Source organism: Epilithonimonas pallida, from assembly GCF_900182975.1.
Classification (GTDB): domain Bacteria; phylum Bacteroidota; class Bacteroidia; order Flavobacteriales; family Weeksellaceae; genus Epilithonimonas; species Epilithonimonas pallida.
The window spans coordinates 228497-343839 of the sequence record NZ_FXUO01000003.1 but is presented as its reverse complement, the minus strand read 5'-3'; the positions used below and the strand labels follow the sequence as shown (position 1 = coordinate 343839).

Genomic DNA, 115343 nt, shown 5'->3' with positions numbered 1-115343 from the left:
CGCCTCTTTATGTGATGAAAGCCATCATCAATGCTGGAAAAGCAGGCGGAATTATCTCCGAAGAATATATAGAAGGTGCATTGTCCTGCATCATTTGGACACTGACTTTACAAACCACTATCAAATATGTTATTATTGCTCTGAGGGCTGATAACAAAGGTGAGGGTGGAATCTTGTCCCTCTATTCTTTAGTCAAACGGTTCAAGAAAAAATGGTTGTACATCATTGCAATTATCGGAGCTGCGGCTCTTGTTGCAGATAGTATTATCACGCCCTCGTTGACGGTAATGTCAGCCATAGAAGGTCTTGAATTGGTAATGCATAAACCACCGGTTGTTCCAATTACACTGACTATTTTGGTGATTATTTTTGTCGTTCAGCAATTCGGCACCAGTTTCATTGGTAAATTTTTTGGGCCTGTTATGGTTCTTTGGTTTCTGGTTTTGGGCGGATTCGGTCTTGTTCATTTAGTTGAACATCCAATGATTATAAAAGCTTTTAACCCCTATTACGCCATAAAATTAATTTATAATTCTCCTAGCGCAATTGTTATTCTTGGAGCCGTTTTCCTTTGTACAACAGGAGCAGAAGCATTATATTCTGATCTTGGTCACTGCGGAATCAAGAACATCAGAGTGAGCTGGATTTTCGTGAAAGCAATGTTGATCCTGAATTATCTTGGACAAGGCGCTTGGTTGTTAAGCAATTATCACGAAGTATTCCGTGGCAAAAATCCATTTTTCGGTATTATGCCGGAATGGTTTATTATTCCAGGGGTGGTTATCGCAACAGCTGCTGCAATTATTGCGAGCCAGGCTGTAATTACAGGTGCATTTACAATGTTTTCAGAAGCTATGTCGCTCAATTTCTGGCCTAATCAGGAAATCGAATATCCTTCCGGAATCAAGGGACAGATGTATATCCCGAAAATCAATTGGGGAATTCTGCTTTTGTGTTTTGTGGTTGTGATGTATTTTAAAGAATCCGGAAGAATGGAAGCAGCCTATGGGCTTTCCATTACCGTGACAATGCTGATGACAACTATTCTTTTGGTTTTCTGGTTTTTGAAAACGAGAACAAACAAACTCTGGATCGCACTTTTCGCATTGATTTATATTGTGATAGAAGGTGGTTTTTTCAGTGCCAATATCATCAAGTTTTTCGAAGGCGGCTGGATGTCCGTCCTACTGGCCGGTTTCATAGGCATCTGTATGTATGCCTGGTATAATGGGAGAATTATCAAGACGACTTTCATTAAGTTTGTAAAACTTCAGAAATATATCTCTACAATAAAAGATATGAAACTGGATGAGACAATTCCGAAATATGCGACCAATTTGGCATTCTTCAGTCGTGCAAAACGGGATGATGAAGTAGAATCGAAAATCATCTATTCCATTATCAGAGCGCAACCTAAAAGAGCCGACCATTACTTTATTTTAAACATTGTTAATCAGGAAGATCCATATAGTTTCAAATATCATGTGGAAGAAATTCTGCCCGGAACAATTTATAAAATCAGTTTCTTGTTAGGATTCAAAAGAGACCGAAGAATTAATGATTATTTTCAGCAGATTTTGGCTGAAATGATGGAAGATGGAACAATTCCTGCAAGAAGCTCGCACCCTTCCTTAAGAGCACATAATATCCCGCCGGATCTGAAATTCGTCATTATTGATAATGTTTACATCAATGATTTTCTTCTCACCATCAAGGATAAAATCATTCTTAACATTTATAATTTTGTAAAGAAGCTGGGAAGTAATGATTTCACCGCCTATGGTGTTGCAAGTCATAATGTTGTAGTAGAGTCTGCTCCACTTCTAGACCAGAAAATCAAAATCGAGAGAATCGAAAAAGTCGAAAACAAGCATTACGAATAATCCCGAAAATTTCTTTAATTTTGTACTATGGATACGAAACAAAAAGATCTGAATATTGCAACCATAAAAGACGTCCTTAGACAGTATCTTATGGATAAAGGTTTCCGTAATACGCCGGAGAGATATACAATTCTTGAGGAGATTTACAATATGGAGCACCACTTCAACGTGGATGACCTTTACCTGCTAATGATGCAGAAAAAGTATCATGTAAGCAAAGCAACGATTTACAATACAATTGAAATTTTCCTGGATGCCGGATTGATCAGAAAGCATCAGTTCGGTGAAAAAACACTGAGCACATCGTCTTACGAAAAGTCTTATTTTGACAAGCAGCACGACCATTTGGTCATCTATAAAGAAAATTCTGATAAAGAGATCGAGGAAATCATAGAGTTCTGCGACCCAAGAATTCAAGGGATCAAAGATTCTATTGAGAAAGCATTTGGCGTAAGTATTGATACGCACTCCTTATACTTCTACGGACACAAGAAGTCTGAAAATTAATGAAGAAATCCTTTTTTGTTGTTCTAGTTCTGATTTTTGTTAGAATATTTTCCCAGGTTACACCACCAATCCAAAATCAAGGTCTGGTAAAAGACCCTTTTTTTAGCAATTCAAATCCTGGTTCTAACACTGATGCTTCCAAAAAAGTAAAACATATCCATTCTGATACTGCCGGTGTAAGCCCTGACAAATATGATGGAAATATGGTTTTCTCAGGAAATGTTCAGTTTGAACATCAAGGCTCTGTTCTTACAGCCGACGAAGTTGTTTTTTACCAAAAAGAAAATTTTCTCAAAGCGATTGGAAATGTTGTTTTAACAACACCGGACGGAAATAGAATCACTGCCGAAGAAATGGAATACGATGGCAACACACAACGTGGAATCGCCAGAAGAAATGTAGTCCTTACCGACCCGAAGCAAACCATAAAAACAGAAACACTTTATTACGATAAAATCCCAAATACAGCCTATTTCAACACCGGCGGAACGATTTACAGTAATGACGGAAGTGTAATGTACACCAAGACGGCGACATACTATCTCAACACCAAAATGATTGATTTCGTTGGCCGTTCCAATATCGAAACAGATAAATATACCATTGTCAGCGACAATATTAAGCAAAATCAAAATACAGGAGTTTCAGATTTTTTTGGGCCGACCACCATCAGAAACAAAGAAAACCCTAGAAATTATGTTTATACAGAACAGGGAACTTATAATTCCAAAACAGGAGAATCTTTCCTTAACAAAAACTCCAGAATTCATTATAATGACAAAATTCTGACAGGAGACAAATTATACTTCAACAGGAATACAGGCTTTGGAAAAGGGAACGGCAACGTGACCTTGGATGATCCAAAACAAAACCGCTACATCAAAGGTGGTTACGGTGAAATCTACGAAAAGAAAGATTCGGCTATGATTACCGACAAACCTTACGCTGTCAAAATTCTTAGCAAAGATTCGGTATATATGTCGGCAGAGAAATTTCTGACATTTCAAAGGCCAGATTCTGCCAACGCTTTGAAAAAGAAAAGCTTTCTGAGAGCCTTCAGAAAAGTACGGATTTTCAAAACCAATATGCAGGGCCGCGCAGACTCATTGAGCTTCAACGAGACCGATGGCGAAATGCATCTAATGCGCAAACCAATTCTCTGGATGGGTGCAAAACAGGTTACCGGCGACGAAATCCGGGTTTACAGCAATCCTGAAAAAGAAATCACCGATTCCATCCGTGTTCTTGGAAACGCTTTTGCCATCAGCAAAGCCGACTCATTGAATTTGAAAGATGAATTCAATCAAATCAAAAGCAAGAATATGATTGTCTATCTCAAAGATAACGCCATAGACATTGCAAAAGCAGTTGGCAACGCACAGGCCATAACTTATGCAGATGACACCAACGAGAAAACAAAAGAAGTGACCAGAATTGGAGTCGCATTGTCCACTTGCGGTGAAATTGTGGCCCATTTCATAGAACGAAAACTGGAACAGGTCGATTGTAATATCGGTGCCAATTCGGACATTTATCCAATGAGTAAAATCTCCAAAGATGAACGTTTCTTCAAGGATTTTAACTGGAATACCAAAGACAGGCTGCAGAAATGGGGCGATATTTTTCTAGACACGCCGAACTATCCGGAAATTGTTTATCAATCCGACAATTCTCTTTTTGAACGCGCCGAAGCAGAACGTAAAAAACTCGAGGAAAAAAACAAGCCAAAAACACCGGTTCGGGTTAAGAAGTAAGAATATCTGTCTCATTGAGTAGAGTAAAAATGTGGCGCCTTTATCCGCCTTCCACTCCCGCTTTTTTCTGTCATTGCGAACAAAGTGAAGCAATCTGTAGAACTTTTCACAATCGCAATGACAAAAAAAAGAGCTCCGTTCAAGTCGGGACGCGCTTCACAAAGTTGAAAATTTTGTCTTTTCATAGCATCAAAACTCAAAATTCCCGAACTTTGCAAAAGTCAAGAAGTTCAAAAATCCCCGAAAGTACGACTTACGAATCTAACTTCTAAAATCTAACATCTATCCTACCAATGAAACAAAATTTCTTCAAATATCAAGCTCAAACAACACCTTATGCAGCAGGTTTCGAAGTGGAAAAAGCGGAAGGCAGCTACATCTATGGAAAAGACGGACGCGCCTATTTGGATTTTGTAGCCGGCGTTTCTGCCAATACACTTGGACATTCTCATCCAAAAGTGGTTAACGCCATCAAAAAACAAGCGGATAAATACTTGCACGTCATGGTTTACGGCGAATATGCTCAGGAAAAACCGGTAGAACTTTGCAGGCTTTTGGCAGAAGCCACACCTGAACCTTTGGAAGTCACTTACCTTGTGAACTCTGGCGCAGAAGCCATTGACGGAAGTTTGAAATTAGCTAAACGTTACACTGGAAGAGAGGAAATCATTGCCTTCAAAGATGCCTATCACGGGAACACACACGGTGCGCTTTCTGTTGCAGGGAATGAAGTTCACAAAAGAGAATTCCGTCCTTTGTTGCCAATGGTTAATTTTATCGAGTTTAATAATGAAAATGATTTTAATAAAATCACGGAGAAAACGGCTTGCGTCATTGTAGAAACCATTCAGGGAGCGGCTGGATTTATTACTCCGAAAGACAATTATTTCATCAATCTCAAAAAACGCTGCGAAGAAGTTGGTGCTTTGTTGATTTTGGATGAGATTCAGCCTGGATTTGGAAGAACAGGAAAGTTGTTTGCATTCGAGCATTATGGCATTGTTCCTGACATTTTGGTAATGGGAAAAGGAATGGGCGGCGGTGTTCCGGTTGGCGCTTTTATGAGTTCGAAAGAAATTATGACAAGCCTTTCACATTCTCCTAAATTGGGACATATCACGACATTCGGAGGAAATCCTTTGATTGCTGCGGCTTCTCACGCTACTCTGAAAGAAGTTTTGGAAAGCGGACTGATGAATGAGACAGATAAGAAGGAAAAACTCTTCCGGGAATTATTGGTTCATCCGAAAATCAAAAACGTCAACGGGAAAGGACTGATGTTAGCTGTGAATCTCGGTTCTCCGGAATATACTTTGAAAGTCGCTTCAAAATGTATGGAAAAAGGTCTGATTGTTTTCTGGCAACTATACAGAAATGAATATCTGAGAATTTCACCTCCTTTGACAATCTCTGAAGACGAAATTCGAAAAGGCTGCGAAATTATTCTGGAAGCTTTGGATGAAGTGGGATAGATTTTAAATTAACATCCAATTGTCATCCCGTAGGAATCTCGACAGCGACGTTTAGATTCCTACGGAATGACAATATTGAGTTTTTAGAAAAAATCTTGATTTAACGACGAATCTGCAGCCCGACCTGAGTGGAGCTCTTTTTTTGTTATTGCGAAGATTGAAAGTTCTATGGATGGCTTCACTTCGTTCACAATGTCACAATGACAGAAAAAAGCGGGAACGGAGGGCGGAAATAGCTGCCATAATAAAAATAAAAATTGCTATTCGACGCAGTCAAAAGCTGCCCAAATCTTTAGGTTGGATGATGTCAAATAATTATAAAAATTAGTGTTCATCAACGGTACAAAATCAGCTAATAAAAATCATACTTATTTTCTATAAAAAATTTGAATTTCCATAGACATTTTGATTTGGAAATAAGAAATTAATTTATATATTGCGCCACAATTAGAATTAGTATATGGCGAAAACGAAAGTGCAGTATGAATACAATATGCATTGTCTCTCGGAGATTTTGTATGAGTATCTGGCAAGTGCAGAAGGATTATCAGAATGGTTTGCAGACGACGTTGTAGAACGTGGAGATGATTTCTATTTCAGCTGGGGCGGTGGCCCTGCTGAGAAGGCGACGCTGATCCGTTACAAGCCGGAAAGTTTTGTGCGTTTCCGTTGGGAAGAGGATGAAGGGACGAAATATTTCTTCGAGCTTTCTATCGTCATTGATGAAATAACGGATGACCTTTCGCTTAACATCACTGACTTTTGTGAGCCTGGCGATGAAGAAGAAAACAAACTCTATTGGGAAAACCTGATAGAGAACTTACAGATAAAATTAGGCGCCGCTTAAAAATAAATGGATGAACGATTTTATCGTTCATTATTTTTTTATACTACAATGCAAAAATTAGTTTATACTGAAGAAAATCTTCAAGTTATCAACCGTTCTTTTCTTTATGGTGATTCGGTTTGGGTATCGTTCTTTGTAAGAAACGGAAATCTCATAATGGCCGAGGAATCTTATTTTTTTCTGATGGCATCGATGCGGAAAATGAGACTGAATATTCCGCTGACATACACCTTAGAATTTTTTCAGGAACTGTTTCAGAGAGAAGTTTTGAGTAAGGGTATTGAGAATGGAATTATCCAACTGATGGCTTACAGAAAGCAGGAAGACAAACCGCTTCCGAAATCTGAAACCGCTTTCTATTTTGAAGTGGAAGAATCGGGAGACATTCTTTATATACAAGGTAATATTGAACTGGATCTCATTAAGGAAATCAATGTTAATGCGAATCTTTTGAGTAACATCCGTGTTCATTCTGCCGAGAATATCTATGCTGAAATTTATGCCAAAGAAAATGATTTGGATGACGTTATTCTTCTGAATCCGAACAAGAAAATTGCCAGAAGTATCTTCGGAAATCTTTTGTTTTTCCAGAATAATGTGATTAAAATTCCGAAACAAACGGAAGGTGCTTATATTTCACCATTAATGGAAAACTTTGTCACTTTTGTTCACAAAAATAAACTGGCAGAAATTGAAGAAGCAGAAATCATCGCCTTCGAATCTCAAAAAGCTGAAGAAATCCTGAGAATCTCCGATGAAAAAGGCATTCACACAGTTTCAAAAATTAGAAATAAAACTTTTGAGAACACGAGATTTTCAGAAATGATTACCCAATGGAAAAATAGTTTTAATTAATTTTTTTACATAATTTTATAATTATTTAAAAATTAGTTCTACATTTGTCCCAACAAAAAAGCAAGAAATGTCTATACAACTTATGCATCATCATCACCATTCTCACGTTCAGGCGGGAAGGTAATGGTATGTCATAACTTCAAAATAATATTAACCGTCTGAGTAATCAGGCGGTTTTTTGTTTTCCAATTTTCCTTGTTGTTTACTCAGACCTTATCTATAAAATCAAAAATGAGTAAACTAAAATTAGCCATACAAAAAAATGGAAGACTGAGCGAAAAGTCTCTGAAACTGCTGGAAGAATGTGGCATCAAAATCTCCAACGGAACCAGAAAACTAAAGGCTGTTTCCACTAATTTTCCATTAGAAATCTTATTTCTTCGTGATGATGATATTCCGCAATATGTAGAGCAAGGTGTTGCTGATATCGGAATTATCGGTCTGAATGAAGTTTTGGAACAAAAGAAAATTATTGAAATTGTTCAAAAGCTTGGATTTGCCCAATGCAGATTGTCTCTGGCAATTCCGAAAGAAGAAAATTATAACGGAATCCCATATTTCGAAAATAAAAAAGTAGCAACTTCTTATCCAGAGATTCTTTCAAACTATTTCCAAGAAAATAACATCAATGCACAAATCGAAAAGATTGGTGGAAGTGTAGAAATCGCACCTGGAATCGGACTTTCCGACGGAATTTTTGACATCATCAGTACCGGTTCTACTCTACTGACTAATGGTTTGAAAGAAGTTGAAACTGTTCTGGAAAGTGAGGCCGTTTTGATTTCCAATGAGAATCTATCTAATGAAAATCTGGAGATTTTAAATAAACTTTTGTTCAGAATCAATGCTGTAAAAGAAGCTTCCGAAAGCAAGTATATTCTTTTAAATGCTCCTAATCAGAATCTTGAAAAAATTATCAATCTTTTACCCGGAATGAAATCGCCAACTATTCTTCCTTTAGCCGAAAGTGGTTGGTCATCCATTCATTCAGTCATCAAAGAAGATCAATTTTGGGAAGTGATTGAGAATCTGAAAAATGAAGGCGCACAGGGAATTTTAGTTTTAGAAATTGAAAAAATGATATTATGATTAGGCAATATAAATACCCACCAGTTTACGAATGGAAATCACTTTGCGAAAGACCTTTGCAAAATCAGGAAAATCTTTCTGAGCAGGTAAAATCCGTTTTTGATAAAGTAAAAATCAATGGTGATAAAGCTCTGAAATTCTACACAGAAAAATTTGATAAAGTTTCTCTTGAAGATTTAAAAGTCTCTGAATCAGAAATCATTGAAGCAGAGCAATCAGTTTCTGATGAACTAAAATCAGCCATCAAAATTGCTTCCGAGAATATCAGAAAATTTCACAATTCCCAACAGGAAGAGAAAAAAATCATCGAGACAACCAAAGGTGCTTTTTGCTGGCGAGAAAGTCGCGTAATTGAAAGTATTGGGATTTATATTCCAGGAGGAACTGCGCCTTTATTCTCCACTGTTTTGATGTTAGGAATTCCAGCAAATATTGCAGGCTGTAAAAACATTGCGCTTTGTTCGCCACCTGATAAAAATGGAAAAATCAATCCTACAATTTTGTTCACCGCAAACTTAATTGGAATTAAAAACATTTTCAAAGTTGGAGGAAGTCAAGCAATTGCAGGTTTGACTTTTGGAACAGAAACGATTCCGAAAGTTGATAAAATCTTCGGACCAGGCAATCAATATGTGACTTCGGCCAAACAGCTGGCTCTGAATTATAATCTTGCCATCGACATTCCTGCTGGTCCAAGTGAGGTTTTGGTCATTGCAGATGAAAGTTCTGTTCCGGATTTTGTTGCTGCGGATTTGCTTTCACAAGCCGAACACGGAACAGATTCTCAAGTGATTTTATTAAGTAATTCTGAGAAAATTATTAATGAAATTAATATTGAAATTAAGAAACAACTAAAGGATTTACCAAGAAAAGAAATCGCAGAAATTGCTTTACAAAACAGCAAATCTATTTTGTTGAATTCTATTGATGAAGCCATTCAATTTTCAAATATTTATGCGCCGGAACATTTGATTTTAGCTGTCGAAAACGCAGAAAATTTCACTGATAAAATCAAGAACGCAGGCTCAGTATTTCTTGGAAATTACAGTCCGGAAAGTGCAGGTGATTATGCTTCCGGAACCAACCACACCTTGCCAACCAACGGTTTTGCTAAAAATTACAGCGGTGTTTCTCTGGACAGTTTTGTGAAGAAAATCACATTTCAGAATATCACAAAAAAAGGAATTCAAAACATTGGAAAAACCATTGAGTTAATGGCGGAAGCCGAAGAGTTGATGGCTCATAAAAATGCCGTTTCGGTAAGATTAAAATATTTAGAAAATGAAAGTTGATATTCAAAAATTAATCAGAAAAAATATCCTGAATCTTGAACCATACTCTTCAGCAAGAGACGAATTCAAAGGTGAAAACGGTATTTTTCTGGATGCGAACGAAAATCCTTTCGGAGAACTGAACCGTTATCCTGACCCTTATCAGAGCAAAGTAAAACAGAAATTAAGTGAAATAAATCAAATCTCAACTGAAAATATTTTCTTAGGAAACGGAAGCGATGAAGTGATTGATTTGGCTTTCCGGATATTTTGTGAACCGAAAAAAGATAAGGTTTTGACTTTTTCGCCAACTTATGGGATGTATAAGGTTTCTGCAAATATTAATGATGTGGAATTGATCAATCTTGATTTAAATGATGATTTTCAAATCAATTTAGAAACTTTAAAGCCATATTTAAAAGATGAAAATCTGAAAATTATCTTCATTTGTTCGCCTAATAATCCAACTGGAAATTCGATTAAAAATATTAAATATATTCTTGAAAATTTTAACGGAATTGTTTTCATTGACGAAGCTTATAGCGATTTCAGTCCAGAAGAAAGTTTCAGGAATCAAATCAAAAATTATCCGAATCTTATCGTGAGCCAAACGTTCAGTAAAGCTTGGGCAATGGCTTCTGTACGGGTTGGGATTGCTTACGCTTCCAAAGAAATTATCAAATTTTATAATAATGTGAAACCGCCTTACAATATCAGTCAGCTCAATCAGGATACGATTCTAAACACACTTAGTAATAAAAAAATTAATCAGGTTTCAGAAAATATCAAAATCATTCAGAAAGAGAAAAAGAATCTAATTGAAAGTCTAAAAAAAATCAATTTGGTAAAAAAAACATTTCATTCCGACGCCAATTTTATTTTGATTGAAGTAGAAAATGCAGATTCAGTTTATAAGGAATTAGTTAATAAAAATGTGATTATCAGAAACCGAAATTCTGTAATTAAAAACTGTTTGAGAATTACTATCGGTTCTCCTGAAGAAAATGAAAAATTGATACAAGCTCTTCAAAATATTAATAACTAAAAACAGACACTTCGACTCCGCTCAGTGTGACATTGCTTATCAAACGCTGTCAGGCTGGGGCACAGTTTATCCTGAGCTTGTCGAAGGGAAGCCTTAGTAAAAATAAAAAGTCCATAAAAAAATGAAAAAATTGCTATTTATAGACCGTGACGGAACTTTGGTTTTAGAACCGGAAGATTATCAGGTTGATTCTTTTCAGAAACTGAAATTCTATCCGCAAGTCTTCACTTATTTATCAAAAATTGCGAAAGAATTGGATTATGAATTGGTAATGGTTACGAATCAGGACGGTTTGGGAACAAAGTCACATCCGGAAGAAAACTTCTGGCCAGTTCAAAATTTCATTATCGAAACCTTTGAAAGTGAAGGTATTAAATTCGAAGATATTTTCATAGATAAAACATTCGCCAAAGATAATGCGCCAACCAGAAAACCGAATATAGGTCTATTGACGAGATATTTTGATAAGGATAGTTACGATTTGGAAAATTCATTCATGATTGGCGACAGAATTACGGACGTGAAATTGGCAAAAAATCTCGGCTCAAAAGCGATTTTCATTAATAATGACGAAAGTCTTGGAGCTGACGAGATTTTAGAAAATGATGATTTGGAAAATGTTATTGCTCTAAAAACGACTTCGTGGAAAGCTATTTATGAATTTCTGAAACTCAAAAACAGAACTTCGGAAATTATCAGAAATACCAACGAAACTAAAATCAAAATCAAGCTAAACCTTGACGGAACAGGAAAATCCAGCATCGATACTGGAATTGCTTTCTTCGACCATATGCTGGATCAGATTGCAAAACACGGACAAATGGATTTGAAAATCAAGGTTGAAGGCGATTTGGATGTTGATGAACATCACACAATTGAGGACACAGGAATTGCACTTGGCGAAGCATTTAATCAGGCTTTAGGAAACAAATTGGGAATCGAACGTTACGCTTTTGTTTTGCCGATGGACGATTGTCTAGCACAAGTTGTATTGGATTTTGGCGGTCGAAACTGGATGGTTTGGGATGCAGAGTTTAAGCGTGAAATGATTGGAAAAATGCCTACCGAAATGTTCTTCCATTTCTTCAAATCTTTTTCAGATTCGGCGAAAGCGAATCTCAATATCAAAGCCGAAGGCGATAATGAACATCACAAAATTGAATCGATTTTCAAGGCTTTTGCAAAGTGTTTAAAATCAGCAGTAAAACGTGATTCGGACAAAATGATTCTTCCATCCACAAAAGGAACGTTATGAAAACAGTCATCATAGATTATAAAGCAGGAAATGTGCAAAGTCTTCTGTTTGCGATAGAAAGATTAGGATTTTCAGCAAAATTAACCAGCAATCCAGACGAGATTTCCAAAGCTGACAAAGTGATATTTCCAGGTGTTGGAGAAGCGTCTTTTGCAATGAATTCTCTGAAAAAAACTGGCCTGGATTTACTGATTCCTGAATTAAAACAACCACTTTTGGGAATCTGTCTTGGGATGCAATTGCTCTGTAAATATTCGGAGGAAAGCGGCACCAAAACTTTAGGAATTTTTGATGTATCGGTGAAGAAATTCCCTGATTCTGTGTTGGTTCCGCAGATTGGCTGGAATCAGATTTATGATTTGAAATCGGATTTGTTCAAAAATGTTCCTGAGCAAAGTTATATGTATCTCGTTCACAGTTATTATGCTGAAAAAAATGAAAATACAATTGCCACAACCGATTATTACGAAACTTACAGCACAGCTTTGCAAAAAGACAATTTTTTCGGCGTCCAGTTTCATCCAGAAAAAAGTGGCGTTTTCGGAAGTAAAATATTAGAAAATTTTTTGAAATTATGATTGTTTTAAAACCACAAAAGGAACAAAAGCAACTACTGAAAATTATACCTTACAAAAGAAACCGATTTTTTTAAGATTTTGAATATCTAACAAATATGAAAAAAATCTTTTGTGACTTTTGTGGTTTGAACTTTTTAATCATTAAAAATCAAAATAGAAAATGAGAATAATCCCAGCAATTGACATCATCAACGGAGAATGCGTTCGGCTTTCCAAAGGCGATTACAACAAGAAAACAATTTACAGCAAAAACGTTTTGGATGTCGCCAAAAACTTTGAAGACAACGGAATCCGTTTTCTGCATCTCGTCGATTTGGACGGCGCAAGGCAAAACCAAATCATCAATTATAAAACATTAGAAAAAATCTCAGCCAAAACCAATTTAATCATCGATTTCGGAGGTGGCGTAAAGTCTGAAAAAGATGTCAGAATTGCTTTTGAAAACGGAGCAAAACAAGTGACTTTGGGAAGTGTTGCCGTCAAAAAACCAGAATTATTTTTAGACAGTTTGGAAAAATATGGTTCAGAAAAAATCATTTTGGGGGCCGACGCCAAAAATGAAAAAATTGCAGTCTCTGGTTGGATAGAAGAAAGTGAAATTAATATTTGTGATTTCATAAAAGAAAAAATCAAATCTGGAATCCGATATGTGATTTCGACAGATATCAATAAAGACGGAATGTTGGAAGGTCCATCTTTCGGATTATATGAAAAAATAATTGTCGAAAATCCTGATATCAAATTAATTGCTTCTGGTGGAATTACTTCTACTAACGATTTAGTTCAATTAAAATCTTTGAGCTGCGAAGGCGCGATTATCGGCAAAGCGTTGTATGAAAACCGGATTACACTTAGCAATTTAAAACCTTTTCTCTAATGTTAGCAAAAAGAATAATCCCTTGTCTCGATATCAAAAACGGACAAACAGTAAAAGGCGTCAACTTTCTGGATTTAAAAGAAGTTGGAAATCCTGTGGAAATGGCAATCAAATATTCTGACCAAGGTGCAGACGAGTTGGTTTTCCTTGATATTTCTGCAACCGAAGAACGTCGGAAAACCTTGATTCCGCTCGTTCGTGAGATTGCCAAATGCATCAATATTCCATTTACTGTTGGCGGTGGAATCAATGTTTTGGAAAACGTGGAAGAGGTTTTGAAAAACGGAGCGGACAAAATCACCATTAATTCGGCTGCGATTTCGAATCCGAATCTGATAACCGAAGTCGCTAAACGCTTTGGTTCGCAATGTATGGTTGTCGCGATTGACACCAAATTTGTGAAAAGGCAGAATAAAGTCTTCAGCAATGGCGGAAAAATCGAAACTGAAAAAGAGTTATTTTCCTGGGCAAAAGAAGTGGAAAATCTTGGGGCTGGCGAAATTCTCCTAACATCGATGAATACAGACGGAACAAAATCCGGATTTGCGATAAAAATCACCAAACAACTTTCGGAACTGGTCAATATTCCTGTAATTGCTTCGGGAGGAGCTGGAACAATGCAGCATTTTGAAGATGTTTTCACACAAACTAAAGCAACAGGAGCTTTGGCAGCCAGTATTTTTCACTTCAATGAAATCGAAATTCCGGAACTTAAAAATTACCTTAAATCTAAAAATCTACCGATAAGATGACCATACGATTTGATAAAAACACAGGCTTAGTTCCCGTGATTATTCAGGATTACCTTAATCTCAAAGTCCTGATGCTTGGTTATATGAATCAAGAAGCCTTAACTAAAACTTTAGAGGAAAAAAAAGTTACGTTTTTTTCTCGTTCTAAAAATAGACTTTGGACAAAAGGCGAAACGTCAGGTAACTTTTTGGAATTGATTGATTTGAAATTAGACTGTGACAACGATACGATTCTCATCAAAGCAAAAGCTCTCGGACCGACATGTCACAAAGGAACGACAACTTGTTTTGCAGAAGAAAATGACAAAGGTTTTTTATACGAATTGCAAAAAAAGATTTCTGAAAAGATCGACATTAATGATGAAAGTTCTTATACCAATGAACTTTACAGAAAAGGCATCAACAAAGTGGCTCAAAAAGTTGGAGAAGAGGCGGTGGAATTGGTTATCGAAGCGAAAGATAACAATAACGAATTATTTTTAAATGAAGCTTCAGATTTGATTTATCATTATTTGATTTTGTTGAAAGCCAAAGGTTTCACGATTGAAGATGTTGAGAAAATTCTGAAATCGAGGAGTAAATAAAAAAATCCAGCAAAAGCTGGATTTTTATGGAGCCAATCTTGAAATTTTCCATTCAAAATCTTTTGTTAAAGAATACAAAATCCTGTCGTGAAGACGATTTGGCCGGCCTTGCCAAAATTCGATTTCATAGGGTTTTGCAATGTAACCGCCCCAGTTTTCAGGTCTTGGAATTTCTTTGTTTTCGAATTCGGTTTCTAAACTTTTCAACTTGCTTTCTAAAAATTCTCGATTTGGGATTTCCTGACTTTGTGGCGAAACAACAGCGCCTAACTGACTTCCTTTTGGACGAGAATGAAAATAGCCGTCACTTAGATTTTCAGCAATTCTTTCAACATTGGCTTTGATGATAATTTGTCTTTCCAGGCTTGGCCAGAAAAAATGAAGACAAGCTTTGTGGTTTTTCTCAAGCGATTTTCCTTTTCGACTGTCGTAATTGGTGTAAAAAACAAAGCCTTCCCAATTATATGACTTGAGCAAAACCATTCTGACTCTAGGGCAACCGTCATCTTCGACTGTGGAAATAGCCATTGCATTGGCTTCGGAAACATGTGGATTTTCTTCAGCCTCCAGAAACCAATTTCGGAATTGCTCGATGGGGTTTTCTCTGACTTCGCTTTCGATAAGCTGGGATTTGTCGTAGACTTGTCTTTTATCGTGTAGATTTTCGTTGTTCATTTTATGATTGAGATGTTTTATAATGTTAAAGCCTTTGAACGCAAAGTTCGCAAAGTTTTTTAAAAACTACTAATTGTTTTTAAGAGTCACAAAGACGCTTCGCTCATCAAAGGAAATTATATGTTGAATTTATGACAACTCTTCCTTTGTGCGAAGCGCGCCCCGACCTGAGTGGAGCTCTTTTTGTTTTTCTAAAAAACAAAAAAAGCGGGAACGGAGGGCGGATAAAGGCGCCCCAATCCAAAAGATTCGACGAAGTTAAATTATTAGAATCTGAATCAATTTAACTTAAATTTTCATTGAATTCTTTTTCAAAAAAATATTTTTTTATAGCTTTGATAGATGAATTACTCTTACAAAGGTAAAATTTTAATATCAACTCCCGATGCTTCCGGCGACATATTTTCCCGCTCGGTAGTGCTTATTATTGATCATAATGAGAATGGTGCTTTTGGCTTGATTCTGAATAAAAAAAATCAGAATATGAGTTCGCGTCTTTTGAGCATTTTTGGTTTTCCGGTGGAGCTTTATGAAGGTGGACCTGTGGAAAATGACAAGGTTTTCTTCATTCTTAAAGGTGAAAAAATCACGGAGCAATATTCTGAAATCAATGATGAATTTTACATTACTGAAGATATTGATTCTGTAGTCTCATCGATTGTTGAGGGTTCTGTAACTATTAATGACATCAAGGTTTTTTCCGGATATTCGGGTTGGTCTCCTTTACAGCTGGAAAGTGAAATCCAACGAAAAATGTGGACGATTGTGGATGTTTATAATCTGGATTATACGCTTCCGAATGACCAGAATCTCTGGAAAAAAATCATGCAGAATCTCGGTGGCGAATTTCTTCTCTGGGCAAATGCGCCTGAAGATGTGAGTTTGAACTGATGAGTTTTACACAAAGACACAAGGAATAATTTTCTTTTAGAATGTTTTACTGCACTAGGGAAACGGAAAATATTCGATTTTTTTTGCCTTTATGATTACTTTTTTATTTATATCGGGATCTGTTCTTCAAAAATAACTGTTCCGGCTTCTGTGTAATAAGTGCATGTTTTTGCATCAATATCAACAATCCATTTGTAAACACCGCTATCTGCACAATCTTTACAAAATTGGAAAAAGTCGGTTCCGCCTTGTTGATGATTTCGTAAGTCAGCTAAAAATTTTTCTGCATTCGGGATTCCGTAAATCAATAATGGTGCATATTGTTGTGGTGCGGAAACTTTGTAATCGTCGTTTCCTAAATAATTAGTAGAACCGTCTTCTACGAAAGTTTCCAAACTTTTAACGCCTAATTCTCTAATCGTTTTTGCGAATTGTGGGAATCCTTTTCCGCTTTCTACGTTGGAATGCGCATCTTGAATCTGTTGTAATGTAAACATCATTGTAAGTTTTTCTGTGTTTTTATTTTCTTAGTTAATTCTCTGACTTCTTTTTTTAATAAGTGAAAAGCCGGCTGAGCCATACTCACGTGGTCGAATCCGTCTTCCTCCAATAATTTGGTTGAAGGATGTTTTACGAGATTCAACATTCTTGCCAAATAAGCATTTTCTTCATACCGTCCGAACAATTCTAATTCTCTGTCACCGGTAATTAAAACAATTGGTGGCGCATCCTTTCTGACGTGGAACAAAGGCGCATATTGGTCAATTGTCGGTTGTAATTCTGGGATTCCTTGTTCTTTTCTGATTTGAAAATGCGTGATTGCCTGTCCACTAAATGGAATAAGTCCTGCAATCTGGTCTGCATCAATTTTATATTTTTGAAGATATTTTTTATCCAGCGTAATCATCATTGCCAGATAACCTCCCGCCGAATGTCCGGACTGGAAAATCAGATTTTTATTCCCACCGTATTTTTCAATATTCTCAAAAACCCAGGCCGTTGCTGCAGCGGCATCTTCTATGTAAGCCGGCGCCTTCACTTTTGGAGCTAAACGATATTCGACACTTACAACGGCAATATTTTCATCTAATAATTCTTTTGGCAATTCATTATTGCCGCCAGTTAAACCTCCGCCGTGAAACCAAATCACAGTCGGGAAATTTTTGACATTGATTGGATAATAGAATTTCAGTTTGCATTGGGAACTGATGTAAGCATCGGCATTACTGATTTTTTCTGGGTAATAAGAAATATTGCTTTCAGTTTTATATTCTGTCTGAGCAAAACTGAATGCGAAGACTAAGATTACAATAAGACTGATTGGTTTTCTGAACATAATTTTACTTTTATTTAAACGCAAAGTCTGCAAGGATTTTTTTGTTCAATTCAATTTTTTAAAGTTACACAAAGTCGTAAAACTCATTAAAGAAAAACGATGTAATTTTATATTTCATAAAAATTTGACTTCCACATTCCCGGATTGATGATAGAAAAATCCGTCGCTGTCATATTCTATATTGGTAAGGCCTTCCAAAACATCATAAACCATTTTTTGCAAAACGCCATCGCCTATTCCGTGGATAATCAACAGATTTTTAATATGATTTTTTCTACAGAAATCAATCGTTTCCAATAATTTTTCTCTCTGAATTATCAATCTCTCAAAAGCATCATAATCTGCAGGGTTTTTGACCAAAAAATTAAAGTGAAGGTCTAATTTCAACGGCGCTTTATTATGCTTTTTCGAAATGATTTTTGGACTTTCTTTTTTCCTGATAATTGGAGAGTTCTCGTATAATTCGGAATCAATGATTGTTAATTTATCCTTAGAAAAATTATACGTAAAACCGTGTTCATCTTCAATTTTCACTTGATTAGCAATAATCTTTATAACTGTTCCTCTAAGATTTTCATCAATCACTGAAACTAAATCTCCAATTTTCATTTTGTAATTAATAATATTTTTAACGCAAAGTCCGCAAAGTTCTTTTTTAAAGACCAAATGCTTTTAAGGCCGCAAAGGCGTTTCACTCAGCAAAAATAAAAACCCTAATTCTCTTTAATTCTAAAACTATCAAACCCGACTTCCGAGTTCTATGATTTCCAAATCTTTGATTTCATCCTTATGGATTGTGAAACGCATCATCGTTCTCACTTTATGCCATCCGGATTTTCCGCAAGCGCCAGGATTAAGATGAAGAAGATTATTCTTTTTATCAAACATCGCTTTCAGAATATGGGAATGTCCGGAAATAAATAATTTCGGTTTTCTTTCTGCGATCTCTTTCTTGGCCAAAGGTGAATATCGCTCAGGATAACCACCAATGTGAATCATCAAAACATCAACTTCTTCACATTTGAAACTCAAAACTTCAGGGAAAATTGTCCTGATTTTTGCTTCGTCAATATTACCGTAAACACCTCGGATTGGTTTTATTTTTTCTAATTCTTCAATCACAGCCATATTGCCAAAATCTCCGCAATGCCAAACTTCATAGGCATCTTTCGCATAATCAATAATCCTGTCATCAATGTAGGAATGGGTGTCTGATAAAAGAAGAATACGTTTCATTTTAAATTAGATTCAATTACAAAAGTACAAACTGATTTTTCATTAATTCTGAAATGTCAAGCCATATTTTAAAACATACCAGATTGTTATTGCGCCAGCAACACCTATCAATCCCAATAAAATCAATAGCCAAAACGCCCAAGTTTTCACTCCTTTTTTATACATTATTACAAAAACCAACTGCAAGATGAAAAATAAAAATAATAGAACAGCCAAATTTATAACCATCTGTTCTTGTGATATTTTCTTGCTAAAAAGAAAAACGGATACGAAAACTAAACTGACAACCATCATTTTTATAAATTCTGACGGCTGAGAGAGTCTATTTTTTTTGACTGGTCTCATTTTTAATGATTTTAGAATTACGAAATTACGAATTAACATTTTCTTTATAATTAAAAAAAAATCAGGAAATTTACAGCCGACATGAGATATTTTATAGAGTTTTCTTACAACGGTTCTGCATATTTTGGTTATCAGATTCAGCCCAAACAGATTTCTGTTCAGGAGGAATTGGAAAAGGCGTTGTCCACCATTCTTCGCGAACCCATCAAAACAACCGGAGCAGGAAGAACCGACACTGGTGTCCACGCAAAGAAAATGTTTGCCCATTTTGAAACCGAACAAACCCTTGATGAAAACTTAGTTCATAAACTCAATTCTTTTCTGTCAGAAAATATCGCCGTTAAAAGGATTTTTGAAGTTCCTGCGGATTTGCACGCAAGATTTGATGCGACTTACAGAACTTATGAATATTACATTTCATTAGAAAAAAATCCATTTTCCAAGGATTCTTCATGGCAATATTGGCGTCAAAAACCTTTGAACATCGATCTAATGAACGAAGCATGCAAAATCCTTTTTGAATATGATGATTTTACGAGCTTCGCCAAACTACACGCCGATAACAAAACCAACATTTGCAAAATCTATAAAGCCGAATGGGAACAGCTTGGAAATCAATTGAAATTCACGATTTCTGCTGACCGATTCCTACGTAATATGGTAAGAGCGATTGTCGGAACAATGGTTGAAGTGGGAAGTGGAAAAATTACGCCAAATGATTTGCGAAGAATTATTGAAGACAAATTCCGGAATTCTGCCGGTGTTTCCGCTCCTGCGCAAGGACTTTTTTTGGTAGATGTTGGGTATGAGTTTTAGTATTTGAGAGTCGGAGCGTTTGAGAGTTTTTTATTGAGAAGTGAAATTATTTTTATAAATTTAACTGATTGATTTAAAACAAATAACTTCTTAAAACCGTAAATTGATGACCGAAATAGACAAGCTTGCATTCGCATTAAATCAATTTGCCGGACTTTCGGAAGATGATTTCAAAATGTCTTCGGATTTTTGGTTGGTGAAGAATTATAAAAAAGGTGAATTCTATAATCTTCGCGGAACGGTTTGCACTTATTTCGGATTTATTGTTGACGGCGTTTTCCGCTCTTACACGATTGACGAAAAAGCGGGTGAAGAGAAAAATGTTTTTCTCTATTCTGCGAACGGATTTGTGGTTTCTTTCAAGAGTTTTATCAATCAGATTCCTTGTGATTATTTTACACAGGCGATGACGGATGCTTCTATTATTTATATTCGTTATACGGATTTGCTTTCGTTGTATCAGAAATCGCATCAATGGGAAAAGTTTGGACGATTGTTGGCTCAGGAAGCTTTCAATGTGACAATGACAAGAATCGAAGGTTTTCTCTTGAAATCTCCTGAGGAACGTTATCTCGACCTTATTAAGCAACATCCTGATATTTTCAATAATGTTCCTTTATATCATATTTCATCTTACTTGGGGATTCAAGGGCCGTCTCTTAGCCGGATTCGGAAAAGACTTTCTGGGAAATAAATTCTGAATTTTATTGAAACGTTGAATCTTACGCAGCCCGACTTGAGCGGAAATCCTTTTTACGCAACGTAGTGGAGTGAAAAGATTGACTTCGTCGAACCACTTCGTTAGGTTTGGGAGCCCTTCCACAAGCTCAGGATAAACTACAGGCGGATTAAGCTGCCCAAATAAATATCACATAATGAAACTCTCGCAGATTTTTCCGATTGAGCAGATAATTAATTACTTCATAAATATTTATTTATTAAAATGATACGATTTTAACTTGGGTTAAAGTTTTACACGTTCAATCTTCTGAACTTTGTCTCATAATTTAAACATTAAAATATTATGAAAACAAAAACTATCGTATTGATTCACGGATTATTCGTCAACAATACCAGCTGGAAAGAATGGAAAACTTATTTCGAAAACCAAGGTTACACTGTTCACACACCTTCAAATCCGGGACACGAAGGAAATCCTATCGAATTGAAAAGAAACATTCCTTCCGAACTAAGAACCGTAAGCTTTGAACAGACCTTGAACAATCTCGTGAAATTCATTGACACGCTTCCTGAGAAACCGATTGTTGTAGGACATTCTTTCGGTGGATTATTGGTTCAAAAACTGATTGAACTTGATAAAGCTGTTGCCGGAGTTAGCATAGACGGCGCACCACCAAAAAATGTAATGGCGCCTTTTTCAACGATAAAAATCGTTTGGCCGGTTTTCAATTTTTTCAAAGGAAACAGCCCGTATCTTGGAACAAAAGATTGGTATCATCGTGCATTTTTTAATAATTATTCCCGAGAAGAAAGTGACAAATTGTACGAAACTGTTGCTGCTCCGGAAAGCAGAAGACTGGCGAGAGACCCGCTTTTGAAATCGATTGGCAATGTTGATTTTAAGAAAGCTCACAATCCGTTATTATTCATCGGAGGTGCAAATGACGCTATTTTTCCGGCAGACTTCACTGCGAAAATTGCCAATTCTTATAAAGATAAAAACAGTGTTTTGGATCTGAAAATCTTTGAAAGGAGAAGTCATTTTATCTGTGGAGAAAGAGGCTGGGAAGAAGTTGCCGGCTACGTTTTGAACTGGATTGAGAAACAATAAATCTTATTCGTTTTGTCTATTAATAAATTTGGTTAATGGTCAGCGTTTCAATTTTTAAAGTCTTATTTTTGCAAAGATTTTTTTCGATACTGAAAAAAACTCCGGAATTCTAAGAATAAAAATGAAACACCTCTTTACCAAATTTACTTTTAATGATAGTTTTATGATTAAAGGTGTTCCATCTGACCTTAGAAAAATTAATAGAAACAGATGAAACAACAAAATACCTGGGACATTGTAAAACGATTATTTTTAATCGGGATGAAATTTAGGTCGTGGTTTATTTTCACACTGATTATTTCAATTTTTCTCGCCATTGTTTCCACTTACAGACCGATTCTTACCAAAAATGTAGTCGATATAGACATTGTTAAGCTGAAGGATAAAGCCCAGCTGATGAAGCACATTTATCTGCTGATCGGATTGGTAATTGCGGAAACGGTTCTTAACTTTTTCCTGGTTTATTTTTCGAATTTCATTTCGCAGAATGTTATTCGTGACATCAGGGAAAGGTTGTATCACAAACTGATTTATTTCAGAACTGCGTTCTTCGACAAAACCGCAATAGGAAATCTTGTAACAAGGGCTGTTGGCGATGTTGAAACGATTGCTACGGTTTACACAGACGGATTTTTGATGGTTTTTGGTGATATCCTAAGAATTGTGATGGTTCTGTTTGCCATGTTCCAGGTGGACACACATCTTAGTATGATTTCTTTGGCGATTCTGCCTTTGATGGTTATCATTACGAGAGCTTTCCAAAAACGATTGAAAGTAGCTTTTGGCTCAGAAAGAAGCTGGACCGCGACTCAAAATAGCTTTGTTCAAGAGCGTTTGGCAGGAATGCCTTTGATCCAAGTTTTTAACAGAGAAGAAGCCGAGTTTTCAAAATTTGACAAAATCAATATTGAGCTGAAAAAAGCTTTGTTGAGAACAGTTTTTATCTTCTCTTTATTTTTTCCAGTTGTTGAACTGATTTCGTCACTTTTTATTGGATTCATCTTATTTTATGGTGGTTTTATCAAATCTACACCCGGAGTCATTATTGCTTTTATTCAGTTCATCAATATGCTGATTCGTCCTTTGAGACAGATTGCGGATAGATTTAATAATATCCAGAGAGGAATCGTTGGTGCAGAAAGAGTTCTTGGCGTAATGGATGAGGACCAGGCGATGCCGAACAACGGAACAGTTGCTAAAGATCATTTTGATGGAAAGATCGAATTCCAAAATGTTCATTTTGCTTACGATGAAAAACAAGAAGTACTGAAAGGTATTGATTTCAGAGTGAATCCGGGCGAAACTGTTGCCATCGTTGGAGCAACCGGAGCTGGAAAATCGACGATTATCAGTTTGATTACCAGATTGTATGACATCAATTCCGGGAAAATAATGCTGGATGATGTGGACATCCGAGATTACGAATTATACAATTTGAGAAGTCATATTGGTGTTGTGCTTCAGGATGTTTTCCTTTTCCACGGCAGTATTTTTGAAAACCTGACTTTGGGTGATGAGGATATTACACTCGAAAATATCAAAAAAGCGGCGAAAGAAATTGAGGTTGATGAGTTCATCGAAAGATTACCAAATGGTTATGATTATGTGGTTAGCGAAAGAGGTTCTTCTATTTCCTTAGGACAAAGACAATTGTTATCATTCCTGAGAGCTTATCTGTCTGACCCTAAAATCCTGATTCTTGATGAAGCCACTTCATCTATCGACCACGAAAGTGAGAAACTCATCCAGAGAGCAACTGAAAAAATCACGAAAAACAGAACCTCAATCATCATAGCGCACAGACTTTCCACCATCGAAAAAGCTGACAAAATCATCGTAATGGACCACGGACTGATTGTGGAAGAAGGAACGCATCAGGAACTTCTGGCTAAGAATGGTTATTATTCAGTGCTTTATAAGGCTCAGGTTGTGAGCGAGGATGGAGAGAAGACGATTTAATTAATTTCAAATTTGATTAAGAATAAATTTGTAAATTTGATTAAAACCTATTGAAAATGAATATCGAAACGAGAAAAATAGAATTTGTTCAGGCTTTTCTGAATCTTCAAAGTGAGGAATTGATTTCTCAATTCGAAAAACTCCTAAAAAAAGCCAAACAATCTGAAAAAGAGTTGAAGCCTTTTACAATTGAAGAATTAAATTCTCGCATAAACTTTTCATTAGAGGATTCTAAAAACGAGGAGGTAACAGAATCAAACGAACTGCTTTCTGAAATCAAACATTGGTAATGAAAATATTTTGGACAGCATTCGCTAAAAGAGAATTAAGGAATATTTTCGATTACTACAAAATAAAAGCAAGTCCTAAAATTGCAAAAAAAACTGGTTACTGAAATTGTTGAGAAAACTAATGTTTTAGATTTTCAAAACAAAATAGGACAAAAAGAAGAACTATTGTCTGGCAGAAAAGAAAATTTCAGATATTTGGTTTCCAATAATTATAAAATAATCTATTGGCTTAATAAAGAAAAGAATCGTATTGAAATCGTTGACATTTTTGACACTCGTCAAAATCCGCTGAAAATTGAACGGGAAAAATAATTGCTAATCTCTGATAATCTTATACCTGAAACTTATCAATCCCGAAGCCGCTATCAGACAAACTATGATGATGATTTTGAGATTTTTAATCCATAAACAAAGGTCCCTGCCAGTTAAGAGAGAAATGCAATCTTTCGGATTTCCAGTTTCATATTTCAGACTGATTTCAGTATTAAAAATACCAATTACAGAGACCGCAATAACCAAAATCAGCATAGTGATAATGGCTTGATAAACCGATTTCTTCATCATTTTTTGTTTTTAGTTTTTTTAGCGTTTTAAATTTTAAGGACATTCCAAGCATTTTCAATATTGTTATTTCTTAAATGATTTTGGGCTAATAAATGTACTTCTTTTTCCGAAGAAAAATTCCCTTGTGGTAAAATTTCTACATTGGCAAGCATTCCCAAATCGTTGCCTGTAAAAATATCACTTTGTCTGAGCTCATCGGGAAGCTGGTCGTAACCGATTCCTTTTGTAACTAAGGGTTTAGGAACTTCGAAGATATTATTTTCGTTATTTCTGGAATAGAAATTACTTCCCAATCTTGCTACCAAATCCAATTGTTTTTGGTCGAGATTTCCAGCTTCATCAAGATATTTTTCGTTGATATGAATCTTGACAATCTCTGCAATCACAAGATTTCCTGAACCGCCAAGATTCCCAAGTGATTTAATTTCTAAAACCTTACACTCGAAATTAACTGGCGATTCTGCAATCAAAGGTGGCTTTACGATGTCAGCAGGTTTCATTGTTAATCCGGATTTGATAAACTCATTTACGCCATCTTCATATTCCGTACTGGCCAAAGAAACCTGCTGAACCATATCGAAATTGACGTTTCCAATAACCAATTCCGGCACTTCTTCCATATTTTCCAAAGTATGTTTTGTGGTATTGTCACGCACTCTTCTGGAAGGAGAAATGATAACAACAGGCGGAACCGTGCTGAACATATTAAAAAAACTGAAAGGCGAAAGATTGATTTCTCCTTTGCTGTTAATTGTACTTGCCAAGGCAATCGGTCGTGGCGCAATCGCGGTTTGCATTACTTGTTGCAACTGAACTGCTGAGATATCGGAAGGAATGATAGTTTTCATTATTTAATCGTTAAAAAGTTTTTAAACACTAGGAACGCAAGGCTTTCACAAAGTCCACAAGAAAAAAACATTGTGAACTTTGTGAAATCTTTGTGTCTATTGTGGTAAAACAGCCGGCAAAATCTTTCCAGAAACTTCCCCAAATCCAACCCGGATTCCGTCTTTTTCTGACCAGGCTTTCATTGTGATGGTATCGCCGTCTTCTATGAATTTTCTCTCGATTCCGTTTTTGAGTTGCAATGGTTTTGTTCCTCTCCAGGTTAGTTCCAGCATAGAACCATAGGATTTTTCATCTTCTCCGGAAATAGTTCCACTGGCATAAACATCACCAACTTCAACATTACAGCCATTCACAGTGTGATGCGCCAACTGCTGACACATATTCCAATACATAAATTTGTAATTGCTTTCAGAAATCAAGTTTTCTTCAGAATTTTCTGGCTTAAGATAAACCTGAAGATTGATGTCATAATTTTTATCACCTTCGAATTTCAGATAACCCAAAACTTCCGGCTCTTGTTTTGGAGACTGTGTTTTGAATGGTTGCAAAGCTTCCAAAGTCACAATCCAGGGCGAAATGGATGAACCAAAATTTTTTCCCAAAAATGGTCCAAGAGGAACATATTCCCAACTCTGAATATCTCTTGCGGACCAATCGTTGAAAATCATCATCCCGAAAATCGCATCTTCCGCCTCAGAAACAGAAATCCTCTCTCCCAAATCTGTATTTTTATTCACGACAAAAGCCATTTCTAATTCAAAATCCAATTGTCTGGATGCGCTGAAAATCGGTTTGTCCGAATCAAATGGCTTGATTTGCCCGCAAGGTCTTGTGATATCGATTCCTGATAAAACAATCGACGAAGCACGACCGTGATAACCAACCGGCAAATGTTTCCAGTTTGGTAACAACGCATTGGCCGGGTCACGGAACATCATCCCGACATTGGTGGCGTGCTGAATACTACTATAAAAATCAGTATAATTCGGGATGTGTAAAGGCATCATCATTTGAATCTCATCCAGATTGTAAAAACATTCCTCCAAAGCTCTTTCGTCTTTCGACAACAAAGAATCTTCTAACAACAATTGCTGAATTCTCTCACGAACTTTATTCGTAATTGGTTTTCCTAATTCTATAAACTCGTTGATTGTGTAACCTTCGAATACATTTTCTTCAAAGCCTTTGATATCTTCAAAATAACCAAGGTCAAATAAGGTTGCCAAATCGATAACAATATCGCCAATTCTTGTGGCACAAGCAATAAATTCTTTGTTGAAAACACAAACTCCAAACGGAATATTATAAATTGAAAAATCGGAATCTGATGAATAATTGATGAAGGATTTCATTTTTTGAATTTAGAATTAGATTAAAAAATTAAAGCATTAAAAATAATGCTTTAATTGTAAAAATATAAGAAAATAATTTGGGTTTAAAGGTTTCCGCGTTTTTCCTGCTCCCTTTCCAAAGCTTCGAAAAGTGCTTTGAAATTCCCAGCTCCGAAACTCTGAGCGCCGTGTCTCTCGATGATTTCGTAAAACAACGTTGGTCTGTCTTCCACAGGTTTTGTGAAAATCTGAAGTAGGTAACCTTCTTCATCGCAATCCACAAGAATTCCAAGACTCTGAAGTTTTCTGATATCTTCATCAATATCTCCTACTCTTTCAGGGATCATCTCGTAATACGCTTCCGGCGGCGGAGAAAGGAATTCCACACCTCTATTTTTAAGTTCTGTAACAGTTTTCACAATATCCTTTGTAGCAACTGCAATATGCTGAACGCCTTCACCTTCGTAAAAATCCAGGTATTCTTCTACCTGCGACTTTCTCTGACCTTCGGCCGGCTCATTGATTGGAAATTTGGCATAACCATTGCCATTAGACATTACTTTTGACATCAATGCAGAATATTCTGTATTGATTTGTTTATCATCAAATGAAAGAATATTCACGAATCCCATTACTTTCTCGTACCATTCAACCGTGGGAATCATTCTGTCCCAACCGACATTTCCTACACAATGGTCAACATACAACAACCCAACATCGGAAGGGTTATAATCGCTTTCCCACTTTTCGTAACCAGGCATAAAAGCGCCCGTGTAATTTTTGCGTTCTATAAACATATGAACGGTTTCGCCGTAAGTGTAAATACCCGACATCCTCACCTCTCCGAATTCATCCGTAATTGTCTTGGGTTCCAAATATGGTTTTCCGCCACGTTTTGTTGTTTCTTCAAAAGCTTTGTAAGCATCATCCACCCAAAGTGCCAGAATCTTAACGCCGTCACCGTGTTTTCTCTGATGTTCACAAATCGGAGAATCTGATTTAAGACCCGAAGTTAAAACCAATCTGATTTTTCCTTGCTGCAAAACATAAGAAGCTCTGTCTCTGACGCCAGTTTCAGGACCAGCATAAGCAACAGACTGAAATCCAAACGCTGTTTTGTAAAAATGAGCTGCTTGCTTGGCATTTCCTACATAAAACTCTATAAAATCGGTACCGTTGATAGGGAGAAAATTCTCTGCTTGTGCGATTTTCTCTGCAAAAGTGAGTGTTGACATTTTACTTTTTTACTTATTAATCTCGGTTACCAAGATAAGAATTTTTCGAAAATAAACTAACATTTGTTAGTTTTATTATATTTTTGAATATATGTCAAAAAAAAACACAGCATGTATAATAATATATCAAAGAAGACTACAATAAGTAAAATGAAATCGATTGCATTATGCCATATTATGAAATAATCCATGTTTTATATTACACAATGAATAATAATTAAAAAAACTTAACCTTTGTTAATTATTCCAATACAAACAATAAAAAAATAATAAAAAAAACGTAATATGTATTTTTAAGTACATTTAAGTTCGTGTATATATCAATTAGATTTCTACTTTTGTTTAAGAATTATGAAGATTCTAAGAACATAAGTGTAAGAATGAAGTCATGAAGCTGTCCGCCTTATGGCTTTTTTTGTATCACCTGATTAAGTAATCCGGAATTAGGATTATAATTATCCCAGATTTTCCAGGTATTATCTATTTTTTTGATAAAATAGATTTGTGTATCCAATTCGTTAACAATATATTCTTCATCAGAATTTTCCACTACAAAAACCAGATTCCAGAATTCCTGCGTTTTTACAACTACCATTTCTTTTTCTTCAGAAATAACATCAATATCAAAAATCTCGAAATTCGAACGGTTGTTATTAGTGAAAAGCTTCAGTTTTTTTTCACAAAGCTGTGAGCTGTAGTTTTTTATTCTTTCTATAAAAGGGGACTCCTTAAAAACATGATCATCAAAAATATCTATACTTAGTTTTGGAAAAATTTTAAAAAACTCAAAATTCGCTTGACAATATTTGTAAACGATATCCTTGGTAAACTCTGTTCCAACCCCGGATTCGATATAGCTGTTAACCCCTTTTACACTTTTTACAAAAGAATTAAGATCTTTGAAACCCAGAAAAATGCAGATCTTGTCAAGCGTTTTGAGAAAGCGTAAATCATTATGTGTTTTATAATCATAATCACTTTCAAAAAAACGCTGTAGAGTAATATGAGAAATGCTTGTCCCTAATTCAAATTTCCTCTCATTCTGAAGTTCTTCTTTTTTAGAAAGCTCATCCTTAATAATCTCGGACAAAATAATAAAATGGCTTCTTTTCCAAGGGTTCGAATTTCCCAATATAGAATTCTGGACAATCGGATGCTGACGGATCTTTTCTTTAATTAAATTGTAAATTGACTTCAAATCATCATTTTTTCAAGCTCAATCAAATATACAATAAATGGACAAAACCGGTTTCAAAAACCGTCAAAAAGTGTTTAAAACCTCAATATTAATAAGTTAGTTTGAAATTTATTATTTGAAACGATCATATGCAGCTTTATCTAGCATCTCCCTATCGTCCGGATGAGAAATCTCAATCAGAGCCTTTGCCCTTTGACGCAGGTTTTTACCATACAAATAAGCTGTACCGAATTCTGTTACCACATAATGAATATGGCCTCTGGTTGTAACAACACCTGCGCCTTGTTTAAGAAAAGGAACAATTCTCGGAACGCCTTTTTTGGTTCTGGAAGAGATTGCCATAATTGGTTTTCCACCTTCGCTCAAGGCAGCACCACGCATAAAATCCATTTGTCCACCGATACCGCTGAACTGATAAGTTCCGATAGAATCTGCACAAACCTGGCCAGTCAAATCAATTTCAATAGCTGAATTAATGGCATGCATTTTTTTATTTTTCATAATATTAATAGGAAAATTAACGTGCTGAACATCCATAAAAGCAATCGATGGATTATCATCTACAAAATCATACAGTTTTCTCGTTCCGAAGCAGAAACTGGTGATCGTTCTGTTGGTATGTGTTCCTTTGTATTTATTATTAACGATATCATTTTTAATCAAATCAATAACACCGTCACTTAGCATTTCCGTATGAACACCAAGATCTTTGTGATTTCCCAAGCATTTCAAAACCGCATCAGGAATGGTTCCGATTCCCATCTGCAACGTCGCTTTGTCATCTATTAATTCCGCAACGTTTTTTCCGATCAGCATTTCCTCAGCACCTACTTTTGCACCATAATCAATGGTTAAAAGATCTTCTTCGCTCCAAACCATTTTCTCGATTCTATTGATATGAATCATTCCATCGCCATGTGTTCTCGGCATTTTTGGATTAACGATAGCAATAATGGATTTGGCCGTATCAATAGCACTTCTTGCTACATCCACAGACGTTCCCAATGTACAATAGCCGTGATTATCCGGTGGAGAAACCGTTATCAAAGCCACATCAATCGGCAGAATTCCGTTTTTGAAAAGAATCGGAATTTCGCTAAGGAAAATCGGCACAAAATCACCGTGATCAGAGTTTACCGCTTCTCGCACAGGCGTTGATGTAAATAAGGAATTGATATAAAAATTATCCTTATAATCATGTTTAGCGATCTCTACATTCCCTTGTTGTGTGATGGAAACCATTTCTACATTTTTCAACCGGGAAGACTGTTTAGCTAATTCATCATACAAAAGATTAGGTGTGCAAGCACTACCATGTCCGAATATCCTGTCACCACTTTTAATAATTGAAACCGCTTCTTCTGCACTAACGTAATTGATCATAACGAGTTAATTTTTTACAAATTTACTTTCTAAAGATAAGCAAAAAAATGAGCGTTGTCAGTTTGGTAAAAAGTCATATAAATTAGAGTGTGGAAACCAATCGATCTGTAAACCAATCGTTTACTAATAAGTCAACAGCCTTTTTGAAAAATAATTGAAAATAAATTTTCAAAATTCAAATAAAATTTATTTACTTTGTAATTCAAAGTTCTTTACGATTGTTTAATTTAATATTTTGAGCTATGATTACAAAAAGTCAAAGAAACAATATTCTATTTTTGATTCCGGTTGCGTTGTTAAGCATTCCATTGGTTGCGATGCAGTTTACTAAAGAAGTCAATTGGTCGTTTTCCGATTTTGCTATTGGAGGTTTTATACTTTTCGGAACAGCATTCATCATTAAGTTAATTTTGGAGAAGTTCAAAACAACCAAAAGCCGATTGATATTGATTATGATAACATTAGCAGTTCTTTTTTTGGTTTGGATAGAATTGGCAGTTGGCATTTTCGGAAGTCCGTTTGCCGGAAGCTAAAAAGAAATACAATTAAAAAAGCTAACATCTCTGTTAGCTTTTATTTTTTTATTCCAACCAACTTGTTTTGTAAGTCGGGTCTTCTACTTTTATGGCTTCCTCTGTCAGTTTCAAAGGTCTGAACGGGTCCACCATCACCGCATATTCATCCGTGAATTTTTTACCGATGCTTCTTTCCATCGCACCGGGATGCGGGCCGTGAACAATTCCGCCTGGATGTAGCGAAAAATCCATCAGATCCACGTGATTCCGGCTCATAAAATCGCCTTCCGTATAAAACAAAACCTCATCGGAATCAATATTGGAATGATTGTAAGGCGCAGGAATAGCCTGTGGGTGATAATCATACATCCGCGCACAGAACGAGCAAACCACAAAGTTGTGCGCTTCAAAATTCTGATGAACTGGAGGCGGCTGATGAATTCTACCCGTGATTGGTTCGAAGTTTTTGATATTAAATTTATAAGGATAAAAATAACCGTCCCAGCCAACAACATCAAATGGATGTGTGGCATAGACGAAATCGGTAATTTGATTTTCTTTTTTGACTTTGATGAGAAAATCGCCTTTCTCATTTTTTGGTTCCGCAAAAGTCGGCGGAATAATATCTCTCTCGCAAAACGGCGAATGTTCCAGCAATTGCCCAAACTCGTTCCGGTAACGTTTTGGCGTATAAATAGGTGAATGCGCTTCTATAAAAAAGAAAACATTGTTTTCGGATACCAATTCCAGCTGATAAATAGTTCCTCTCGGAATGATGAGATAATCGCCGACCGAAAACTCAATATTACCGAGCATTGTTTTCAAAACACCTTTTCCTTCGTGGACAAAAAGCAGTTCGTCGCATTCAGCATTTTTATAGAAATAGTTTGCCGATTTTCTCGGTTTTGCCAAGCCCATTTTGAGGTCGTTGTTTAACATCAGGACTTTCCGGCTTTCCAAAAAATCATCCTCAGCGGTCACTTTTGCCCCTTTTATCATTCTTGGTGTTACGTTTTTTTCCACCGCAATTTTTGGTGTAACATCTTTTACATTGCCAATCGATTTGATTTGAGTGGGCCTATGTGTATGATAAAGCAACGATGCAATCCCGTGAAAACCTTCTGTTCCAAAGAGTTGTTCATAATAGAACTGGTCATCTTCGGATTTGAAAATCGTGTGTCTTTTTTGAGGAACTTTCCCCAGCTGAACGTATCTCATTTTATTAGATTTGGCTTTTCTCAAATGTAATATTTTTTTGAGAATTGATAAGGTTAATATTTTGAACACAAATGATACAAATTTATAATTATTGAAAAGATTTTAAAGGCTGGCAAAGACGCTTCACTCAGCAAAAATGAATGGTAAAACATAATGCTGTTCTGTCTGGATGTTAAAAACTCTAGCCCTGATGGTAGCGGCATCCTTTTTTGTCATTGCGATTGTACAATGTTGAACAGATTGCTTCACTATGTTCGCAATGACAAAAAAGATATAGCGGACAGCAGGTTCCCGGCTTCTGAAAATTCCGGCTTTAAAAAGAATTATGAAATCGTTAAGACTCATTTTTAATAGAAAATGTTATCTTTGAGAATATTAAAATTAATACAGATGAATGATTCATTAATGGTTTCTCAGTTGTCAGAAATCGAAAGAGCAGAATTTTACAGGAAAACATATATGCACGTTGCAGTCGCTATTTTGGCGTTTGGAGCGGTGGAATATCTATTATTGAAAACCGTACCGCTGGAAACTATCCTAACTATGATTTCCGGAAAATACATCTGGCTTTTGGTCATCGGTGTATTTTGGTTAGCGTCAATGCTGGCAACTAAATTATCGTTTTCAGTTTCAAGAAATACACAGTATATGGGATTGGGATTATATGTTCTGATAGAAGCCGTGATCTTTCTGCCGATGTTGGGAATCGCAAGTTTGTATGCACCACAAGTCATCACTCAGGCCGCACTGGTAACGCTTTTTATGTTTGCAGGGTTGACTGCAACCGTTTTTTTCACCAACAAAGATTTTTCTTTTCTTAGAAACATCATTGTTATCGGCGGATTTGTAGCTTTGGGTGTCATTGTCGCAGGTGCAGTTTTTGGTTTTAATCTGGGACTTTGGTTTTCTTTGGCGATGGTGGGATTGGCAAGTGCAAGCATTCTTTACGAAACATATAACATCAAAAATATCTACAATAAGGAGCAATATGTCGGCGCAGCTTTGCAGATGTTTGCTTCGATTATGCTTTTGTTCTGGTACATCCTGAGAATCTTTTTGAGCAGAAGAGATTAGTATAGTAATCTTCGAGAGCCTCAGACTGCATTTTATAAATTCAGACAGATATAAATAATTAACTCACCAAAATTTGGTGAGTTTTTTTATGCAGAAATTTTAATCTTAAAACAAAATTTTAATTTTAAAATAAATTTGTTAGCTTTGTCTAACATTTTTATTTTAATGAGATTAATCCTGTTTTCTTTTGTCGTTTTATCAAATTTTATTTTTGCTCAGACAGATTCTATCAAAATTGATTCTGTGAAAGTTAATGTTGTTGATTCTATTAAAAGATCTAATGAAATTGATGAAGTCACAATCACCCAATTTTCTGTAAAGAAATTGAACAGTCCGATCTCGACAGATGTTTATTCGCAACAGTTTTTCAGGAAAAATCCGACGCCCAGTATTTTTGAATCTATAGCAATGGTGAACGGCGTAAAACCGCAGCTGAACTGTTCGGTTTGTAACACCGGCGATATTCATATCAATGGTTTGGAAGGGGCTTATACAATGATTTTAATTGATGGAATGCCGATTGTAAGTTCATTGTCCACAGTCTATGGATTGAGCGGAATCCCGAATAGTCTGATCGACAGAATTGAGATTACGAAAGGACCGGCATCCTCTATTTTTGGTTCGGAAGCGATGGGTGGTGTGATTAACATTATTACAAAAAATGCCTTGCAAGCACCGAATTTTTCAGCGGATATGATGACCGGAAATCAAGGAGAAATCAATTTAGACATTGCGAAAAAAGTGATTGACAACAAAAATTTTTCGAGTTTATTGAGCTTAAATTATTTTTATTTTGGGAACAGGATTGACCAGAATAAAGACAATTTTACCGACACCGCTTTGCAACACAGAATCTCCTTCTTCAACAAATGGAATTTCAAAAGAAAGGAAAGTCGATTGGCGAGTTTTGCTTTGAGGTATTTTTATGAGGACAGATTTGGCGGAGAAATGCAGTGGAAAAAGAAAAACCGAGGTACGGACAATGTTTACGGTGAAAGCATTTATACTAATCGGTTTGAACTGTTTGGGATTTATCAACTCCCGATGAAAGAAAAATTCCTGCTTCAATATTCCTATAATTATCACGATCAAAATTCTTTCTACGGTAACACGCCGTATATGGCGACTCAAAAAGTGTTGTTTCTGCAACTGAATTGGGAAAAGCAATTGGGAAAACATAACCTGAAATCAGGAATCAGTTATAAATCAAATTTCTACGATGACAATACACCTGGAACAGCCAATTTATCAGGAGAAAATCAACCAATGAAATCACCGATTGCTGGAATTTATGTAGAAGATGAGTGGGAAATCAATGACAAAAACACTTTACTGATCGGTTATCGTTATGATTATCATAAGATTCACAAATCTGTGCATTCGCCGAGATTGGCTTGGAAATTTGAACCCAACCCTTTTCAAACTTTGAGACTGACATTCGGGACCGGATTCCGTGTTGTAAATCTTTTTACAGAAGACCACGCAGCGCTCACTGGTTCAAGGGAAGTTGTCATCAAAGAAGATCTGAAACCGGAGAAATCTCTGAACACGAATCTTAGTTATTTGATGAAAATTCCGGTAAACAATTATTTTATCAATGTTGATTTGAATGGATTTTATTCTTATTTCAATAATAAGATCATTGGTGATTTTGATTCGGAGCCGGACAAAATCATTTACAACAATTTATCTGGTCACGCCATTTCCAGAGGAATTTCGGCTGATGTGAGCACTAATTGGACTTTACCATTCCAAATGATGCTTGGTGTAACTTATATGGATGTCTATTCTGTGAACGACAAAGAAAAAACACAACAATTGCACGCTCCGAAATGGAGCGGAACTTATAATTTGACTTATCAATTTGAAAATCAATTTTCGCTGGATTTAACCGGGCAATTGTACGGACCAATGCGCTTACCGACGGTTCCCAATGATTTCCGGCCGGAATATTCACCTTGGTTTACGCTGATGAATATCCAGCTGAGTCAGAAATTTGAAAATGGTTTTGAAATCTATGGTGGAATCAGAAACCTGTTGAATTTCGTTCCAAAAAATCCGATTTTGAGACCGTTTGATCCGTTTGATAAAAATGTAGATGATGTAATAAATAATCCTTATGGTTACACTTTTGATACGACATACGGCTATGCGCCAATGCAGGGAATCCGAAGTTTTATTGGTATTCGGTATCAAATCAGATAGTTAATAAACCACAAAGACACAAAGGAATCACAAAGTTTTGTGTTCGTTGTGATTCCTTTGTGACTTAGTGTTAAGAAAATAAAAGATGAAACTATTAACTTCTCTACTATTAATGACTTTTGGAATTCTTCATTCTCAGGAATTGAAAACTTATTCATTCCAAAATTTACCTGAGAAATTAGAGAAATCGACTTTGATTTATATGAAAACAAGTTGGTGTTCGATTTGTAAAATCCAGATGCACCAGATTGAAAAAGATCCCGAATTGAAAAATCAAATGAATGAAAAAGTTTATTTTATCATCTTCGACACAGAAAAATCGAAAGAGAAAATTGAATTCTTTGGCAAAACTTACCAGTATATCTCGAATGGAAATGCAGGTATCCACGAATTAGCATTAGAATTGGCAAGAAACAAAAAACCGGTTTATCCAACCTGGATTTTGATTAATTCTGCAGGAAAGGTGTTGTTTTATCAGGAAGGATTGATTGATAATAAGTCGCTGAAAACTATGATAAGAAAAGCCTTTTGATTGATACAAAAGGCTTTGAGTATTTTTAAAGATTAACGCCACCGGAAACTTCAATTCTTTGTGCGTTAATCCATTTCGCATCATCGGTACAAAGAAAAGCGACAACACCGCCAATATCAGACGGGAGTCCAACTCTGCCAAGCGCTGTTGTTCCGGCAATATGCTGATTGATCTGGACATTATCTCTTACAACGCCACCTCCGAAATCGGTTTCAATAGCGCCCGGAGCAACAACATTGACGTTGATTCCGCGCTTTCCAAATTCCTGAGCTTCATATCTTGTCAAAACTTCGACAGCGCCTTTTAACGCACCATAAACGCCGTAACCTAACATTGAAAACCTTGCTAATCCGGAAGAAATATTGACAATTCCACCACCGTCATTCATTAGTTCCAGAGATTTTTGAGTCAGGAAAAAAGGGGCTTTGAATTGGATATTAACCAAAGCATCAAAATCAGTTTCATTCATTTCCGCAATTGGTGCATTGATCCCGATTCCTGCATTGTTTACTAGATAATCAAATCTCTCAACACCGAATTTATCTTTTAAAGCTGTTTTGAGTTGAGAGAAAAAAGAATCAAAATTTTTGGAATCAGAGACATCCAGCTGGAGCGCTAACGCTTTTTGACCAGATTTTTCGATTTCAGAAACTACAGCTTCCGCTGCTTCTTTTTTGCTGTTATAAGTGATAACAACATCCAAGCCTTTTTCTGCAATCCGGAAAGCCATTTCCTTTCCAAGTCCACGACTTCCGCCAGTAATCAGTGCAATTTTGTTTTGTGACATAATGTTAAATTTTATACCACAAAGTTAGAATTAAACCGTTAAAAAAAATGGTGACTGTTTCAGTTTAAATGGTGACAGTTTCAGATTTTTCCAGATGCGCTTCACGGTATTGTTTCGGCGTCATTCCTGCAAATCGCTTGAAAAACTTAGTAAAGTTGGAAGGATCGTAAGTGAGCATTTTGGCAATTTCTGCAATGCTGATTTTGTTGTCTTCGAGATGTTGCTTGGCGATATCAAGAATTTTATCTTCAACAAAAGAACACGGCGAATTACCCGTGACTAATTTTATGGTATTACTAAGATGTCGCGGATGGATATGCATCAACTCTGCAACATCTCGTATTTCATAGATATTTTCGGAATTTCCGGATAAAACATCAGCCAGATTCTGGTCAACAATTTTCAGAAAATCATTGGTGATTTCTTTTTGTCTGGCTAATATTTTTTTAGGAAGTGTTGTCATTATTATTTTGTCAAATCCAAGCCACCGAAATTACCCGAACTCATCATCAGAAAAGCGCCTTTTGATTTATCCAACGTTTCCCAATATTTATGCAAATCTTCTGCATTGGTAAAGACTTTCAGGTTTTCATTTTTAAATTTTTCTTTGATCAGTTCAGGAGAAATCGGATCCATTCTTTTGATTTTTAACGCATCTTCCGAATAGAAAACGACTGCATTATCCAATCCATCCAAAGCGTGATCATATTGTTCCAGAAAAACCGGGTTAAGGCTTGAGTAAGTGTGCAATTCTAAAAAACCGAATGTTTCAGTTTTTGAAAACTGTTCTGCAAAAGCAGCAACTGTCGCCTTCACTTTACTTGGTGCATGGGCAAAATCTTTATAAAGCAAACCGCCATCTTGTCTCTCTACTTTTTCCAATCTTTTGGAAGCGCCTTTGAAGCTCATAATAGCTTCATAAAATTCTTCTTCCATTATGCCCAACTGAGAACAGATAAATCTTGCGCCTTCCATATTCAGCAGATTGTGCTTACCGAAAACGGATAACGGAATGTCACCCATATCTGTTTTAAGGTTTACAATGCCGTTGACGATTTCATAATCAGGTGTTTTGTAAGGGATTTTCCGGAAGTAATTTTCGGCAGATTCAACAACTTTTACAACTTCAGCATCTTCTTCGTTATAAACGAGAACGCCGCCTGGTGTGATACTCGCCACAAACTTTCTAAATTGTTCCACATAGTCATCAAATGTTTTAAACACATTGATATGGTCCCAGGCAATTCCTGAAATCAAAGCAATATTGGGCTGGTATAATAAAAATTTGGAACGCAGATCGATTGGGGAAGACAGATACTCGTCGCCTTCCAGGATCATAAAATCATTATCCTCTGTAATTTTAACCATACAATCGAAGCCTTCCAATTGCGCACCAACCATATAATCGATGTCTTTCTGATGAAAATTCAGAACATGAAGAATCATTGATGTAATGGTCGTTTTGCCGTGCGAACCACCAATCACAACTCTGGTCTTTTCTTTGGATTGTTCGTAAAGAAACTCCGGATAAGAATAGATCTTCAGTCCCAATTCTTTTGCTTTTGCCAATTCCGGATTATCAGCGTGGGCGTGCATCCCGAGAATCACGGCGTCAATATCCGAAGTCAGTTTTTCCGGAAACCAGCCCATTTCTTCGGGAAGAATTCCTTTCTTTTCCAGTCGGGATCTAGAAGGTTCAAAAATAGCATCATCGGAACCAGTGACCTGATATCCTTTATCTTTGAGTGCAATAGCGAGATTATGCATCGCAGAACCGCCAATCGCAATAAAATGGGTTTTCAATTCTAAACAATTTTACACAAAAGTAAGGAGTTTTCTTTGAAAGATGTTAGAAATTAGAAATGAGAAGTGAGATTTTCCTTCATTATTAATAAAATAAAAAAACCTGACTTATAAAAATCAGGTTTCAAGAATATTTATGATAGAGTGGTTTGGATCTTGGGAGATTTATGCTCTATTTTGAGCTCTTCACCAGTTAATGTAAAATAGATATTCTGAAGCTGATGAAGATAATTACACTTGATATAATTGCCGAAGAATAAAAATCCTTCCAAAATTTTGTTTGAATCCAAATCAAAATCATAACGGCAACAATTTGGCAAATCGAATCTGATTCTGCTATTGGAGCGATAAGCTTCTTTGAATCCCAATTTTGAAAACCAATCAACCGTGAGTGCAATCGGTTTTAACTTTCTATAATCAATCGCAGTATCTTCATCAATTTTGACCAAGACACTCTCGTTATTATTTTCGACACCCATAATCGGGACAATCGAATCCCCGTACATCAGCAAATTATTAAGTCTAAGTTCTGTGGCTTCCATTTCAAAAAAGTATTAGTGATTATAAATTCAGTGTCCCTAGCTATAAACAAAAGCTTTGCCAAGATGATAGAAACTTGATAATTAATTTCAATTATTATTGAAGAGTTGATTTTTTGAAATCGCACTTACCGCTCTAAGATGTCTCCGTCTTTTCTTCGCCCATTCTGCGTCGGTATGTTATTATCAATTACTTAAGTTTTTTTATTTTAACAACTATGAAAAAAGAAGAACTCCGGTGGTATGCTCTTTGAAGTGGACCTAACCACAAAATCAATTCTTATGAAAAATACAGAACAACCAGTGTCCATTAGTCAGAAAACGGTTGTCATTACCGGCGCATCCAGTGGCGTAGGATTGGCGGCTGCCGAAGCTTTTGCAAAAGAAGGCTGCAATCTTGTACTGGCCGCCAGAGGAAAAGAAGCCCTGGACGAAACTGTAGCAATCTGTGAGGCGCTTGGTGCATCTGCCATCGCAGTTCCAACCAACGTTTCGGAGTTCAAAGAAGTTGAACATCTGGCAGAGAAAGCGTTGGAGGTTAATGGGAGTATTGACTTCTGGATCAATAATGCGGGAGTAATGGCAACCGGAAAATTCGAAGAAACACCGATTGAAGTCATTGATCAGGTTATCAAAACCAATCTTTTGGGATATATGCATGGCGCAAGAACCGTTCTTCCTATATTTAAAAAACAAAAACATGGTGTTCTCATTAATAATATCTCGATTGGTGGCTGGATGCCGGCTCCTTATGGAACAGCTTACTCCGCTTCAAAATATGGCATCCGTGGCATGGTAGAATGTCTGCAGGGCGAAGTTTCTGATGAGCCGGATATCCACATTGTAGGGTTGTATCCAAGTATCCAGCGTTCTACAGGTAATATGCACTCCGCAAAATATTCTGGTCTAGACTTTAAGATTCCGCCCACTGCATCGGATCCTAAAAAATTAGCCGCAGCAATGGTTGAAATGGCAAAAAATCCCCGAAAAAGCAAGTTTACAGACTGGTCGTCTCTCCTTATGAGAACTGCTTATGGGCTTTTCCCAAAAACCGTTATCAATTCTACTTCCTCTGCTTTGAGATTGCTGATGAAAGAAGATAACAATACAGATACGGACGGTAATGTTCTGACACAATCCAAGAACCCGATGCGGATCTACGGCGAAACAATTCTGCCGGTCCCATCCAAAAAAACAAAGAAAATAATGTTGGCAGGATTGCTTGGAGCCGCAGCTCTGGTCATCATTTCAATGTCAGGAAAGAAAAAGTAAACCTACATTAGATTCTTATATCGAAGGTGAAACATTAGCATTCACCTTTTTAATTGGTCATTGATTATTTATTTTGAATTCATTCAAAATTTCTTCTAAATTCGAATGATAAATTAGCCGGATGTTATTTCAGACTATGAATAAAAATAATGACTGATGAAAATCCTGATTATTGAAGACGAAACCGAATTGGCGAAAAGTGTTGCAGAATACCTTTCGGAGGAGAACTATTTGTGCGAATTTGCTTTTACATTTTATGAAGCTATGTACAAGATAGAAACCTTTCAGTATGATTGCATTATTCTCGACATCATGCTTCCTGACGGTAATGGCCTGAAGATCCTGGAAGAGCTGAAAAAGCAAAACAAGCAAGACGGCGTTATCATTGTTTCAGCAAAAAACGCTCTGGAAGATAAGATAAAAGGCCTACAATTGGGTGCAGATGATTACCTTACTAAGCCATTTCATTTGTCTGAACTGATGGCGCGTATCTACTCTATCATCCGCAGAAAACAATTTAATAATTCTAATATCATCAGTCAGAATGAATTACAAATAGATCTTTTAGCTAAAACAGTTTCAGTTAATAATGAAATAATTGCGCTGACAAAAAAAGAGTTCGACCTGCTGATCTACTTTATCGGGAACAAGAACAAAGTCATTTCAAAAAGCACATTAGCAGAACATCTTTCCGGTGATTTCGCAGATATGCTGGATAACCACGACTTTGTTTATGCACACGTGAAGAATTTAAAGAAAAAACTGAATGATGCCGGCTGTGACAGGTATTTAAAAACTGTTTATGGAACGGGGTATAAATGGGAGAATTCATAACTTATAATTAGTGAAACCGCTTTTAAATAAAACAACCAAACCATTCATTATTTATGTCCTGATCATTCTGGTCATAAGTGTTCCCATCTATTATCTTGTTGTTGATGCCATTTGGAAACACGAATTAGATGAGCATAACGAAATTGTCGCTAAAAAAACGGCTTTTCAAATCAATAGTCTGAAATTATCCGATCAAAAATTACTAGAAACCATAAAGCTTTGGAACGAAGTCCAACCCACCACAAACATCCAAAATGTAGAAAAAAATGATAATTTCAAAGACAGCATTTTCATTATAGAGAAACCTCACGACTTTCTTCATTTTGAAGAGATTGACAGATTCCGATGTTTGTCAAAGATTATATATCTCAACAAAAAACCATATCGTTTCAATATCGAGACCAATATCGAAGAGTCGCAGGAAACCATATTTTTCATATCGCTGACGACAGTTATTCTTTTCATTCTGATTGTCGGCGGATTATTAATTCTCAACAGCAGGCTTTCAAAATCGGTCTGGAAACCTTTTCGTGAGACTTTGGATAAATTAAAAACTTTCAGCCTGAACAATGAGACAAAAATTGAATTTTCGCCGACCGATGTTGCTGAGTTTGATGAGCTGAACCAGTCGCTAGGTAAGCTAATAGAACATAATATTTCGGTCTATAAGACCCAGAAAGAGTTTACAGAGAATGCTTCGCACGAACTGCAAACACCTTTAGCAATTTTAAAAAATAAACTTGATATTCTTTTGCAAAACGAGGATTTGACAGAAAAGCAATATCATATTGCGGAAGAGATGAATCGCGCATTATCCAGAAGTTCAAGAATCAACAAAAACCTTTTATTGTTAGCAAAAATTGAAAACAATCAGTTTGATAATTCTGAAATAAGATTTGATGAATTACTGAATCAAAGTATGGAAATCCTGCAGGAACATTTTGAGCAGAAAAACATTTCTGTCCATAGCGAAATTTCGTCACCCGTAAAAGTCAGCGGAAACATTGGATTAACCGAAGTACTGATTAACAATTTGATTTTAAACGCCATCCGGCATACTCCGGCCAATGGTTCAATTGGGATCAAACTGAGTCAATCTATTTTTGAGATATCAAATTCCGGAACAGAAAAACTGAATCCGGATCTGCTATTCAAAAGATTTTCGAGATTCTCAAAAGATAACAACGGAAGCGGTCTTGGACTCGCTATTGTAAAAGAAATTTGTAAATCTCAGAACTGGACAATTGATTATCAATTCGGGAATAATTATCATATATTTTCAGTAAAAATTTAAAATTCTAAATTTCTTCCAAATTGATTTATTATTTTACCGTTTCAAAAAACGCGTAGCTAATGAATCAAAAAAGTGAGAATTCAAAGCCATTTAGCAAAATTTTCAACAGCAGATTTTCTGTTCTAATTTCTATTTTAAGCTTATACATCCTATTTTCTGCGGTAATTAGAATTGTATTTCTGTTTTGGTCATCAAAGGATTTAGACTTTAATATACTTTATATTCTAAGAGCATTTTTCACAGGATTCTGTTATGATTTTGCTGTCGGAACGTTATTCTTATTATTGTATTCTGTCTATCTTTTATTATTTCCGAAAAGGTGGATTGGTTCCGGATTCGATAAGATTTTCACGTATGTTTATCTGGCGATTGTCCTTTTAATCATCTATTTCAGTCTTTTGGCAGAAATCCCTTTTTGGGATGAATTTGGCGTGAGATTCAATTTTATCGCTGTTGATTATTTGATTTACACTTACGAAGTTGTCTCAAACATCAATGAATCCTATCCTTTGCCGCTCATCATTTTTGTATTGGTTGCACTGATTGTTCTGACATTTGTTTTCCTGCATAAAAGAAAAATATTCCAAAGAACATTTTCAGACAAAAGACCAATTTCAAAACGTCTGGTTTTTTTCTCAATATTAGTTTTTCCGGCTTTGGTATTAAGCTTAATTATGAAAAACAAGCAGGCGGATTTCACGAACAATTTAGTCCTGAATGAATTAGGTAAGAACGGAACATTCTCTTTTTTCGCAGCTTTCAAATCCAACCAATTAGATTACGAAACTTTTTATCCGAAAATTGATGACAAAGAAGCCTACTCGGTTCTGAAGAAAAATCTTTTGCAGGACAATCAAACTTACGTTTCCAACCAATGGGACAATATCTCCAGAGTTACAAAATCTGAAAATGAACAACGCCCGAATGTCATTCTGATTGCCATAGAAAGCTTCAGTGGCGATTTTTTAAAAGCATTTGGTAACAAAGACAATCTCACTCCTAATTACGATAAACTGGCTAACGGAAGTATTTTCTTTACCAACCTTTACGCAACTGGAACACGAACTGTGCGAGGAATGGAAGCTTTAACATTGTCTGTTCCGCCAACGCCTGGAAACAGCATTGTGAGAAGACCGGACAATCAGAACCTTTTCTCTGTAGCTACGATTTTTGAAAAGAAAAATTATCAGCCTTACTTCATTTACGGTGGTGATGGTTATTTTGATAATATGAATAATTTTTTCGGAGGGCAAGGCTTTGATATTGTAGACAGAAACCGTGGAAATCCTTTGTCAGACGAAATCAAAACACAACGATTCAATATTCCGGACAACGAAGTGAGTTTTGAAAATGCCTGGGGAATCTGTGATGAGGATCTTTACAAACAATCCATTAAATATGCAGATAAAAGCACTAAGCAGAACAAACCGTTTTTCCAGTTTGTAATGACAACTTCCAATCATAAACCCTACACTTTTCCAGCAGGAAAAATCGACCTTCCGCAAGGAGATAGAAATGCGGCTGTGAAATATACCGATTATGCTTTAGGAAAATTCTTATCTGATGCGAAAACAAAATCCTGGTTCAAAAATACAGTATTTGTCATCGTTGCAGACCATTGTGCAAGCAGTGCCGGAAAATGGGAAATCAATATCGATAAGCATCATATCCCTGCGATTATTTATAACCTTCCTCAAAAAGCGGAGAAAATCAATCGTTTAACTTCACAGATTGATCTGATGCCGACATTGTTTGGTTATTTGGGATGGAATTATACAACCAGTTTGTACGGGAAAGATATCAATCAAACCAAAATTGGGGACGAACGTGCTTTCATAGGCAACTATAGAACTTTGGGAATGCTAAAAGGCAATACTTTCACACAAATCGATGACAGAAAAAGGGTAAAACAGTTTACTGTAAAAGATTCGGACAAATCTTTGAATGAAATTAAATCCAAAAATCATCAGTTGGTTTCCGAAACGATTTCTTATTATCAGACTGCTAGTGAGAGATTCAAAAATGGGAAAATGAAAGTGAAATAAGGTCTTCTAAATATCTTCTAAATCAGGTTGCACCTTTGTCAAGTGAAATTGATGGTGTAACCTTTTTTATTGATAAAAATGATTATTGAAGTTGTTTTGTTATTCTTCGGGACCATTTTTGCATTCTGGCTGAGTGCCATTTGCGGAGGCGGCGCAAGTCTCATCCTGATTCCGATTCTGAATCTCTTGTTGCCGGCTTCTGTTGTTCCATTTTCCCTGACCGTTGGAACATTTACGAGTTCTGTATCGAGAATTGCTGTTTTCAAAAAGCATGTCAACTGGAGGATTTTCTTTTGGTTTGTCCCGTTTTCGATTCCTGCAGTTTTGATTGGCGCTTACCTCATCAAATATATCAATCCGAATTATCTGCAATTGATCGTCGCTTTTTTCCTCATTGCCAACATTCCACATCTTTTCAAAAAGATAAAAGCTAACGAAACCAATGAAAAAGCTTCGCCAAAATATGTTCTTGCAATTATTGGGTTTCTGGCAGGATTTGTTTCCGGAATTACCGGCGCAGTTGGATTGTTGTTTAATCGTTTTTATTTGAAGTTCGGACTCAAAAAAGAAGAAATTGTGGCAACCCGCGCAGCAAATGAAGTCTTTCTTCATCTTATCAAATTGGTGATTTATATTTCACTCGGCCTTTATTCCAATCTCGCCTTGTGGTTGGGATTGGCGATTGCTGTTGCAACAATTATCTCGTCTTATACTGTCAGATATATCCTTCCTTACCTGAGTGAAAACCTCTTCAGAAAAATTGGATACAGCGCAATGGTTATTGCCGGAATTGCTTTATTAATCGGGACTTCTGATAAAATTATCCAGGAAGATAAACTGGGAGTTATGATCGCAAAAAGTGAATCCATAATCTCGTGGCGGTCAACAGATTTTGTAATTGAGTTTGCCTTCGATGACGGATTGGAAATTGAAAGACCGATTCATCGGGAAGAATTACCCAATTATCTAAAAACTAAATATGATTCTTTGAAAAATCATTACGATGTAATTCGTCTCGAAAAAGTTTTCACTTTCCGTAACAAACCTTACTATGAGTTCTATTGCTACAAAGACAATCAGCTTACCAAATTTGAAAGTTAATTTTTATTCAGAATTTTCTCCGATGAAATACTTATTCTCAACCATATTAATTATTTTATTAAGCTCTCAAAACTTTTTGGCTCAGGACAGCATAGCCGTAAAAAATAATTCTACAGACAGTATTTATGTACCAGAATTACACTCAGATAATACACATCAATTCAGTTATAAAAAACTGATCATTCCTGCAGCTTTTATAAGCTATGGAGTTGCAACTTTGAAAATCGACCAATTAAAACAACTCAATTTCTCAACAAGAACCGAAATCAATGAACACAAACCCGACCACATCCGGCTGGATAATTACACGCAGTTTGCGCCGGCAGCCTTGGTCTATGGACTGAATGCTTTCGGAGTTGAGGGAAAACATAATTTTCGGGACCGAAGCATCATTTACGGTACATCTTTATTGCTTGCCTCAGCTGTTGTATTGCCTACAAAACATTTAGCAAAAGAAGAAAGACCCGACCAATCGAATAATTTATCATTCCCATCTGGACATACGGCATTCGCCTTTGCATCTGCCCAATTCATGTATAGAGAATATAAAGACACTAATTTTTGGTTGGGAGTTTCAGGCTATTCTTTTGCAGTCTTTACCGGTGTTTACAGAATGTTGAATGACAAACATTGGTTCAGTGACGTGGTTGCCGGTGCAGGAATCGGGATTTTGTCAACAGAAGCCGCTTATTGGTTATATCCTAAAATTAACAACTTGTTATCCGGAAAAAATAAAAATTCTTCAACGATGATTATGCCTTTCTACCAAAACAAAACAGCAGGAATAGGACTGGTAAAAAATTTCTAAACCCATATTGGCAAAATACTTGCTTATAAAATTGTAAGTAGGGGGATGCTTCGTTGGTCTTCCTACTTTTTTGTGGATATATGAAAACAAAAAACCCTAAACCATTATGAACAAATGAATTAGGGTTTTATTGTGAGGTGCCTAGCGGATTCGAACCGCTGTAGATGGTGTTGCAGACCACTGCCTAGCCACTCGGCCAAAGCACCGTTTTATTGGTCTGCAAATTTAGTGTTTTTTTTCAAATTTCAAATTTTATCTTCAACTTTCTTGGAAAAATTTGGAGTTACTGATTTTACTTACTTAATAACCATCGAATTGCACCATAGCCCTGATGGTAACGGTTACCCCGCAGTTGGATTTGAAAAGCGGAAGGATAAGGCTGGTGAGAAGCGCCGGCACGAGGAGTATGAGTGGACAGCAGGTTTCCGGCTCCTGAAAATACATTTTTCGCATATTTTTAATTGATTATTACAATGTTTATTTAGGTTCTAAATAAGTATCTTTGCAGAAATTTTTTGAAATAATGGATAAATTCCAACTTAATACGATAGAAGAAGCGCTGGAGGATCTGAAAAACGGAAAAATGGTCATCGTTGTAGATGATGAAGACCGTGAAAACGAAGGCGACCTTCTGGCTGCTGCCGAACTGACAACTACTGAGATTGTTAATTTTATGGCAACTTATGCAAGAGGTTTGATTTGTATGCCGTTAACCGAAAAACGTTGTGATGAACTGGAGCTTCACTCGATGGTGGCCAACTCTACCGATCCAAAGGAAACAGCTTTTACCATTTCCGTAGACCTTCTTGGAAAAGGTGCAACAACGGGAATCTCGGCAAGTGACCGCGCGAAAACGATCCAAGCCATTATGGACCCCGATACAAAACCCGGTGACCTGATGAGACCGGGACACATCTTCCCACTCCGTGCCAGAGAAGGCGGTGTTCTGAAAAGAGCCGGCCACACGGAAGCTGCTATTGACCTGACAAGGCTGGCCGGGCTGAAGGAGGGCGGAGTCATCTGCGAAATCCTGAACGAAGACGGAACCATGTCCAGATTGCCACAGCTTCTGGAGTTTGGTAAAAAACATAATCTGAAAGTGGTTTCTATTGAAGATCTGATCCATTACCGATTGAGACAAGGTGACCTTGTTGAGAGAATCGAAGAGCGTGATATCAAAACCCATTTTGGCGATTTCAAATTTTATGTTTTTGAAGAGAAACCAACGGAACAGATACATTATGCCTTAACGAAAGGAACCTGGTCTGCAGATGAAGCGGTTCTTGTGAGGGTGCAGTCTTCGGGAACTTACTTCGATGTGTTCAGCAGATTGTCTAATGGTGAACATCCATTGATGCAGAAGGTAACAGACCTCATCAACGCGGAAGGAAAAGGTGCTGTCGTTTTTATCAACAATGTTTCTAACAAAGAAAATACATTAAGCAGAATCAAACATTTTCTTAATTTCCAGGATGGAACCAGCGAACAGCCTACGATTGCGCCAAATTTCCGGGATTATGGCATCGGAACTCAGATTTTGAAAGACCTTGGAATCAATAAATTTAAAGTAATCACCCAGAATCCTAATATTAAACCGATCCTTTCCGGTTACGATGTGGAAGTCACTGAGATGGTTGCATTGTAGACCTGAAATAATAGACGATGGAAATCCGTCGCATCAATAAAATAAAAAACGCGTTCCAATTGGAACGCGTTTTTTGTCTATATTCTACTGTCTATCTAACTTTTAATTCGCCGGCCAAAAATTATTTTTAGGATTGATATCCGGAACGATAGACTGCGGGTCAAGCTTTACATTCGTTACTTCTTTGTTAGAATCGATTTGGAACGTCCATTCCGTATTACGTTTCCAAACCTCAACCGGTAATTTAACAGTTTGTGTCGTTCCGTCTTTGAAAGTTATAAGAACTGTTGTCGGCATTGGCAATTGTCCAATATTTTCAACGGTGATCTGAGCGCCGTTTTTGAAATCGCCATTGACAGGTTTCACATTTTTCACCGCCTGATCTACTTTCCACTTGTTCATAAACCAGCCTCGCCAGAACCAGTTCAGCTCCTCGCCAGAAACATTTTCCATCGTGTGGAAGAAATCCCAAGGTGTAGGATGTTTGAACGCCCATCTATGAACATATGTTTTGAATGCTTTATCAAACTTCTCAGGACCCAAAATAGTTTCTCTCAAGATTCCCAATCCAACGCCAGGCTTGAAATACGCCAAAACACCAATGCTTCTTTCCTTCATATTATCCGGACCAACCATAATCTGTTCAAAGTTATCGCTCTGAACAAAAGGTCCGATTTTGCTGATATCTTGCTTATGGTAATATTCGCCTTTGTTGAAAGCTTCCGTCGAAAGTTCATTGATAAATGTATTGAATCCTTCATCCATCCAGGCAAACACTCTTTCATTGGAGCCGACAATCATAGGAAACCAGGTGTGTCCAAATTCATGGTCTGTGACACCCCAAAGGTCAGCACCTTTTGATGCTCTGTGACAGAAAACGATTCCCGGATATTCCATTCCGCCTTCATTTCCGGCCACGTTGGTTGCGGCTGGATAAGGATATTCAAACCATTTTCCGGAGTAATGTTCAATGGCGGCTTTTGTATATTCGGTTGAGCGCCCCCAAGCTTTGTCGCCTGCGCTTTCTACAGGATAAGCCGAGATGGCCAACGATTTTTTTCCACTTGGAAGATTGATTCTCGCCGCATCGATAATGAATGCCGATGATGAAGCCCACGCGAAATCCCTCGCTTTTTCTATTTTGAATTTCCAGGTTTTTGTTCCTGAATTACTTCCTTTTCCTAATTCTGATTCCGGGTGAATCATCACTGTTTTGTCGCTCTTTCTTGCGTCGTTCCAACGGTTGACTTCTTCTTTAGAATAGACTTCTTTTTCGTTCAATAATTCTCCTGAAGCTACAACGTAATGATTAGCCGGAACCGTGATATTAGCCGACAAAGTTCCGTATTCCAAATAGAATTCTGAAGCACCTAGATATGGCAAAGTGTTCCAACCCATCACATCATCGTACACGCACATTCTCGGATACCATTGGGCCAATGTGAAGATCTTCCCGTTCTTGGTATCTTCCACACCCATTCTGTCAGATCCGTACTTTGGAGAAATAAAAGAATATTCGATTTTTAATTTTGCAACACCGCCATTCGCTTTCAGTTCGTTGGGCAGGTCAATCTGCATTCTGGTGTCGGTGATGGTATATTTAACATCTTTTCCATCGTATTTTACCGACTTAATTTTGTAACCACCGTCAAATGTTTCGCCGTGTGCGCCATTTCTACTTCCAGACAAAGGCACTACAGCATTCCCTCTGGAATCTTTAGCAAAAAGATTTTGATCAAGTTGCAGCCAAAGGAAACCCAATTGGTCAGGGCTATTATTGGTATAAGTGATTTCAGCCGAGCCTGTTAATTCATTGTTAGCTTCGTTAAGGCTGACATTCAGTTGATAATCGGCCGAATTCTGCCAATATTTGTGTCCCGGTTGTCCACTTGCGGAACGGGTTTCGGTTCCGGTCTGAGGATAGAAAAACGGTTTGAAAGCTTCCGTATAGTCATACTTTGGAGATTCCTGAGCGTAAGAATTGCCGACAAAAGCAAATATTGCAATAGCAGAAATCAAATTAGGGAGTTTGAATTGCATTAATGGAAAGATTTATTATTAAATAAGATTAGTCAAAAAAATCAAAAGGTTGTTACATTTTAACTTTAAGTATAGCATGACCAAAAATAAAATGATTTTATAATCATTAATTAATGAGGTAATTTATCTCTAAAGTATCCATATACCCATGTTCCGAAAATCGCACTTATTAAAGTAATGATCACTGCAAAAGCGCCTGTTCCGATCTGAGCAAAAAGTGGTCCCGGACACGCTCCCGTAATTGCCCAGCCGAAGCCGAAGATCAATCCTCCGTAAATTTGTCCTTTGTTAAACTTTTTAGGTGCTATTGTAATTGGTTCTCCATCAAGGGTTTTTATCTTAAACTTTTTAATCAGCCATACAGAGATCATTCCTGTAAGCACCGCACTTCCTATGACTCCATACATGTGGAATGACTGCAAACGGAACATTTCCTGAATTCTGAACCAGCTGATAATTTCAGCTTTTACAAAAACAATCCCAAATAAAATTCCTACCAAGAGGTATTTAAGGTTATGATACCATTTATTTTGAACAGTAATTTCATTATTGCAAACTACATTATTATTTTTCATTGTTTATTTTTTATAGTGAAAGAATAATCGGCAACACAACATTTGCCACAAAAAAACCACCGATCATGAAACAGATTGTTGCCACTAAAGACGGCCACTGCAGATTGGAAAGTCCCATAATAGCATGACCACTTGTGCATCCTCCTGCATACCGGGTTCCAAAGCCTACTAAAAATCCGCCAACAACCATGGTTAGAAAGCCTTTTAAAGTCAATAAACTTTTAAAATTCATTAACTGGATGGGAACAATATTGCTGTAATCTGTAATTCCGTAACCGGCTAATTCTGCTTTAAGCTTTGGATTCACGACAATTTCTCCAGGATTTACCAGAAAATGGGCAGAAATCACTCCGCCAAAGAAAATTCCTAACACAAAGAATAAATTCCAGCTCTCTCTTTTCCAATCGTATTTAAAAAAATTGATATTTCCCGGTATGCAGGCTGCACAAATATGTCGCAATGACGAACTGATCCCGAAAGATTTGTTTCCTAAAATCAGTAATATTGGAACGGTAAGTCCTATTAACGGACCTGCAACGTACCAAGGCCAAGGTTCTTTTATAATATCCAACATAAGTTTATTTCAATTTATTTCTTTTTGAACTGACAGAAAATAAAATTCTGAACAGTATTAAACGGTGTAATATGGTTTTCCGTAAAAGATTTTACCAGCTCAAAGCTCTCCGAAAATATAGATTTCAGATCATCTTCATTATATTGTACAATTGGCAAACCGCTGCATTTTTGCGGACCATTTACAGAGAATGTACCGATAATCAGTGTATCAGAAACTGCATTTTTGACAATCTCTGCGTATTTTTTTATCTCTTCTTCTGTGGTCAGAAAATGAAAAGCCGCTCTGTCATGCCAGATGCCATACATTATTTGCGGTTCAAATTCTGTAATGTTTGTTGCAATCCAATCTACATTTTCAGCTTGGGATCCTAATCTTTCTTTTGCTTTTTCCAGTGCTTTTGCAGAGATATCTAGCACAGAAATATTTTCAAATCCTTTTTCCAATAAAAAATCTGTCAGGTTACTGTCTCCACCGCCAATGTCTATGATTTTTGAAGATTTGTCTTTTGATGCCTCTTCTATAAGATCCAAAGAAGTTTGCGGAATTTTTTGCGTCCAGCTTACTTCATCCGGATTTTTGGTTTCATATACATTCTCCCAATGGTTTTTATAATCCTGCTGTTCAAAATTTATCATTATTTCGTTCTATTTTTTATGAATACTATGTTGTAAAAGTAACGTAGATTTAACTAATATAGGGAAAAACCTTAGTCTGACATACAAAATCACTTTTAGGAATATCGGTTTGCGCAATTGCATTAAATCCTCCTTCAATTTCGATAAAATTTCGGTAGCCTCTTGCCTGAAGAATGCTTGCCGCCATCATACTTCTGTATCCACCTGCACAGTGCAGATAAAAATGTTCTTCAGGATCAATCTGACTGATCCATTCATTGATATACGCTAAAGGTTTATTATAAGCTTCATCGATGTGCTCTGCATTGTATTCGCTTTCTTTTCTTACATCGATAACTTTTACTGCTTTGTCCTTAATTTCATCTTCAAACTGCTTTGCTGAAATCCTGTGAATTGAATCCACCTCTTTTCCGCTATCTTTCCAGGCTTCAAAACCACCTTGTAAGAAACCTAAAACATGATCAAACCCAACTCTGCTCAGTCTGGTAATTGTTTCTTCTTCCTCATTTTCATTGGTCACTAATACAATCGGCTGTTGTACATCTGCAATTAAAGCTCCTATCCAGGGTGCAAAATCTCCATTCAATCCTATATTAACGGATTGCGGAATAAAACCTTTTGCAAATTCAAGATTGTTTCTTACATCAAGAATTAAGGCACCGGAAAATTCTACCGTTTCTTCAAATTCATCAGGAGATAATGCTTTTGAACCATGAGATAAAACCTCATCAAAACTCTCGTATCCTTTTTTATTCATCGCTACATTCATCCCAAAATAAGCAGGAGGTGGCAAAAGTCCGTCAGTTACAGCCTTTATAAAGCTTTCTTTATCTTTTTGATTTAAGGCATAGTTGGTTCTTTTCTGATTTCCCAACGTGTCTACTGTTTCTTTCTGCATATTTTTACCACAAGCCGAACCTGCGCCATGAGCCGGATAAACGATAATATCATCATTTAAAGGCATAATTTTCTGATATAAGCTGTCATAAAGCAGTCCTGCCAATTGTTCCTGAGTCATATCCGCAGCTTTCTGAGCTAAATCGGGACGACCAACATCACCAAGAAACAAAGTATCTCCGCTGAATAGTGCTGTCTCTTTTCCATATTCATCCATTAATAAAAAGGAAGAACTTTCCAACGTATGTCCCGGAGTATGCAGCACTTTAATTTTAATTTTTCCAATTTCGAAAACCTGGTTGTCTTCGGCGATAATCGCTTCAAATTCCGGTGATGCAGTTGGTCCATAGACAATAGGCGCTCCCGTTTTTTGGCTTAAATCTACGTGACCGCTTACGAAATCTGCATGAAAGTGGGTTTCAAAAATATATTTAAGCGTCACTTTATCTTTTTCCAACCGGTCAAGATAAGGTTTTGTCTCTCTTAAAGGATCAATAATAAAGGCTTCTCCATCAGAGACAATATAATAAGCTCCCTGAGCCAAACATCCTGTATAAATCTGTTCTATTTTCATTTTTAATAAATTTTGTTTTGTTGAGTACAAATTTCTCCTTTTAGCATTTCCTGCACAGCTACTTTTGTTACATAAGGATTTTTAGAGAAAAATTTCTTTAATAATGATATAAATTCCCATAACCAAAATAAACCATCCGAATGCAGGCTTCAGCTTTTTCCCATCAATCTTTTTCGATAAATACGAACCTATTATGATTCCTACAACGGCGATTGCCGATACGGATAACAGAAATCTCCAATTAATAATTGTTCCCTGAATGGAGGAAAAAAATCCGATCAGGGAGTTTAAAGAAATGATAACCAACGAAGTTCCGATCGCCACTTTCATGGGTGTTTTCAGAAGATTAACCAATGCCGGAATAATCATAAATCCACCGCCTGCTCCGACTAATCCTGTTAAAACTCCGACAACAGAGCCTTCTCCTGCTGCTAAAAGGGTATTATTTTTATTTTCTTGCTTTTCATCCGGCTGTTGTACATCTTTCCGGATCATTTTGTAGGAAGCTACCATCATTAATCCTGCAAAAATCAGCAGCAGAAAAATATCTTTGGTAATCATCAAATTGTTGATTCTTAAAACTTCCTCCGGAATGAGAGGCAAAAGATAGTTGCGGGTAAGAAAAATGGAAATTACAGACGGAATTCCAAAAACTATGGCGATTTTAAGATTCACCAATCTTTTTTTGAAATACGCCATGGAACCGGCCACACTGCTTATTCCTACAATAAAAAGCGAATATTCTGTAGCCAATAATGCATCTATCCCGAAAAGATAGACGAGAACAGGAACGGTAAGAATACTTCCACCGCCGCCAATTAATCCTAAAGAAACACCAATTAAAACCGATGCGATATAACCAAAAATTTCCATTTTTACTTCCTTTAATCTGAAAGCAAAAATGGAAATTCCACTATTTCTGTACCGCTACTTTTGTTACATAACTTAAAATAAAAGCTGAATTTTATTTCTACCGAGTTTCAGCTTTCCTTCTTCTTCCAGCTGTTTCAGTAACCTGGAAACAACAACTCTGGCTGTTCCCAATTCGTTTGCCAACTGTTCGTGAGTGATGATAATTGTGGTCGAATTCGATAGTTCTGATTTTTTTTGAAGCAGATTCAGCAGTCTTTCGTCTACTTTTTTAAAAGCGATTGCGTTGATAATATCCAGCAATTCTTCGAACCGTTTATGGTAAAGACGGAAAATATAATCTAACCATTCCGGATATTCTTTAATGAAAAGCGAAACTTTATCTATGGGTAAAAACAGAATCTCGGTATCTTCTTCCACTTCAGCTTTTACAATGCTTTTTTCATTGTGCATTCCTCCCAAGAACGACATAATGCAGCTTTCTCCGGCTTTGATATAGTATAATAAAATTTCACGCCCGTCTTCTTCGGTACGAATAACCTTCATCATGCCTTTCATCACGATAGGAATGGAACGGATAGACGAATTTTCATCTAATATAATATCTCCTTCATGATAGGTTTTGGTAATTCCATACTGATAAAGCTTTTCCACCAGCTCAGGAGAGGAATTAAATTCTGTATTAAGAACCGAATCTGACATTATTAACTATCAATTTGATTTTTTCGCTTTTATCATCGCTTCCAAAGCATCCCACATTTCCTGAGGAATATCCTCCAACATATTGAATTCTCCTGCACCTTGTAGCCATTCTCCACCATCAATAGTTACCACTTCCCCATTCATATAAGCAGAATAATCGGAAACGAGATAAGCGGCCAGATTCGCCAATTCCTGATGCTCTCCCATTCTTCTGAGCGGCACTTTTTTGCGCATATCAAATTTTTCCTGCAAATCTCCAGGTAATAATCTGTCCCAGGCACCTTTCGTTGGAAATGGTCCCGGCGCAATGGCATTAAAACGGATCCCATATTTCGCCCACTCCACCGCCAGACTTCTGGTCATTGCTAGAACGCCCGCCTTTGCACAAGCCGACGGAACAACATAAGCCGAGCCAGTCCAGGCATAAGTTGTCACAATGTTAAGAACTGTTCCAGGAATTTTGTTATCAATCCAATATTTTCCGACAGACAATGTACAGTTCTTGGTTCCTTTCAAAACTATATCTAAAATTGAATCAAAAGCCGAATGTGTTAATCTTTCGGTTGGCGATATGAAATTCCCGGCAGCGTTGTTTAAAAGAATATCGATTCTCCCGAATTCTTTTAAAGCCGCTTCTTTCATCGCTTCCACTTCTTCCCAATTTCGTACATCGCAAGCCACACAAAGCACTTTTCCACCAGTTTGTTCTTCCAGTTCTTTTGCTGTCCCCTGCAGTTTTTCCAAGTTTCTTGAAGTGATAACGACTTTCGCTCCGAGTTCCAGAAAATATTTGGTCATTGCTTTTCCAAGACCGCTTCCGCCACCCGTAACAACGGCTACTTTATCTTTCAGCGCATCTTCGCGCAACATTGGTTGTGTATATAGATTCATTTAGTAAGTGATTTTTGATATTAATAAACGATGATTTGCGTCTGTGGTAAATTTAGATTTTTATTTTGTTTTGAGAATTAACAAAAGTTATGCGCAAAATATGAACGTCATACAATTGCGCCCCGGCTTGAACGGACTCTTCGAGAACCTCAGAGTGACAAAAGCGGGAATCCTTCGACTTCGCTCAGGATAAATTACAGACGGAAAAGGCGCCCAAAAATCCTTCATCGTAGTTTTGGCTACAACAATCTTTGATTTGGTCACACCGCTCCGTTCATCATTTTTCAACTTTGTCCTGTAAATAATTAACGCATTAAAAACAATCAAAATGAGTACAAAAAAAGTATGGTTCGTGACTGGCGCTTCAAAAGGTTTAGGTCTGACATTAGTAAAAAAATTATTAGCTGAAGGTTATTCTGTGGCAGCAACATCCAGAAATGTTTCGGAATTAGAGAAGGTCATCAGCGCAGAAAACTCTGATTTTCTTCCATTGGAAGTGGATTTGGTTAATGAAAATTCGGTTTCAGAAGCGATTTCTAAAACAGTTGAGAAATTCGGAAAATTAGATGTTATCGTGAATAATGCGGGTTACGGACAATTGGGAACTCTAGAAGAATTAACCGATAAAGAAAGCCGTCAGAATTTTGACACCAATGTCTTTGGTTCTTTGAATATCATCAGAAAATCAATGCCTTACCTCAGAGCACAAAAAAGCGGTCTTGTGATTAACATTGCATCAATTGGCGGACTTTCAGGAGATTTTCCCGGTTGGGGAATCTATTGCGCTACCAAGTTTGCCGTTGTCGGTTTCACGGAAGCTTTGGCTGCGGAAGCGAAAGAATTTGGAGTGAATGCAACCGTTGTTTATCCCGGCTATTTCAGAACTGACTTTTTAACCGGCGGTTCTCTTCGCACACCTGAAAATGAAATTGATGCTTATGCAACGGCCAGACAAATTCAAAAAGCGCACGAGCAGGACATCAACGGCAATCAGCCTGGTGACCCGGAAAAAGCAGCTGTGGCATTGATAGAATTGGCAACAATGGAAAATCCACCTGTTCATTTGGTTTTAGGTTCCGACGCTTTTCAAATGGCAACTAGTAAGTTAAGCACACTTCAAAATGAAATTTCTGATTTCAAAACATTAAGTATTTCAACAGATTACTAACTTTGTAAGGCAGCAGTTTTCGGATTGTTGCCTTTAATCTTATTAGATTATGAGTAACAGAAAATTATATACGATTGACACCGTTGCTGAATTTCACAGGATTTGCGGATTGTCTCAACCTCAACACCCAATGATTAGTCTGGTGGATTACAGCCAGGTGGAATATCAAATCGAGGAATCGGAAATCAGCTGGGTTCAGGAATTGTATTTTATGGGTTTCAAGCGTGATATCCAGGGAAAACTGCATTACGGACAAAGCCAGTATGATTTTGACGGTGGTCTGATGTGCTTCATTGCGCCGAGACAACTGGTGAGGATGATTATTGACAAATACGATACGAAACCGTCCGGATTTCTTTTAGCTTTTCATTCCGATTTTATCTGGAATACCCCTTTGGCAAAGAACATTCACAATTATAAATTCTTCGGTTATGATGTCAATGAAGCGTTGTTTCTTTCTGAAAAAGAAGAAGAAACGTTGATTGGACTTTTCAAAGGCATCGAACGCGAATATCAGTCAGGAATTGATGAATTCACACAGAATATCATTATTTCTCAAATTGAAGTGATTCTGAATTACTGCGAACGATTTTACCAAAGACAATTCATCACCAGAAAAAAGAGCAATCATCAGATTTTGGATAAATTGGAACATATTCTGGAAGATTATTTCAAAAACGAAGTCATCAATAAAGGTTTGCCAACAGCGAATTATGTTGCTGAATCACTAAATATTTCCACTAATTATTTAGGAAGTCTTTTGAAATCCCTGACCGGACAAACCACGCAACAACACATCCACGAAAAACTAATCGAAAAAGCTAAGGAAAAACTTTCTACAACTGAGCTTTCCGTGAGTGAAATTGCTTACGAACTGGGATTTGAGCATTCGCAGTCTTTTAGCAAACTGTTTAAAGCTAAGACTGATATTTCTCCTTTGGAGTTCCGGAAGTCGTTTAATTAAGTATAAAAAATTCTCTCGCAGATTGAGCCGATTACGCAGATTTTTTTCCGACTGATTTGCTTAATCTGCGTGAGTTTAAATTTTGGCTAAAGCCCACTCTTATTGATAATTATTTTTCAAAAACATCTTCCCTAATGTTTTTTTTATGATTTTTACCCCAATCGGAAAGTGACATAATCACATTTTTCAGCGTTCTGCTGTAATCTGTGGAAATATATTCTACCACAACCGGCGTCATTTCTGCGTGCACTACTCTTTTCACAAACCCATTCAGTTCCAAATCTTTCAGTTCATTAGACAAAACTCTTGCGGAAATTCCGGGAATCAATCTTTGCAATTCGTTGAAACGGATATTACCCATTTCCTGCAGAACGATAATGATTTTCAGTTTCCACTTCCCCGAAATCACGTATAATGCGTCTTCAACAGCCGCGAGATTTTCGCCACAAGTGATTTTACAACCAGCTTTATAAACCTCAACTTCGTTTTCCATAAGATTAAAATTAAAACTGCTAATAAAAAGGTTACTACTAACCTTTTGTTCACTACTTACTTTTGATAAGCAAATGTACATAATTTTGCTGAAGAAATTTTAATCATTAAAAAATGAATTTTACTTATGAAAAATATACTTCACATTATTTCAAGCTCAAGAACGAAAGATTCAGCAAGCAGAACTTTAGGGAATGCCATCGAAGAAAAATTACAGGAAGCTTATCCGGAACATTCGATCACAACTCTGGATTTATTGAAAACTCCGTTTCCACATTTGGGAGAACAACAGGTCGATTCCTGGTTTATTCCGGCAGAGAACAGAACTCCTGAACAAAATGAAGCCGTCAAACGTTCCGACGATGCGATTGCGCAATTGCAGGCTTCGGATATTATTGTGATTTCGGTTCCGATTTACAATTTCGGGATTCCTTCTGGTTTAAAAGCGTATATCGACCATATTGCTCGTGGCGGAATGACTTTCCGGTATTCTGAAAATGGTTTTGAAGGTCTGGTAAAAAACAAAAAAGCTTATATCGCAGTGGCAAGTGGCTCTATTTTCTCTGAGGGCGATTATCAGTCTTATGACTTTGTGGTTCCTTATTTGAGAAGTGTTCTTGGTTTTATCGGAGTTACAGACGTAAGCGTTTTCCGGGCTGAAGGTTTGAATCTTCCGCATCTGCAGGAAACAGCTTTAGAAAAAGGAATTGAGAGTATTGTGATTGTTTAATTTTAATTAATTGTTAGAAATAAAAATCCTCATCAAGCTAAATTTGATGAGGATTTTGTTTAATAAATTCTTATTGTAATATGAAAGATATTTGTCATTCTGACAAAGCAAGAATCTCAACAACTTAAGATTCTTCACTACATTTTATTTCGTTCAGAATGACATATTCAAAATTTTAAGCATTTAATTTATTCTTCCACTTCAAAAAACAAACGCTCCCCGAATTTCTGTTCATTGATCTTTCCATTTTCATAAACCAGGTTTCCGTTGACAAAAGTATGGGTAACTTTAGAATGAAACTCAGTTCCTTCCAGCGGGCTCCAACCGCATTTATAAAGGATATTTTCTTTCTCAACCGTCCAGTTTTCATTTAAATCAACCAAAACTAAATCCGCTTTGTAACCTTCTCTGACAAAACCACGCTTTTCAATTCTGAATAAAATTGCAGGATTGTGAGCCATTTTTTCAACGATTCTTTCCAAAGAAATCTTTCCGTTTTTGTAATTTTCCAACATCACCACCAAAGAATGTTGAACCAGAGGCGCCCCGGAAGGACATTTGGTGTAAACATTCTGTTTTTCTTCCCAAGTGTGCGGAGCATGATCGGTTGCAATCACATCGATTCTATCATCCAGCAATGCTTCCCAAAGTGCAATTTTGTCGTTCTGTGTTTTTACCGCAGGATTCCATTTGATTAATCCGCCTTTTGTTTCGTAATCTTCGTTGGTGAAAGTCAGATGATGAACACAAACTTCCGCCGTAATTTTTTTATCTTTTAAAGGAATATCGTTTCTGAAAAGCTCCGTTTCAATGGCTGTCGACAAATGGAAAACGTGAAGTCTTGCACCGGTTTTCTTTGCCAGTTCAATCGCTTTTGACGAAGATTTATAACAAGCCTCCTCACTTCTTATTAAATGATGAAATTCCACGGGAATGTCTTCACCATATTCATCCAGATATTTTTGAGTATTGGCTTTAATCGTCGCTTCGTCCTCACAGTGAACGGCAATCAGCATTTTGGTATTACTGAAAATATTTTCTAAAGTTTCAGGATTGTCAACTAACATATTTCCTGTGGAAGAACCTAAGAATAATTTAATTCCGGGAACATTTCTTGGATTTGTTTTCAAAACTTCTTTCAGATTATCATTCGTGCCACCCATCATAAAACCGTAATTGGCAAAAGATTTTTGAGAAGCGATTTCATATTTATCTGCTAATAATTCCTGTGTTACAGCATTTGGGACCGTGTTCGGCTGCTCAATAAAACTAGTCGTTCCACCGGCAATTGCAGAGCGTGATTCTGTTTCAATGTCGCCTTTCCAGGTCAAACCCGGCTCGCGGAAATGAACCTGGTCATCAATCACTCCTGGTAAAAGATATTTTCCCGAAGCATCGATAATCTGGTCTGCTTCTTCGGAAAGATTAGATTCAATTTTGGAAATCAAATCATTTTCGATGAGAATATCGCTTTGGATAATCTTCCCTTCGTTGACGATTTGGGCGTTTTTTATTAGGATCTTCATTTCACTTTTTTAGATTAAAGCAAAATTAAGTTTTTGAATTTATAAACCACAAAAGTCACAAAAGAAAATCTGATTGTTAATTCAAATGAAATCGAGCTTATTTTTCAGAATATTTAAAATGAATAAAACTTTTGTGCCTTTTGTGGTTTTAACTAAATTGCTTCAAAATTCCAAAGAATGTCTCTAAGAAAATTCATTTTAATTCTTCCCGTTTTAGTTGCTTCATTATTCAATTCTCAGAAATTAGAAAACTTAGTTAAGTTCGTTAATCCAATTATCGGAACTGAGAAAATGGGACACACCTATCCTGGAGCAACAGTTCCTTTTGGAGCAGTTCAGTTGAGTCCTGAAACCGACACTTTATCTTACGAAGTCAAAGGAAAATACAATCCTGATGTTTATAAATATTGCGCCGGATATCGTTATGAGGACAAAACTATTGTCGGATTTTCGCACACCCATTTTAGCGGAACAGGGCATTCGGACTTAGGAGATTTTCTCATAATGCCAACAACTGGAAAATTAAAATTAAATCCCGGAACTGCTCAAAACCCTGGAAGTGGATTCCGTTCAAGATTTTCTCATCAGAATGAAAAAGCAGAAGCCGGCTATTATAAAGTGAAACTCGATGATTCTAATATTTTAGCGGAATTAACAGCAACTACAAGAGTTGGATTTCATCAATACACGTTTCCAAAATCTGATGATGCGCATATTATTTTGGATTTGATGTCCGGAATTTATAATTATGACGATAAGAATGTCTGGACTTATGTAAGAATCGAAAACGACCGCAGAATCACGGGTTACCGACAAACCAATGGCTGGGCAAGGACAAGAACAGTTTATTTCGCAATGGAATTTTCGAGGCCTTTCAAATCTTACGGTCAGAAAAATTTCGATTCGAAACAAGCTTACCGAGGTTTTTGGAGAAAATGGAATCAGGATGAAAATTTCCCAGAAATTGCCGGAAAGAAAATCAGAATGCACTTCGATTTTGATACTCTGGACAATGAAAAAATTCAAATTAAGTTTGCGATTTCGCCAGTCAGTCAAGCCAATGCTTTGGAAAATTTACAGAAAGAAACACCGGATTGGAACTTTGATAACGTAAAAAATCAGGCTCAAAATAATTGGAATAAAGAACTGAGTAAAATCGTTGTCAATACTTTAAACGACGATGATAAAGTGAATTTTTACACGGCAATGTATCATACTTTCATCAATCCGACGACTTATATGGACATCAACGGTGAGTATAAAGGTCTCGACCAAAATGTTCATCAGGCAAAAGATTTTACGAATTACACCACATTTTCGCTTTGGGACACGTATCGTGCTTTGCATCCGTTTTTCAATATCATTCAGCCAAAACGGAACAATGATATGATAAAATCGATGTTGGCACATTATAACCAGTTCAGTCTGAAAATGTTGCCTGTTTGGTCGCATTACGCCAACGAAAACTGGTGTATGAGCGGTTATCATTCGGTTTCTTTGATTGCGGATGCAATTGTAAAAGGTACTTACACCGGAAATCCTGAGGAAGCTTTAAAGGCTTGTATCACCACTTCCAGTAAAAGAAATTACGAAGGCATCGGCGAATACATCGACAAAGGTTATATCTCTGCGGAGAAAAACGGAACATCGGTTTCCAACACTTTGGAATACGCTTACGACGATTGGGCGATTGCACAAATCGCTAAGAAACTAGGCAAAACCGATATCTATAATGAATATCTGAAACGTTCCGAAAACTGGAAAAATGTCTTCGACAAATCGATTGGTTTTATGAGACCGAGATTATCAGACGGAAGTTTCAAAAAAGAATTTGATTTGCTGAGCACACACGGACAAGGCTTTATTGAAGGAAATTCTTGGAATTACAGTTTCTTCGTCCCACACAATCCGAATGGTTTGATGGATGCGATGGGCGGGAAAAAGAAATTCAGTGAAAATTTGGATCAATTATTCACAATGCATTTGCCCGACGAGTTTTTTGCCGATACTGAAGACATTACACGAGAAGGAATTATCGGTGGTTATGTTCACGGCAACGAACCTGCGCATCACGTCGCTTATCTCTATAATGTTGCCGGGCAACCTTGGAAAACGCAGTCTCAAATCCGCAAAATTCTGGAAATGCAATACAAAGCAAAGCCCGATGGATTAGGTGGAAATGACGATTGCGGACAAATGAGTGCGTGGTATATTTTCAGCAGTTTAGGATTCTATCCTGTTTCGCCGGGTTCTGATGAATATCAAATTGGAAGTCCAAGTGTGAAGAATGCAACTCTGAATCTTGAAAACGGAAAATCATTCGAAATTGAAGCTAAAAATCAGTCTGATAAAAATGTTTACATAGAAAAAATAGAACTGAATGGAAAAGCCATAAAAGATTTTACAATCAGACATCAGGATATTATGAATGGCGGAAAGCTGACATTCTATATGACCGACAAACCGAAGAAATAAAATTGAACTTTGACAGAATCCATTAATTTTGCAAAAATTTTCGAATCGAAATTAAAATGAAGAAACTTCTCGGACAAACCGCGCTTTATGGATTAACGACTGTGATTATCAGACTCTTCCCATTCGTTATCAATCCTATTATTACGAGAACTTTTGGACCAACGGCCTACTCTCCTTTTGCCGACTTCTATTCGGTAGCAGGTGTTATTGCTGTCCTTTTGACGCACGGTATGGAAACCACTTTTTTCCGATTTGCTCTGGACGAAAAAGATGATAGAAAACTGATTTCAACTTCATTTTTCAGTGTTTTGGCTGTGACTTTGGTTTATCTTTTTTTCACATTGATTTACAGACAACCTCTTGCGAATGCTTTCAAAACACCAGACCAGGTTGACTTATTGGCAATCTTAACAGTGACTTTGGCTTTGGATGCTTTTTGTGCAATGCCTTTTGTAATGCTGAGGAAAAATGAAAGACCTTTGAAATATGCAGGAATCAGAATTACAAATGGAATTATCAATTTTCTTTTGGTTGTATTTTTCATCATTATTCTTCCAAAATATCCCAATGGAATTTTCGGATTAAAATACAGTCCGGAATTTGGAATCGGTTATGTTTTTGTAGCCAATCTTGTTGCAAGTTCAATCACATTTTTGATGTTATCGCAAGAATTATTAATCGCAAGGATAAAGTATTTCTCTTGGGAACTTTGGAAAAAGATGATAAAATATTCCTGGCCGATTACCATTGCAGGTTTGGCTGGAATCATCAACGAAACATTTGACAGACAGTTTCTTAAATTTCTTTTACCAGAAGACATCGGTCGTCACGAATTAGGTGTTTATGGTGGTGTGGCAAAGGTTGTTACATTTGTTATTTTGTTCAGACAAGCATATTCATTAGGAATTGAACCATTTTTCTTTAGTAATTCCAAGAAAGATAATGCTAAAGAGATGTACGTAAGGCTAATGGATATTTTCATCGCAATCAATTGCCTGATTGTTTTATTCCTTTCTGTAAATCTTGATTGGATCGCAAAAGTTTACATCAACAATCCTGAATATTATGAAGGTATTGGAATTCTTCCGATATTGTTTTTTGCCAGCTTGTTTTTAGGGATTTATCTTAACCTTTCGATTTGGTACAAATTAACAGATAAAACGATCATTGGAGCATATATTTCAGGAATTGGTGTTTTGATTACAATCCTTATTAATTTTTATTTCATTCCAAAATATGGTTACTGGGCTTCGACTTGGGCAACCATTGCGAGTTACTTTGCCATGATGGTTATCTCGTACATTTGGGGGCATTACAAATATCCGATCCCTTACAATATTTACAAAAATATTACAGTCATTACCATCACAATGCTAGTGTCTCTGGTATGTTATCAATATTTAAAAGAAAACATTTGGCTAGGAAATGTTATATTTCTAATTTTGGCAACCTTCTTATTAAGAAAGGAAAAATTGATTCCGGCAAAAATTCTTAATAAAATTAAAAGGAAATAACAACTCAAATTTAGTATTAACTAACTAATAACCAAAAATTTAACAATAATTTTATGAAAATAATAGTTCCAATGGCTGGACGCGGATCCAGACTTAGACCTCATACACTGACAGTACCAAAACCATTGATCCCGATTGCAGGAAAGCCAATCGTACAGAGACTGGTAGAAGACATTGCAAAAGTAGCTAATGAGCCCATAGAGGAAATCGCCTTCATCATCGGAGATTTTGGACCGGAAGTAGAAGCATCATTAATAAAAGTTGCTGAAAATCTTGGAGCAAAAGGAAGCATATATACACAAAACGAACCTTTGGGAACGGCTCACGCTATCAATTGTGCAAGGAAAAGTATGAGTGGGCCGGTGATTATTGCATTTGCTGATACATTATTCCGTGCAGATTTCCATTTGGATACCAATGCGGACGGTGTAATCTGGGTAAAAAAAGTTGATGATCCATCTGCTTTTGGGGTTGTGAAACTGGATGATTATGGTTTCATTACAGATTTTGTAGAAAAACCGAAAGAATATGTTTCTGATTTGGCCATTATCGGCATTTATTATTTCAATTCTGCGGAGAAATTGATGGCAGAAATTGACCATATAATGGATAATCATATTCTTGAAGGTGGCGAATATCAATTAACAACCGCATTAGAAAACCTTAGGGCAAAAGGTGCTAAATTTTCTTTAGGAAAAGTTGACGATTGGATGGATTGTGGAAATAAAAATGCCACTGTAGAAACTAACAGCAAAATTTTGCAGTACGAAAAAGAATGTATGGCAAAATATCCGGAATCTGCTAAAATCGAAAACTGCTTAATTATCCCGCCATGTTTTATTGGAGAAAATGTTAAGATTTCTAATTCTAAAATTGGCCCTAATGTTTCTCTTGGTAACAATACAATTGTCATTAATTCAAATATTGACAACTCATTAATCCAGGAAAATACCATTATTGACCATGGGAATCTAAGCAATTCAATGATTGGTAACTCTGCCAAATATTTTGGTGTAGCAAGAGAGATTTCTTTAGGTGATTATTCAGTTTTAGATTTCCTTTCAAAAGATTAATTTATACAAATTATAATACAAACTTTGTCAGACATCTGGCAAAGTTTGTCATTTTATTTAACTAAGTTTTTAGAAATATTAATTCCTATTTGGCGTTAATATTGTTAGATTCACTTGAAAAAAGTTTATGAAAACCTATCTTCTAATCATATTTTCAGCGTTACTGGTGGCATCATGTAGTGTTCAGAAAAAGACAACTCCCGAACAACCGGTAAGTACTACAAAACCAATTGAAAATAATTCTCAATTTTTCTCGGCAATAGAAAAAAAATCAACCTTTGATGCTGTAAAAATCAATAGTAAAATTGACGCAAAAACAGGCTCGTTTATTCCGACTCTGGATGCAGTGATCTATGTGGAAAACGGCCAAAAAATATGGATGAATTTAACTGCAGTTATTCTTCAGGCGGCAAGAGGTGTTGCAACTCCCGAAGGTATCAAAGGTTATTATAAACTTGATAAAACTTATATCGATTCTGATTTTAGTTATCTTAACAAACTATTGAATGTCAATTTCATAGATTATAATGCTTTACAGAATTTGCTGTTAGGAAAAACTTTTCTGCCGGTTTCCGACAATCAGTATAAACTGACTCAAAATGCTCAGGGTTTTAATCTCTCATCAAAGGAAACTCAAAAAATTACAGAAAACGGAAAAACAACCGAATATAATATCTCATTGGATTACGATAAAAACCTGGAGCTGAATCATGTATTACTTACCAACCCGAGGAATAATGATCAGTTAGAAATCACTTATTCTAATAGAGAAATCCTTAATAATGAAAGCTTTCCAAAAAGTGTTAAAATAATTATAAAAGCAAAGAAAACAGACGAAATATTGATTGAAAACACGAAATTTGATTTTTCCCGAATGGAAACTACTTATTCCGTTCCTGCCAATTATACAAAGACAGAAATTAAATGATTAAGAAATTAAGTTTTTTTATAAGTATTTTAGTATTCGGAATCGCTTTTGCACAGAAGGACAAAGAACAACTGCAGAAACAAAATGCAGAGCTCAAGAAACAGATTTCTTCTCTTAATGCAACTTTGAATCAGACAAAACAAGAATCTAAACTTTCTATAGCTTATCTCAATGTCGTGAATCAAAAACTGACGCTCAGAGAAAAAGTTTACAACAACACCCAAAAAGAAAAGAGATTTATAGAGGACGATATTTACAAACGTCAGCTTGAAATCAATAAGAATAACCGAGAACTAAAAGTCCTTCGTAAGAATTATGCAGAGATTCTTGTAAAAGCCTATAAAACAAAAGGTGTCCAAAACAAAGTCACCTTTATCCTCTCTTCCAAAAACCTTGGTGAAGCGCTTAAAAGGATAGAATATCTGAAAAGATACTCCGAATATCAGGACAAAAAAGCAGCGGAAATTTCTAATAAAGCCAAAGAAATCCAGAAAAACATTGCACTCAAGAAAAAATCTGTGAATGAAAAAGATAATCTTCTCCTTTCCCAGAAAAAAGAACTGGCGGTAATTGAAGGTGAAAGAAAACAAAAGCAGGAATTACTGAATGAATTCAAAAAGAATGAAGCACAATTAACCGCAGAAATAAGACAAAAGCAGGTTCAGCAAAAAGATCTCCAAAGACAGATCGCCAATATTATTGCTGAAGAGATCCGAATAGCGAAAGCCAAAGAAGAAGCAGAGAAAAAGGCTGAAGCTGAAAGAAAAAGGTTAGCAGAAATTGCCGCTAAAAAAGAAAAAGAAAGAATTGAAGCAGAAAACAGAGCCAGGCTGGCAGCAGCTGAAGCTGAAAGAAAAAAAGCAGAGGCTGAACTGAAAAAAGCTAATGAATTAGCTGCTAAAAAAGCAGAAGACGAAAGGAAATTAGCAGAATCTAACAAAGCAGCAGAGAAAAAGGCAGCAGCAGAAAAAGCAACAAGAGAAGCTGAAGAAAGAGCAAAAGCCGCTAATGACAAATTAGCAGCAGCTAAGGCCAACGAAGCAGCTATCAATAAGAAAAATGAAGATGCCAAAGATGAAGCGGAGAAAAAAGTAATGAAAAGTTATGGCGTCGGCTCTACTGTCGGAAGTAATTTTGCCGATAACAGAGGACATATCACTTTTCCTGTTGACAGAGGAACTGTAACGCACCGTTTTGGGAGACAGCCACATCCTGTTTTCAAAAATATTGTGGAAGAAAACATTGGAATCAAAATCGCTGTTTCGCCCGGAACAAAAGCCCGTTGTGTTTTTCCTGGAGTGGTTTCCAGCATCCAGGCAATTAATGGAAGCCGAACAGTTGTTGTAAAACATGGCAATTATTTCACTGTATACTCTAACTTAGCCAGTACATTGGTAAAAGCTAACCAGCAAGTCTCTGCAGGAACACTGATTGGAGAGGTTGGCAGTGATTTTGACGAATCTATTACATTAGATTTTCAGATTTGGAATGGTACGACCCCGGTAGATCCTCTAGGTTGGGTTTCGTATTAAAAAATACTTTAACTTTGCAAAAAAATTGAAATGACACTAGCAACTGTTATATTAAGTCTTTCTTGGCAACATATATTAATTGTAGCTTTGATATTGCTTTTATTATTTGGAGGTAAAAAAATTCCCGAATTGATGAAAGGTTTAGGCTCTGGCATTAAAGAGTTCAAAGATGCGGTAAAGGATGAAGATAAGAAAAAAGATTCATCATCTAATCCGAATGATCCTTCTTAAAAAGAAATAATTAATGAATTTGACTGAAAAAGCATGGGAAATCTTTAACCAATCGGTTAATGACTACCATATAAATGACGATGTTAATTCACAAGAAAACAATCCATTCCAAGCTAATAGTTTGGAATGGATTTTGTATTCAAAAAACTGGATTGATACCGTTCAGTGGCATCTGGAAGATATAATTCGAGAAGAAGATATTGACCCGACAGAAGCTTTAAAAATAAAAAGAAGGATTGATAAGCTCAATCAGAAAAGAACAGATATGGTTGAACAAATCGATTTCTGGTTCTATAAAACTTTTGAAAATATTGTTCCTGATCAGGATGCCAGAATCAACAGTGAAACACCAGCTTGGTCTATCGATAGATTTTCTATCTTATCATTGAAAATATATCACATGTCTATAGAAGCTTCCCGAAAAGATGCTTCGGAAGAACACAGATTACAATGTTCTCGAAAACTACAAGTCCTTCTTGAACAGAAAAAAGACTTGGAAACCGCAATAGATCAGCTACTTTCTGACATAGAAAACGGTAAAGTTAAGATGAAACTTTATAAACAGATGAAGATGTATAATGACGAGAGTCTTAACCCAATCCTGTATCAAAAAATGCAGAGAAAATGAAAAGTTTGTACAAACTTTTAGCCGTTATATTTATCATTAATCTTTCAGACTCCTGTTCTACCAGTTCGGCAGCCTCAGAGGAATTGCATTCGGATAGTTTGTCAGATACATACGCATATCTTACACCGGAAGCCATTGTATATGCTTCTTCTATCTCCAACCTTATTTCAACTTTTCCTAAATTCAGAAATGATGCTGTAAATAGGGAAGTTTCCTCTTTAAAAAATTCGCTTACCAATTATCTTCTTGCAATCCGTAATTTTAACCTGGCAGATAAACATAACTCTCTCAGAGAATTTGAAAAGTATTATAAAAAGATACAAAAATTACGAAAGTTTATGACTCGTGATGATGACGAAGTGCTTAACAGATATATGGTAAAGATAAAAACCAATATGAATTTGCTGGAAGCATCTCAAAGCAAAAGTATAGAGTCAACTTCTATGTCTTCTAATTAACACCTTTTTATTTAATGTTAAAAACACAAGCAGAAGCGAACGTTCCCACAGATTTTGGGGAATTCAAAATGATGGCTTTTTCAGAAGATGATAAAAATTGGATGCCACATATGGCTCTGATTGCAAAAAATACAGATCTAGAAAAACCTGTTAATCTGAGAATCCATTCCGAATGTATCACCGGAGAAGTCTTTCATTCTCAAAAGTGCGAATGCGGACAGCAATTGGATTCAGCAATGAAATATATGCAGGAAAATGGTGGTCTGATTATCTATCTGAGACAAGAAGGAAGAAATATTGGCATCATCAATAAGCTTAAAGCTTATGCACTGCAAGAGAAAGGACTGGATACCGTTCAGGCTAATTTGGAATTGGGCTTACCTGCAGATGACAGGGATTTTGGCGTTGCAATAGAAATGCTGCAAAAATTAGGTGTCAAATCAGTCAATCTAATGACCAATAATCCTGAAAAAATACAGATTATCAAAGACAGTGATATCGAGTTCAATTCCAGGATACCATTACAAATTAAATCTAATGAAGCCAGTGCATCTTACCTCAAGACAAAAAAAGACTTTTTCGGGCATCTTTTGGATGATGAAAACCAATAAATCTCGAATTCTATAAAAAAATAAAACCCGTCAAATGACGGTTTTTTTTTATTCGATACAATCAAATAAAGTATTATTTCTTTTTAGCACCAGCAACAGCAGTAGCTAAATCAGCACCAGCCTTGAATTTTGCAACTTTTTTAGCAGCAATTTTGATTGGTTTTTTTGTAGCAGGATTGATACCTTGTCTTGCAGCTCTTTCAGATACCGAGAAAGTTCCAAATCCTACTAAAGATACTTTACCTTCTTTTTTCTTAAGAGTTTCTGTTACGTTAGAAACGAATGATTCCAAAGCTTTTTTAGCAGCAGCTTTTGTGATTTCTGCATCTTTTGCAATAGCGTCGATTAATTCAGACTTGTTCATAATATTTATTAATTAAAGTTATGTTGTTATAGCAAATATAAGACAATTTTAATATCACGCAAATATTTTTATAAAATTTAGTGAAAAATATATCTTTTATTTTATTATGATGAATTTTTACTAAAATCAATATTAACGAAAATACTCACTTTACAGCAATTCATTGCATACAATTTTCCACTATTCATCAACAATTGAGCCAAAACAAAACAACTAATGTCAATATTCATAAATTCATAATAATCGCCGTTTATTTTGCGAGGTCTTATATAAGTTTTTAAGGAACAAATTTTTCAAACTTTTATTTATTTAACGTAAATTTGTACCTATGTTAATTGAAGTTTTTAAATCGAAAATTCACAGAGTTCGCGTCACAGAATCGGACCTTAATTATATTGGAAGCATCACTATAGACGAAGACCTTATAGAAGCGGCAGGTTTAATTGTTGGTGAAAGAGTCTACATTGTGAATGTGAATAACGGTGAGCGCTTTGACACTTATGTTATCAAGGGCAAAAGAAAATCCGGAGATATTTGTCTTAACGGTCCTGCTGCAAGAAAAGTTCATAAAGGCGATATCATCATTATCATTGCTTATGCACAGATGACGCCGGAAGAAGCAAAAAATTTCCAGCCAAAAATAGTTTTTCCGGATGAAGCAACCAATCTTCTAACATAATTTCAACTCATAGCTCTTGGAAGAAAAAAAGTCATCAGCATTCAAAAATGCAATTACAATTCTGATTTCTGTTGCTGTTGCAGGAGTTTTTCTTTGGGTTGCTCTCAGAGGTCTGGACGTTGACAAAATCAAAAATTCTTTACAAAAAGCCAATTATCTTTGGGTATTGTTCGCAGCAGTTTTTGGTATTTCCGCTTATATTTTCAGGGCAGTTCGCTGGAACCTTCTACTGGAACCAATGGGTTACAAAATCTCTAACAGCAATTCGCTCTGGTCAATTTCTTTCGGATATCTGATGAATCTTACGATCCCAAGAAGTGGTGAAGTGGCCCGCTCAACAGCCCTTTATGGTGTCGAAAAAGTTCCTGTTGACAAATCTTTTGGAACTATTATCCTGGAACGGGTTGTGGATTTGGTTTGTATGGGAATCTTTGCATTATTAACATTGATTTTTAAATATGATGCTTTAATTGCTTTTTACAAATCTGCAACTGAACAAAAAAATCAAGCAGAACCTCAATCCGATTCTAACATGAGTTATATCGTTTTAGGCTTTATCGTTTTTCTGGTCATTTTGTTGTTCATCTTCAGAAAACATCTACAAAAATCATCCATTTACAACAAAATTGTTGGGTTTGGAAAAGGAATTTTAGAAGGTCTGAAATCCATTCTAAAACTTCGTCAAAAAGGAAAATTCATTCTTCTGACTGCAGGAATCTGGATCTGCTATTTCTTTGCATCATATTTAGTTTGCTTCTCACTTCCGGAAACCTCAGATTTTACTCCCGCTGACGGATGTTTCATTTTGGTTGTCGGAACATTAGGAATGATTATCCCTGCGAGTGGCGGAATCGGTGCTTTTAATCTGGCTATGAAATTTGGATTTACAGCCTTATTCATTTCTATGGGAAAAGACGCTGTGGAAGGCGGAGAATTAGGACTCGCCTACTCTTTCATCACATTGCCACTACAAATCATTATTATGCTCGTAATGGGACTTATTTCTATTCCGATGTTAGCTAAGAATAGAAAAATTTAACTCAACTTTCTCTTTTAAAGTTTACGTCTTTCCGTATTTTTTCTTCTTACAAAATTGTATTTTTGAAGAATGGAAATCTCTTATCTAATCATTGGTTTTTTTGTGGGCGGTATTTTAGGCGCTGCTATAGTTTATTTTGTGCTTAAGTCTTCTTCAGTTGCCAGGAATCTATATGATGAACTTAATAATAACTTCATCAAAATCAATTCTGACCTACAGAATTCTCAATCAAAAATTGATGAGCTTAACAGGTTCTTACAAGAAGAAAAATATAATAATGCTCAGCAATCTGATGTTCTTAATCAGTTAAAAAATAATGTCGCGACACTTTCTGCAGAGAACAATGCGCAATCACAGAAAATAACGGAACAGCAGGAACTTAATCAAAACCAAAATTCGGAAATACGAAATCTTCTGGACGAACTGCAAAAACTGATTGCTGTAAAATCACAATTATCAGCGCAAAACGAAACACTCCAGAAACTTCTCGATTCCCAGAAAGAAGAAATCACTAAAATCCAGGAACAGGCAAAAGAACAGTTTGAAAACCTGGCCAATAAAATCCTAGAAGAGAAAACTGAGAAATTCACAACACTTAATCAGACCAACTTGAAAACGATTCTTGAGCCTTTCCAGGAAAGAATTGTTGAGCTGAAAAATCGAGTGAACGAAGCTTATGAAAAGGAAAATAAAGAACGCTTCTCTCTCGCTGAAAAAGTAAAAGAATTGGCAGAACTGAATCAACAGATTTCTGATGATGCCAAAAAATTGACCCGAGCTTTGAAAGGCGAATCCAAAACGCAAGGAAATTGGGGAGAAATGATATTGGAAAGTATTTTGGAAAAGTCAGGGTTGGTAAAAGGAAGAGAATATTTCTTAGAACACGAGCTGCGTGATGAGGATAACAAAGCCTTGTTCTCAGAATTTTCCGGCAAGAAAATGCGTCCCGATGCGGTTGTAAAATATCCGGATGAACGCAATGTCATCATCGATTCCAAGGTATCATTGTCAGCCTTCACGGAACTGGTGGATGAGACCGATGCCAACATCATCAGCATCAAACAGACGCAGCATCTTAACTCCATCAAAAATCACATCCAGCAACTGTCTCAGAAAGCCTATGATGATTACGGAAAATCGTTGGATTTTGTAATGATGTTCATCCCGAGCGAACCGGCTTATATCGCTGCAATGCAAATCGATCAGAATCTTTGGAATTTTGCCTACGAAAGACGCATTCTGTTACTTAATCCAAGCAACCTCATCACTTCTCTCAAACTGATTGCCGATCTCTGGAAACGCGAATATCAGAACCGTAATTCTATGGAAATTGCATCACAAGGTGCAAAATTGTATGACAAATTTGTAGGTTTTGTAGAGAATCTTGACAAAGTTGGAAAAAATATCGATCAGGCAAAAACCTCTTTTACTGATGCGTACAAACAGCTTTACACAGGAAACGATAACCTTGTAAGACAAACTGAGAAGTTGAAAAAGCTCGGCATCAAAAATAAAAAAGAAATCCCGCAAAGCTTGATAGATAATTCGGAAAACAACCTTATTGAAGAATAAAAACTCATTCAATAAAAACGCAGTTTATTATTAATGTATGCTTAGGTTCAGAATTCCGCGGCATTGAAATTTAATTTCAAAGAAACATTCCGTAAATTTGTATTGTGAATTCCAATCTAGAACTTCAGCTCAAAACCCTTCCTTCGGAACCCGGCGTTTATCGTTATTATGATAAGAACGACCAGCTTTTGTATGTAGGAAAAGCCAAGCATCTCAAAAAAAGAGTGCTTTCTTACTTCAACAAAAACCAGAACGGTTACCGGACACGGATTATGGTTTCCAAGATTCACAGGCTGGAAACTACCGTGGTGAACAGCGAGTATGACGCTCTTTTACTGGAAAACAACCTGATAAAAGCACATCAGCCGTTTTATAACGTGATGCTGAAGGATGACAAATCCTATCCTTGGATTTGCATTAAAAATGAAGATTTTCCACGAATTTTTCTGACAAGGACAAAAATCAAAGACGGCTCTGAGTATTATGGACCTTACGCCAAAGTACGTCCCGCAAGAATACTTCTTGACACCATTAAGAGTCTTTATAAAATAAGAACCTGCAACCTGAATCTCGCTCCCGAAAAAATTGCGGAAGGAAAATATCGCGTTTGTCTGGAATATCACATCAAAAATTGTAACGGGCCTTGTGAAGCGCTCGAAACCAAGGAAGATTACGACGAAAAAGTAGAAGCTATCCGAGGAATTATAAAAGGAGATTTCCGTTTTGCAAAGAAATATCTGGAGGAAAGGATGTATCGTTTTGCAGCCAATCTTGAGTTCGAGAAAGCGCAGATGCTAAAACAAAATATAGAGTCTCTGGATGATTATCGGGCGAAGCATACCGTTGTGAATCCAAGTATTGACGATGTGGATGTTTTTGGAATGACAAGTGATGAAACGGCGGCTTATGTCAATTATTTCAAAATAAGAAACGGCTCTATTGTTCAGAGTTTTACAACAGAAATCAAAAAAGTTCTGGAAGAGACGGATGAAGATATCCTGGAAGAAGCGCTGGTAGAAATTAGACAGAAATTTGATTCTACATCCAAAGAGATTCTGATTCCTTTTCATTTGGGAATTGAAATTCCGAACGTTAAACTGATTGTTCCCAAAGTTGGAGACAAAAAACGAATCGTAGAACTTTCTGAAAAAAATGCAAAAGAATACCGTCTGGAAAAATTAAAACAAGTTCAGATCGTTGATCCGGAAAGACACACTAACCGGATTATGTCTGAGATGCAGAGAATTCTCAGAATGCCTGTTGAACCAAGACACATCGAAGGTTTCGACAACTCCAACATCCAGGGAACCAATCCTGTGTCTGCCTGTGTCGTTTTCAAGGACGGAAAACCGAGCAAAGCTGATTACAGGATTTTCCATCCAAAAACTGTGGAAGGGCCGAATGACTTTGCTACAATGGAAGAAGTCATTTACCGTCGTTATAGAAGATTAATAGATGAAGGAGAACCTCTGCCTCAACTGATTCTGATTGACGGTGGAAAAGGTCAATTATCATCCGCTGTCAAAAGTCTGAAACTGCTTGGACTTTATGGAAAAATCACAATAATCGGTATTGCGAAAAGATTGGAAGAAATCTATTTCCCCGAAGATTCGATTCCTTTATATATTGATAAAAAAGCAGAAACGTTGAAGATCCTGCAACGTGTAAGAGACGAAGCACACCGCTTTGGTGTGAAGCATCACAGAACACGAAGAAAAAATTCAACCATAAAATCTGAACTTGAAGAGATTCCGGGAGTTGGAGGAAAAACCATTGAATTGCTTTTATCAAAACTGAAATCTGTGAAACGAGTGAAAGAAGCGGACATTGTAACGCTGGAAGAAATTCTCGGAAAAGCTAAAGCTAAAATTGTCTGGGAGTTTTTTAATAATCCACCAAATTCATAACACCGCAACTATCGGAATTCTTATCCGTAATTCTTATCTTTGCAACCTAAAATTTAAAAATGAACAAATACATAAAATTTGTAGCAGCTGCAATCATTATCGCTTTAGGCGTTTATCTGATGTTCAATCGTAATATCGGTTGGGGAATCGTTTTGGTTGTGCTTTCTGCAATTCCAATCGCACTTTTCTTCAAAAACGAAAACATCCTTTTGGCTTTTTGGCAATTGAGAAAACAAAATCTCGAAAAAGCTTCTAAGTTTTTGTCTAACATCACCAATTACAAATCGCAGCTTCACAAAAGTCAATACGGCTATTTCCATTATCTGCAGGCATTGACTATTGCTCAGGACAATCCTGCAAAAACAGAAGGATTGATGAAAAAAGCTTTGGAGTATGGCTTGAATATGAAGCACGACAGAGCAATGGCAAAACTTAATCTGGCAGCATCTGCACTTTCCAAAGGGAGAAAAGCGGAAGCCCAGAAACTTTTGGACGAGGCTAAGCAGTTGGATTCTGCAGGAATGATGGCCGACCAAATCAAAATGATGAAGGAACAGATGAAAATGCCGACAATGCAAAAACATATGCACAACCCGCATATGAGAAACAGAGGAAAGTTTTTCTAGTTATAAAATAAAGAGCAAAATTAGTTTTGCTCTTTTTCTTTACATTTCATCATTATTCTCATAGCCATAGAATTTTGGAATTCTCCAATGGTATTTGACAGCCAACGTCCTGATCGTAACAATTAAAATTATTGTAAAAATCTGAACCAGCGTGTAAGATAAGCCTGTAAATTTTGACATTAGCAAGAAAATTCCACCTCCTACGATACAGGCCGTTGCATAGATTTCTTTCCTGAAAATCAATGGGATTCTGTTCAACAGAATATCCCGGATAATCCCTCCAAAGCAACCGGTAATAGTTCCCAACGTGAGACATATCAAAGGATGCAGACCAGCTGTCAGCCCTTTCTGAATACCGATAATAGTGAATAATCCCAATCCAAAACTATCGAATATAAACAACGTTACTTTGAAATTTTTTTCAATGGATTTAAAAATCATAGAAAATAAACAGGTAAAAAAGATCAGTGAGCAGGTCATCATATCAGTCATCCAAAAAACGGGAACATCCAAAAGCAAATCTCTTACTGTTCCGCCACCAACAGAGGTAACGAAAGCAATAATCAATACACCGAAAGGATCAAGGCGTTTCTGCATCGCTGCAAAACTACCCGACATTGCAAAGGAAATCGTTCCGAGGATTTCTATGATAAGATTAAATTGTTCGTGCACGTTTTTATAATTGACTGTTGATAAATGATAATCGATAAAATCTAAATATAATAATTAATCATTCATCAATTATAATTTATCATTTATATTCCTAGTTCTACCATTACGGGACAATGATCAGAATGTTTGACCTCTGCTAAAATTACAGCTCTCGTCATTTTATCTTTCAATGGTTCAGAAACAAAATTGTAGTCCAAACGCCATCCTTTGTTCCTTGCTCTTGAACCCGCTCTGTAACTCCACCAGGAATACTGATCCGGCTGATCATTAAAATATCTGAAACTGTCTGTGAGTTGATTCTCGCGCATAAAGCTGGTCATCCATTCCCTTTCCATCGGTAAAAAGCCAGATGTATTTGCCAGACCAATTGGATTATGAATATCAATCGCCTGGTGACAGATGTTGAAATCACCGCTAATGATTAAATTAGGGATAGTTTTTCTGAGTTCTTTAATATAAGCTAAGAAATCGAAACAGAATTGCATTTTAAAATCTAATCTTTCGATATTGGAAGCAGAAGGAACGTAGACGGAGATCACGGAAAACCCGTCAAAATCTGCACGCATAATTCGACCTTCGTTATCGTAGCTTTCGATACCGCAACCAAACTCCACGTGATTAGGCTTGACTTTGGAAGCAATCCCAACGCCACTGTAACCTTTTCTAACTGCCGAATGCCAATAACTATGATAACCCAACTTTTCGAAACTTTCTATATCGATTTGATCGTTTCCTGCTTTACTTTCCTGGATACAAATAACATCCGGGCTTGCAACATTAAGCCAGCCTAAAAAATCTTTGGTAAAGGCTGCTCGGATTCCGTTGACATTATAGGAAATGATTCTCATAGTAGTATGATGATAGATTTTTAAAAACTTTAGTTTTTCAAAGTTCGGGATTTTGAATTGAATGGTCAAAAGAAATACGAAACTACTTTCTAGCCCCGATAGGAACGGCATCCTTTTTCTTTTTTCATTAAAAAGAAAAAGATATAGTGGATAGCGGGTGGGAATGGTGAAATAGTCGCCAACCTTGTTGCTTCTATAAATAAAAAAGGCGGAAAAGGTAATCAATCCTTTCCGCCCAATAAACCCAAATCAAATAAACTATGAAAAAAACTATTTGGGCTCTAATATGCTTATCGGGATGATGACCTCTTCCAGAGAGATTCCCCCGTGCTGATAAGTATCTTTGTAATAGTTTACAAAATGGTTGTAGTTTTTCGGGTATGCCAAGAATGTGTTGTTCTTTGCAAAAATATATTTTGAACTCAGGTTTCCTTTTGGCAGAAAGAGCTTGTCGGGATTGTCAATCGCCCAAACATCCCTATCATCATAAGTCAAACTTCTTCCGGTTTTATATCTGATGTTGGTTGACGTTTCCCTGTCACCTACAACTTTACTAGGTTTTTTAACATAAACCGTGCCGTGGTCTGTTGTAATTACCAGCTTGAAGCCATTTTCTGCGGCCGCTTTGATAATCTTGATTAATGATGAATTTTCAAACCAGTTATATGTTAAGGATCTGAATGTTTTATCATCTCTAATCAATTGATTTACAATATTATTATCTGTTTTCGCATGAGACAAAATATCAATAAAATTGTACACAATCACCAAGAGATCATTGTTCTTATGCTGGTTGAAGTCGTCCAGAATTTTTCTTTCGAAATCCGCATTCAGGATTTTCAGATATTTCATTGATTTTCCGGATAAACCGATTCTCTTCATCTGGTCTTCCAGAAAGTCTCTCTCATGCTCATTCTTGTTTCCTTCTTCATTATCATTAAACCAATATTCGGGAAATCTTTTTTCGATCTCTGACGGCATCAATCCAGCGAAAAATGAGTTACGTGCATATTGAGTCGCCGTCGGCAGAATACTGAAATAATAATCTTCTGAGGTCTTGTTGTAAAACCTTGTGAATAACGGTTCTATGACCTTCCACTGATCGTATCTCAGGTTATCAACCATCAGCAGGAGAACTTTTTCTTTTTCAACTTCCGGCTTCACTTTGTCTTTGAAAAGTGTATGGCTCATCATCGGCTTTTCATTGCTGTGTAACCAATCTTCATAATTGTTCTCGACAAATTTTGAAAACTGGATGTTTGCTTCTTCTTTCTGATTCTGCAGAAGATCAGCAAACTCATTGTCAAAGACCTTATCGAATTTGATTTCCCAGTTCAGGATTTTCTTATAATATTCCGCCCAATCCTGATAAGTTCTGAGATAGGACAATTCCATACTCAGATTACGGAATTCCTGCTGGTAATCAACAATTGTTTTTTGTTCTACGAGCGTTTCACTCTGCAAGTTCTTTTTCAGAGACAAAAGCACCTGATTGGGATTCACCGGTTTTAAGATATAATCCTCGATCTGAGATCCTATCGCCTGTTCCATGATATGCTCTTCTTCACTCTTGGTGACCATAACAATTTTAAGAGCATTGTCTTTTTCCTTGATCATCGGAATCGCTTCCAAACCGGATATTCCGGGCATATTCTCATCTAGCAGTGTTAATGCAAATTTCTCTTTTTCAATGATTTCAAGAGCCTCGTTCACATTGTTTACGGGCGTCACTTTATAACCTTTATTCTCTAAAAAGACAATATGAGGCCTTAGTAAATCCACTTCATCATCTATCCATAAAATTTTTCCTGACATATATATTTGTATATTTGATTAATCTCTATCAAAATTATTACCAAAATATCTTAATAATAATTAATTAACTAAATCTTGACGTTAAATATTAGTTAATGCCAATAAAAAATTGCTAAAAACGTTTTCAAAATCGAAACCGCAATTAGCAATTAATAGGTTAAAATATATTATTAAAGTACAAGTGCAGCAATAAGCGCAGCAATTCCAGCGTAAATTGTAACGGTGATTATATCGGACATAGGCTGTGAGAAACGTTTTTCCAAAATAGCATCTTCTTCGATCTGGTTTTTATGGAATTTCATTTTCTTTTCTGGTTTATTCACCCGATGAACCACCAATGAATCACTTTCCCATTGGTCTACCTGGATCTTGTATCGCTTGTCGGCAACTTTTATTTTGTAGATCTTATCTGGCTGCAGCTTATCTTTTATTCCTAATTTTATAGATTGCTTCGGCTTTGAATTCGTTTCAATTTTTTCGGTATTAGCAATTTGCATTTGACTTTTTTGAACATGAGCTATCGCAGCATTATCATTTGCAGCCATTGCCATTTCGGAACTTTGAAGTCTTGTTCGTGGATTTTTATTTGTTTCGATCTCTTTTTCATCAGCAACCGATCTATATGTGTAACAGCTTGTAAAAAGACAAAATATAAGAAGCGCGTAAATGTTTTTCATAAAACCAAATTTAAGAAATTAAACGGATAATATCTATAATAAGTATTTGATGAAAAATAAAAGTCTGCTTAACAAAATTAAACAGACTTTCAAATTATAGATCCTTGAAATTGTTATTCCAGAAATCAGTTTACTTTTCTAATTAGAGTAGCTCATCAATTCTTTTTTGTTAGAATTATAGAGATGGAATTCCAGCATTTTGAAGGAATCTCTCGGGATGATGGTTACCCATTTTTTGTATTTCAAAAACCACTTGTTTTGGATACTTGCCAGTCCTTTCGTAAGATAGGCTTCCAGAAAAGGATGTACGTGAAGGTACAATTTGCCTTTTTCTTTTTGAATAATTGTTCTGATGGATTCTTCCATTCTTTCCACAATTACAATTGGAGCGATGATTTCGCCGTCCTTATTCGGATTTTCTTCGGATGTTTCGATGTGCTTTTCGGAACGGACACGTTGTCTTGTCATCTGGATCAGTCCGAATTTTGAAGGTGGCAAAATCTTATGTCTAGCTTTGTCACGCTTCATTTCTTCACGGAAGTGTTCGTATAGTTCCTTCCTGTGTTCCGGATCTGTCATATCAATGAAATCCACCACAATGATTCCGCCCATATCCCGCAGACGCAATTGTCTTGCAATTTCTGTAGCTGCCATTTTATTGACAGTCAAAGCGTGGGTTTTGTTGGTAGAAGATGACGAGATATTATTTCCGGAATTCACATCCACCACGTGAAGCGCTTCTGTATGTTCAATCACAAGGTAAGCACCTTTGGAAGCCGGGATGTTCACATGTTTACCGAAACTCTGTTTCAGTTGTTTTTCTACATTATAGTATTCCAAAAGAGGAATATGAGAATCATAAAACTGAACGATATTTTTACGTTCCGGTGCAATTACTTCGATGTAAGATTTCATGTCCTCCACCATTTTTTCGTCATCACAAATGATGCTTACGAAGTCCTGGTTAAAGTTATCTCTTAAGATCGAAGACGCTTTGTCCTCTTCGCTCAGAACCTTACTAGGAACTTTATTTTTCTGAATATTCTTAAATGTGGATTCCCATTTTTTCACCAGCTGATTCATATCATTATGAAGCTCAGCCACTTTTTTCCCTTCTGCAACAGTTCTGATAATCACCCCAAAACCTTCCGGACGAATACTTTCTATCAAAGTTTTCAATCTGTTTTTTTCTTCGGGGTCTCCAACTTTTTTGGAAACAGAAATTTTGTTATCGAAAGGAATCAGAACCAAAAAACGACCTGTAAGAGAAATCTGTGTAGAGATTCTAGGTCCTTTTGTAGAGATTGGTTCTTTTGTAATTTGCAGCAAAACAAGATCACCGGCTGTCAGAACTTTATCAACAGTTCCCAGCTTATCAATGTCCTTTGCTGTTTCAAAATTTTTAAGACTAGATGTCTGTTGTTTTTTGGAAATCGTATTTTTCAGAAACTTCTGATACGATAAAAATTGCGGACCAAGATCCTGATAATGTAAGAAAGCATCCTTATCCGTACCGATATTTACGAAAGCGGCATTAAGATTGGGGGCCAGTTTTTTGATCTTTCCGAGAAACAAATCACCAACAACAAAATCGGTTTTTGTTTCCAGCTCGTGAAGTTCAAAAAGGCGACCATCTTCCAATAAAGCAATTTTTGAAGCGTCTCCCTCATTGGAAATAATCAGTTCTTTCTTCATAACTTCATAAAAAGGTTTTATTAAGATTAGGTTGTAAATATAAAACAAAAATATAGCTGGCAAAACGCCAACTATATTTAATATGTTTAAGACTCAAAAAGGCTAAATTATTTTTTCTTCTTGTGTCTGTTTGCTCTTCTTCTTTTCTTTCTTTTGTGCGTTGCTACCTTGTGTCTTTTTCTTTTTTTTCCGCTTGGCATAATTTATATATTTTTTTACTGTTAATATTCAACTAATTATTTTACTGCAACTTTGGTCTTTACTTTTTCCACAAAAGTTTTTGAAGGTTTGAAAGCAGGAATATTATGAGCAGGGATTTCTATAGCTGTATTCTTAGAAATATTTCTACCTGTTTTAGCCGCTCTGGTTTTGATAATAAAAGATCCGAATCCTCTTAAATATACATTATCTCCATTATACATAGAGGTTCTGATTTCTTGCATAAAAGCTTCGATAACTTTCTGTGTATCATTCTTTTCTACTCCCAGCTTGTTCGAGATGGTATTTACCAATTCTGCCTTTGTCATTTTCTAAAATTCTTTATATTTTTGGTGTGCAAATATAAGACATATTTTTGAAAACAAACAAACAAAATGCTGATTTTCTTCACATTGGAAAAAAGCTTACGAAGTGGTACGATACCAATGCCAGACAACTTCCCTGGAGACAAAACCAGCTTCCTTACAATATATGGATCAGCGAAATCGTCTTGCAGCAAACTCAGGTAAAACAAGGCCTTGGTCATTATCTCAGATTTATAGAAAGATTCCCGACCGTAAAAGAGCTTCATCAAGCTTCGGAAGACGATGTCTTGTTATATTGGAAAGGTCTTGGCTATTATTCCAGAGCCATTAATGTACACAAAGCAGCTCATCAGATTGTAGAAGATTTTGGCGGCGAATTTCCGAATCATTATAATGATATCTTAAAATTAAAAGGTGTCGGAAAATATACTGCTGCTGCGATTGCAAGCATTTGTTTCGATGAAAAAATACCCGCAGTTGATGGTAATTTCTATCGTGTTTTGTCAAGAATTTTTGCGGATGATTTTGACATTTCCAGTTCTAAAGCTTTTCAACATTTTTCAGATTTGGCTTTGTTAGTGATGCCGGACGAAAAACCTGGGGAATTCAACCAGGCTATAATGGATATCGGAGCTGAAATCTGCCGACCGAAGAATCCGCTTTGTATGTTCTGTCCTGTAAATGAAGATTGCATGGCTTTCCAAACCGGAAGAGTTTCGGAATTCCCTGTAAAAACGATAAAGGTTAAAGTGTCAGATTTGAGTCTGAAATATTTTTTTGTGAAATATCAAAATCAATTTCTTATTAAACAACGCGGCAATGATTTTATCTGGAAAAAGTTATACGAATTCCCGACATCTATTCCTGAGAATTGGAACGAGTATATCATTAATTCAAAAATCGTCAATCATAAACTGACGCATAAAAATCTTTCTATTGAAATCAATCTCATCAATATAGATTCCAAAAAAGAATTTGAAAAATTTGCTTCTGATAATGATTTTTTGATCGTTAATGAAACACAGGCCGATGAAAAATCGTTTCCAAAACCTTTGCAGGATTTTTATGAATCAGTTTGTTTAAGCTAGGATTAAATTTAAAATTGAATCAGAAAATTGCTGATGCTCTGAGACTCCTCCAAACCAAGCTTTTTTCTCAGCCTTGACCTCGCTACAACAATACTGTGCGGACTTTGCTGTGTAATGGCCGAAATCTCTTTAGAAGAAAGATTCTGCCTTAGAAACACACAGAGACGAAGCTCGTTTTTGGTAAGTGACGGATATTTGTCTAATAATTTTTTATAAAAATCCTCATCAGTTTCTATAAACAGTTTCTCAAACTCAGATTTATTGAGCGCTTGTGACCCTTTCTTGAAGTCCATAATAATCCGGGAAATCATCTTCCGGTCGTCTTCGTACTTCGGGTCCATCTCTTTCAGCTCCTTTTGTGTGGTCTGGAAGATTTCGGAAGCCTGCATCATTTTGATCGCGTTATTGGCCAGTTCTTTATTTTTCTCGTCCAGTTTTTTGGCAAGCAGCTTATTTTCTGTCGCTTTTTTCTCGGATTTACTTTTCTGTAATTTGAACATCAGAAAAACAATCACCGAAAATAATAATAACAGCACCATTCCGGAGATGAAATAACGCTCCCTTTTTTTCTGCTGCTGAAGGAGTTCTTTCTGCTTATTCTTTTCCTCAAATTCCGATTCCAGCCTGGAAACTTTCTTAGCATTTTCTTTGTTGATGGTTGCTTCCGACAAAGATTTTGCAATGTGAAGATAGTATAATGCGCTTTTATAATCTTTTTGATTCTCAAAATAGGAAACCAGCTTTTCCGATGAAGATAATTTGATATCAGAAAAATCGCTTCTGTTAGCAATATTGAAAGCGCTGGAAAGATAATAATAAGATGAATCTTTGCGCGATGGCTGCGAAAGATAGATATTCCCTATGTCTGTATAGAGACTTGCAAGGTCATAATCTGATTTGATTTTCTTAGCGAGACCGATGCCTTTTGACAGGTTAGAAATTGCCAGATCCTGTTCTTTTAATTTGACATTGACATCCGCAATATTTTCATAAGCAATAATAATATTGAAAGTATCTTTCAGTTTTTCATTTCTTTTCAGGAATTCCTTCAGCATTTCCAACGCTCTGGCGTAATTACCGTGCTCTTTTTCCAGAACTGCAAGATTATTATAGATAAGGGAGCCTTCAACATTTTGGCTTGATTTATTAGACTCGAATTTTTTAAGTGCCGATTCCCAGAAATACCGCGCTTTTTTATAGTTACCCATAAAATAATAACAGCCTCCAATATTATTCAAAATACTAAAAGAACGGTTGGATTCTTTCTCGTTTTTAATCTCCAAAGCTTTATAATAATAGCTAAGAGCCAAATAATAAGACTCCTGGTCTTTGTAACAATTACCGGCTGTCACATAAAGCTCAATCCGGGTTGAGTCCGCTATTTCTTTCTCAAAACGAAGCGCCTCCTGGATATAACTCATAGATTTGATACGGTTATTGTTATTTTCCCTAATCAAATTCACAAGACGTTTCACGTAGGCATCAGAATTTTTAGAATCATTCTGCGCATTGATAAATGTCGTAAAAAGTATAAAAAATAAAGCTAAAACAGTCCGCATCCCGAGAAGTAATAATCAAAGTTAAGACTATTTTTCGATTATATTAAACCCTACTTTAAAAGTATTGATAATCAGCATTTTAAATCAAATGTATATAAAATGTTACTCGGCAAAAAACAGAGTATTTATAATGTTACCAATCAAAAAATTGAAAAGTTCTCACTTACTTGTAACATTGCATCAATTAATCATAAAAAATTAAATAAATGAATGTAAAATTACTATTAAAAAGCTTGTTTCTTTTATTTTTCGGGCTTTTCAATGCCCAACACATTACATTAGATACCTCATTAGTATCTGATACACAAGGAACCATAGATGAATGGTGGTATTGGTCTGGTGGATTTCCTGTTTTGGGAACCGGATTTACCCCTAATTCAAAAGTAACTGTCTTTGCAACTGACCCAGATGGTAAAAGATGGAGAGATTTTGAAGGGACGGCCGACAGCGAAGGGAAATTCTCTATCCAGATAAGTGCTAAGAAAAACAAATCGGTAAAAGGTGTGCACATTGTAAAGGCAACTGATGAAAATGGTAAGACCACCACTGCTAATCTAACTGTGGTTGCCAATCCAAATGAAAGAATCGTCACCAGTACTAACTTCAAGTATCTGACAATGGACCAATTCTTTAACTTCGGTTTAAAACTCCACGCTACTAATGTACAACCTAATGCACAAGTTGTTGTTCACTTGTTCTCACCAAATGAATCCGGCTCAGGGATTACAGGACAGTATTATGCTGATGAAAATGGAAATTTTGATATTTCTTTCAATGGAAATACCAAAACATATCCTTGGGGAGAAACCATGCCGGATATAGCCGGAACCTGGAGAGTCAGCGTAAGTGAGTACAACTCTAATTATTTTGGAAGTACAGAATTCAGAATATTGCCAAATAACCCAACCCCACAATCATACGACCCAATAAATAAAGTAGAAAATTTTATTCCATCTACACCAATAACGCGTTTTGAAGTGAATGGCACGGGATATAATTCTGATCCGAACAGCACGGATTTTTACGAAGATATGACTGATAAAGTATTCAATTTGCAAGCCGGACAAACTTACAATGTGAAAATCAAGGGTAAAAACAGAGTTAGCTATGCTCCGGATACTTATACATTATTTATAGACTGGAACCATAACGGTATCCTGGATGAAGATAATGAAATCATCAGCGAAGGTTACATTTTCGGATCTACCGGTGTTGACGACAAGTTTACAGAGTTCCCGATTACTATTCCGCAAAATGCAATCAATGGAAATACAAGAGTGAGAGTTCTGAAAATGCAGTCTGTAACAGAATATTCTATGTTTTGGCCGATTGGCGCATCGGGATATTATTATAACTCCGGACAGGCAGAAGATTATACATTTAATATTACAAATGGAATGAATGATCCTGGCTGCGAATTCTCTTGCCCTGCAGACATCAATGCCAATACCAACCCTGGCGGAACTACTGCAAAAGTCAACTATACTCTTCCTTTTGCATGTACCGGAAACTCTACGGCGTCTTGCAGTATCAATTATCCGAGTAATAATTTTCAAAGTTTAGTTAGCTTTAGTAATGTTTTGGTAGCAAATGATTTCATTGTGCCGGCAGGACAAACAATGAAGGTGAATAAAATTGTCCCTAACTTTGTTAGATTCTCTTACGGAACAAGCGTTTACATCTATAAAGACAACAACGGTCAACCTGGCGAGCTTGTAAAATCTTTTGATAACCTTACTTATGAATCTCAAAATCAGGTTGGAACAGCTTCAAATGGATTTGCGGTTTATGAAGTTTCCATAAAATTACCAGAAACAGTAGAGTTACAAAGTGGGAAATACTGGGTGGCAATGCAAGGACAAGGACCTTTAGTTTCCTGGGAAGCTAAAACCAACGACGGATCAACTTCAAACACTTATATTTCCGGCAATAGCGGTAATAACTGGACCGTAAAAGACGGGTTAGACGGCGTTTTCAAAATTTATTATGAGTGCGCATCTGCTGCTCCGACAGTAGTTTTGGTTCAGGGAGCGGAGTCCGGTTCAGACTTTCCAATCGGTGACAATGTAATTGTCCACAATCTGGTAAAAGACGGTGTGATTATAGATACCTGTGTTTTTAATATTCATGTTAAGGAGATATTAGCGACCAGTGATGCTGTTAAAAATACAGTGAGAGTTTATCCTAATCCTGTAGGAGATCATCTTAATATTGAATCCGACAACAAACTGAACAAAGTTGAAGTTTATGACATGTCGGGTAAAAAGGTAATTGAACAAGATACAAATTCTAAAACATCAGTTCTAAACACCACAAAATTACCGAAAGGAAATTACATCCTGAAAACTAATAACGAAAAAGAAAGCAAGTCTTTCAAAATAATCAAAAAGTAAATTCATCTTTCATAATTATTTTAATAAAATGCTGTCTCATACGTGAGGCAGCATTTTCTTTCAAAATACCTTTTTACTAATTTAATTATAATTATCTTTGCCGGACTTTGGTTTCCGAATGTTTTTATTCGGGATTAAAAGGGAACGGAGTGCAATTCTCCGACTGTCCCCGCAACTGTAAATCGCAATCCAATATTTTGCAATCTTGCCATTGCCCGCCAAAAATCGAGTGAGAAGGCGCAAAATCAGCGAAAGTCAGGAGACCTGCCAAGGATAATTTTTAATAAATGCTTTCGGAGGAAAGGCAGGTTATGATGAAACGTATTGTTACTTTTTTTTTAATCAGCTTATTGCATCAGGTTTCCGCCCAGGAATCTTTGATCGACACCGTATTCATTGATAATCAATTCAGTAAAGTTTCAAAAACTGCAAAAACATCCAACCTCACTTCTGATAAAATCCTGGAAAATTCAACTTCTTTATCAGATTTGTTGAGATTCCAGTCCAATATTTACATCAAAGAGAACGGAAGGGGTTCAACTTCATCACCCTCTTTTCGGGGAACATTGGCTTCGCACACCGCTTTTGTATGGAACGGAATCAACATCAATTCAATTTTTCTGGGGCAAGGCGACATTAATAACTTGAATCCTTTGAGTTATGAAAATGTCGGAATCAAATTCGGAGGCGGAAGTGTAATCTACGGAAGCGGTGCCATTGGCGGCTCAATACACCTCAACAATAGCCTGGATTATAACAAAGGTTTTGAAGGAACTGTTTTCTCAGAATATGGTTCATTTGCAACTATTAATTCTTTGGTTCGGGGGAAATTTAGTAATGAGAATTTCAGCTTCAATGCTGATATCAATCATTCACAAAGCAAAAATGATTTTGAAATTACTGAAAAAAAATTCATCAACCGAAACGGCGAATACCAGAACACCAGTTTCAATCTTGGTTTAGGTTATAAAATTAATCCGAATAATGAACTCTACTGGCAAAGTCAATATTATGACAGCGATCAGCACTACCCTATTTTTTCGGAAAATCAAACCAAAACAAAATATCAGGTTCAGACAATCCGAAATCTGGCGGGTTGGAAATTACGTTCCGGACAATTTAAAAATAATTTGAAGCTTGCTTATATAGAAGACAATTTCCAGTATTTCAGCGATATTGATAAACCAAAAACAAGCAGCGGAATTGGCAAACAATATATTGTAAGAAATGATCTTGACTTTTTGGTTTCAAAAAAATCATCTTTTAACCTTATTACAGAATATCAGTATAATGAAGCAGAAGGTTTTGGTTCGGGTATTCAGAATCCAAAAAGAAACGCCGCTAACTTTTCGTTACTCTACAGAAACGTAAACCTTGAAAAATTCTACTGGGAGCTGGGCGCAAAACAGGATTTTGTAGAAGGTTACAAGAGTCCGTTTCTGTTTTCTGCCAGTGCAAAATATCTCGTCAACAACTGGTATCAAAGCTCAATTAATATTTCCAGGAATTTCAAAGCCCCAACTTTCAATGACCTGTATTGGGAACCTGGCGGAAACCGGGATTTGATTCCGGAAACTTCTTATCAGGCAGAGATGTCGCATTATTTTAGCTATCACAATTTCAAACTGGGAATTACGCCTTATTATATCAAAATGACTGATATGATCCAATGGGTTCCTGTAACTCCTGCCATCTGGTCTCCAAAGAATGTAAAAAAAGTTGATTTTTATGGCTTGGAAACCGAACTGTCTTTTAATAAAAATTGGAACAATCATAAGGTTGACGCCAAGATTAGCTATTCGCACACCAGATCTGTAGATTTGGAAACCAAAAAGCAGCTAAGTTACGTTCCGTTTCATCAGATCAATTTCAACAGCAGTTATCAATACAAAATCATTGGATTATTTTTCCAGGCTTTGTATAACAGCAAGCGTTACGTTGATGACAGTGAAATTAATTATCTGGAGAATTATTTTGTTCTCAATGCAGGAATCAAACTGAATCCAACGAAACACATACAGTTAGGATTTAAAATCAATAATATAACTGATGAAATCTATCAAACAGTGAATTATTATTTTATGCCGAAAAGAAATTACGCTGTCAATCTTAACCTGAATTTTTAAATAAATAATTTTAATACATATGAAAATCAACAACCTTTTAACTTGTTTTTTTGCATCGGCATTATTGCTGGTTGCTTCTTGTAATGACGATGACTTTAATTTCAAAAATCAGGAAAAGTCATACAGCGGAATCCTTGTTTCAAATGAAGGTAACTTTGGAACACCTAGCGGTGAAGTTTCTTTTATCCCGGCCGATTTTTCTACAATAGAAAACGGAATCTACAAAAAAGTGAATAATGCCGATCTTGGAGATGTTGTTAACAATATTGGGTTTTCCGGAGATCAAGCCTATATTGTTGCTAATAATTCTAACAAAATCGAAGTTGTCAATCGTTTCAGATTCAATAAAACGGCAACTATTACGGACAATGTAAAGCAGCCACGTTACATTACTTTTGCGAACAACAGTTTTTATGTTACAAACAGCACCTATAATGGAGATCAATATGTTGCGGTTTATAATTCTGCCAACAATAATTTCGTGAAAAAAATAAACTTTACGGACACTGTAGAAAGGATTGTTTCCGCGGGTAATAAGGTTTTTGTTCAACATGCTTCTTATGGATTTGGAAATAAAATTTCGGTTATCAACAGCGCAAACGAAGTAGAAAAACTTATTACACTTCCACACGGACAGATCACTAAAACTGTTGCAGCTGACAATGCGGTATATACATTAACCAATGATTATGTGGATACTTATTTATATCAAATCAATGCTGCGGGTGAAATCACAAAGGAAACCAAATATGCAGGAATTTCAAATGGAGAAAACCTGAGTATTGGAAATAACAAGGTTGTTTTCAATTCAAAAGGAAACGTTTATGTAACCGATTTATCAGGCACATCTACGCCTGTTCCTACTTTTACGATTGCTCCGTTTACAGATTATTCTACAATCTATGCTTTGGAAGTTCTTAATGGTAAAATTTTCATTTCCGATGCTAAGGATTACAAAGAAGCATCTAAAATTTCTGTTTATTCTCTTACCGGCAATCTTGAGAAAACATTTTCAGCTGGCATTATCGCCGGAGGTTTTTATAAAAATTAATTTTTTCATCATTTGTGTTTTTATAAGCTCTTCCTGGTATTTGGAAGAGCTTATTTTTTGGAAATAAAAATCAAATCCAAACTGTTAAGCACAATTTTTGCATAGCAGAATTCGAAAAATAAAGCTTAATTTTATAAAAAATTCACAATGAGGGAAAAGATCGTCATCATCGGAGGAGGTTTTGCAGGTTTACAGCTCGCACGTCATCTTAACAACAATCCAAAATATAAAGTAATGGTCATCGACAGGATGAACCATCACATGTTCCAGCCATTATTCTATCAGGTTGCAACCGGGCGCATTGAGCCTTCCAACATCTCTTTTCCTTTCAGGAAGATTTTCCAGAAATCGAAAAACATCCAGTTCCGGATGACAGAAATTGAGAAAATTATTCCTTCAGAAAATAAAATTATTGGTAAAGATGGTGTTTTTACCTATGATAAATTGGTGATAGCGACAGGCTGCAGAACTAATTTTTTTGGTAATCAAAAGATGCAGGAACTGACATTGGGAATGAAAAATACTCAAGAAGCGATCACCATCAGAAATCACATTTTAATGACTTTCGAAAAGATGATTATCGAAAGAAAAGCGAGCGATGACGGCAACTGGAATCTTGTAATTGTAGGAAGCGGGCCGACAGGTGTTGAGCTAGCCGGTGCATTTTCTGAAATGAAAACCTACATAATGCCGAGAGATTATCCAAGAATGAATTTTTCTGACCTCAACATCATTCTCATCAGTTCCGGCGACAAACCGTTGGAAGCAATGAGCCAGGAATCTCAGGACGCTGCGGAAAAATACCTGATTCAGCTTGGTGTGAAATTTCTGAAAAATGAACGGGTAACAGATTATGACGGTGACAAAATCTATATGCAAAGTGGCAACTCGATTCCCACAAATAATGTGATCTGGGCAGCAGGTGTTACCGGAAATATCATTGATGATTTCAATAAAGAAAATCTTGTGAGAAACCGATATATCGTTAATCGTTACAATCAGGTAAAAGGTTACGATAATATCTTTGCAATTGGTGATATCGCTTATATGGAAACACCAAAATATCCGCAAGGTCATCCTCAGGTCGCGAATGTTGCAATCAATCAAGGGAAAAATCTCGCTAAAAATTTCAAAAAAAATTCAGAAAAAGACTGGCAGGAATACGAATACATTGACCGCGGTTCTATGGCTACCATCGGGAAACACAGAGCGGTTGTTGATTTGCCTAAATTTAAATTTCAGGGTTTTCTTGCTTGGTATTTCTGGATGTTCTTACATTTGATGCTGATTCTGAGCGTCAGAAACAAAATTGCGATTTTCTTCAACTGGATGTGGAGCTATTTTAATAAAGACTCATCTCTGAGATTGATAATTGCACCTTCCAACAAAAACCCAACAGAACAATAATATAGATGATAATCGATGATTGATAATTGATTACAATTCGTCGCTCATCATTCATCATTTATCTTTTATCAATTATAAAAAATATGCGAATCGATATCATCAGCGTAGTTCCTGAACTTATGGAAAGTCCGTTCAAAACATCAATCCTCAAAAGAGCGATGGAAAAAGGACTGGCAGAAGTTCATTTTCATAACATCAGAGACTGGAGCATTAATAAACATCGCCAGATCGATGATGAACCTTATGGCGGCGGCGCTGGCATGGTGATGATGGTAGAACCGTTGGACAAATGCATCTCCGAACTTAAATCTCAAAGAGATTATGATGAAATCATCTATCTGACTCCTGACGGCGAAACATTGAACCAAAGAATCGCCAATACCTTATCAATTAAAAAGAATCTGATTTTTCTTTGCGGCCATTACAAAGGTATCGACCAGAGAGTTCGTGATTTACACATTACAAAAGAAATTTCCATTGGTGATTATGTTTTAACCGGCGGAGAATTAGCAGCTTGTGTTCTGGCAGACTCTGTGATTAGGCTTTTACCAGGTGTTTTGAATGACGAACAAAGCGCCCTGACAGACAGTTTTCAGGACGACCTTTTATCACCGCCAATCTATACAAGGCCTGAGGTTTATAAGGATTTAGCTGTTCCGAAAATTTTGTTGAGCGGTAATTTTGCAGCGATAGAAGATTGGCGTCACGATGAAGCTGTGAGGATCACGAAAGAGCGAAGACCCGATCTTTTGGAATAATTAATGATATAATCACATAACCTTTCTAATTTCTAGAGAGGTTTTTATTTGTTTCTAAAATCATTATCTTTATTTAAAATTGGATTTATGCAGAAGACTGTTTATGATAAAAGTGAATTACGGGATTTTGTGAACGACAGCATTTCGGGGAAAGTGAAAACTTTGGAATTTTACCTCAACTTCTCTCTGGAAGCCAGCCGTGATATCAAAAAAACATCAAAATATGATTCGATAAGAGAGGAGATTCAGGAGGAGATTTATCACTTGGATAAGCAAATGGTTTCATTGAAAAGTATGCAGAACCAGATGCGAAAAGTCCTGAATTCGGAATCCGATGTTGTAAAATTAGGTTCACTGGTTATTACCAACAAAGCCCGTTTTTATATTTCTGTTTCTTTGGGAGAATTTTTCTTTCAGGGTGACCGTTTTTATGCCATTTCTCCCGAAAGTCCGATGGCGCAGACAATGATGGGAATGAAACCCGGCGATTCGTTTATCCTTAATAGAATCAGTCAGGAAATTGTGGAAATTTTTTAATCGATTTTGATTTTCAAAATTAAAGATTACCTAATTCTAATTCGTAATTTTACGGAATGGAAAACGCAACAATTCTCAAACACATTATAGAAGAGCGCAGAAGCATCTTCCCAAAAGATTACTCGGACAAAGAAATTCCACAGCATATCATTGACGAAATTCTCAGCAATGCCGTTCTAGCTCCGAATCATAAACGTACAAAACCTTGGCGCTTCAAAGTCTTCAAAGCTGAGGAAAAACAAAATCTTGGTCAGGAATTACAAAATATTTACAAAGAAATCACACCAGACTTTCAGTTTCTGCAAAAAAAATATGATGATATTAGTTTTAAAATTTCGAAAGCCAACGCTGTCATTTCAATTGTGGTCGAATTCAGCGGATTAGTTCCGGACTGGGAAGAAATTGCCGCAACATCTATGGCTGTACAAAATATGTATCTCACTTGCACCGCCTACAGAATCGGCTGTTATTGGAGTTCTCCAAAAATCGTAAACAACTTGAAAGATTCTTTGAAAATTGAAGAGAATCAACAATGTTTGGGATTGTTTTATCTGGGAAGTTTGGAATAATTTTTTATTGATTTATTATAAAATTATCAATGCAAAAAATCTCAATATTCTGGTTTCGGAGAGACCTTCGTTTGGATGACAACAAAGGCTTGTCCGAAGCGTTGAAAGCTGATGAAAAAGTAATCCCCATTTTTATTTTTGACAAAGATATCCTTGACCTTCTCGAAGATAAATACGACCGCCGTGTAGATTACATCCATCAAGCTGTCGAAAGAATCAATAACCAATTGCACGAGATTGGAAGTTCATTCTTGACATTCTATGGAATACCTTTGGATATTTTCAAACAATTACAAAAAGAATATGATATCCAATCGGTTTATTGCAACAGAGATTATGAACCTTCGGCAATCAAAAGAGATGACGAGGTTAAGGATTTTCTCCATTCAAAAAACATTGAGTTTATCGATTTCAAAGACCAGGTGATTTTTGAGAAAAACGAAGTTGTAAAAGATAATGGCGAGCCTTACACGGTTTACACACCTTTTTCTAAAAAGTGGAAGAAATTGCTTTCAGAAAAGGATTACAACACAAATAATCTGAAGAACGACCAATTTCAAAAACTACCAAAAAAGAAAATCTTAACCTTAAAGGAAATCGGATTCGAGAAAACAGACTTGGAATTTGAAGAGCCAAAACTGGAATCCAAAATCATTGATGTTTACGATGAAAACCGAGATTTTCCAGCTTTGGACGCCACAACACATTTGGGAATCGCTTTGAGATTTGGAACAATTTCGATTCGGAAGTGTGTGAAATTTGCTTTGAGTCATAATGAAACCTGGCTTAATGAATTGATTTGGAGAGAGTTTTTCATGCAGATTCTTTTTCACTTTCCGAAAGTGGTGAAGCATTGTTTCAAGGAAAAATATGAAGATATCCAATGGCGCAACAACGAATCTGAATTTGAAAAATGGTGCAAAGGCGAAACAGGTTATCCAATTGTAGATGCGGGAATGCGGCAACTGAACCAAACCGGGCGGATGCACAACAGAATCCGGATGGTGGTGGCAAGTTTCGTTACAAAACACCTCCTGATTGACTGGCGTTGGGGCGAAGCTTATTTTGCTAAGAAATTATTGGATTATGATTTGTCCGCCAACAACGGAAATTGGCAATGGGCAGCAGGTTGCGGCTGCGATGCAGCGCCTTATTTCAGAGTTTTCAATCCGGATGAGCAAACAAAGAAATTTGATAAGGATTTGAAATATATCAAAAAGTGGAATCCTGATTTTGAAAACAGTGTTCTGAATAACAGAATTGTGGAACACCAATTTGCGAGAGAAAGAGCTTTGGCAGTCTATAAGAAAGCTTTGAGCTGATATTTTTCTCAATCACAAAAGACACAATAGTTTTTTTATAAACACTTAAGTGAATTATTTGATTTTTGATTTAGTTCACATAAGAGCACTTTAGTTTTTGGAATTTTGATTTTTGAGTTTTGTTAATTTTTATGATTTGATAAATCTTGGATTGGATGACAAAATCCATAGCCCCGATTGACTCTTTCTTTTTATAATTATTTAATGGAATCGCCGAAACTTCGTTTTGTAGTGGAAATCCAGCAGCGAGACTGCGGAGCAAGGAATTGCAACGGAAAGCAGGTTCCCGATTCCTAAAAATTGAAAGTTTAAAGTTCTATTCTTAAGGTTTTTAGATTTTTTAATCCAAGCTATTGAACATTGAACTTTTTTTGTATCTTTGCGCACTTAATATTTAATCGGGACGTGATCCCACAAATTTAAAATTTATGTCAGTAAAAATCAGATTACAAAGACACGGATCAAAAGGGAAACCTTTTTTCCACATCGTGGTTGCAGATTCAAGAGCTAGAAGAGATGGTAGATTCATCGAGAAACTAGGAACTTACAACCCAATTACTAACCCTGCAACTATCGATTTGAACGTTGATTCTGCTGTAAAGTGGTTAAACAACGGAGCTCAGCCAACTGATACTGCAAGAGCTATCCTTTCTTACAAAGGTGCTTTGTACAAAAAACACCTTCAAGGTGGTGTTGCCAAAGGTGCTTTTGACGAGGCTGAAGCTGAGAAGAGATTCGCTGCTTGGGTTGAGGCTAAAGATGCTAAAGTACAAGGAAAAGTTGAAGGTTTATCAACGGCTAAAGCTGATGCTAAAAAAGCAGCTCTGGAAGCTGAAGCAAAAGTAAACCAGGCAAGAATTGATGCTGCTGCGAAAGCTGAGGCTGATGCAAAAGCTGATGAAGAGGCTGCTAACGCTCCTGCTGAGGAAGTTGCAACAGAAGAAGCTGCTACTGAAGAGCCAACTGCTGAGGCAGAAGGAACTGAAGAAACTCAGGCTTAATTCTTTAACAAAAGATACAAAACAAAGACACGAAGTTTTCGTGTCTTTGTTGTTTAAAAATTCATCATCGGAAATAATGAAAAAAGAAGATTGTTATTTTTTAGGAACGATTACCAGAACACACGGATTACAAGGGAATGTTATCTTAAAACTAGACACAGACCAACCTGAGATGTACAACAAACTGGAATCGATTTTTGTGGAAGTCAATGGTTTACTAGTTCCTTTTTTTGTGGAGAAACAATCCTGGTCCAAAGCAGACACCAAAATTATTTCTTTCAAAAATTCTTCCGAAGCCTTGGTGAATCAATCGCTTGGAAAAGGTGTTTATCTTCCACTTTCTACTCTACCGCCATTGACCGGGAAAAAATTCTATTACCACGAAGTGATTGGTTTCGAAATCCGTGAAGCTGATGGAAAAACTTGTGGAAATATTGTTTCTATCAATGACCAGACCGCTCAGAATTATTTCATCCTTGACCTTGCCGGAAAAGAAATCATCATTCCGATTATCAGAGACTGGATTCTGGAAGTGAATCGTGAAGAGAAATTCATCAAGATGTTTTTACCAGAAGGTTTGATGGATGTTTTCTTAATCCCTTCGAAAAAAGACGAGTAAGTTTTAAAGATTTTCTTCCCATTTATAAAATCCAAAAACGACAATTTTATTTTCGTGGGGCAAAATTTCATAAACAATCAGGTAACCTTTTATGACAAGGTCTCTGATATTCTTGTCATCAAAAAAGATGGATATCCTATTTTTCTTAGGATTATCAGAAAGTTTTCTTATTTCTTGAAAAACCAGTTGATTGAACTTTCTGGCTGCTTGAGGTTTATCTTTTGAAATGTATTGAATCTGTCTTTTAAGTTTATCCCGGAAACTTGAAGTAATTTCAATTTTCATTTTCAGAAATAAAATTCTTTATTTCCTTTTCAACATCATCAATATCCAAAAGCTCTGATTTTCCAGATTTGTAATTAGCATAATCTTCTTGAATCTGACCATTCAAATCATTAAAATTAGCATTAGTTTTATTTTCCAAAACACTATCTACATATCCCAAAACTTGCTCTAAAATACTTTTGGGAGCACCTTTAAGTTTTTCTGTAATTTCCTGATATATAGATTTTTCTAAAGCAGTCATCATTGTAGAATTTCATCAAAGTTAAAAATAAAATTTAAGATTGAATCAAAATCACTCGTTCAAAACAGAAGGCAACAGATACTCCTGAACAATTTTATCAACCTGAGAATGTGCATAAGGTCTGTTATAAGCTTTTGCAGTGATGACCATTACAATTGGAATTTCTTTAAAAATGATAATTTTGTTTCCGCCATTTCCGCTAGATTGATAAGATTCAAAACTTTTGTCGCCAACTTTATAAATCTTTCGCCAGAACAAGTAACCGTAACCTTCTGATTCTTTGTTATCAGCAAAATAGTTAGTAAAGGTTTTCTGAATCCAATTCTTTTCCAAAATTCTTTTCCCGTTCCAAGTTCCGTTATTTTTATAAAGCTGCCCGAACTTGGCAAAATCCAAAGCTCGCATTCGTAATCCACCTGCTAAAGAAGGTTTGTTTTGAGGTGTGAACTGCCATTTGTAATTCGTAATGCCAAGTGGTTGGAATAGTTTTTTGTCTGCATAATCCTTTAAACCTTTAGGAACCGATTTGTCCAGAATATCTCCGGAAACAACAACACCAGCTGTGAAATAATGCCAAGTTTTTCCAATCTTATTTTCAGTCATTGGCAAATCCAAAGTAAATTTGACCCAATTATCCGTTGGATACATATTTTCCTCGTTACCCGCAGAATCATAATCTTCATCGTTCCCGTCAAAAGCAGAACTCTTTGTCAATAAACTTTTAAGCGTAACACTATCTTTTTTCAGAGAATAATTTTTGAATCGTTTCAAATCATAAAAATCTTTCAGAGTTTGATTTTCATTTTTGATATAACCGTCTTTAATTGCAATTCCCATCAAAGCTGAAGAAAAGGATTTCCCGACCGAACGCGTGTCATTTAAGCTGTCTCTGTTATAACCGTTGAAATATTCTTCCAACAACAATTTTTCATCTTTAATCACAACAATTCCCGTTATTTCCCTGAATCTGTTTTCAGCAATTTTCTGATTGAGAAGTCTGATTTTCTCTTGGTTGATTTTTTCATTAGAAATTTGCCAACCACTATTTTGTTTGATTTTTTGAACCGCAACTTGTTCTTCAGAAACATCTTTTTTCGGAACAATTAATTGAATTTCGCCTGATGCAATCACATTTCCAACTTTCAGAGTTGAAGTTTTCAAATATGGTTTGATTTCGATTTTCAAAGTATGATTTCCGACTTCCAAAGCGTCCATTCCGCCATTTGCAAAGAAAAACCTCATCCAAAGATATCTTCCCCATGAATCTTCATTTTTCGTATTCAGAAACGGAATTCTGAAATTGGTTTTAATTTTTTTATCTTCCATTTTTCCCGCTCCGGAATTAAGATTTTCGGTATAAACCAATTTTCCGTCAACATAAAAATTGAATTGGTAATTTCCTTTTTTAAGCAACTCATCAACAGTCAAAGAATCATCAAGCTGATAAAGATAATTGACCAAAGAATTATCCAGGAAAACCCTGATTTCAAAATCTTTATCTTCCTGAAAAGTCATTGTTTTAAGAAAATCAGATTCCTGGAGATTGTCAATTGAAATTACTTTATCTAAAAACAGAATTTGATTCAAATGCTTTTTCTGAATGGGATTTTCGATTTTTTCAGGCTCAACGATATTTTTAGTTTGACTTTGAGAAAATCCGAATACAAAAATCAGGAGAAATAAAAAAGTTGATTTCATTGTAAATTTTATCTGACAAAATTAAACTTTGACTTTTGAAAAAAATAGAATGAAATTAACATCGTTGTGATCCACAAAGACACAGAGATTTTCACAAAGAACACAAATTATTTTAATATTTGACGAAGTCAAACCTTGTGATCTTTGTGTTATGAAAATAAGCTTTTGTGTCTTTGTGGTAAATCAGAGTTTTTTCAGAATATTTCTATATTTCAAAGGTGTAATTCCTACATTTTCTTTAAAACACCGGATAAAATGGCTTTGATCAGCAAATCCACATTCCAAAGCAACTTCGCACAAAGAATCATTTTGATTAAGTAAAATCAATGATTTCTCGACTTTAAGTTTTCTGATATATTCTCCCAAGTTACACTGAAAATATTTTTGAAAATCACGACTCAAATGCATCGGATGAATGTTCAGAGTTTTTGAAAGTTCGGTTAAATTCAACTTTTCCGTAAAACTCTCGTGAAGAATTTCATCAATCTGATTGACCCAAATCGGTTTCTTTCCAGAGGAACTTTTCTGATTGGACAATTGGCTAAAAAGATTCAATAAAGTTTGATTAATGCTTAATTCAAAAGAATTATCATTCAATTTTGATTCTTTGAAAATCTGATAAATCAATAATTTGAAAGCAGGATTTTTGATCTTAAAGCTGCCTTCCATATTTTCTTTCGAAACATGAAATTTCTCAAACCATTCTTCTGTAATTTCGATATGGAAACCCCGCGTAAAAATGTCCGGTTTGATGTTGTAGTGCGCGTCTTCCCAATGATGATAAAGCAAAGTTCCGGCAGAACAATCGTGGATTTCTTTCTTGTTCCCTTCCGTCATATTTCCCTGAAGCAGAAAAGTGAAATAAGGATTCTCGTGATAATGCCAATCGACATAAGGATGCGTGTATTCTGTGTCCGTAATGGTCAATCCATCGAAGTTGAGCTTTTCATTGGTCCGTCCAAAAAATTCGCCATTACGAAGTGTGTTCATTTTTTGAATTTAAAATAAATATCGGGATTTACATCAAATAAACAAATTTATATTTAATTCGATATCAATATGGTAGTATTTATACATTCAGGTTGTCTTTTTTTTCTAAATTTGCACTCACTAATTTTAAAGAAGGAACTTTACAAAGTTTATACGATGAAAAGACAGACGATTAAAGACTTATTAGCAGATTACAAAAAAGTTTTGCATCACGACATTACCGTTCAGGGTTGGGTTAGAGCGTTCCGTTCTAACCGTTTTATAGCTCTTAATGACGGTTCTACAATCAATAATCTGCAAGTGGTTGTAGATTTTGAAAATTTCGACGAAGAAACTATCAAGAGAATCAATACTGCTTCGTCTTTGAAAGTTGTAGGTGAAGTGGTGGAAAGTCAAGGTGCAGGTCAAACTGTAGAAATCATCGCTAAGAAAATCACTGTTTTGGGAGATAATTTCTTTGACGAATTACAGGCAACCATTCTTCAACCTAAGAAACACAGTTTGGAAAAATTGCGTGAACAAGCGCATTTGAGATTCAGAACCAATTTGTTTGGAGCAGTTTTCAGAGTGCGACACGCGGTGAGTTTTGCGATTCACTCCTTCTTCAATCAAAATCAGTTTTTCTACATCAATACGCCTGTAATTACAGGAGCTGATGCAGAAGGCGCTGGTGAAATGTTCGGCGTTACCAACTTCGACCTTAATCAAATTCCAAAAACAGAAGAAGGCGAAATAGATTTTTCTCAGGATTTCTTCGGTAAAAAAACTAACCTGACCGTTTCCGGACAATTGGAAGGCGAAACTGCGGCAATGGGATTGGGAAGAATTTATACTTTCGGACCAACGTTCCGTGCAGAAAACTCGAATACAACACGTCACTTAGCTGAGTTCTGGATGATTGAGCCGGAAGTGGCTTTCAACAATTTGGAAGATAACATCGATTTGGCAGAAGATTTTCTGAAATATGTAATTAAATATGTTTTGGATAACTGCAAAGACGATTTGGATTTCCTTGACAAACGTTTTGCCGAAGAACAAAAATCTAAACCAGAAAAAGAAAGAGCAAAAGAAGGTCTTATCGAAAAGCTGGAAAATGTGATTGCGAAGAGATTCAAAAGAGTATCTTATACAGAGGCGATTGAGATTTTGCTGAATTCTAAAGAAAATAAAAAAGGAAAATTCGTTTATCCTGTTGAAAAATGGGGAACCGATTTGCAGTCTGAGCACGAGAGATTCTTAGTAGAAAAACATTTCGAAAGTCCGGTTGTTTTGTTCGATTATCCGAAAGAAATCAAAGCATTCTATATGAAACTGAACGATGACAACAAAACGGTTGCAGCAATGGATGTCCTTTTCCCTGGAATTGGTGAAATTATCGGTGGTTCTGAAAGAGAAGCGAGACTGGATGTTTTGAAAAAGAAAATGGCAGAAATGCACGTTGACGAAGAAGAACTTTGGTGGTATCTTGACACTAGAAGATTCGGTTCAGTTCCGCACGCCGGATTTGGTTTAGGATTGGAAAGACTGGTTCTTTTTGTAACAGGAATGACCAACATCAGAGATGTAATTCCTTTCCCGAGAACACCGAAAAGTGCAGAATTCTAAGAATCATTCAGACAATAAATAAAAGCAAAATTCCTTCAATTAAAACTGAAGGAATTTTTTTATGAATATCAATAAAATTTAAAATCATTAGATTTGAAAATATTAAAAATAAATCTTTAATGAAAAAGTTAAGCATTTACCTGATAACAGTCGGCGTCACCTTTTATGTTGGCAGTACTGTCACGGCACAGAACAGAACCGCAAGCCAGAAATCCGTACAAACCAACACGTCAAAAGATGAAGGCATCAACCTTTCCTATATGGACAATAGTGTGAGACCTCAGGATGACTTCTATAATTATGTGAATGGCGGCTGGATGAAAACCGCTGTGATTCCTTCTGACAAGCCAAGTTGGGGTTCTTTCAACGCTTTGAGAGAGGATGTGGATGTGGCATCTTTGGATATTCTGAACAAGGTGCTTTCGGAGAAATTTGCACCCAATTCGGAAGGCGAAAAAATTCAGGCACTGTACGGAACTTTCATAGACTGGAAAAAACGAAATGCAGAAGGTATCAAGCCTATTCAATCACAATTAGGAAAAATTGACGCCATTAAAAACGTCAAGGATCTACAAAAATATCTTATCGAAGCTACACCTTCCGGAGATAATCCTTTTTATGGATGGCGAGTTAGTGCAGATATGAAAAACTCCGTAATGAATGCGGTTTATCTGGGTGGACCAAGTTTAGGTTTAGGCAAAGATTACTATCAAAAAGTAAATGATGCCAATACCAAAACTTTAGCTGAGTATAAAAACTACGTTGCCAAACTTGAGACGGTTTTGGGCAACAAAAATCCTGATGCAACAGCTCAGCAAATTGTTGATTTCGAGAAAAAACTGGCACAAGACCTTTTGACTCTGGAACAAGGTCGTGATGCGAATTTGCGGTACAATCCGAAAACCGTTGAAGAATTAAAACCTTTGGTGAAAAACATCAACCTTCCGGATTATCTTAAAACGGTTGGCGTTAACACAGACAAAGTGATTATTGGCGAATTGAAATATTATCAAAATATGGATTCTTGGATGACCGACAACAATATCGGACTCATCAAAGAATATATGAAGTATGACCTTCTGAATAACAATGCAGGCAATCTGGACCAGAATCTGGACAATATCCGCTTTGATTTCTATTCCAAATATCTGCAAGGTCAGCAGGAGCAGCGTTCTATGGAAAAACGTGGGCTTGGAGTAATCAACGGCGTTTTAGGAGAAGCTTTTGGAAAACTTTACGTTGAGAAAAATTTCCCAGCGGAAGCCAAGCAAAAAATGGAAACGTATGTAGATTACATCAAAAAATCATTCAAACTCCATATCGAAAATCTTGAATGGATGTCGCCAGTAACCAAGGAAAAGGCATTGGAAAAATTATCAAAATTCAAAGTGAAAATCGCTTATCCGGACAAGTGGAAAGATTATTCAAAATTAAATCTTAAACTCGCATCCAATGGCGGAACCTACTTTGATAATCTCGAGAAAATCACAGAGTGGACATATGCGAAGAATCTGGACAAAGTAGGAAAACCGGTAGATAAGACGGAATGGGGAATGTCGCCACAAACCGTGAATGCCTACTACAGTTCTTCGAATAACGAAATTGTCTTTCCGGCAGCGATATTGCAACCGCCGTTTTTCAATTTCAAAGCCGATCCTGCTGTTAACTTTGGCGGAATCGGTGGTGTTATAGGTCACGAGATTTCTCACGGATTCGATGACAGCGGTTCCCGTTTCGACGGCGATGGAAACCTGAACAATTGGTGGACAGACAGCGACAGAAAGAACTTTGATGAAAAAGTGGGACAGCTGGCAGCGCAGTATGATAAATACGAACCAGTGAAAGGAAGTTTCGTGAATGGAAAATTCACTAGTGGAGAAAACATTGGAGATTTAGGCGGAATTAATGTTGCTTACACAGCTTTACAAATGTATCTGAAAGACCACGGAAATCCTGGAAAAATTAGCGGTTTGACACAAGATCAAAGATTCTTTATGAGCTGGGCAACCGTTTGGAGAACCAAATCTACAGACAAGTATATGACCAACCAGGTTAAAACCGATCCGCATTCGCCGGGATATTACAGAAGTTTTGGACCACTGGTGAATATGGATGCATTTCAAAAAGCATTTGACATCAAGCCTGGAGACAAATTGTACGTAGCTCCGGAAAACCGAATCAAAATCTGGTAAATAAAAAACCTTCAGACCGCAATCTGAAGGTTTTTTATTTTACTAACTATTTAACTTAAAAGTAATACATCAAAAATCGTGCTAAACTTGTTGTTTTTAAAAAATATTTTTCTAACTTCGTAAAGTTGATCATTAAATTGACAATTGAAAAATTATGCTAAAGCAAAATCTACAACTTAAACTCGGTCAAAAACTAGCGCCTCAACAGATCCAATTGATGAAGCTGATACAACTTCATACTTTGGAGTTTGAAGAGGAATTGGAAAGAGAACTGGAAGAAAACCCCGCTTTAGAAAAAGTAGCGGATGAAAATGCGGAAGAAGACTATTCCAAAGCAGACGAAGAATACGAAAGTGAGGGCAATGAAAGTATCGAAACAGATTTTGATGTTGATGAGTATCTTTACGATGACGAACCAAGCTATAAAACCGCAAGCAGTAATTATTCCGCCGATGATGAAGAATTTGACAATCAGTCCCTTTTAACAGAAGGTCAGACACTTTACGATTATCTCTTGGAGCAAATTCGGCTTTCTAATATTGATGAAGAAGATTTGAAAATTGCAGAGTATATTATCGGAAACCTTGATACAGATGGCTACCTTAGAAGAGAAATCAAATCCATCGTTGATGACCTAGCATTCTCACAAGGTATATATACAACCATCGAAAAAGTAACAGATATTCTTGAAAATTATGTTCAAAAACTGGATCCCCCAGGTGTCGGAGCAAGAGATCTTAGAGAATGTCTTCTTTTGCAGATCGAGAAAAAAGTAAGCTCTGACTCCGCGGTAATTTTAGCAGGAAACATCCTGCGAAATCAGTTTGATGCATTAGCAAATAAGCATTACAATAAGATTCTTCAGAAGTATGACATCGAAGAAGAGGATCTGAAAGAAGCTTTGGACGAAATCTCAAGATTATCACCAAAAGTTGGAGGAAACTTTGATACACAAACGATCACTATTAATCAAGAGATTATCCCGGACTTTGTGATTCAAATCAAAGACAACCAAGTTATTCCTTCTTTGAATAATAAAAATGCGCCGACTCTAAGGGTATCTGAAGAATATAAAGAGATCCTATCAACTTATTCTCACGATAAAAATTCTGCAGAACATAAGCAGGCAGCACTTTTCATCAAACAAAAACTGGATGCTGCAAAATGGTATATTGATGCAATCAACCAAAGACAAAATACACTACTGCAAACTATTACTGCGATTGTAAAACTTCAGAAAGATTATTTCCTGACCGGCGACGAGAAAAATATCAAACCGATGATTCTGAAAGATGTTGCTGACATTACAGGCTTCGATATCTCGACCATTTCCAGAGTCGTAAAAAGCAAATATGCAGACACTCCTAACGGAATTGTTTATCTTAAAAACCTGTTTTCTGATTCATTAACCAATGATGATGGCGAAGAGGTTTCTACAAAAGAAATCAAGCAACACCTTCAGGAAGCTATAGACAAGGAAAATAAGAGAAAACCTTATACTGATGACGCTCTTGTGGGAATCCTCAAAGAAAAAGGTTACAACATTGCAAGAAGAACAATTGCAAAATACCGCGAACAACTGAATATCCCGGTAGCAAGATTAAGAAAAGAATTATAAATCCAACCTCGAATTATTTCGAGGTTTTTTATTGATTTTACAAACAGAGTATTATAAATTTTGAAACATTCGTTAACATTATTTTAACGTTATTTAGAAAGATTACAAACTATATTTTTCTGACATTTCTCAATGTTATATCACTCAACTATTTTCTAAATTTGTGAAAATTCAAATAACAACAGAATTATGGCAGGTATTACGTCTTCTATAGGCAGAAAATATGCTATGGCACTTTCAGCAATGTTTTTGCTGATTTTTTTGGTGATGCACTTGTCCACCAATTTTATTTCAATCTTCAGCGAAGATGGATTCAACACGGCATCTCATTTTATGGGATACAATCCTGCCGTTCAGTTTTTGATGCAGCCAATCCTGATTTTTGCAGTGGTTTTCCATTTTGTAATGGGCTTTGTTCTGGAAATCAAGAACAATAATGCACGACCTGTAAAATATGCGATGAACAATGGTTCTGCAAACTCTACATGGATGTCCAGAAACATGTTGATTTCCGGCGCTGTTATTTTAGCATTTTTAGCTTTGCATTTTTATGATTTTTGGTATCCGGAAATCAGTTATAAGTATATCCAAGGGAACAATCCTGATGAGTTGAGATATTGGGAAGAATTGCACCACAAGTTCCATGATATATGGAGAGTTGTTCTGTATGTAATTGCTTTCGTATTATTAGGCCTGCACTTAGCACACGGATTCCAGTCTTCTTTTCAATCTATAGGAGCAAGACATCCAAAGTATACGCCTTTTATCAAAGCATTTGGAAATTGGTACTCCGTTATCATTCCGCTTGGATTTATCATCATTGCAATTTATCATTTCGTTACTCAATAATATAAAAGTTAATTATGGGTTTAGATTCAAAAATTCCTGCTGGTCCGCTTAAGGACAAATGGAAACATCATAAAGATCATATGAACTTGGTTGCTCCAAACAACCGAGACAAAATAGATATCATTATTGTTGGGACAGGATTAGCCGGCGGTTCTGCTGCTGCGACTCTTGCTGAACAAGGCTATAATGTAAAAGCATTCTGTTATCAGGATTCTCCTAGAAGAGCACACTCAATTGCAGCTCAGGGAGGAATCAATGCGGCTAAGAATTATCAGGGCGACGGTGATTCAACTTACAGATTGTTCTATGACACGATCAAAGGTGGAGACTACCGCGCAAGAGAAGCTAACGTTTACAGATTAGCTGAAGTTTCTGCTAATATTATCGACCAGTGTGTTTCTCAGGGAGTTCCTTTCGGGAGAGATTACGGTGGTCAGCTAGATAACCGTTCGTTTGGTGGGGTTCAGGTGAAAAGAACATTTTACGCAAAAGGACAAACGGGACAACAGCTATTGTTAGGTGCATACTCTGCAATGAGCCGTCAGATCGGTAAAGGCAGAATCAAGATGTACAACCGTCATGAGATGATGGACCTTGTAATTGTTGACGGAAAAGCAAGAGGAATCATTGCAAGAAATCTTGTAACCGGTGAGATCGAAAGACATTCAGCCCACGCAGTTGTTATTGCTTCCGGAGGTTATGGAAACGTATATTTCCTTTCTACCAACGCAATGGGATCCAACGTTTCTGCAGCCTGGAAAATTCATAAAAAGGGAGCCTATTTTGCAAACCCTTGTTACGTACAGATTCACCCGACTTGTATTCCGGTTCACGGAACTCAGCAGTCTAAACTGACTTTGATGTCAGAATCTCTTAGAAACTCAGGAAGAATCTGGGTTCCTAAAAATATCGAAGATTCTGTTGCCATCAGAGAAGGAAAACTTAGACCTGAAAATATTAAAGAAGAAGACAGGGATTATTACCTTGAAAGAAGATATCCTGCTTTTGGTAACCTGGTACCAAGAGACGTTGCATCCAGAGCTGGTAAAGAAAGATGTGACGCAGGTTACGGAATTGAAAATAACGATACGAAAGAAGGCGTTTACCTGGATTTCTCTACAGAAATCATGAAAAAAGGTAAAGAAGCCGCTATCGAAAAACATATCCATAATCCAACGGAACAACAGATATACGATCTTGGTAAAAAGTGGATTGAAGAGAAATATGGTAACTTATTCGTAATGTACGAGAAAATTACCGCTGATGACCCTTACAAAACGCCAATGAAAATTTATCCTGCTGTACACTACACAATGGGTGGCGTATGGGTAGATTATAATTTGCAATCTACAATTCCCGGATGTTTCGTAATCGGAGAAGCTAACTTCTCAGATCACGGTGCTAACAGATTAGGAGCTTCTGCTTTGATGCAAGGTTTGGCAGACGGATATTTCGTCTTGCCTTATACAATTGCTGATTATCTTTCTGCTGACATCAGAACTGGTAAAATTCCGACAGAATCTGCAGCCTTTGACGATGCAGAAAAAGAGATTAAAGATAAGATCAATTTCTTCTTAACTAATAAAGGAACGCATTCAGTTGACTATTTCCATAAAAAACTAGGCCACATCATGTGGAATAAAGTGGGAATGGGAAGAACGCCTGAGGGCTTAAGAGAAGCCATCAAAGAAATCGAAGAAGTAAGAAAAGACTTCTGGCAGAATGTAAAAGTTCCCGGTGAAGCCGATAATCTGAATCCTGAATTGGAAAAAGCTTTCAGAGTTGCTGACTTCCTGGAACTAGGACAACTGATGGCAATCGATGCGCTTAACAGAAACGAATCTTGTGGAGGACACTTCCGTGAAGACCACTCTACTCCGGATGGAGAGGCAAAACGTGATGATGTGAATTACAAATATGTTGCCGCCTGGGAATATAAAGGTATGGACATCAATGCCGAAGTAATGCACAAGGAAGAGCTTGTGTATGAAAATATCGAAGTTAAAGCAAGAAGTTACAAATAATCTCCATTCAAAAATATATAAAAATGAGTGCAAAAAAAGGCTTAAATCTTACGCTGAAAATTTGGAGACAAAAAAATAATAAATCGAAGGGACAATTCGAAACTTATAAAATTTCTGACGTTTCAACAGATTCTTCATTCCTGGAAATGTTGGATATCCTGAATGAACAACTAATCAACGACGGGAAAGACCCGGTTGCATTTGATCATGATTGTCGTGAAGGAATCTGTGGTATGTGTTCGCTATATATCAATGGTAGAGCGCATGGTCCGGACACTGGGATTACCACTTGTCAGCTGCACATGCGTCATTTCAAGGATGGCGAAACGATCCACATCGAACCTTGGAGAAGTGTTGCTTTTCCGGTAATCAAAGATTTGGTGGTTGACAGAAGCGCATTTGACAGAGTAATGGCTGCAGGCGGCTTTATTTCTGTGAACACATCCGGGAACACCACCGATGCAAACAATATTCTTGTTCCAAAAGAAGATTCTGATAAAGCAATGGATGCCGCTGCCTGTATAGGCTGTGGAGCTTGTGTAGCCACTTGTAAAAATGGTTCTGCAATGTTATTTGTGGGTGCCAAAGTTTCTCAGTTTGCATTATTGCCACAAGGTCGTGTAGAAGCGAAAAGAAGAGTTCTGAACATGGTGAAAGCTATGGACGAAGAAGGTTTCGGAAACTGTTCCAATACCGGAGCTTGTGAAGTAGAATGTCCAAAGGGAATTTCTCTGGAAAATATTGCAAGAATGAACAGAGAATATGCCGTAGCTAATCTTACTACAGCTAATTCTTAATCTAAAAAACAGAGCATATAAAAATATAATCCGGTTGCAATTCAACCGGATTTTTCATTTGGAATAACTTACAAATCAAAAACACTCGGCCTTTTGGTAATGATACAATCCTTTACCCAAAGCATAAAAGCCAGGCCAAGATAAAACAAAAAGAAAATCCCTGCTGTTGCAAAAGTAGAATAGATAAAGAAAACCCGTAATTTGGAAACAGGAATACCGAGTTTGGTTCCGTATCTCGTCAAAACACCAAACCACTCCCTTTCCATCTTATGTCGTAAACCGTTAACAACTCTAGGCTCTTTCATTTCTTTTAAATCGAATTTTAAGCATCCGTTTTCAGCAACTGAAAACCAATACTGCAATTTAAGCATTTTTTCTGACTGCAAAATATTTTGTACTGATAAAGAAAGGCCTGGGTCTGTAAGGCATTTTCGAATTTCATTCCTAATACTTTCCATTCAGCAATAATCGAATTTTTCTCAGATTTCATCTGCTTATAGAAATCAAAAATATCATCGACTATTTCCGGATTATGATTTTTATGATAGAAATATTTCAAAGGCAGAATTGTATTAATGATTATCAAATCAATAAAATCTTCACTAAGATATTTTTTATTTTCTACCTTCGAAATCTTTCCGAAATTGAACCGATTGTCCCAATACTCGGAAGCTTTGACATTATTAAGCAGACTGTACAAATCATCAATCGTTTTTGCTTCAATCAACTTTGAAAAAAGATTAGGTTGAGAATGATAAAGATTGGCTATTTGGGATAATCTTATGGTTGGGAAATTCGGTGGACGAAGTTTGGAAAATTTGGGATAAATCCGGACATCCGGCAAATTAAATTTCAATTTCAAAAAATCAAATTCCCGTTTCCAGATTTGCATAATTTCATCTTTCGGAACCTCCAAAAAACCGCAGATTCCAAAAAACAGAGCTTCCAGATGGATATCATTTTGCTTGATTTTCTGGACAACTGCAAAATCAAGACTTTCCGCTATTTGAAGAAAAATTTCGGCATTCACTTTTAATCCAAAAGTGTAAAGCAGATTTTGGAATAAAACAGCTTCATAATTGTTATGATTTTTGTGTCGTGATTCCTCGAAGATTTGGGATTTGGCTTCTAATTTCTTAAGCAAAACCGTTTCTTCAAAAAACAAAGGGATTTTATTCTCATCAAATAATTCTTCGCAAGCAATAAAGGCGTGTTCTGCTTTTAGATTTTGATGGGTCTGAATCAGCTTCTCATCAATATAATTTTTGAGTTCCAAAGTCGGAATATTCTGCCGTTCTAATTCCGGGATATCACAATCGTTGATATAAACCACATGAAGAATAAGGTTTTCAAACTCAGGATTTCCGGAATGATTGTGAAAAAACCAATCGGACGCTTTGGTGTGAATCTCGATATTTCCCGCAAAAATGATGTTGTCAATTTTAATTTTGGCAAAGAGAAAATCCGGACCAGAATTCTTATTCCATTCTCCGAACTCCGGGATTTCAATAATTCGCCCGTCAGTAGAGATAAAATCGAAGTTCAGGAATTTTTTGTAATTCCAGATGTATTGTAATATTTCTTCATTCATTTGTGTGGACGTTTTATATAAAAATTTTCAAGCAAAAAACCCTTTCAAAGTTTCAAACTTTAAAAGGGTTTTAAGTTACAGAAATATTTTAAATGTAGATTCCAAAATTTAAACAATAATTTCAGACTATCTTTTATAAAGCGGTGTTCTTTTCGCCAGATATTCTAAAGTGGCTTTGTAAGCATTCTCATAAGGCCAAAATGAATTATGGTTTTGAGTGAAAAGGTTATCGCCATTAACGGAAAAGATGTTCATCGTGATGCTGGTATTGTAATTCTGATACGTTGTTGAAGAGGACGAGCCCGTGGAATTAACCTTTGCACCATTATTCTTCTGCGAAACATCTGTATTGGAGCTGCCGTAATTGGAGGTATATGTATTCGTCTTTTCTATGGAAACCAATCCGCTGATGACATATTCTACATTCAGGATGTGGGCAATTTCGCCCATGGTGAAGCCTTGCATATTACTTTCATTGATTCCGGCTTTGTACAATAGCGCGTTGGTTTCCGTAGGATCCTGGAACTTAAGATTCTGTTTTTTGGAATTGAAAATTGTATAAGTTTCCTGCTGGATTTTTTTGGTCATTGTCTCATTGCTTTTTTCCTGGTCTCTTACATAGCTGAAAGGCAAGATCGCTACTTTGTTCTTGTAATCTACGGACTGTGAAGTGTTCGGCGCAGTAGCAGTCGCATTAAGGTACTCTATGCGACCGGAAGAAAATGTGATTTTGGAAATGTCTTTTTTGTTGAGCGTGTATTCCAAAGTCTCGTTCTGATGAATAAACGTAATGTCATTCGGATTATACTTAACGACTTTTCCGCGGAGCTCGCTGCCGTCGGTCATTGTAATGGTATCAGTTTGGGAATAAACTAAGAAGCCAATTAACAAAAAGAAGATCGTAAGAAAGTGTTTTTTGATACTCATAATGTTGTGCTTTTGATGATTCAATAAATTATCAGAAATATTTTTCTCTAATTTATAAAATAATTTTTAACAAAACATTAGTCCTCAAATAATTATACATTACAATATTTCCCTAAAACACTTCGATTCCGCTCAGTGTGACAATTGTAATATCCAGAATTTTCGCACTGAGCGGAGTCGAAAAACTTTTTTCTTAATTTAGATTTTTATCAAACTTCTTTATACTTCGCTTCTTCAAATTTAGCGATGGTCGTTTCGTACATATCAATGTAAATCGGAAGAATATTTTTCAAATCAAATTTTATTGCCTGAGCCTTGGCATTATTCTTCATTTCCGCCAGAAGGTCATCATTACTCAAAAGTTTGATTGTATAATTACTCATTGCTTCTACATTTCCAATCTCGGCCAAAAACCCTGTTTCCCCTTGTATATTAACTTCCGGAATCCCGCCAGCATTACTACTGATAACCGGCGTTCTTGCCGCCATAGCTTCCAATGCTGCCAAACCAAAACTCTCCTGCTCAGAAGGTAAAAGGAAAACGTCCGACAACTGCAAAATTCTATACAAATCGTTGACTTTTCCAAGCAATTTGATTTTGCCAATCAAGTCCGGATTGTTTTCCATAAACTCCGAAATCTTCTCCATATCCGGACCTTCGCCAATGATTATCAGTTTGGATTTGATTTTCTTGTTGACATTCTTGAAAATCTCCAGAACATCCTGAATTCTTTTAACCGGACGAAGGTTAGAAACGTGAATCAGAATCTTCTCATCATCACTTGCAAACTGCTCCCTTTGACAAGTCTTGCAATCTTCGTCAAAAACAGAATTATCAATAAAATTGGTAATCACCTGGATTTCTTTCTGAATATTGAAAAACTGTAATGTGTCTTTCTTCAGACTTTCAGAAACAGAAGTTATCGTATCACTCTGGTTGATAGAAAATTCCACGGCGTGTTTATAACTCGGATGTTGACCAACCAAAGTAATATCCGTTCCGTGAAGCGTTGTTACCAAAGGCACATCTTTGTGTTCAGCCTTTAACATTTGCTTAGCTGTAAAAGCCGCATAAGCATAAGGAATCGCATAATGGGCGTGCAAAATATCCAATTTGTAAAGATTCACAACGCGATAAATCATTGATGACAAAGCGATATCATAAGGCTGATATTGAAACAACGGATAAGTCTGAACGTTGACCTTATGGAAAAAAATATTCGGATTCGTAACATCCAAACGTGCCGGCAATGCCGAACTTATGAAATGAACTTCATAACCTTTGTCGGCCAAAGACATTCCTAATTCTGTTGCAACAATTCCGCTTCCGCCGTAAGTGGGATAGCAAAGTATTCCTATTTTCATTTTACTTTCTTATTGTTTTACACAAAAAATGTGAAAATTTATTTTTAAAGTTCTCACCGATTTCACTAATCAGCAGATTTAAAATAAAAATCTGTTATATCTTATAAATCTGCGAGACGAAAATTCTTAAGTTTTTGTGGTTATAAATTTACTCCATTACAATCTTAGAATTTTTAGTTTCTGAACTATTTTTTCTATCAGTTTGATTTTGAATTTTAGCCTCGACATCCATTCCCATTCCGAATTTCAAATTGTCGTTCACCAAAACCGGAAGTCTTCCCGATATTTTTGTTTGTCCTAAAATTACACTGGCTGTTGCTTTCATAGAATCGTCATTGTTTTCATAAGAAACCAAAACCGTAGAAACCTTAGAAATATCAACATCTTTCAAAGCATAAGGACTCCCGAAAACATCCAGAATCACATTCTGATTTTTGCTCAAATCCACTAAAATCTTCTTGCTTGTGTCCGAAATTTTGTAAGGTTTGTAAGCCGTAGAATTATCTTTATGAAAACCAACAATCACTTTTGAGTTAGCAGGGATTGTATTGATTTCATTAGCTTTTTTAAGAATTACAGTTGCTCCTGTATTGATTTGATTCAGGAAAGTGTCATAGGGCGCTTCTTCTAATGGAACGTAATAATAAGTTTCTTTACAATCCAATGGCAATAACTTTTTATCATCTTTGATTAATGTCAAAGCATTTGCATACATTTTCTGAACCAAAGCCGAATGTGATGCATTATTCAAATCTTCGTTAACGTTTTCAGGATTGATGCTGTTGTATTGGTTCAAACCAAGATAATATTTGGTCAAAAGAATTTTCTTAACACTCTCTTCTACTCTGGTTTGTGAAATTTCTCCTTTATCAATCGCTTGCTGGATTAGTTTTTTTCCGGTTGCAACATCCTGTGAAAATAACATAATATCATTTCCTGCTTTGAAAGCTAACGCATCTAATTCTCCAGCTTTGAATTTATTGGCAACAGCTCCCATATTCAGTGCATCCGTTATAATCAAACCTTTGTAACCAAGCTTTTCTTTTAGAAGCCCTGTAATTATTTTTTTTGAAACCGAAGCCGGAATGCCTTTTTCGTTTTCCAAAGTCGGAACATACAGATGAGCAACCATAACACCTCCAACGCCTTTATTCATCAATGCTTTGAAAGGCGCGAGTTCTACTTCTTCCAATCTTTTCATATCGTGTGGAATCAATGGTAAATCCAAATGTGAATCCGTAGCTGTATCCCCGTGACCAGGGAAATGTTTAATCGCTGCCAAAATTCTGTTATCCTGTAATCCATCGGAATAAGCCAAAGCAGAATTCACAACATTATTGACATCAGAACCAAAACTACGGTTTCCGATAATCGGATTATTCGGATTGGTGTTCACATCCACAACCGGTGCAAAATCCCAGTTGATTCCCATTCTTTTACAATCCTCGGCAATCTTAGCAGACATCTCATAAATCAGATTTTTATCCTGTATTGCTCCTAGTGTGATCGCCCACGGAAACTTGTGTGCTTTTGCAATTCTTTGGAATAACCCCCATTCTGCATCCATCCCAATCATCAGCGGCACTTTTGATTTGGACTGAAACTCATTAACCAGATTAATTTCTCTTGCGGCGTCATCCTGCATCAGAATCAATCCCCCGATTTTATCATTGACAACAATGTTCCTGATCTGATTAATAAAATCTTCACCTTTGTTGGTATAAAGCGCTACGATAAAAAGCTGTCCCAATTTTTCATCCTGAGAAAGTGAGTTATAAGTTATATCAACCCAACTGTTTGCTTTTTTAATATCTATAGAAGATAGATTTTTAGGCTGATACTGAGTGAAATAAAATTGTGAGATAAAAGTTATTATAAATAG

General features: G+C 36.4%; 110 protein-coding genes, 1 tRNA gene and 1 riboswitch (2 of these 112 running past the window's edge). Of the genes, 66 read left to right on the top strand and 45 right to left on the bottom strand.

What is annotated here, in order from left to right; translation table 11 throughout:
- From QOL71_RS07715 to hisIE, 14 genes are all read left to right on the top strand, one after another.
- Nucleotides 1–1883, top strand: the 3' portion of a protein-coding gene (locus QOL71_RS07715; RefSeq protein ID WP_283416358.1) for a KUP/HAK/KT family potassium transporter. It extends 97 nt beyond the left edge of the window; 1883 of the gene's 1980 nt are visible here — the last part of the coding sequence; its start codon lies beyond the left edge, outside the window; its stop codon occupies nucleotides 1881–1883.
- A 27-nt stretch (nucleotides 1884–1910) separates the two neighbouring features.
- Complete coding sequence (locus QOL71_RS07710) at nucleotides 1911–2390, top strand: Fur family transcriptional regulator (protein ID WP_283416357.1); 480 nt, start codon at nucleotides 1911–1913, stop codon at nucleotides 2388–2390.
- The gene (locus QOL71_RS07705) at nucleotides 2390–4144 is read left to right on the top strand and encodes an OstA-like protein (protein WP_283416356.1); all 1755 of its coding nucleotides are present in this window, start codon (nucleotides 2390–2392) and stop codon (nucleotides 4142–4144) included. The genes QOL71_RS07710 and QOL71_RS07705 overlap by 1 nt, the downstream gene beginning before the upstream one ends.
- Nucleotides 4145–4437: 293 nt before the next feature.
- Complete coding sequence (locus QOL71_RS07700; protein WP_283416355.1) at nucleotides 4438–5616, top strand: aspartate aminotransferase family protein; 1179 nt, start codon at nucleotides 4438–4440, stop codon at nucleotides 5614–5616.
- Between the two features lie 460 nt (nucleotides 5617–6076).
- Nucleotides 6077–6463, top strand: a complete 387-nt coding sequence (locus QOL71_RS07695; RefSeq protein WP_120213323.1) for an START-like domain-containing protein — start codon at nucleotides 6077–6079, stop codon at nucleotides 6461–6463.
- Nucleotides 6464–6511: 48 nt separating this feature from the next.
- Entirely contained in the window at nucleotides 6512–7318 is an 807-nt protein-coding gene (locus tag QOL71_RS07690; RefSeq protein WP_283416476.1) for an aminotransferase class IV, read from the top strand.
- 231 nt (nucleotides 7319–7549) lie between these two features.
- A complete protein-coding gene (hisG, locus tag QOL71_RS07685; RefSeq protein WP_283416354.1) occupies nucleotides 7550–8407 on the top strand; it encodes an ATP phosphoribosyltransferase in 858 nt (285 codons plus the stop codon).
- Nucleotides 8407–9699 carry a histidinol dehydrogenase gene (gene hisD / locus QOL71_RS07680; protein WP_379953376.1) on the top strand — a complete coding sequence of 431 codons (1293 nt, stop codon included), beginning with the start codon at nucleotides 8407–8409 and terminating at the stop codon, nucleotides 9697–9699. Before hisG ends, hisD begins: the two co-directional genes overlap by 1 nt.
- On the top strand, nucleotides 9689–10723 hold the full coding sequence (gene hisC, locus QOL71_RS07675; RefSeq protein ID WP_283416352.1) for a histidinol-phosphate transaminase: 1035 nt from the start codon (nucleotides 9689–9691) through the stop codon (nucleotides 10721–10723). The genes hisD and hisC overlap by 11 nt, the downstream gene beginning before the upstream one ends.
- A gap of 121 nt (nucleotides 10724–10844) precedes the next feature.
- Nucleotides 10845–11978, top strand: coding sequence for a bifunctional histidinol-phosphatase/imidazoleglycerol-phosphate dehydratase HisB (gene hisB / locus QOL71_RS07670; RefSeq protein ID WP_283416351.1), 1134 nt, complete (start codon nucleotides 10845–10847; stop codon nucleotides 11976–11978).
- Complete coding sequence (gene hisH / locus QOL71_RS07665; protein ID WP_283416350.1) at nucleotides 11975–12556, top strand: imidazole glycerol phosphate synthase subunit HisH; 582 nt, start codon at nucleotides 11975–11977, stop codon at nucleotides 12554–12556. The genes hisB and hisH overlap by 4 nt, the downstream gene beginning before the upstream one ends.
- Before the next feature lie 160 nt (nucleotides 12557–12716).
- A complete protein-coding gene (gene hisA, locus QOL71_RS07660) occupies nucleotides 12717–13433 on the top strand; it encodes a 1-(5-phosphoribosyl)-5-[(5-phosphoribosylamino)methylideneamino]imidazole-4-carboxamide isomerase (RefSeq protein WP_283416349.1) in 717 nt (238 codons plus the stop codon).
- Nucleotides 13433–14185, top strand: a complete 753-nt coding sequence (gene hisF / locus QOL71_RS07655) for an imidazole glycerol phosphate synthase subunit HisF (RefSeq protein ID WP_283416348.1) — start codon at nucleotides 13433–13435, stop codon at nucleotides 14183–14185. The genes hisA and hisF overlap by 1 nt, the downstream gene beginning before the upstream one ends.
- A complete protein-coding gene (gene hisIE / locus QOL71_RS07650) occupies nucleotides 14182–14769 on the top strand; it encodes a bifunctional phosphoribosyl-AMP cyclohydrolase/phosphoribosyl-ATP diphosphatase HisIE (RefSeq protein ID WP_283416347.1) in 588 nt (195 codons plus the stop codon). Before hisF ends, hisIE begins: the two co-directional genes overlap by 4 nt.
- A gap of 24 nt (nucleotides 14770–14793) precedes the next feature.
- On the opposite strand, the gene pdxH is transcribed toward hisIE, so the two are convergent.
- On the bottom strand, nucleotides 14794–15444 hold the full coding sequence (gene pdxH / locus QOL71_RS07645; protein WP_283416346.1) for a pyridoxamine 5'-phosphate oxidase: 651 nt from the start codon (nucleotides 15442–15444) through the stop codon (nucleotides 14794–14796).
- A 342-nt stretch (nucleotides 15445–15786) separates the two neighbouring features.
- Between pdxH and QOL71_RS07640 the strand changes: the two genes are divergently transcribed.
- Nucleotides 15787–16335 carry a YqgE/AlgH family protein gene (locus QOL71_RS07640; protein ID WP_283416345.1) on the top strand — a complete coding sequence of 183 codons (549 nt, stop codon included), beginning with the start codon at nucleotides 15787–15789 and terminating at the stop codon, nucleotides 16333–16335.
- A gap of 107 nt (nucleotides 16336–16442) precedes the next feature.
- Here the strand turns inward: QOL71_RS07640 and QOL71_RS07635 are convergent, their stop codons facing one another.
- From QOL71_RS07635 to QOL71_RS07620, 4 genes are all read right to left on the bottom strand, one after another.
- Nucleotides 16443–16835: a DUF1398 domain-containing protein gene (locus QOL71_RS07635; protein WP_283416344.1), complete on the bottom strand. Its 393-nt coding sequence runs from the start codon at nucleotides 16833–16835 to the stop codon at nucleotides 16443–16445.
- On the bottom strand, nucleotides 16832–17671 hold the full coding sequence (locus QOL71_RS07630; protein ID WP_283416343.1) for an alpha/beta hydrolase: 840 nt from the start codon (nucleotides 17669–17671) through the stop codon (nucleotides 16832–16834). The genes QOL71_RS07635 and QOL71_RS07630 overlap by 4 nt, the downstream gene beginning before the upstream one ends.
- Nucleotides 17672–17785: 114 nt before the next feature.
- Complete coding sequence (locus tag QOL71_RS07625) at nucleotides 17786–18280, bottom strand: Smr/MutS family protein (protein WP_283416342.1); 495 nt, start codon at nucleotides 18278–18280, stop codon at nucleotides 17786–17788.
- A gap of 129 nt (nucleotides 18281–18409) precedes the next feature.
- Nucleotides 18410–18907 (bottom strand): metallophosphoesterase family protein, encoded by a 498-nt coding sequence (locus tag QOL71_RS07620; RefSeq protein ID WP_283416341.1) that lies wholly within the window; start codon nucleotides 18905–18907, stop codon nucleotides 18410–18412.
- A 426-nt stretch (nucleotides 18908–19333) separates the two neighbouring features.
- Here QOL71_RS07620 and truA point away from each other — a divergent pair, with 426 nt between their 5' ends.
- The 6 genes from truA (at nucleotide 19334) to QOL71_RS07590 (ending at nucleotide 24421) form a co-directional block, all read left to right on the top strand.
- Nucleotides 19334–20068, top strand: a complete 735-nt coding sequence (truA, locus tag QOL71_RS07615) for a tRNA pseudouridine(38-40) synthase TruA (RefSeq protein WP_283416340.1) — start codon at nucleotides 19334–19336, stop codon at nucleotides 20066–20068.
- A 106-nt stretch (nucleotides 20069–20174) separates the two neighbouring features.
- Nucleotides 20175–20762, top strand: a complete 588-nt coding sequence (locus tag QOL71_RS07610; protein ID WP_283416339.1) for a Crp/Fnr family transcriptional regulator — start codon at nucleotides 20175–20177, stop codon at nucleotides 20760–20762.
- Nucleotides 20763–21092: 330 nt separating this feature from the next.
- Nucleotides 21093–21860, top strand: coding sequence for an alpha/beta hydrolase (locus tag QOL71_RS07605; protein WP_283416338.1), 768 nt, complete (start codon nucleotides 21093–21095; stop codon nucleotides 21858–21860).
- A 210-nt stretch (nucleotides 21861–22070) separates the two neighbouring features.
- The gene (locus QOL71_RS07600) at nucleotides 22071–23819 is read left to right on the top strand and encodes an ABC transporter ATP-binding protein (protein WP_283416337.1); all 1749 of its coding nucleotides are present in this window, start codon (nucleotides 22071–22073) and stop codon (nucleotides 23817–23819) included.
- A gap of 56 nt (nucleotides 23820–23875) precedes the next feature.
- Entirely contained in the window at nucleotides 23876–24109 is a 234-nt protein-coding gene (locus QOL71_RS07595; protein WP_283416336.1) for a hypothetical protein, read from the top strand.
- Nucleotides 24110–24190: 81 nt separating this feature from the next.
- Entirely contained in the window at nucleotides 24191–24421 is a 231-nt protein-coding gene (locus QOL71_RS07590) for a type II toxin-antitoxin system RelE/ParE family toxin (RefSeq protein ID WP_283416335.1), read from the top strand.
- A 3-nt stretch (nucleotides 24422–24424) separates the two neighbouring features.
- On the opposite strand, the gene QOL71_RS07585 is transcribed toward QOL71_RS07590, so the two are convergent.
- The 6 genes from QOL71_RS07585 to QOL71_RS07560 all read right to left on the bottom strand — a co-directional run bounded on the left by QOL71_RS07585 (nucleotide 24425) and on the right by QOL71_RS07560 (nucleotide 30669).
- Entirely contained in the window at nucleotides 24425–24673 is a 249-nt protein-coding gene (locus QOL71_RS07585) for a hypothetical protein (RefSeq protein WP_283416334.1), read from the bottom strand.
- 26 nt (nucleotides 24674–24699) lie between these two features.
- On the bottom strand, nucleotides 24700–25521 hold the full coding sequence (locus QOL71_RS07580; protein WP_283416333.1) for a flavin reductase family protein: 822 nt from the start codon (nucleotides 25519–25521) through the stop codon (nucleotides 24700–24702).
- A gap of 96 nt (nucleotides 25522–25617) precedes the next feature.
- Nucleotides 25618–26874 carry a fumarylacetoacetase gene (gene fahA, locus QOL71_RS07575; RefSeq protein ID WP_283416332.1) on the bottom strand — a complete coding sequence of 419 codons (1257 nt, stop codon included), beginning with the start codon at nucleotides 26872–26874 and terminating at the stop codon, nucleotides 25618–25620.
- An 83-nt stretch (nucleotides 26875–26957) separates the two neighbouring features.
- Nucleotides 26958–28088, bottom strand: a complete 1131-nt coding sequence (gene hppD / locus QOL71_RS07570; protein WP_283416331.1) for a 4-hydroxyphenylpyruvate dioxygenase — start codon at nucleotides 28086–28088, stop codon at nucleotides 26958–26960.
- A 403-nt stretch (nucleotides 28089–28491) separates the two neighbouring features.
- Nucleotides 28492–29286 (bottom strand): hypothetical protein, encoded by a 795-nt coding sequence (locus QOL71_RS07565; RefSeq protein WP_283416330.1) that lies wholly within the window; start codon nucleotides 29284–29286, stop codon nucleotides 28492–28494.
- 111 nt (nucleotides 29287–29397) lie between these two features.
- Nucleotides 29398–30669, bottom strand: coding sequence for an acetyl-CoA hydrolase/transferase family protein (locus tag QOL71_RS07560; protein WP_283416329.1), 1272 nt, complete (start codon nucleotides 30667–30669; stop codon nucleotides 29398–29400).
- A gap of 242 nt (nucleotides 30670–30911) precedes the next feature.
- Between QOL71_RS07560 and QOL71_RS07555 the strand changes: the two genes are divergently transcribed.
- Nucleotides 30912–31202, top strand: a complete 291-nt coding sequence (locus QOL71_RS07555) for a hypothetical protein (RefSeq protein WP_283416328.1) — start codon at nucleotides 30912–30914, stop codon at nucleotides 31200–31202.
- Between the two features lie 48 nt (nucleotides 31203–31250).
- Here QOL71_RS07555 and QOL71_RS07550 read toward each other — a convergent pair whose 3' ends face one another.
- Nucleotides 31251–32402 carry a homogentisate 1,2-dioxygenase gene (locus tag QOL71_RS07550; protein WP_283416327.1) on the bottom strand — a complete coding sequence of 384 codons (1152 nt, stop codon included), beginning with the start codon at nucleotides 32400–32402 and terminating at the stop codon, nucleotides 31251–31253.
- A gap of 123 nt (nucleotides 32403–32525) precedes the next feature.
- Complete coding sequence (locus QOL71_RS07545) at nucleotides 32526–32747, bottom strand: hypothetical protein (protein WP_283416326.1); 222 nt, start codon at nucleotides 32745–32747, stop codon at nucleotides 32526–32528.
- A gap of 45 nt (nucleotides 32748–32792) precedes the next feature.
- Between QOL71_RS07545 and QOL71_RS07540 the strand changes: the two genes are divergently transcribed.
- The 3 genes from QOL71_RS07540 (at nucleotide 32793) to QOL71_RS07530 (ending at nucleotide 36213) form a co-directional block, all read left to right on the top strand.
- The gene (locus QOL71_RS07540; RefSeq protein WP_283416325.1) at nucleotides 32793–33476 is read left to right on the top strand and encodes a Bax inhibitor-1/YccA family protein; all 684 of its coding nucleotides are present in this window, start codon (nucleotides 32793–32795) and stop codon (nucleotides 33474–33476) included.
- Between the two features lie 165 nt (nucleotides 33477–33641).
- Nucleotides 33642–35681, top strand: coding sequence for a TonB-dependent receptor plug domain-containing protein (locus QOL71_RS07535; RefSeq protein WP_283416324.1), 2040 nt, complete (start codon nucleotides 33642–33644; stop codon nucleotides 35679–35681).
- A gap of 85 nt (nucleotides 35682–35766) precedes the next feature.
- Nucleotides 35767–36213, top strand: a complete 447-nt coding sequence (locus QOL71_RS07530; protein WP_283416323.1) for a thioredoxin fold domain-containing protein — start codon at nucleotides 35767–35769, stop codon at nucleotides 36211–36213.
- Between the two features lie 25 nt (nucleotides 36214–36238).
- On the opposite strand, the gene QOL71_RS07525 is transcribed toward QOL71_RS07530, so the two are convergent.
- The 4 genes from QOL71_RS07525 to QOL71_RS07510 form a co-directional block, all read right to left on the bottom strand.
- A complete protein-coding gene (locus QOL71_RS07525; protein WP_283416322.1) occupies nucleotides 36239–37000 on the bottom strand; it encodes an SDR family NAD(P)-dependent oxidoreductase in 762 nt (253 codons plus the stop codon).
- A 64-nt stretch (nucleotides 37001–37064) separates the two neighbouring features.
- Nucleotides 37065–37463 carry a helix-turn-helix domain-containing protein gene (locus QOL71_RS07520; RefSeq protein ID WP_283416321.1) on the bottom strand — a complete coding sequence of 133 codons (399 nt, stop codon included), beginning with the start codon at nucleotides 37461–37463 and terminating at the stop codon, nucleotides 37065–37067.
- A gap of 2 nt (nucleotides 37464–37465) precedes the next feature.
- A complete protein-coding gene (locus QOL71_RS07515; RefSeq protein WP_283416320.1) occupies nucleotides 37466–38803 on the bottom strand; it encodes a UDP-N-acetylmuramate--L-alanine ligase in 1338 nt (445 codons plus the stop codon).
- 134 nt (nucleotides 38804–38937) lie between these two features.
- A complete protein-coding gene (locus tag QOL71_RS07510; protein WP_120213288.1) occupies nucleotides 38938–39345 on the bottom strand; it encodes a hypothetical protein in 408 nt (135 codons plus the stop codon).
- A gap of 279 nt (nucleotides 39346–39624) precedes the next feature.
- Here QOL71_RS07510 and QOL71_RS07505 point away from each other — a divergent pair, with 279 nt between their 5' ends.
- The 6 genes from QOL71_RS07505 (at nucleotide 39625) to QOL71_RS07480 (ending at nucleotide 46696) form a co-directional block, all read left to right on the top strand.
- Nucleotides 39625–40614, top strand: coding sequence for an SDR family oxidoreductase (locus QOL71_RS07505; protein WP_283416319.1), 990 nt, complete (start codon nucleotides 39625–39627; stop codon nucleotides 40612–40614).
- 156 nt (nucleotides 40615–40770) lie between these two features.
- On the top strand, nucleotides 40771–41448 hold the full coding sequence (locus tag QOL71_RS07500; protein WP_283416318.1) for a response regulator transcription factor: 678 nt from the start codon (nucleotides 40771–40773) through the stop codon (nucleotides 41446–41448).
- A 10-nt stretch (nucleotides 41449–41458) separates the two neighbouring features.
- Nucleotides 41459–42742, top strand: coding sequence for a sensor histidine kinase (locus QOL71_RS07495; protein WP_283416317.1), 1284 nt, complete (start codon nucleotides 41459–41461; stop codon nucleotides 42740–42742).
- Between the two features lie 59 nt (nucleotides 42743–42801).
- Entirely contained in the window at nucleotides 42802–44787 is a 1986-nt protein-coding gene (locus QOL71_RS07490) for an LTA synthase family protein (RefSeq protein WP_283416316.1), read from the top strand.
- A gap of 78 nt (nucleotides 44788–44865) precedes the next feature.
- Nucleotides 44866–45888 (top strand): sulfite exporter TauE/SafE family protein, encoded by a 1023-nt coding sequence (locus QOL71_RS07485; RefSeq protein ID WP_283416315.1) that lies wholly within the window; start codon nucleotides 44866–44868, stop codon nucleotides 45886–45888.
- Nucleotides 45889–45910: 22 nt separating this feature from the next.
- Complete coding sequence (locus tag QOL71_RS07480; RefSeq protein WP_283416314.1) at nucleotides 45911–46696, top strand: phosphatase PAP2 family protein; 786 nt, start codon at nucleotides 45911–45913, stop codon at nucleotides 46694–46696.
- Nucleotides 46697–46831: 135 nt separating this feature from the next.
- Here the strand turns inward: QOL71_RS07480 and QOL71_RS07475 are convergent.
- Nucleotides 46832–46902: transfer RNA gene (locus QOL71_RS07475), tRNA-Cys, on the bottom strand.
- A gap of 317 nt (nucleotides 46903–47219) precedes the next feature.
- Here QOL71_RS07475 and ribB point away from each other — a divergent pair.
- Nucleotides 47220–48341: a 3,4-dihydroxy-2-butanone-4-phosphate synthase gene (gene ribB / locus QOL71_RS07470; RefSeq protein ID WP_120213993.1), complete on the top strand. Its 1122-nt coding sequence runs from the start codon at nucleotides 47220–47222 to the stop codon at nucleotides 48339–48341.
- A gap of 102 nt (nucleotides 48342–48443) precedes the next feature.
- On the opposite strand, the gene QOL71_RS07465 is transcribed toward ribB, so the two are convergent.
- The 8 genes from QOL71_RS07465 to QOL71_RS07430 form a co-directional block, all read right to left on the bottom strand.
- A complete protein-coding gene (locus QOL71_RS07465; RefSeq protein WP_283416313.1) occupies nucleotides 48444–50381 on the bottom strand; it encodes a M1 family metallopeptidase in 1938 nt (645 codons plus the stop codon).
- A 110-nt stretch (nucleotides 50382–50491) separates the two neighbouring features.
- Entirely contained in the window at nucleotides 50492–50956 is a 465-nt protein-coding gene (locus tag QOL71_RS07460; protein WP_283416312.1) for a DUF6691 family protein, read from the bottom strand.
- Between the two features lie 10 nt (nucleotides 50957–50966).
- A complete protein-coding gene (locus tag QOL71_RS07455; protein ID WP_283416311.1) occupies nucleotides 50967–51530 on the bottom strand; it encodes a YeeE/YedE family protein in 564 nt (187 codons plus the stop codon).
- Between the two features lie 14 nt (nucleotides 51531–51544).
- Nucleotides 51545–52168, bottom strand: a complete 624-nt coding sequence (locus QOL71_RS07450; protein ID WP_283416310.1) for a class I SAM-dependent methyltransferase — start codon at nucleotides 52166–52168, stop codon at nucleotides 51545–51547.
- 49 nt (nucleotides 52169–52217) lie between these two features.
- Nucleotides 52218–53639 (bottom strand): MBL fold metallo-hydrolase, encoded by a 1422-nt coding sequence (locus QOL71_RS07445; protein WP_283416309.1) that lies wholly within the window; start codon nucleotides 53637–53639, stop codon nucleotides 52218–52220.
- 81 nt (nucleotides 53640–53720) lie between these two features.
- The gene (locus QOL71_RS07440) at nucleotides 53721–54512 is read right to left on the bottom strand and encodes a sulfite exporter TauE/SafE family protein (protein ID WP_283416308.1); all 792 of its coding nucleotides are present in this window, start codon (nucleotides 54510–54512) and stop codon (nucleotides 53721–53723) included.
- Nucleotides 54513–54584: 72 nt separating this feature from the next.
- Nucleotides 54585–55211, bottom strand: a complete 627-nt coding sequence (locus QOL71_RS07435) for a Crp/Fnr family transcriptional regulator (protein WP_283416307.1) — start codon at nucleotides 55209–55211, stop codon at nucleotides 54585–54587.
- Between the two features lie 9 nt (nucleotides 55212–55220).
- Nucleotides 55221–56102 (bottom strand): SDR family oxidoreductase, encoded by an 882-nt coding sequence (locus QOL71_RS07430; protein ID WP_283416306.1) that lies wholly within the window; start codon nucleotides 56100–56102, stop codon nucleotides 55221–55223.
- Nucleotides 56103–56430: 328 nt separating this feature from the next.
- Here QOL71_RS07430 and QOL71_RS07425 point away from each other — a divergent pair, with 328 nt between their 5' ends.
- Nucleotides 56431–57270 carry an SDR family NAD(P)-dependent oxidoreductase gene (locus QOL71_RS07425; RefSeq protein ID WP_283416305.1) on the top strand — a complete coding sequence of 280 codons (840 nt, stop codon included), beginning with the start codon at nucleotides 56431–56433 and terminating at the stop codon, nucleotides 57268–57270.
- A gap of 49 nt (nucleotides 57271–57319) precedes the next feature.
- Entirely contained in the window at nucleotides 57320–58234 is a 915-nt protein-coding gene (locus tag QOL71_RS07420) for a helix-turn-helix domain-containing protein (protein WP_283416304.1), read from the top strand.
- Between the two features lie 109 nt (nucleotides 58235–58343).
- Here QOL71_RS07420 and QOL71_RS07415 read toward each other — a convergent pair whose 3' ends face one another.
- Nucleotides 58344–58727: a winged helix-turn-helix transcriptional regulator gene (locus QOL71_RS07415; RefSeq protein ID WP_283416303.1), complete on the bottom strand. Its 384-nt coding sequence runs from the start codon at nucleotides 58725–58727 to the stop codon at nucleotides 58344–58346.
- Between the two features lie 126 nt (nucleotides 58728–58853).
- Between QOL71_RS07415 and QOL71_RS07410 the strand changes: the two genes are divergently transcribed.
- Entirely contained in the window at nucleotides 58854–59456 is a 603-nt protein-coding gene (locus QOL71_RS07410; protein WP_283416302.1) for an FMN-dependent NADH-azoreductase, read from the top strand.
- Nucleotides 59457–59644: 188 nt separating this feature from the next.
- On the opposite strand, the gene QOL71_RS07405 is transcribed toward QOL71_RS07410, so the two are convergent.
- Nucleotides 59645–60982 (bottom strand): dihydroorotase, encoded by a 1338-nt coding sequence (locus QOL71_RS07405; RefSeq protein ID WP_283416301.1) that lies wholly within the window; start codon nucleotides 60980–60982, stop codon nucleotides 59645–59647.
- Nucleotides 60983–61159: 177 nt separating this feature from the next.
- Here QOL71_RS07405 and QOL71_RS07400 point away from each other — a divergent pair, with 177 nt between their 5' ends.
- From QOL71_RS07400 to ribA, 9 genes are all read left to right on the top strand, one after another.
- Nucleotides 61160–63457 carry a GH92 family glycosyl hydrolase gene (locus QOL71_RS07400; RefSeq protein ID WP_283416300.1) on the top strand — a complete coding sequence of 766 codons (2298 nt, stop codon included), beginning with the start codon at nucleotides 61160–61162 and terminating at the stop codon, nucleotides 63455–63457.
- A 56-nt stretch (nucleotides 63458–63513) separates the two neighbouring features.
- The gene (locus tag QOL71_RS07395) at nucleotides 63514–64971 is read left to right on the top strand and encodes a lipopolysaccharide biosynthesis protein (RefSeq protein ID WP_283416299.1); all 1458 of its coding nucleotides are present in this window, start codon (nucleotides 63514–63516) and stop codon (nucleotides 64969–64971) included.
- A 53-nt stretch (nucleotides 64972–65024) separates the two neighbouring features.
- Nucleotides 65025–66044 carry a sugar phosphate nucleotidyltransferase gene (locus QOL71_RS07390; RefSeq protein ID WP_283416298.1) on the top strand — a complete coding sequence of 340 codons (1020 nt, stop codon included), beginning with the start codon at nucleotides 65025–65027 and terminating at the stop codon, nucleotides 66042–66044.
- A 127-nt stretch (nucleotides 66045–66171) separates the two neighbouring features.
- Nucleotides 66172–66972: a lipoprotein insertase outer membrane protein LolB1 gene (gene lolB1 / locus QOL71_RS07385; RefSeq protein WP_283416297.1), complete on the top strand. Its 801-nt coding sequence runs from the start codon at nucleotides 66172–66174 to the stop codon at nucleotides 66970–66972.
- Nucleotides 66969–68504, top strand: a complete 1536-nt coding sequence (locus QOL71_RS07380) for a peptidoglycan DD-metalloendopeptidase family protein (RefSeq protein WP_283416296.1) — start codon at nucleotides 66969–66971, stop codon at nucleotides 68502–68504. Before lolB1 ends, QOL71_RS07380 begins: the two co-directional genes overlap by 4 nt.
- A 30-nt stretch (nucleotides 68505–68534) precedes the next feature.
- Nucleotides 68535–68735 carry a twin-arginine translocase TatA/TatE family subunit gene (locus QOL71_RS07375; protein WP_283416295.1) on the top strand — a complete coding sequence of 67 codons (201 nt, stop codon included), beginning with the start codon at nucleotides 68535–68537 and terminating at the stop codon, nucleotides 68733–68735.
- A gap of 13 nt (nucleotides 68736–68748) precedes the next feature.
- On the top strand, nucleotides 68749–69363 hold the full coding sequence (locus QOL71_RS07370) for a DUF4254 domain-containing protein (protein ID WP_283416294.1): 615 nt from the start codon (nucleotides 68749–68751) through the stop codon (nucleotides 69361–69363).
- On the top strand, nucleotides 69360–69821 hold the full coding sequence (locus QOL71_RS07365) for a hypothetical protein (RefSeq protein ID WP_283416293.1): 462 nt from the start codon (nucleotides 69360–69362) through the stop codon (nucleotides 69819–69821). The genes QOL71_RS07370 and QOL71_RS07365 overlap by 4 nt, the downstream gene beginning before the upstream one ends.
- A gap of 14 nt (nucleotides 69822–69835) precedes the next feature.
- Nucleotides 69836–70432, top strand: coding sequence for a GTP cyclohydrolase II (ribA, locus tag QOL71_RS07360; protein ID WP_283416292.1), 597 nt, complete (start codon nucleotides 69836–69838; stop codon nucleotides 70430–70432).
- A gap of 73 nt (nucleotides 70433–70505) precedes the next feature.
- Here ribA and QOL71_RS07355 read toward each other — a convergent pair whose 3' ends face one another.
- Nucleotides 70506–70796: an HU family DNA-binding protein gene (locus tag QOL71_RS07355; protein ID WP_283416291.1), complete on the bottom strand. Its 291-nt coding sequence runs from the start codon at nucleotides 70794–70796 to the stop codon at nucleotides 70506–70508.
- A gap of 328 nt (nucleotides 70797–71124) precedes the next feature.
- Between QOL71_RS07355 and panD the strand changes: the two genes are divergently transcribed.
- The 5 genes from panD (at nucleotide 71125) to QOL71_RS07330 (ending at nucleotide 76619) form a co-directional block, all read left to right on the top strand.
- A complete protein-coding gene (gene panD, locus QOL71_RS07350) occupies nucleotides 71125–71475 on the top strand; it encodes an aspartate 1-decarboxylase (protein ID WP_283416290.1) in 351 nt (116 codons plus the stop codon).
- Between the two features lie 16 nt (nucleotides 71476–71491).
- On the top strand, nucleotides 71492–72514 hold the full coding sequence (locus QOL71_RS07345) for a lysylphosphatidylglycerol synthase transmembrane domain-containing protein (protein ID WP_283416289.1): 1023 nt from the start codon (nucleotides 71492–71494) through the stop codon (nucleotides 72512–72514).
- Between the two features lie 69 nt (nucleotides 72515–72583).
- Nucleotides 72584–74086, top strand: coding sequence for a DNA recombination protein RmuC (locus tag QOL71_RS07340; protein ID WP_283416288.1), 1503 nt, complete (start codon nucleotides 72584–72586; stop codon nucleotides 74084–74086).
- Between the two features lie 104 nt (nucleotides 74087–74190).
- Nucleotides 74191–75993, top strand: coding sequence for an excinuclease ABC subunit UvrC (gene uvrC, locus QOL71_RS07335; protein ID WP_283416287.1), 1803 nt, complete (start codon nucleotides 74191–74193; stop codon nucleotides 75991–75993).
- Between the two features lie 59 nt (nucleotides 75994–76052).
- On the top strand, nucleotides 76053–76619 hold the full coding sequence (locus QOL71_RS07330) for a DUF2892 domain-containing protein (protein WP_283416286.1): 567 nt from the start codon (nucleotides 76053–76055) through the stop codon (nucleotides 76617–76619).
- A gap of 39 nt (nucleotides 76620–76658) precedes the next feature.
- On the opposite strand, the gene QOL71_RS07325 is transcribed toward QOL71_RS07330, so the two are convergent.
- The 6 genes from QOL71_RS07325 to QOL71_RS07300 form a co-directional block, all read right to left on the bottom strand.
- Nucleotides 76659–77291 carry a trimeric intracellular cation channel family protein gene (locus QOL71_RS07325; RefSeq protein ID WP_283416285.1) on the bottom strand — a complete coding sequence of 211 codons (633 nt, stop codon included), beginning with the start codon at nucleotides 77289–77291 and terminating at the stop codon, nucleotides 76659–76661.
- 83 nt (nucleotides 77292–77374) lie between these two features.
- Nucleotides 77375–78139, bottom strand: a complete 765-nt coding sequence (locus tag QOL71_RS07320; RefSeq protein ID WP_283416475.1) for an exodeoxyribonuclease III — start codon at nucleotides 78137–78139, stop codon at nucleotides 77375–77377.
- A gap of 270 nt (nucleotides 78140–78409) precedes the next feature.
- Nucleotides 78410–79954, bottom strand: a complete 1545-nt coding sequence (porX, locus tag QOL71_RS07315; RefSeq protein ID WP_283416284.1) for a T9SS response regulator signal transducer PorX — start codon at nucleotides 79952–79954, stop codon at nucleotides 78410–78412.
- Between the two features lie 170 nt (nucleotides 79955–80124).
- Nucleotides 80125–80631, bottom strand: coding sequence for a hypothetical protein (locus tag QOL71_RS07310; protein ID WP_283416283.1), 507 nt, complete (start codon nucleotides 80629–80631; stop codon nucleotides 80125–80127).
- 138 nt (nucleotides 80632–80769) lie between these two features.
- Nucleotides 80770–82326, bottom strand: a complete 1557-nt coding sequence (locus QOL71_RS07305) for an Rne/Rng family ribonuclease (RefSeq protein ID WP_283416282.1) — start codon at nucleotides 82324–82326, stop codon at nucleotides 80770–80772.
- A gap of 236 nt (nucleotides 82327–82562) precedes the next feature.
- A complete protein-coding gene (locus tag QOL71_RS07300) occupies nucleotides 82563–82853 on the bottom strand; it encodes an HU family DNA-binding protein (RefSeq protein WP_027383593.1) in 291 nt (96 codons plus the stop codon).
- 47 nt (nucleotides 82854–82900) lie between these two features.
- On the opposite strand from QOL71_RS07300, the gene mutY reads away from it, so the two are divergent.
- Nucleotides 82901–83938 (top strand): A/G-specific adenine glycosylase, encoded by a 1038-nt coding sequence (gene mutY, locus QOL71_RS07295; RefSeq protein WP_283416281.1) that lies wholly within the window; start codon nucleotides 82901–82903, stop codon nucleotides 83936–83938.
- Between the two features lie 8 nt (nucleotides 83939–83946).
- On the opposite strand, the gene QOL71_RS07290 is transcribed toward mutY, so the two are convergent.
- On the bottom strand, nucleotides 83947–85497 hold the full coding sequence (locus tag QOL71_RS07290) for a tetratricopeptide repeat protein (RefSeq protein WP_283416280.1): 1551 nt from the start codon (nucleotides 85495–85497) through the stop codon (nucleotides 83947–83949).
- 206 nt (nucleotides 85498–85703) lie between these two features.
- Between QOL71_RS07290 and QOL71_RS07285 the strand changes: the two genes are divergently transcribed.
- The 10 genes from QOL71_RS07285 to rimM all read left to right on the top strand — a co-directional run bounded on the left by QOL71_RS07285 (nucleotide 85704) and on the right by rimM (nucleotide 97280).
- Entirely contained in the window at nucleotides 85704–87890 is a 2187-nt protein-coding gene (locus tag QOL71_RS07285) for a T9SS type A sorting domain-containing protein (RefSeq protein ID WP_283416279.1), read from the top strand.
- Between the two features lie 91 nt (nucleotides 87891–87981).
- Nucleotides 87982–88176: riboswitch (cobalamin riboswitch) on the top strand.
- 25 nt (nucleotides 88177–88201) lie between these two features.
- Entirely contained in the window at nucleotides 88202–90016 is a 1815-nt protein-coding gene (locus QOL71_RS07280; protein ID WP_283416278.1) for a TonB-dependent receptor plug domain-containing protein, read from the top strand.
- Nucleotides 90017–90035: 19 nt separating this feature from the next.
- Complete coding sequence (locus tag QOL71_RS07275; protein WP_283416277.1) at nucleotides 90036–91067, top strand: YncE family protein; 1032 nt, start codon at nucleotides 90036–90038, stop codon at nucleotides 91065–91067.
- Between the two features lie 147 nt (nucleotides 91068–91214).
- Complete coding sequence (locus QOL71_RS07270) at nucleotides 91215–92474, top strand: NAD(P)/FAD-dependent oxidoreductase (protein WP_283416276.1); 1260 nt, start codon at nucleotides 91215–91217, stop codon at nucleotides 92472–92474.
- A gap of 83 nt (nucleotides 92475–92557) precedes the next feature.
- Nucleotides 92558–93232 (top strand): tRNA (guanosine(37)-N1)-methyltransferase TrmD, encoded by a 675-nt coding sequence (trmD, locus tag QOL71_RS07265; protein ID WP_283416275.1) that lies wholly within the window; start codon nucleotides 92558–92560, stop codon nucleotides 93230–93232.
- An 87-nt stretch (nucleotides 93233–93319) separates the two neighbouring features.
- Entirely contained in the window at nucleotides 93320–93769 is a 450-nt protein-coding gene (locus tag QOL71_RS07260) for a GreA/GreB family elongation factor (protein WP_283416274.1), read from the top strand.
- A gap of 56 nt (nucleotides 93770–93825) precedes the next feature.
- Nucleotides 93826–94338: a nitroreductase family protein gene (locus tag QOL71_RS07255; RefSeq protein ID WP_283416273.1), complete on the top strand. Its 513-nt coding sequence runs from the start codon at nucleotides 93826–93828 to the stop codon at nucleotides 94336–94338.
- Nucleotides 94339–94367: 29 nt separating this feature from the next.
- Nucleotides 94368–95660 carry a cryptochrome/photolyase family protein gene (locus QOL71_RS07250; protein WP_283416272.1) on the top strand — a complete coding sequence of 431 codons (1293 nt, stop codon included), beginning with the start codon at nucleotides 94368–94370 and terminating at the stop codon, nucleotides 95658–95660.
- Between the two features lie 428 nt (nucleotides 95661–96088).
- A complete protein-coding gene (locus QOL71_RS07245) occupies nucleotides 96089–96661 on the top strand; it encodes a 30S ribosomal protein S16 (RefSeq protein ID WP_283416271.1) in 573 nt (190 codons plus the stop codon).
- Between the two features lie 76 nt (nucleotides 96662–96737).
- Entirely contained in the window at nucleotides 96738–97280 is a 543-nt protein-coding gene (rimM, locus tag QOL71_RS07240; protein ID WP_283416270.1) for a ribosome maturation factor RimM, read from the top strand.
- Between the two features lie 3 nt (nucleotides 97281–97283).
- On the opposite strand, the gene QOL71_RS07235 is transcribed toward rimM, so the two are convergent.
- From QOL71_RS07235 to QOL71_RS07220, 4 genes are all read right to left on the bottom strand, one after another.
- The gene (locus tag QOL71_RS07235; protein WP_283416269.1) at nucleotides 97284–97565 is read right to left on the bottom strand and encodes a type II toxin-antitoxin system RelE/ParE family toxin; all 282 of its coding nucleotides are present in this window, start codon (nucleotides 97563–97565) and stop codon (nucleotides 97284–97286) included.
- Nucleotides 97555–97809, bottom strand: coding sequence for a hypothetical protein (locus tag QOL71_RS07230; protein ID WP_283416268.1), 255 nt, complete (start codon nucleotides 97807–97809; stop codon nucleotides 97555–97557). Before QOL71_RS07230 ends, QOL71_RS07235 begins: the two co-directional genes overlap by 11 nt.
- A gap of 48 nt (nucleotides 97810–97857) precedes the next feature.
- Nucleotides 97858–99504, bottom strand: coding sequence for a serine hydrolase domain-containing protein (locus QOL71_RS07225; RefSeq protein WP_283416267.1), 1647 nt, complete (start codon nucleotides 99502–99504; stop codon nucleotides 97858–97860).
- Between the two features lie 183 nt (nucleotides 99505–99687).
- Nucleotides 99688–100494 (bottom strand): helix-turn-helix domain-containing protein, encoded by an 807-nt coding sequence (locus QOL71_RS07220; protein WP_283416266.1) that lies wholly within the window; start codon nucleotides 100492–100494, stop codon nucleotides 99688–99690.
- Between the two features lie 156 nt (nucleotides 100495–100650).
- Here QOL71_RS07220 and asnS point away from each other — a divergent pair, with 156 nt between their 5' ends.
- From asnS to QOL71_RS07190, 6 genes are all read left to right on the top strand, one after another.
- A complete protein-coding gene (gene asnS / locus QOL71_RS07215) occupies nucleotides 100651–102099 on the top strand; it encodes an asparagine--tRNA ligase (protein ID WP_283416265.1) in 1449 nt (482 codons plus the stop codon).
- 119 nt (nucleotides 102100–102218) lie between these two features.
- Entirely contained in the window at nucleotides 102219–104291 is a 2073-nt protein-coding gene (locus QOL71_RS07210) for a M13 family metallopeptidase (RefSeq protein ID WP_283416264.1), read from the top strand.
- A gap of 154 nt (nucleotides 104292–104445) precedes the next feature.
- Nucleotides 104446–105909, top strand: a complete 1464-nt coding sequence (gene rpoN, locus QOL71_RS07205) for an RNA polymerase factor sigma-54 (RefSeq protein ID WP_120213943.1) — start codon at nucleotides 104446–104448, stop codon at nucleotides 105907–105909.
- A gap of 189 nt (nucleotides 105910–106098) precedes the next feature.
- Entirely contained in the window at nucleotides 106099–106758 is a 660-nt protein-coding gene (locus tag QOL71_RS07200; RefSeq protein ID WP_283416263.1) for a succinate dehydrogenase cytochrome b subunit, read from the top strand.
- A 14-nt stretch (nucleotides 106759–106772) separates the two neighbouring features.
- Nucleotides 106773–108782 (top strand): fumarate reductase/succinate dehydrogenase flavoprotein subunit, encoded by a 2010-nt coding sequence (locus QOL71_RS07195; RefSeq protein ID WP_379953374.1) that lies wholly within the window; start codon nucleotides 106773–106775, stop codon nucleotides 108780–108782.
- Nucleotides 108783–108805: 23 nt separating this feature from the next.
- Nucleotides 108806–109579 (top strand): succinate dehydrogenase/fumarate reductase iron-sulfur subunit, encoded by a 774-nt coding sequence (locus QOL71_RS07190; protein ID WP_283416262.1) that lies wholly within the window; start codon nucleotides 108806–108808, stop codon nucleotides 109577–109579.
- Between the two features lie 68 nt (nucleotides 109580–109647).
- On the opposite strand, the gene QOL71_RS07185 is transcribed toward QOL71_RS07190, so the two are convergent.
- The 5 genes from QOL71_RS07185 to QOL71_RS07165 all read right to left on the bottom strand — a co-directional run.
- The gene (locus tag QOL71_RS07185) at nucleotides 109648–109884 is read right to left on the bottom strand and encodes a PspC family transcriptional regulator (protein ID WP_283416261.1); all 237 of its coding nucleotides are present in this window, start codon (nucleotides 109882–109884) and stop codon (nucleotides 109648–109650) included.
- Between the two features lie 17 nt (nucleotides 109885–109901).
- Complete coding sequence (locus QOL71_RS07180; RefSeq protein ID WP_283416260.1) at nucleotides 109902–111170, bottom strand: DUF2851 family protein; 1269 nt, start codon at nucleotides 111168–111170, stop codon at nucleotides 109902–109904.
- 126 nt (nucleotides 111171–111296) lie between these two features.
- On the bottom strand, nucleotides 111297–112097 hold the full coding sequence (locus QOL71_RS07175) for a hypothetical protein (protein ID WP_283416259.1): 801 nt from the start codon (nucleotides 112095–112097) through the stop codon (nucleotides 111297–111299).
- Between the two features lie 209 nt (nucleotides 112098–112306).
- On the bottom strand, nucleotides 112307–113461 hold the full coding sequence (bshA, locus tag QOL71_RS07170; protein ID WP_283416258.1) for an N-acetyl-alpha-D-glucosaminyl L-malate synthase BshA: 1155 nt from the start codon (nucleotides 113459–113461) through the stop codon (nucleotides 112307–112309).
- 148 nt (nucleotides 113462–113609) lie between these two features.
- On the bottom strand, nucleotides 113610–115343 hold the 3' portion of the coding sequence (locus tag QOL71_RS07165; RefSeq protein WP_283416257.1) for a glycoside hydrolase family 3 protein. Its footprint extends 15 nt past the window's final position; only the last 1734 of its 1749 coding nucleotides appear in the window; the start codon falls outside the window, past its right edge; it ends in the stop codon at nucleotides 113610–113612.

Excerpts from the sequence above, each read along its gene's own strand:
- QOL71_RS07220 (WP_283416266.1), bottom strand. The coding sequence starts at position 100,494 with ATGAACACACTTCGTAATGGCGAATTTTTTGGACGGACCAATGAAAAG.
- QOL71_RS07290 (WP_283416280.1), bottom strand. The coding sequence starts at position 85,497 with ATGCGGACTGTTTTAGCTTTATTTTTTATACTTTTTACGACATTTATC.
- lolB1 (WP_283416297.1), top strand. The coding sequence starts at position 66,172 with ATGAAAACCTATCTTCTAATCATATTTTCAGCGTTACTGGTGGCATCA.
- QOL71_RS07270 (WP_283416276.1), top strand. The coding sequence starts at position 91,215 with ATGAGGGAAAAGATCGTCATCATCGGAGGAGGTTTTGCAGGTTTACAG.
- ribB (WP_120213993.1), top strand. The coding sequence starts at position 47,220 with ATGGATAAATTCCAACTTAATACGATAGAAGAAGCGCTGGAGGATCTG.
- QOL71_RS07230 (WP_283416268.1), bottom strand. The coding sequence starts at position 97,809 with ATGATGACTGCTTTAGAAAAATCTATATATCAGGAAATTACAGAAAAA.
- QOL71_RS07175 (WP_283416259.1), bottom strand. The coding sequence starts at position 112,097 with ATGAGTATCAAAAAACACTTTCTTACGATCTTCTTTTTGTTAATTGGC.
- QOL71_RS07500 (WP_283416318.1), top strand. The coding sequence starts at position 40,771 with ATGAAAATCCTGATTATTGAAGACGAAACCGAATTGGCGAAAAGTGTT.
- QOL71_RS07410 (WP_283416302.1), top strand. The coding sequence starts at position 58,854 with ATGAAAAATATACTTCACATTATTTCAAGCTCAAGAACGAAAGATTCA.
- QOL71_RS07235 (WP_283416269.1), bottom strand. The coding sequence starts at position 97,565 with ATGAAAATTGAAATTACTTCAAGTTTCCGGGATAAACTTAAAAGACAG.
- QOL71_RS07280 (WP_283416278.1), top strand. The coding sequence starts at position 88,202 with ATGATGAAACGTATTGTTACTTTTTTTTTAATCAGCTTATTGCATCAG.
- hppD (WP_283416331.1), bottom strand. The coding sequence starts at position 28,088 with ATGTCAACACTCACTTTTGCAGAGAAAATCGCACAAGCAGAGAATTTT.
- QOL71_RS07405 (WP_283416301.1), bottom strand. The coding sequence starts at position 60,982 with ATGAAGATCCTAATAAAAAACGCCCAAATCGTCAACGAAGGGAAGATT.
- QOL71_RS07545 (WP_283416326.1), bottom strand. The coding sequence starts at position 32,747 with ATGAGTCTTAACGATTTCATAATTCTTTTTAAAGCCGGAATTTTCAGA.
- QOL71_RS07300 (WP_027383593.1), bottom strand. The coding sequence starts at position 82,853 with ATGACAAAGGCAGAATTGGTAAATACCATCTCGAACAAGCTGGGAGTA.
- QOL71_RS07255 (WP_283416273.1), top strand. The coding sequence starts at position 93,826 with ATGGAAAACGCAACAATTCTCAAACACATTATAGAAGAGCGCAGAAGC.
- hisG (WP_283416354.1), top strand. The coding sequence starts at position 7,550 with ATGAGTAAACTAAAATTAGCCATACAAAAAAATGGAAGACTGAGCGAA.
- QOL71_RS07540 (WP_283416325.1), top strand. The coding sequence starts at position 32,793 with ATGAATGATTCATTAATGGTTTCTCAGTTGTCAGAAATCGAAAGAGCA.
- hisIE (WP_283416347.1), top strand. The coding sequence starts at position 14,182 with ATGACCATACGATTTGATAAAAACACAGGCTTAGTTCCCGTGATTATT.
- QOL71_RS07610 (WP_283416339.1), top strand. The coding sequence starts at position 20,175 with ATGACCGAAATAGACAAGCTTGCATTCGCATTAAATCAATTTGCCGGA.
- QOL71_RS07370 (WP_283416294.1), top strand. The coding sequence starts at position 68,749 with ATGAATTTGACTGAAAAAGCATGGGAAATCTTTAACCAATCGGTTAAT.
- fahA (WP_283416332.1), bottom strand. The coding sequence starts at position 26,874 with ATGAAATCCTTCATCAATTATTCATCAGATTCCGATTTTTCAATTTAT.
- QOL71_RS07560 (WP_283416329.1), bottom strand. The coding sequence starts at position 30,669 with ATGATCAATTACGTTAGTGCAGAAGAAGCGGTTTCAATTATTAAAAGT.
- QOL71_RS07260 (WP_283416274.1), top strand. The coding sequence starts at position 93,320 with ATGCAGAAGACTGTTTATGATAAAAGTGAATTACGGGATTTTGTGAAC.
- QOL71_RS07535 (WP_283416324.1), top strand. The coding sequence starts at position 33,642 with ATGAGATTAATCCTGTTTTCTTTTGTCGTTTTATCAAATTTTATTTTT.
- QOL71_RS07285 (WP_283416279.1), top strand. The coding sequence starts at position 85,704 with ATGAATGTAAAATTACTATTAAAAAGCTTGTTTCTTTTATTTTTCGGG.
- QOL71_RS07480 (WP_283416314.1), top strand. The coding sequence starts at position 45,911 with ATGAAATACTTATTCTCAACCATATTAATTATTTTATTAAGCTCTCAA.
- QOL71_RS07600 (WP_283416337.1), top strand. The coding sequence starts at position 22,071 with ATGAAACAACAAAATACCTGGGACATTGTAAAACGATTATTTTTAATC.
- QOL71_RS07425 (WP_283416305.1), top strand. The coding sequence starts at position 56,431 with ATGAGTACAAAAAAAGTATGGTTCGTGACTGGCGCTTCAAAAGGTTTA.
- rpoN (WP_120213943.1), top strand. The coding sequence starts at position 104,446 with ATGCTAAAGCAAAATCTACAACTTAAACTCGGTCAAAAACTAGCGCCT.
- QOL71_RS07520 (WP_283416321.1), bottom strand. The coding sequence starts at position 37,463 with ATGACAACACTTCCTAAAAAAATATTAGCCAGACAAAAAGAAATCACC.
- QOL71_RS07435 (WP_283416307.1), bottom strand. The coding sequence starts at position 55,211 with ATGTCAGATTCGGTTCTTAATACAGAATTTAATTCCTCTCCTGAGCTG.
- QOL71_RS07640 (WP_283416345.1), top strand. The coding sequence starts at position 15,787 with ATGAATTACTCTTACAAAGGTAAAATTTTAATATCAACTCCCGATGCT.
- QOL71_RS07595 (WP_283416336.1), top strand. The coding sequence starts at position 23,876 with ATGAATATCGAAACGAGAAAAATAGAATTTGTTCAGGCTTTTCTGAAT.
- pdxH (WP_283416346.1), bottom strand. The coding sequence starts at position 15,444 with ATGAACAACGAAAATCTACACGATAAAAGACAAGTCTACGACAAATCC.
- QOL71_RS07580 (WP_283416333.1), bottom strand. The coding sequence starts at position 25,521 with ATGAAAACTATCATTCCTTCCGATATCTCAGCAGTTCAGTTGCAACAA.
- QOL71_RS07180 (WP_283416260.1), bottom strand. The coding sequence starts at position 111,170 with ATGAATGAAGAAATATTACAATACATCTGGAATTACAAAAAATTCCTG.
- trmD (WP_283416275.1), top strand. The coding sequence starts at position 92,558 with ATGCGAATCGATATCATCAGCGTAGTTCCTGAACTTATGGAAAGTCCG.
- QOL71_RS07445 (WP_283416309.1), bottom strand. The coding sequence starts at position 53,639 with ATGAAAATAGAACAGATTTATACAGGATGTTTGGCTCAGGGAGCTTAT.
- QOL71_RS07630 (WP_283416343.1), bottom strand. The coding sequence starts at position 17,671 with ATGTTCAGAAAACCAATCAGTCTTATTGTAATCTTAGTCTTCGCATTC.
- ribA (WP_283416292.1), top strand. The coding sequence starts at position 69,836 with ATGTTAAAAACACAAGCAGAAGCGAACGTTCCCACAGATTTTGGGGAA.
- QOL71_RS07455 (WP_283416311.1), bottom strand. The coding sequence starts at position 51,530 with ATGTTGGATATTATAAAAGAACCTTGGCCTTGGTACGTTGCAGGTCCG.
- hisB (WP_283416351.1), top strand. The coding sequence starts at position 10,845 with ATGAAAAAATTGCTATTTATAGACCGTGACGGAACTTTGGTTTTAGAA.
- QOL71_RS07400 (WP_283416300.1), top strand. The coding sequence starts at position 61,160 with ATGTCTCTAAGAAAATTCATTTTAATTCTTCCCGTTTTAGTTGCTTCA.
- QOL71_RS07340 (WP_283416288.1), top strand. The coding sequence starts at position 72,584 with ATGGAAATCTCTTATCTAATCATTGGTTTTTTTGTGGGCGGTATTTTA.
- QOL71_RS07250 (WP_283416272.1), top strand. The coding sequence starts at position 94,368 with ATGCAAAAAATCTCAATATTCTGGTTTCGGAGAGACCTTCGTTTGGAT.
- QOL71_RS07460 (WP_283416312.1), bottom strand. The coding sequence starts at position 50,956 with ATGAAAAATAATAATGTAGTTTGCAATAATGAAATTACTGTTCAAAAT.
- QOL71_RS07525 (WP_283416322.1), bottom strand. The coding sequence starts at position 37,000 with ATGTCACAAAACAAAATTGCACTGATTACTGGCGGAAGTCGTGGACTT.
- QOL71_RS07195 (WP_379953374.1), top strand. The coding sequence starts at position 106,773 with ATGGGTTTAGATTCAAAAATTCCTGCTGGTCCGCTTAAGGACAAATGG.
- QOL71_RS07275 (WP_283416277.1), top strand. The coding sequence starts at position 90,036 with ATGAAAATCAACAACCTTTTAACTTGTTTTTTTGCATCGGCATTATTG.
- QOL71_RS07375 (WP_283416295.1), top strand. The coding sequence starts at position 68,535 with ATGACACTAGCAACTGTTATATTAAGTCTTTCTTGGCAACATATATTA.
- QOL71_RS07620 (WP_283416341.1), bottom strand. The coding sequence starts at position 18,907 with ATGAAACGTATTCTTCTTTTATCAGACACCCATTCCTACATTGATGAC.
- QOL71_RS07430 (WP_283416306.1), bottom strand. The coding sequence starts at position 56,102 with ATGAATCTATATACACAACCAATGTTGCGCGAAGATGCGCTGAAAGAT.
- QOL71_RS07330 (WP_283416286.1), top strand. The coding sequence starts at position 76,053 with ATGAACAAATACATAAAATTTGTAGCAGCTGCAATCATTATCGCTTTA.
- panD (WP_283416290.1), top strand. The coding sequence starts at position 71,125 with ATGTTAATTGAAGTTTTTAAATCGAAAATTCACAGAGTTCGCGTCACA.
- QOL71_RS07605 (WP_283416338.1), top strand. The coding sequence starts at position 21,093 with ATGAAAACAAAAACTATCGTATTGATTCACGGATTATTCGTCAACAAT.
- porX (WP_283416284.1), bottom strand. The coding sequence starts at position 79,954 with ATGTCAGGAAAAATTTTATGGATAGATGATGAAGTGGATTTACTAAGG.
- QOL71_RS07710 (WP_283416357.1), top strand. The coding sequence starts at position 1,911 with ATGGATACGAAACAAAAAGATCTGAATATTGCAACCATAAAAGACGTC.
- QOL71_RS07585 (WP_283416334.1), bottom strand. The coding sequence starts at position 24,673 with ATGATGAAGAAATCGGTTTATCAAGCCATTATCACTATGCTGATTTTG.
- QOL71_RS07190 (WP_283416262.1), top strand. The coding sequence starts at position 108,806 with ATGAGTGCAAAAAAAGGCTTAAATCTTACGCTGAAAATTTGGAGACAA.
- QOL71_RS07185 (WP_283416261.1), bottom strand. The coding sequence starts at position 109,884 with ATGAAAGAGCCTAGAGTTGTTAACGGTTTACGACATAAGATGGAAAGG.
- QOL71_RS07210 (WP_283416264.1), top strand. The coding sequence starts at position 102,219 with ATGAAAAAGTTAAGCATTTACCTGATAACAGTCGGCGTCACCTTTTAT.
- QOL71_RS07390 (WP_283416298.1), top strand. The coding sequence starts at position 65,025 with ATGAAAATAATAGTTCCAATGGCTGGACGCGGATCCAGACTTAGACCT.
- QOL71_RS07550 (WP_283416327.1), bottom strand. The coding sequence starts at position 32,402 with ATGAGATACGTTCAGCTGGGGAAAGTTCCTCAAAAAAGACACACGATT.
- hisF (WP_283416348.1), top strand. The coding sequence starts at position 13,433 with ATGTTAGCAAAAAGAATAATCCCTTGTCTCGATATCAAAAACGGACAA.
- QOL71_RS07700 (WP_283416355.1), top strand. The coding sequence starts at position 4,438 with ATGAAACAAAATTTCTTCAAATATCAAGCTCAAACAACACCTTATGCA.
- QOL71_RS07695 (WP_120213323.1), top strand. The coding sequence starts at position 6,077 with ATGGCGAAAACGAAAGTGCAGTATGAATACAATATGCATTGTCTCTCG.
- QOL71_RS07490 (WP_283416316.1), top strand. The coding sequence starts at position 42,802 with ATGAATCAAAAAAGTGAGAATTCAAAGCCATTTAGCAAAATTTTCAAC.
- QOL71_RS07635 (WP_283416344.1), bottom strand. The coding sequence starts at position 16,835 with ATGATGTTTACATTACAACAGATTCAAGATGCGCATTCCAACGTAGAA.
- QOL71_RS07200 (WP_283416263.1), top strand. The coding sequence starts at position 106,099 with ATGGCAGGTATTACGTCTTCTATAGGCAGAAAATATGCTATGGCACTT.
- QOL71_RS07355 (WP_283416291.1), bottom strand. The coding sequence starts at position 70,796 with ATGAACAAGTCTGAATTAATCGACGCTATTGCAAAAGATGCAGAAATC.
- QOL71_RS07310 (WP_283416283.1), bottom strand. The coding sequence starts at position 80,631 with ATGAAAAACATTTACGCGCTTCTTATATTTTGTCTTTTTACAAGCTGT.
- QOL71_RS07505 (WP_283416319.1), top strand. The coding sequence starts at position 39,625 with ATGAAAAATACAGAACAACCAGTGTCCATTAGTCAGAAAACGGTTGTC.
- QOL71_RS07625 (WP_283416342.1), bottom strand. The coding sequence starts at position 18,280 with ATGAAAATTGGAGATTTAGTTTCAGTGATTGATGAAAATCTTAGAGGA.
- QOL71_RS07380 (WP_283416296.1), top strand. The coding sequence starts at position 66,969 with ATGATTAAGAAATTAAGTTTTTTTATAAGTATTTTAGTATTCGGAATC.
- hisH (WP_283416350.1), top strand. The coding sequence starts at position 11,975 with ATGAAAACAGTCATCATAGATTATAAAGCAGGAAATGTGCAAAGTCTT.
- QOL71_RS07465 (WP_283416313.1), bottom strand. The coding sequence starts at position 50,381 with ATGCAATTCAAACTCCCTAATTTGATTTCTGCTATTGCAATATTTGCT.
- QOL71_RS07510 (WP_120213288.1), bottom strand. The coding sequence starts at position 39,345 with ATGGAAGCCACAGAACTTAGACTTAATAATTTGCTGATGTACGGGGAT.
- QOL71_RS07705 (WP_283416356.1), top strand. The coding sequence starts at position 2,390 with ATGAAGAAATCCTTTTTTGTTGTTCTAGTTCTGATTTTTGTTAGAATA.
- truA (WP_283416340.1), top strand. The coding sequence starts at position 19,334 with ATGAGATATTTTATAGAGTTTTCTTACAACGGTTCTGCATATTTTGGT.
- QOL71_RS07365 (WP_283416293.1), top strand. The coding sequence starts at position 69,360 with ATGAAAAGTTTGTACAAACTTTTAGCCGTTATATTTATCATTAATCTT.
- QOL71_RS07420 (WP_283416304.1), top strand. The coding sequence starts at position 57,320 with ATGAGTAACAGAAAATTATATACGATTGACACCGTTGCTGAATTTCAC.
- QOL71_RS07440 (WP_283416308.1), bottom strand. The coding sequence starts at position 54,512 with ATGGAAATTTTTGGTTATATCGCATCGGTTTTAATTGGTGTTTCTTTA.
- QOL71_RS07320 (WP_283416475.1), bottom strand. The coding sequence starts at position 78,139 with ATGAGAATCATTTCCTATAATGTCAACGGAATCCGAGCAGCCTTTACC.
- QOL71_RS07485 (WP_283416315.1), top strand. The coding sequence starts at position 44,866 with ATGATTATTGAAGTTGTTTTGTTATTCTTCGGGACCATTTTTGCATTC.
- QOL71_RS07225 (WP_283416267.1), bottom strand. The coding sequence starts at position 99,504 with ATGAAATCAACTTTTTTATTTCTCCTGATTTTTGTATTCGGATTTTCT.
- QOL71_RS07690 (WP_283416476.1), top strand. The coding sequence starts at position 6,512 with ATGCAAAAATTAGTTTATACTGAAGAAAATCTTCAAGTTATCAACCGT.
- QOL71_RS07245 (WP_283416271.1), top strand. The coding sequence starts at position 96,089 with ATGTCAGTAAAAATCAGATTACAAAGACACGGATCAAAAGGGAAACCT.
- QOL71_RS07415 (WP_283416303.1), bottom strand. The coding sequence starts at position 58,727 with ATGGAAAACGAAGTTGAGGTTTATAAAGCTGGTTGTAAAATCACTTGT.
- bshA (WP_283416258.1), bottom strand. The coding sequence starts at position 113,461 with ATGAAAATAGGAATACTTTGCTATCCCACTTACGGCGGAAGCGGAATT.
- hisA (WP_283416349.1), top strand. The coding sequence starts at position 12,717 with ATGAGAATAATCCCAGCAATTGACATCATCAACGGAGAATGCGTTCGG.
- QOL71_RS07555 (WP_283416328.1), top strand. The coding sequence starts at position 30,912 with ATGATTACAAAAAGTCAAAGAAACAATATTCTATTTTTGATTCCGGTT.
- hisC (WP_283416352.1), top strand. The coding sequence starts at position 9,689 with ATGAAAGTTGATATTCAAAAATTAATCAGAAAAAATATCCTGAATCTT.
- asnS (WP_283416265.1), top strand. The coding sequence starts at position 100,651 with ATGAAAAGACAGACGATTAAAGACTTATTAGCAGATTACAAAAAAGTT.
- QOL71_RS07305 (WP_283416282.1), bottom strand. The coding sequence starts at position 82,326 with ATGAAGAAAGAACTGATTATTTCCAATGAGGGAGACGCTTCAAAAATT.
- rimM (WP_283416270.1), top strand. The coding sequence starts at position 96,738 with ATGAAAAAAGAAGATTGTTATTTTTTAGGAACGATTACCAGAACACAC.
- QOL71_RS07450 (WP_283416310.1), bottom strand. The coding sequence starts at position 52,168 with ATGATAAATTTTGAACAGCAGGATTATAAAAACCATTGGGAGAATGTA.
- QOL71_RS07395 (WP_283416299.1), top strand. The coding sequence starts at position 63,514 with ATGAAGAAACTTCTCGGACAAACCGCGCTTTATGGATTAACGACTGTG.
- QOL71_RS07530 (WP_283416323.1), top strand. The coding sequence starts at position 35,767 with ATGAAACTATTAACTTCTCTACTATTAATGACTTTTGGAATTCTTCAT.